Annotated in this window: 111 protein-coding genes and 4 pseudogenes (1 of these 115 running past the window's edge); 55 read left to right on the top strand and 60 right to left on the bottom strand. The window is 66.6% G+C overall.

Annotated features, from left to right (window positions below):
* Positions 1-19: 19 nt before the first annotated feature.
* Positions 20-904, top strand: coding sequence for an oxidoreductase (locus QFZ46_RS10315; protein WP_307361054.1), 885 nt, complete (start codon positions 20-22; stop codon positions 902-904).
* 34 nt (positions 905-938) lie between these two features.
* The gene (locus QFZ46_RS10310) at positions 939-1,610 is read left to right on the top strand and encodes a DNA alkylation repair protein (protein WP_307361052.1); all 672 of its coding nucleotides are present in this window, start codon (positions 939-941) and stop codon (positions 1,608-1,610) included.
* Between the two features lie 6 nt (positions 1,611-1,616).
* On the opposite strand, the gene QFZ46_RS10305 is transcribed toward QFZ46_RS10310, so the two are convergent.
* Complete coding sequence (locus QFZ46_RS10305; protein ID WP_307361050.1) at positions 1,617-3,332, bottom strand: siderophore-interacting protein; 1,716 nt, start codon at positions 3,330-3,332, stop codon at positions 1,617-1,619.
* 1 nt (position 3,333) lies between these two features.
* Complete coding sequence (locus QFZ46_RS10300; protein WP_307361049.1) at positions 3,334-4,329, bottom strand: ABC transporter substrate-binding protein; 996 nt, start codon at positions 4,327-4,329, stop codon at positions 3,334-3,336.
* Positions 4,330-4,429: 100 nt separating this feature from the next.
* Here QFZ46_RS10300 and QFZ46_RS10295 point away from each other — a divergent pair, with 100 nt between their 5' ends.
* The 6 genes from QFZ46_RS10295 (at position 4,430) to QFZ46_RS10270 (ending at position 11,860) form a co-directional block, all read left to right on the top strand.
* Positions 4,430-5,458, top strand: coding sequence for a FecCD family ABC transporter permease (locus tag QFZ46_RS10295; RefSeq protein ID WP_307361047.1), 1,029 nt, complete (start codon positions 4,430-4,432; stop codon positions 5,456-5,458).
* Positions 5,455-6,504: a FecCD family ABC transporter permease gene (locus tag QFZ46_RS10290; protein WP_307361045.1), complete on the top strand. Its 1,050-nt coding sequence runs from the start codon at positions 5,455-5,457 to the stop codon at positions 6,502-6,504. Before QFZ46_RS10295 ends, QFZ46_RS10290 begins: the two co-directional genes overlap by 4 nt.
* Entirely contained in the window at positions 6,501-7,298 is a 798-nt protein-coding gene (locus QFZ46_RS10285; protein ID WP_307361043.1) for an ABC transporter ATP-binding protein, read from the top strand. Before QFZ46_RS10290 ends, QFZ46_RS10285 begins: the two co-directional genes overlap by 4 nt.
* 24 nt (positions 7,299-7,322) lie before the next feature.
* A complete protein-coding gene (gene deoD / locus QFZ46_RS10280; protein ID WP_307361041.1) occupies positions 7,323-8,033 on the top strand; it encodes a purine-nucleoside phosphorylase in 711 nt (236 codons plus the stop codon).
* 64 nt (positions 8,034-8,097) lie between these two features.
* Entirely contained in the window at positions 8,098-9,306 is a 1,209-nt protein-coding gene (locus tag QFZ46_RS10275) for an MFS transporter (protein WP_307361040.1), read from the top strand.
* A gap of 10 nt (positions 9,307-9,316) precedes the next feature.
* Entirely contained in the window at positions 9,317-11,860 is a 2,544-nt protein-coding gene (locus QFZ46_RS10270) for a DEAD/DEAH box helicase (RefSeq protein WP_307361039.1), read from the top strand.
* 14 nt (positions 11,861-11,874) lie between these two features.
* Here the strand turns inward: QFZ46_RS10270 and QFZ46_RS10265 are convergent, their stop codons facing one another.
* The 6 genes from QFZ46_RS10265 to QFZ46_RS10240 all read right to left on the bottom strand — a co-directional run bounded on the left by QFZ46_RS10265 (position 11,875) and on the right by QFZ46_RS10240 (position 15,884).
* Positions 11,875-12,144, bottom strand: coding sequence for an HPr family phosphocarrier protein (locus QFZ46_RS10265; RefSeq protein ID WP_307361037.1), 270 nt, complete (start codon positions 12,142-12,144; stop codon positions 11,875-11,877).
* Between the two features lie 14 nt (positions 12,145-12,158).
* Complete coding sequence (locus tag QFZ46_RS10260; protein ID WP_307361034.1) at positions 12,159-12,833, bottom strand: HAD-IA family hydrolase; 675 nt, start codon at positions 12,831-12,833, stop codon at positions 12,159-12,161.
* Positions 12,834-12,904: 71 nt separating this feature from the next.
* Positions 12,905-14,347 (bottom strand): PTS ascorbate transporter subunit IIC, encoded by a 1,443-nt coding sequence (locus QFZ46_RS10255; protein ID WP_307361033.1) that lies wholly within the window; start codon positions 14,345-14,347, stop codon positions 12,905-12,907.
* A gap of 47 nt (positions 14,348-14,394) precedes the next feature.
* Positions 14,395-14,673 (bottom strand): PTS sugar transporter subunit IIB, encoded by a 279-nt coding sequence (locus QFZ46_RS10250; RefSeq protein WP_307361032.1) that lies wholly within the window; start codon positions 14,671-14,673, stop codon positions 14,395-14,397.
* Positions 14,670-15,122: a PTS sugar transporter subunit IIA gene (locus QFZ46_RS10245; protein ID WP_307361030.1), complete on the bottom strand. Its 453-nt coding sequence runs from the start codon at positions 15,120-15,122 to the stop codon at positions 14,670-14,672. Before QFZ46_RS10245 ends, QFZ46_RS10250 begins: the two co-directional genes overlap by 4 nt.
* A 15-nt stretch (positions 15,123-15,137) precedes the next feature.
* Complete coding sequence (locus tag QFZ46_RS10240) at positions 15,138-15,884, bottom strand: GntR family transcriptional regulator (RefSeq protein WP_307361028.1); 747 nt, start codon at positions 15,882-15,884, stop codon at positions 15,138-15,140.
* Positions 15,885-16,043: 159 nt separating this feature from the next.
* Here QFZ46_RS10240 and tkt point away from each other — a divergent pair, with 159 nt between their 5' ends.
* Positions 16,044-18,095 (top strand): transketolase, encoded by a 2,052-nt coding sequence (gene tkt / locus QFZ46_RS10235; RefSeq protein ID WP_307361027.1) that lies wholly within the window; start codon positions 16,044-16,046, stop codon positions 18,093-18,095.
* 156 nt (positions 18,096-18,251) lie between these two features.
* On the opposite strand, the gene QFZ46_RS10230 is transcribed toward tkt, so the two are convergent.
* Together QFZ46_RS10230 and QFZ46_RS10225 are read right to left on the bottom strand one after the other, a co-directional pair.
* The gene (locus QFZ46_RS10230) at positions 18,252-18,635 is read right to left on the bottom strand and encodes a nuclear transport factor 2 family protein (RefSeq protein ID WP_307361026.1); all 384 of its coding nucleotides are present in this window, start codon (positions 18,633-18,635) and stop codon (positions 18,252-18,254) included.
* 60 nt (positions 18,636-18,695) lie between these two features.
* Positions 18,696-19,367 carry a M15 family metallopeptidase gene (locus QFZ46_RS10225; RefSeq protein ID WP_307361025.1) on the bottom strand — a complete coding sequence of 224 codons (672 nt, stop codon included), beginning with the start codon at positions 19,365-19,367 and terminating at the stop codon, positions 18,696-18,698.
* 117 nt (positions 19,368-19,484) lie between these two features.
* On the opposite strand from QFZ46_RS10225, the gene QFZ46_RS10220 reads away from it, so the two are divergent.
* Both QFZ46_RS10220 and QFZ46_RS10215 read left to right on the top strand, forming a co-directional pair.
* Positions 19,485-20,165 (top strand): response regulator transcription factor, encoded by a 681-nt coding sequence (locus QFZ46_RS10220; protein WP_307361024.1) that lies wholly within the window; start codon positions 19,485-19,487, stop codon positions 20,163-20,165.
* Between the two features lie 10 nt (positions 20,166-20,175).
* Entirely contained in the window at positions 20,176-21,243 is a 1,068-nt protein-coding gene (locus QFZ46_RS10215) for a sensor histidine kinase (protein WP_307361023.1), read from the top strand.
* 152 nt (positions 21,244-21,395) lie between these two features.
* Here QFZ46_RS10215 and QFZ46_RS10210 read toward each other — a convergent pair whose 3' ends face one another.
* Positions 21,396-22,052, bottom strand: a complete 657-nt coding sequence (locus QFZ46_RS10210) for an FMN-dependent NADH-azoreductase (protein ID WP_307361022.1) — start codon at positions 22,050-22,052, stop codon at positions 21,396-21,398.
* Positions 22,053-22,127: 75 nt separating this feature from the next.
* On the opposite strand from QFZ46_RS10210, the gene QFZ46_RS10205 reads away from it, so the two are divergent.
* Positions 22,128-22,466, top strand: a complete 339-nt coding sequence (locus QFZ46_RS10205) for a winged helix-turn-helix transcriptional regulator (protein WP_307361021.1) — start codon at positions 22,128-22,130, stop codon at positions 22,464-22,466.
* A gap of 142 nt (positions 22,467-22,608) precedes the next feature.
* On the opposite strand, the gene QFZ46_RS10200 is transcribed toward QFZ46_RS10205, so the two are convergent.
* On the bottom strand, positions 22,609-24,126 hold the full coding sequence (locus QFZ46_RS10200) for an SDR family NAD(P)-dependent oxidoreductase (protein ID WP_307361019.1): 1,518 nt from the start codon (positions 24,124-24,126) through the stop codon (positions 22,609-22,611).
* Between the two features lie 106 nt (positions 24,127-24,232).
* Here QFZ46_RS10200 and QFZ46_RS10195 point away from each other — a divergent pair, with 106 nt between their 5' ends.
* Both QFZ46_RS10195 and QFZ46_RS10190 read left to right on the top strand, forming a co-directional pair.
* Positions 24,233-25,285 carry a M4 family metallopeptidase gene (locus QFZ46_RS10195; protein ID WP_307361018.1) on the top strand — a complete coding sequence of 351 codons (1,053 nt, stop codon included), beginning with the start codon at positions 24,233-24,235 and terminating at the stop codon, positions 25,283-25,285.
* Entirely contained in the window at positions 25,260-25,583 is a 324-nt protein-coding gene (locus QFZ46_RS10190) for a protealysin inhibitor emfourin (protein ID WP_307361016.1), read from the top strand. The genes QFZ46_RS10195 and QFZ46_RS10190 overlap by 26 nt, the downstream gene beginning before the upstream one ends.
* Before the next feature lie 15 nt (positions 25,584-25,598).
* Here the strand turns inward: QFZ46_RS10190 and QFZ46_RS10185 are convergent, their stop codons facing one another.
* The gene (locus tag QFZ46_RS10185; protein ID WP_307361013.1) at positions 25,599-26,642 is read right to left on the bottom strand and encodes a mechanosensitive ion channel family protein; all 1,044 of its coding nucleotides are present in this window, start codon (positions 26,640-26,642) and stop codon (positions 25,599-25,601) included.
* Between the two features lie 196 nt (positions 26,643-26,838).
* Between QFZ46_RS10185 and QFZ46_RS10180 the strand changes: the two genes are divergently transcribed.
* From QFZ46_RS10180 to QFZ46_RS10170, 3 genes are all read left to right on the top strand, one after another.
* Positions 26,839-27,741: a VOC family protein gene (locus QFZ46_RS10180; RefSeq protein ID WP_307361011.1), complete on the top strand. Its 903-nt coding sequence runs from the start codon at positions 26,839-26,841 to the stop codon at positions 27,739-27,741.
* A gap of 7 nt (positions 27,742-27,748) precedes the next feature.
* A complete protein-coding gene (locus tag QFZ46_RS10175) occupies positions 27,749-27,964 on the top strand; it encodes a hypothetical protein (RefSeq protein ID WP_307361007.1) in 216 nt (71 codons plus the stop codon).
* 207 nt (positions 27,965-28,171) lie between these two features.
* Positions 28,172-28,891, top strand: a complete 720-nt coding sequence (locus tag QFZ46_RS10170; protein WP_307361004.1) for a ribonuclease H family protein — start codon at positions 28,172-28,174, stop codon at positions 28,889-28,891.
* A 25-nt stretch (positions 28,892-28,916) separates the two neighbouring features.
* Here the strand turns inward: QFZ46_RS10170 and QFZ46_RS10165 are convergent, their stop codons facing one another.
* The 6 genes from QFZ46_RS10165 to QFZ46_RS10140 form a co-directional block, all read right to left on the bottom strand.
* Complete coding sequence (locus QFZ46_RS10165) at positions 28,917-29,567, bottom strand: TetR/AcrR family transcriptional regulator (protein ID WP_307361001.1); 651 nt, start codon at positions 29,565-29,567, stop codon at positions 28,917-28,919.
* A 76-nt stretch (positions 29,568-29,643) separates the two neighbouring features.
* Positions 29,644-30,618, bottom strand: coding sequence for a phosphotriesterase family protein (locus QFZ46_RS10160; RefSeq protein ID WP_307360998.1), 975 nt, complete (start codon positions 30,616-30,618; stop codon positions 29,644-29,646).
* A 9-nt stretch (positions 30,619-30,627) separates the two neighbouring features.
* Positions 30,628-31,659 carry a DctP family TRAP transporter solute-binding subunit gene (locus QFZ46_RS10155; RefSeq protein ID WP_307360995.1) on the bottom strand — a complete coding sequence of 344 codons (1,032 nt, stop codon included), beginning with the start codon at positions 31,657-31,659 and terminating at the stop codon, positions 30,628-30,630.
* Positions 31,656-32,618: a shikimate dehydrogenase gene (locus QFZ46_RS10150; RefSeq protein WP_307360992.1), complete on the bottom strand. Its 963-nt coding sequence runs from the start codon at positions 32,616-32,618 to the stop codon at positions 31,656-31,658. Before QFZ46_RS10150 ends, QFZ46_RS10155 begins: the two co-directional genes overlap by 4 nt.
* Positions 32,615-33,889: a TRAP transporter large permease gene (locus QFZ46_RS10145; protein WP_307360989.1), complete on the bottom strand. Its 1,275-nt coding sequence runs from the start codon at positions 33,887-33,889 to the stop codon at positions 32,615-32,617. The genes QFZ46_RS10150 and QFZ46_RS10145 overlap by 4 nt, the downstream gene beginning before the upstream one ends.
* Positions 33,886-34,434 carry a TRAP transporter small permease gene (locus QFZ46_RS10140; protein WP_307360987.1) on the bottom strand — a complete coding sequence of 183 codons (549 nt, stop codon included), beginning with the start codon at positions 34,432-34,434 and terminating at the stop codon, positions 33,886-33,888. Before QFZ46_RS10140 ends, QFZ46_RS10145 begins: the two co-directional genes overlap by 4 nt.
* 111 nt (positions 34,435-34,545) lie before the next feature.
* Here QFZ46_RS10140 and QFZ46_RS10135 point away from each other — a divergent pair, with 111 nt between their 5' ends.
* Positions 34,546-36,327: a bifunctional sugar phosphate isomerase/epimerase/4-hydroxyphenylpyruvate dioxygenase family protein gene (locus tag QFZ46_RS10135; protein ID WP_307360984.1), complete on the top strand. Its 1,782-nt coding sequence runs from the start codon at positions 34,546-34,548 to the stop codon at positions 36,325-36,327.
* 56 nt (positions 36,328-36,383) lie between these two features.
* Positions 36,384-36,773: a DoxX family protein gene (locus tag QFZ46_RS10130; RefSeq protein WP_307360982.1), complete on the top strand. Its 390-nt coding sequence runs from the start codon at positions 36,384-36,386 to the stop codon at positions 36,771-36,773.
* Between the two features lie 70 nt (positions 36,774-36,843).
* On the opposite strand, the gene QFZ46_RS10125 is transcribed toward QFZ46_RS10130, so the two are convergent.
* From QFZ46_RS10125 to QFZ46_RS10110, 4 genes are all read right to left on the bottom strand, one after another.
* On the bottom strand, positions 36,844-37,833 hold the full coding sequence (locus QFZ46_RS10125; RefSeq protein WP_307360978.1) for an SRPBCC family protein: 990 nt from the start codon (positions 37,831-37,833) through the stop codon (positions 36,844-36,846).
* 1 nt (position 37,834) lies between these two features.
* Positions 37,835-38,215, bottom strand: a complete 381-nt coding sequence (locus QFZ46_RS10120) for an ArsR/SmtB family transcription factor (RefSeq protein WP_307360975.1) — start codon at positions 38,213-38,215, stop codon at positions 37,835-37,837.
* A gap of 118 nt (positions 38,216-38,333) precedes the next feature.
* Positions 38,334-38,615 carry a hypothetical protein gene (locus QFZ46_RS10115; RefSeq protein WP_307360972.1) on the bottom strand — a complete coding sequence of 94 codons (282 nt, stop codon included), beginning with the start codon at positions 38,613-38,615 and terminating at the stop codon, positions 38,334-38,336.
* A gap of 415 nt (positions 38,616-39,030) precedes the next feature.
* Positions 39,031-39,687: a TetR family transcriptional regulator gene (locus QFZ46_RS10110; RefSeq protein ID WP_307360971.1), complete on the bottom strand. Its 657-nt coding sequence runs from the start codon at positions 39,685-39,687 to the stop codon at positions 39,031-39,033.
* Between the two features lie 191 nt (positions 39,688-39,878).
* Between QFZ46_RS10110 and QFZ46_RS10105 the strand changes: the two genes are divergently transcribed.
* From QFZ46_RS10105 to QFZ46_RS10085, 5 genes and pseudogenes are all read left to right on the top strand, one after another.
* The gene (locus QFZ46_RS10105) at positions 39,879-41,303 is read left to right on the top strand and encodes an MDR family MFS transporter (protein WP_307360970.1); all 1,425 of its coding nucleotides are present in this window, start codon (positions 39,879-39,881) and stop codon (positions 41,301-41,303) included.
* Positions 41,300-41,860, top strand: a pseudogene (locus tag QFZ46_RS10100) (alpha/beta hydrolase); the annotation flags it as partial. The gene QFZ46_RS10105 and the pseudogene QFZ46_RS10100, both read left to right, overlap by 4 nt.
* Positions 41,861-41,909: 49 nt before the next feature.
* Positions 41,910-42,170: a hypothetical protein gene (locus QFZ46_RS10095; protein WP_307364715.1), complete on the top strand. Its 261-nt coding sequence runs from the start codon at positions 41,910-41,912 to the stop codon at positions 42,168-42,170.
* Positions 42,171-42,428: 258 nt separating this feature from the next.
* Complete coding sequence (locus QFZ46_RS10090) at positions 42,429-42,776, top strand: hypothetical protein (RefSeq protein ID WP_373457673.1); 348 nt, start codon at positions 42,429-42,431, stop codon at positions 42,774-42,776.
* Between the two features lie 121 nt (positions 42,777-42,897).
* Positions 42,898-43,488 carry a dihydrofolate reductase family protein gene (locus tag QFZ46_RS10085; protein ID WP_307360969.1) on the top strand — a complete coding sequence of 197 codons (591 nt, stop codon included), beginning with the start codon at positions 42,898-42,900 and terminating at the stop codon, positions 43,486-43,488.
* 76 nt (positions 43,489-43,564) lie between these two features.
* Here the strand turns inward: QFZ46_RS10085 and QFZ46_RS10080 are convergent, their stop codons facing one another.
* Positions 43,565-44,029: a MarR family winged helix-turn-helix transcriptional regulator gene (locus tag QFZ46_RS10080; protein WP_307360967.1), complete on the bottom strand. Its 465-nt coding sequence runs from the start codon at positions 44,027-44,029 to the stop codon at positions 43,565-43,567.
* 62 nt (positions 44,030-44,091) lie between these two features.
* Here QFZ46_RS10080 and QFZ46_RS10075 point away from each other — a divergent pair, with 62 nt between their 5' ends.
* On the top strand, positions 44,092-44,457 hold the full coding sequence (locus QFZ46_RS10075) for a VOC family protein (RefSeq protein WP_307360965.1): 366 nt from the start codon (positions 44,092-44,094) through the stop codon (positions 44,455-44,457).
* Here the strand turns inward: QFZ46_RS10075 and QFZ46_RS10070 are convergent.
* From QFZ46_RS10070 to QFZ46_RS10050, 5 genes are read right to left on the bottom strand one after another with little or no spacing between them, the layout of a single operon-like run.
* A complete protein-coding gene (locus tag QFZ46_RS10070) occupies positions 44,442-45,377 on the bottom strand; it encodes an ROK family protein (RefSeq protein ID WP_307360962.1) in 936 nt (311 codons plus the stop codon). The genes QFZ46_RS10075 and QFZ46_RS10070 overlap by 16 nt on opposite strands.
* The gene (locus tag QFZ46_RS10065) at positions 45,374-46,078 is read right to left on the bottom strand and encodes an N-acetylmannosamine-6-phosphate 2-epimerase (protein WP_307360961.1); all 705 of its coding nucleotides are present in this window, start codon (positions 46,076-46,078) and stop codon (positions 45,374-45,376) included. The genes QFZ46_RS10070 and QFZ46_RS10065 overlap by 4 nt, the downstream gene beginning before the upstream one ends.
* Entirely contained in the window at positions 46,075-46,935 is an 861-nt protein-coding gene (locus QFZ46_RS10060) for a carbohydrate ABC transporter permease (RefSeq protein ID WP_307360959.1), read from the bottom strand. Before QFZ46_RS10060 ends, QFZ46_RS10065 begins: the two co-directional genes overlap by 4 nt.
* A complete protein-coding gene (locus QFZ46_RS10055) occupies positions 46,922-47,890 on the bottom strand; it encodes a carbohydrate ABC transporter permease (RefSeq protein WP_307360958.1) in 969 nt (322 codons plus the stop codon). Before QFZ46_RS10055 ends, QFZ46_RS10060 begins: the two co-directional genes overlap by 14 nt.
* Positions 47,891-47,900: 10 nt before the next feature.
* Positions 47,901-49,187: an ABC transporter substrate-binding protein gene (locus QFZ46_RS10050; RefSeq protein ID WP_307360956.1), complete on the bottom strand. Its 1,287-nt coding sequence runs from the start codon at positions 49,185-49,187 to the stop codon at positions 47,901-47,903.
* Between the two features lie 124 nt (positions 49,188-49,311).
* Here QFZ46_RS10050 and QFZ46_RS10045 point away from each other — a divergent pair, with 124 nt between their 5' ends.
* Both QFZ46_RS10045 and QFZ46_RS10040 read left to right on the top strand, forming a co-directional pair.
* Complete coding sequence (locus QFZ46_RS10045; protein WP_307360954.1) at positions 49,312-50,028, top strand: GntR family transcriptional regulator; 717 nt, start codon at positions 49,312-49,314, stop codon at positions 50,026-50,028.
* Between the two features lie 45 nt (positions 50,029-50,073).
* Positions 50,074-51,585, top strand: a complete 1,512-nt coding sequence (locus QFZ46_RS10040) for a DUF4127 family protein (RefSeq protein ID WP_307360953.1) — start codon at positions 50,074-50,076, stop codon at positions 51,583-51,585.
* 18 nt (positions 51,586-51,603) lie between these two features.
* Here the strand turns inward: QFZ46_RS10040 and QFZ46_RS10035 are convergent, their stop codons facing one another.
* A complete protein-coding gene (locus tag QFZ46_RS10035) occupies positions 51,604-52,350 on the bottom strand; it encodes an SDR family NAD(P)-dependent oxidoreductase (RefSeq protein WP_307360952.1) in 747 nt (248 codons plus the stop codon).
* 83 nt (positions 52,351-52,433) lie between these two features.
* On the opposite strand from QFZ46_RS10035, the gene QFZ46_RS10030 reads away from it, so the two are divergent.
* Positions 52,434-52,994, top strand: coding sequence for a TetR family transcriptional regulator (locus QFZ46_RS10030; RefSeq protein ID WP_307360951.1), 561 nt, complete (start codon positions 52,434-52,436; stop codon positions 52,992-52,994).
* Positions 52,995-53,018: 24 nt separating this feature from the next.
* Here QFZ46_RS10030 and QFZ46_RS10025 read toward each other — a convergent pair whose 3' ends face one another.
* A complete protein-coding gene (locus tag QFZ46_RS10025) occupies positions 53,019-54,722 on the bottom strand; it encodes an ABC1 kinase family protein (RefSeq protein ID WP_307360949.1) in 1,704 nt (567 codons plus the stop codon).
* Between the two features lie 57 nt (positions 54,723-54,779).
* On the bottom strand, positions 54,780-55,364 hold the full coding sequence (locus tag QFZ46_RS10020; protein WP_307360946.1) for a PadR family transcriptional regulator: 585 nt from the start codon (positions 55,362-55,364) through the stop codon (positions 54,780-54,782).
* A 188-nt stretch (positions 55,365-55,552) separates the two neighbouring features.
* Here QFZ46_RS10020 and QFZ46_RS10015 point away from each other — a divergent pair, with 188 nt between their 5' ends.
* Together QFZ46_RS10015 and QFZ46_RS10010 are read left to right on the top strand one after the other, a co-directional pair.
* Entirely contained in the window at positions 55,553-56,305 is a 753-nt protein-coding gene (locus QFZ46_RS10015; RefSeq protein WP_307360944.1) for an SDR family NAD(P)-dependent oxidoreductase, read from the top strand.
* A gap of 107 nt (positions 56,306-56,412) precedes the next feature.
* Positions 56,413-56,895 (top strand): single-stranded DNA-binding protein, encoded by a 483-nt coding sequence (locus QFZ46_RS10010; protein WP_307360943.1) that lies wholly within the window; start codon positions 56,413-56,415, stop codon positions 56,893-56,895.
* Between the two features lie 39 nt (positions 56,896-56,934).
* Here QFZ46_RS10010 and QFZ46_RS10005 read toward each other — a convergent pair whose 3' ends face one another.
* Positions 56,935-57,948: a LacI family DNA-binding transcriptional regulator gene (locus QFZ46_RS10005; protein WP_307360941.1), complete on the bottom strand. Its 1,014-nt coding sequence runs from the start codon at positions 57,946-57,948 to the stop codon at positions 56,935-56,937.
* A gap of 109 nt (positions 57,949-58,057) precedes the next feature.
* Between QFZ46_RS10005 and QFZ46_RS10000 the strand changes: the two genes are divergently transcribed.
* Genes QFZ46_RS10000 through QFZ46_RS09985 form a run of 4 tightly spaced genes read left to right on the top strand, consistent with a single transcriptional unit; the run spans position 58,058 to position 63,402 of the window.
* A complete protein-coding gene (locus QFZ46_RS10000) occupies positions 58,058-59,425 on the top strand; it encodes an ABC transporter substrate-binding protein (protein ID WP_307360939.1) in 1,368 nt (455 codons plus the stop codon).
* 13 nt (positions 59,426-59,438) lie between these two features.
* Positions 59,439-60,353: a carbohydrate ABC transporter permease gene (locus tag QFZ46_RS09995; RefSeq protein ID WP_307360936.1), complete on the top strand. Its 915-nt coding sequence runs from the start codon at positions 59,439-59,441 to the stop codon at positions 60,351-60,353.
* Positions 60,354-60,355: 2 nt separating this feature from the next.
* The gene (locus QFZ46_RS09990; protein ID WP_307360932.1) at positions 60,356-61,270 is read left to right on the top strand and encodes a carbohydrate ABC transporter permease; all 915 of its coding nucleotides are present in this window, start codon (positions 60,356-60,358) and stop codon (positions 61,268-61,270) included.
* Positions 61,271-61,272: 2 nt separating this feature from the next.
* Entirely contained in the window at positions 61,273-63,402 is a 2,130-nt protein-coding gene (locus QFZ46_RS09985; RefSeq protein WP_307360930.1) for a glycoside hydrolase family 2 protein, read from the top strand.
* A gap of 129 nt (positions 63,403-63,531) precedes the next feature.
* On the opposite strand, the gene QFZ46_RS09980 is transcribed toward QFZ46_RS09985, so the two are convergent.
* The 5 genes from QFZ46_RS09980 to map all read right to left on the bottom strand — a co-directional run bounded on the left by QFZ46_RS09980 (position 63,532) and on the right by map (position 67,337).
* Positions 63,532-64,956, bottom strand: coding sequence for a DHA2 family efflux MFS transporter permease subunit (locus tag QFZ46_RS09980; protein ID WP_307360928.1), 1,425 nt, complete (start codon positions 64,954-64,956; stop codon positions 63,532-63,534).
* Positions 64,957-65,044: 88 nt separating this feature from the next.
* Complete coding sequence (locus QFZ46_RS09975; RefSeq protein ID WP_307360925.1) at positions 65,045-65,611, bottom strand: TetR/AcrR family transcriptional regulator; 567 nt, start codon at positions 65,609-65,611, stop codon at positions 65,045-65,047.
* A 55-nt stretch (positions 65,612-65,666) separates the two neighbouring features.
* The gene (locus QFZ46_RS09970) at positions 65,667-65,984 is read right to left on the bottom strand and encodes an ArsR/SmtB family transcription factor (protein WP_307360924.1); all 318 of its coding nucleotides are present in this window, start codon (positions 65,982-65,984) and stop codon (positions 65,667-65,669) included.
* The gene (locus QFZ46_RS09965) at positions 65,981-66,469 is read right to left on the bottom strand and encodes an SRPBCC domain-containing protein (protein WP_307360923.1); all 489 of its coding nucleotides are present in this window, start codon (positions 66,467-66,469) and stop codon (positions 65,981-65,983) included. The genes QFZ46_RS09970 and QFZ46_RS09965 overlap by 4 nt, the downstream gene beginning before the upstream one ends.
* 79 nt (positions 66,470-66,548) lie before the next feature.
* Positions 66,549-67,337, bottom strand: a complete 789-nt coding sequence (gene map / locus QFZ46_RS09960; protein WP_307360922.1) for a type I methionyl aminopeptidase — start codon at positions 67,335-67,337, stop codon at positions 66,549-66,551.
* A gap of 49 nt (positions 67,338-67,386) precedes the next feature.
* Between map and QFZ46_RS09955 the strand changes: the two genes are divergently transcribed.
* The gene (locus QFZ46_RS09955) at positions 67,387-67,665 is read left to right on the top strand and encodes a helix-turn-helix domain-containing protein (RefSeq protein ID WP_307364563.1); all 279 of its coding nucleotides are present in this window, start codon (positions 67,387-67,389) and stop codon (positions 67,663-67,665) included.
* Positions 67,666-67,694: 29 nt separating this feature from the next.
* Here QFZ46_RS09955 and QFZ46_RS09950 read toward each other — a convergent pair whose 3' ends face one another.
* From QFZ46_RS09950 to QFZ46_RS09920, 7 genes and pseudogenes are all read right to left on the bottom strand, one after another.
* Positions 67,695-68,945, bottom strand: a complete 1,251-nt coding sequence (locus tag QFZ46_RS09950; protein WP_307360921.1) for an HNH endonuclease signature motif containing protein — start codon at positions 68,943-68,945, stop codon at positions 67,695-67,697.
* Between the two features lie 182 nt (positions 68,946-69,127).
* Positions 69,128-69,889, bottom strand: coding sequence for an ABC transporter ATP-binding protein (locus tag QFZ46_RS09945; protein WP_307360920.1), 762 nt, complete (start codon positions 69,887-69,889; stop codon positions 69,128-69,130).
* Between the two features lie 36 nt (positions 69,890-69,925).
* Positions 69,926-71,131 (bottom strand): FecCD family ABC transporter permease, encoded by a 1,206-nt coding sequence (locus QFZ46_RS09940; RefSeq protein WP_307360919.1) that lies wholly within the window; start codon positions 71,129-71,131, stop codon positions 69,926-69,928.
* Positions 71,128-71,913, bottom strand: coding sequence for a class I SAM-dependent methyltransferase (locus QFZ46_RS09935; RefSeq protein ID WP_307360918.1), 786 nt, complete (start codon positions 71,911-71,913; stop codon positions 71,128-71,130). The genes QFZ46_RS09940 and QFZ46_RS09935 overlap by 4 nt, the downstream gene beginning before the upstream one ends.
* Positions 71,913-72,947 carry an ABC transporter substrate-binding protein gene (locus QFZ46_RS09930; RefSeq protein WP_307360917.1) on the bottom strand — a complete coding sequence of 345 codons (1,035 nt, stop codon included), beginning with the start codon at positions 72,945-72,947 and terminating at the stop codon, positions 71,913-71,915. The genes QFZ46_RS09935 and QFZ46_RS09930 overlap by 1 nt, the downstream gene beginning before the upstream one ends.
* Positions 72,948-73,028: 81 nt before the next feature.
* Positions 73,029-73,600, bottom strand: a pseudogene (locus tag QFZ46_RS09925) (DapH/DapD/GlmU-related protein).
* Between the two features lie 85 nt (positions 73,601-73,685).
* Positions 73,686-74,891 (bottom strand): MFS transporter, encoded by a 1,206-nt coding sequence (locus tag QFZ46_RS09920; RefSeq protein ID WP_307360916.1) that lies wholly within the window; start codon positions 74,889-74,891, stop codon positions 73,686-73,688.
* A gap of 37 nt (positions 74,892-74,928) precedes the next feature.
* Between QFZ46_RS09920 and QFZ46_RS09915 the strand changes: the two genes are divergently transcribed.
* Positions 74,929-75,501 (top strand): TetR/AcrR family transcriptional regulator, encoded by a 573-nt coding sequence (locus QFZ46_RS09915; RefSeq protein ID WP_307360915.1) that lies wholly within the window; start codon positions 74,929-74,931, stop codon positions 75,499-75,501.
* An 89-nt stretch (positions 75,502-75,590) separates the two neighbouring features.
* The gene (locus QFZ46_RS09910; protein WP_307360914.1) at positions 75,591-76,280 is read left to right on the top strand and encodes a hypothetical protein; all 690 of its coding nucleotides are present in this window, start codon (positions 75,591-75,593) and stop codon (positions 76,278-76,280) included.
* Here QFZ46_RS09910 and QFZ46_RS09905 read toward each other — a convergent pair.
* Positions 76,264-77,193 carry an NADP-dependent oxidoreductase gene (locus QFZ46_RS09905; RefSeq protein ID WP_307360912.1) on the bottom strand — a complete coding sequence of 310 codons (930 nt, stop codon included), beginning with the start codon at positions 77,191-77,193 and terminating at the stop codon, positions 76,264-76,266. The genes QFZ46_RS09910 and QFZ46_RS09905 overlap by 17 nt on opposite strands.
* A gap of 101 nt (positions 77,194-77,294) precedes the next feature.
* Here QFZ46_RS09905 and QFZ46_RS09900 point away from each other — a divergent pair, with 101 nt between their 5' ends.
* The gene (locus QFZ46_RS09900) at positions 77,295-77,822 is read left to right on the top strand and encodes a MarR family winged helix-turn-helix transcriptional regulator (RefSeq protein WP_307360911.1); all 528 of its coding nucleotides are present in this window, start codon (positions 77,295-77,297) and stop codon (positions 77,820-77,822) included.
* A 38-nt stretch (positions 77,823-77,860) separates the two neighbouring features.
* On the opposite strand, the gene QFZ46_RS09895 is transcribed toward QFZ46_RS09900, so the two are convergent.
* Positions 77,861-78,859 carry a LacI family DNA-binding transcriptional regulator gene (locus QFZ46_RS09895; protein ID WP_307360909.1) on the bottom strand — a complete coding sequence of 333 codons (999 nt, stop codon included), beginning with the start codon at positions 78,857-78,859 and terminating at the stop codon, positions 77,861-77,863.
* A gap of 31 nt (positions 78,860-78,890) precedes the next feature.
* Here QFZ46_RS09895 and QFZ46_RS09890 point away from each other — a divergent pair, with 31 nt between their 5' ends.
* A complete protein-coding gene (locus tag QFZ46_RS09890) occupies positions 78,891-80,069 on the top strand; it encodes an MFS transporter (protein ID WP_307360907.1) in 1,179 nt (392 codons plus the stop codon).
* A 50-nt stretch (positions 80,070-80,119) separates the two neighbouring features.
* On the opposite strand, the gene QFZ46_RS09885 is transcribed toward QFZ46_RS09890, so the two are convergent.
* Positions 80,120-80,425 carry an ArsR/SmtB family transcription factor gene (locus QFZ46_RS09885; RefSeq protein ID WP_307360904.1) on the bottom strand — a complete coding sequence of 102 codons (306 nt, stop codon included), beginning with the start codon at positions 80,423-80,425 and terminating at the stop codon, positions 80,120-80,122.
* Positions 80,426-80,506: 81 nt separating this feature from the next.
* Here QFZ46_RS09885 and QFZ46_RS09880 point away from each other — a divergent pair, with 81 nt between their 5' ends.
* Positions 80,507-81,739, top strand: coding sequence for an MFS transporter (locus QFZ46_RS09880; protein ID WP_307360902.1), 1,233 nt, complete (start codon positions 80,507-80,509; stop codon positions 81,737-81,739).
* A 30-nt stretch (positions 81,740-81,769) separates the two neighbouring features.
* Here QFZ46_RS09880 and QFZ46_RS09875 read toward each other — a convergent pair whose 3' ends face one another.
* The 4 genes and pseudogenes from QFZ46_RS09875 to QFZ46_RS09860 all read right to left on the bottom strand — a co-directional run.
* Positions 81,770-82,324 carry a hypothetical protein gene (locus tag QFZ46_RS09875; protein ID WP_307360899.1) on the bottom strand — a complete coding sequence of 185 codons (555 nt, stop codon included), beginning with the start codon at positions 82,322-82,324 and terminating at the stop codon, positions 81,770-81,772.
* Positions 82,325-82,431: 107 nt separating this feature from the next.
* Positions 82,432-83,439, bottom strand: a complete 1,008-nt coding sequence (locus QFZ46_RS09870) for a PfkB family carbohydrate kinase (protein ID WP_307360896.1) — start codon at positions 83,437-83,439, stop codon at positions 82,432-82,434.
* A 219-nt stretch (positions 83,440-83,658) separates the two neighbouring features.
* Positions 83,659-83,940 carry a substrate-binding domain-containing protein gene (locus QFZ46_RS09865; protein ID WP_307364562.1) on the bottom strand — a complete coding sequence of 94 codons (282 nt, stop codon included), beginning with the start codon at positions 83,938-83,940 and terminating at the stop codon, positions 83,659-83,661.
* A pseudogene (locus QFZ46_RS09860) lies at positions 83,939-84,655 on the bottom strand (LacI family DNA-binding transcriptional regulator); the annotation flags it as partial. The gene QFZ46_RS09865 and the pseudogene QFZ46_RS09860, both read right to left, overlap by 2 nt.
* Positions 84,656-84,903: 248 nt before the next feature.
* Here QFZ46_RS09860 and QFZ46_RS09855 point away from each other — a divergent pair.
* From QFZ46_RS09855 to QFZ46_RS09820, 8 genes are read left to right on the top strand one after another with little or no spacing between them, the layout of a single operon-like run.
* Entirely contained in the window at positions 84,904-85,974 is a 1,071-nt protein-coding gene (locus QFZ46_RS09855; protein WP_307360895.1) for a glycoside hydrolase family 38 N-terminal domain-containing protein, read from the top strand.
* On the top strand, positions 85,905-87,956 hold the full coding sequence (locus QFZ46_RS09850) for an alpha-mannosidase (protein WP_307360892.1): 2,052 nt from the start codon (positions 85,905-85,907) through the stop codon (positions 87,954-87,956). Before QFZ46_RS09855 ends, QFZ46_RS09850 begins: the two co-directional genes overlap by 70 nt.
* 29 nt (positions 87,957-87,985) lie before the next feature.
* Positions 87,986-89,278 (top strand): ABC transporter substrate-binding protein, encoded by a 1,293-nt coding sequence (locus QFZ46_RS09845; RefSeq protein ID WP_307360891.1) that lies wholly within the window; start codon positions 87,986-87,988, stop codon positions 89,276-89,278.
* Positions 89,275-90,249: a carbohydrate ABC transporter permease gene (locus QFZ46_RS09840; protein WP_307360889.1), complete on the top strand. Its 975-nt coding sequence runs from the start codon at positions 89,275-89,277 to the stop codon at positions 90,247-90,249. The genes QFZ46_RS09845 and QFZ46_RS09840 overlap by 4 nt, the downstream gene beginning before the upstream one ends.
* Complete coding sequence (locus QFZ46_RS09835) at positions 90,246-91,133, top strand: carbohydrate ABC transporter permease (RefSeq protein WP_307360888.1); 888 nt, start codon at positions 90,246-90,248, stop codon at positions 91,131-91,133. The genes QFZ46_RS09840 and QFZ46_RS09835 overlap by 4 nt, the downstream gene beginning before the upstream one ends.
* The gene (locus QFZ46_RS09830) at positions 91,130-92,440 is read left to right on the top strand and encodes a glycoside hydrolase 5 family protein (RefSeq protein ID WP_307360885.1); all 1,311 of its coding nucleotides are present in this window, start codon (positions 91,130-91,132) and stop codon (positions 92,438-92,440) included. Before QFZ46_RS09835 ends, QFZ46_RS09830 begins: the two co-directional genes overlap by 4 nt.
* On the top strand, positions 92,440-94,641 hold the full coding sequence (locus QFZ46_RS09825) for a glycoside hydrolase family 3 protein (protein WP_307360882.1): 2,202 nt from the start codon (positions 92,440-92,442) through the stop codon (positions 94,639-94,641). The genes QFZ46_RS09830 and QFZ46_RS09825 overlap by 1 nt, the downstream gene beginning before the upstream one ends.
* Positions 94,642-94,696: 55 nt before the next feature.
* The gene (locus QFZ46_RS09820; RefSeq protein ID WP_307360880.1) at positions 94,697-97,387 is read left to right on the top strand and encodes an endo-beta-N-acetylglucosaminidase; all 2,691 of its coding nucleotides are present in this window, start codon (positions 94,697-94,699) and stop codon (positions 97,385-97,387) included.
* Between the two features lie 125 nt (positions 97,388-97,512).
* Here the strand turns inward: QFZ46_RS09820 and panB are convergent, their stop codons facing one another.
* The 7 genes and pseudogenes from panB to QFZ46_RS09785 all read right to left on the bottom strand — a co-directional run bounded on the left by panB (position 97,513) and on the right by QFZ46_RS09785 (position 103,383).
* Positions 97,513-98,382 carry a 3-methyl-2-oxobutanoate hydroxymethyltransferase gene (panB, locus tag QFZ46_RS09815; protein WP_307360877.1) on the bottom strand — a complete coding sequence of 290 codons (870 nt, stop codon included), beginning with the start codon at positions 98,380-98,382 and terminating at the stop codon, positions 97,513-97,515.
* Positions 98,379-98,771, bottom strand: coding sequence for an aspartate 1-decarboxylase (panD, locus tag QFZ46_RS09810; RefSeq protein ID WP_307360874.1), 393 nt, complete (start codon positions 98,769-98,771; stop codon positions 98,379-98,381). Before panD ends, panB begins: the two co-directional genes overlap by 4 nt.
* Complete coding sequence (gene panC, locus QFZ46_RS09805) at positions 98,771-99,403, bottom strand: pantoate--beta-alanine ligase (RefSeq protein WP_307360871.1); 633 nt, start codon at positions 99,401-99,403, stop codon at positions 98,771-98,773. Before panC ends, panD begins: the two co-directional genes overlap by 1 nt.
* A 37-nt stretch (positions 99,404-99,440) precedes the next feature.
* Positions 99,441-99,623: pseudogene (locus QFZ46_RS09800) on the bottom strand (pantoate--beta-alanine ligase); the annotation flags it as partial.
* Complete coding sequence (locus QFZ46_RS09795; RefSeq protein WP_307360869.1) at positions 99,620-100,387, bottom strand: DUF2520 domain-containing protein; 768 nt, start codon at positions 100,385-100,387, stop codon at positions 99,620-99,622. The pseudogene QFZ46_RS09800 and the gene QFZ46_RS09795, both read right to left, overlap by 4 nt.
* Before the next feature lie 227 nt (positions 100,388-100,614).
* A complete protein-coding gene (locus QFZ46_RS09790) occupies positions 100,615-101,946 on the bottom strand; it encodes an SLC13 family permease (protein WP_307360866.1) in 1,332 nt (443 codons plus the stop codon).
* Positions 101,947-102,021: 75 nt separating this feature from the next.
* The gene (locus tag QFZ46_RS09785; protein WP_307360863.1) at positions 102,022-103,383 is read right to left on the bottom strand and encodes a homoserine dehydrogenase; all 1,362 of its coding nucleotides are present in this window, start codon (positions 103,381-103,383) and stop codon (positions 102,022-102,024) included.
* 172 nt (positions 103,384-103,555) lie between these two features.
* On the opposite strand from QFZ46_RS09785, the gene otnK reads away from it, so the two are divergent.
* The 5 genes from otnK (at position 103,556) to QFZ46_RS09760 (ending at position 108,298) form a co-directional block, all read left to right on the top strand.
* Positions 103,556-104,779 carry a 3-oxo-tetronate kinase gene (gene otnK / locus QFZ46_RS09780; RefSeq protein WP_307360861.1) on the top strand — a complete coding sequence of 408 codons (1,224 nt, stop codon included), beginning with the start codon at positions 103,556-103,558 and terminating at the stop codon, positions 104,777-104,779.
* Entirely contained in the window at positions 104,776-105,444 is a 669-nt protein-coding gene (locus tag QFZ46_RS09775) for a class II aldolase/adducin family protein (RefSeq protein ID WP_307360857.1), read from the top strand. Before otnK ends, QFZ46_RS09775 begins: the two co-directional genes overlap by 4 nt.
* A gap of 22 nt (positions 105,445-105,466) precedes the next feature.
* Positions 105,467-106,267 (top strand): DeoR/GlpR family DNA-binding transcription regulator, encoded by an 801-nt coding sequence (locus QFZ46_RS09770; RefSeq protein WP_307360855.1) that lies wholly within the window; start codon positions 105,467-105,469, stop codon positions 106,265-106,267.
* Between the two features lie 45 nt (positions 106,268-106,312).
* On the top strand, positions 106,313-106,987 hold the full coding sequence (locus tag QFZ46_RS09765) for a hypothetical protein (RefSeq protein ID WP_307360853.1): 675 nt from the start codon (positions 106,313-106,315) through the stop codon (positions 106,985-106,987).
* Positions 106,988-107,074: 87 nt separating this feature from the next.
* Positions 107,075-108,298 carry a Fic family protein gene (locus QFZ46_RS09760; protein ID WP_307360851.1) on the top strand — a complete coding sequence of 408 codons (1,224 nt, stop codon included), beginning with the start codon at positions 107,075-107,077 and terminating at the stop codon, positions 108,296-108,298.
* Positions 108,299-108,307: 9 nt separating this feature from the next.
* Here the strand turns inward: QFZ46_RS09760 and QFZ46_RS09755 are convergent, their stop codons facing one another.
* A complete protein-coding gene (locus QFZ46_RS09755; RefSeq protein ID WP_307360848.1) occupies positions 108,308-109,207 on the bottom strand; it encodes a LysR family transcriptional regulator in 900 nt (299 codons plus the stop codon).
* Between the two features lie 113 nt (positions 109,208-109,320).
* Here QFZ46_RS09755 and QFZ46_RS09750 point away from each other — a divergent pair, with 113 nt between their 5' ends.
* Together QFZ46_RS09750 and QFZ46_RS09745 are read left to right on the top strand one after the other, a co-directional pair.
* A complete protein-coding gene (locus QFZ46_RS09750) occupies positions 109,321-110,628 on the top strand; it encodes an MFS transporter (RefSeq protein ID WP_307360845.1) in 1,308 nt (435 codons plus the stop codon).
* Position 110,629: 1 nt separating this feature from the next.
* On the top strand, positions 110,630-111,540 hold the 5' portion of the coding sequence (locus QFZ46_RS09745) for an amidohydrolase (protein WP_307360844.1). It continues 727 nt past the right edge of the window; 911 of the gene's 1,638 nt are visible here — the first part of the coding sequence; its start codon is at positions 110,630-110,632; the stop codon falls past the right edge of the window.

The raw sequence follows: 111,540 nt of genomic DNA, 5'->3' as shown, positions 1-111,540 counted from the left end.
CGGGGGCGAGGATAAGGTCATGTCGATGTCACCCTCCGTCGCCGTTGTGGGCCCCGGGGCGATCGGCACGACCGTCGCTGCAGCCCTGCACGAGGTCGGCCGCACACCGCGGATCTACGGCCGGACACCGCGTGAACAGCTCGAACTGCGTGTGGACGATGACCGCATCCTGGTTCCCGGCCCGGTTCAGACCAGCCCGGCGCAGGTCGACGGAGCAGTCGACCTCGTCTTCCTCGCCGTCAAATCGACTCAGGTCGAGGCAGCGGCGCCGTGGCTGAAGGCACTGTGCGATGCAGACACCGTCATCTGCGTTCTGCAGAACGGCGTCGAACAGCAGAATCTTGTCACGCCGTACTCCCACGGCGCCCGGATCATCCCTTCTGTCGTGTGGTTTCCCGCTCAAGCACAGCCAGACGGTTCGGTGTGGTTGCGGGCCGCGCCACGTCTCACCCTGCCGGACACGCCGGCCGCCCGCGTCGCGCTGACGGCTCTTCGCGGCACCCGTTGCTCGGTCGAACTCTCTACGGACTTCGCATCCGTGGCGTGGCGAAAGCTCCTGCAGAACGCGGTCGCCGGATTGATGGTCCTCACGGGTCGCCGCTCCGGGATGTTCGCCAGGGACGATATCGCCGCGCTCTCCCTGGCCTATCTGCGCGAAGGCCTGGAAGTCGCCCGAGCTGAGGGCGCATCCCTGAGCGACGAGGTACCCCGGGAGATCGTCAGCGCCTTCCAAGCGTTCCCGCCGGATATGGGAACCTCCATACTCGCCGACCGCGAAGCGAACCGGCCGCTCGAATGGAGCATCCGCAACGGCGTCATCCAACGACGCGGGCGTGCACACGGCATCCCGACGCCGATCAGCGATCTGGTGGTGCCCCTGCTGGCAGCCGCCAGCGACGGCTGAGCTCGGACGCGCACGCCGGTCGTAGGCTGGAATCATGGCCGACACGATGACCGTCCCCGATGTTCTCAGAGAGCTCGCCGCACTCGAGGATCCGAAGATGCGGGCAGCGAACGAGAAGCGCGGCGACGACCACGGCATCAACCTGTCGAAGATGCGCGCGCTTTCGAAGCAGATCAAGACGGATCAGGCCCTGGCGAAAGAACTGTGGTCGACAGGCGAGACTGCTCCGCGATTGCTCGCTCTGCTGATCTGCACGCCGCGGGAGTTCACCGCAGACGAACTCGATGCGATGCTGCGGCAGACGCGAGCGCCGAAGGTCAACGACTGGTTCGTGAACTACATCGCCAAGAAGTCGCCGCTCGCCGAGGAGATGCGGGTGCGGTGGTTCGACGATGCCGATCCGACGGTCGCCGCGGCCGCGTGGTCGCTGACCGGCGAGCGCGTGGCGAAGAACCCGGAGGGACTCGACCTCGAGGATCTTCTCGACCGCATCGAACGCGATATGAAGAATGCGCCGAAGCGGCCGCAGTGGGCGATGAACGAGACGCTCGCGCAGATCGGCATCCACCACCCGCACCTGCGCGCACGCGCACTGGAGATCGGTGAGCGGCTGCAGGTGCTGGCCGACTACCCGACTGCACCGGGCTGCACCTCCCCGTTCGCCCCGATCTGGATCAACGAGATCGTCAGGCGGCGCGAGGGCTGAGCACCCTCAGACCCGGCACAGCACCGCGGCTTCGATCCCCCATCCGAGCGCGACCGTGCGCTCGCGCCGCCAGCCGGCGTCACCGGCGAGCGCATCCGCTGCCACCTCATCGCGCAGACCCGCACCGTTGCCGGCGAATGCGAGAACGGATGCCTCGTGCGCGGTCGGGCTCAACGAATCCGCACGCGCTGCGTCGATGACGACCAGCGTGCCCGTGCGTTCCCGCAACTGAACCAGCAGCTGCAGCGCCTCATCATCCGTTCGGTGCCCCAGAGCGAAGGCGGCGATCGCGACGTCAGCAGCGGCCCCGTCATCCTCCCTCAGCCACTCGCTCCGGTTCGCGAGCTCGGATGCGGCGTCGCCTGTCACGGTGAACACGGCTGCGATGCCGGCTTCGGTGGCGAGATCCGCCACCTCCGCAGAGCCGGGTCCGGTGAGCAGTACGCGCGAAGCATCCGCCCAGAGGGAGTCTCGGATCAGCGCGCCGCCCACGAATCGCAGCACTTCCGTGCTGTGGCGAAGCTCTTCGAAGCGCTCGGCATCCGCGGTCGCATCGGCGGCCAGTGTTGCCCCCTGAGCCCTCTCCCACGGGGAGCCGCCGTCTCGCAGCGCTGGGCCGAGCTCTGAGAGCGCCAACAGCATGTCTGCCTCGTGCCCGTCGAACTCTTCCCGCTCATGCTCATCGGCGAGCAGCGCTTCGCCGGCGGAGGCGAGGCGGAAGCGTCCATCCTGCTCAGCGATCAGCCCATGGTGGATCAGCGTCGGGGCGATCGTGTCGAAGGCGCGAGGGGAGAGTCCGAGCCGCGAGGTGATCTCCTCGTCGCTCGCGGCCGAATGATCCGCGATGTCGTCGAGGATCCCGGCGCGCAGCGCGGCACGCACCGCGAACCAGGCGAGCGGCGACGGTACCTCCGGATACTGCGGAGCATCCGCCCCTTGGTCGGCATGCCAGTAGCCGGTCAGATTCATTCGGTTCTTGGCGAGGCCGCGCTCTCTGGAGAGGAATCGTCGAACCGGCAGCAGGGCACGGCTCTCGGCACCCGCCCAGACGAATCCATCGCCTTCGGCCGGCACGGCCGCGCGCACCGCGCTCTCCAGCGCATCGCGATCGGTCGGCGACGCCACCACCCATTCGATCGTGTCGCCTTCGCGAAGTGCGAGTCCCTGCCGAGCGGATGCTGCGCCGATCGTGATCACAGCATGCACTGCGGCATCCGTCGGCCGCTCATCGAGGAAGCGACCGATCGCCGGCAGCGCCGTCTCGTCGCCGACGAGCACGACCCAGTCCATCTCCTCCGGGAGGACGATGGACGACTTGGGTCCGACGATCCAGAGCGGATCGCCCGGCTTCGCCGCCCGCGCCCACTGCACCGCCGGACCTTCACCATGCAGCACGAAGTCGAGATCGAGCTCGCCATCCGCGACACGCCGCGGCGTGTAGTCGCGGGCCTGGCGACCCGGCGCCGAGGTCCATTCGATGCCCTCTCCGAGCTGTAACGGGAGCACCTTCTCCACCTCGCCGTCTTCAGCGAAGATCACCTTGACGTGATCGTCGAAGCCCGGAGCGCGGAAAGGCGCGAGCGCGAGTCCGTCGCGTTCGAACGCTGCCATCTCCGGCCCTCCGAGCGTGACCCGGCGCATGCGCGGCGTGATGTCCCTGGCGCCGATCACCTCGAGGCGACGAAGGACGAGCGGATGGGTGACGAACTCACGCAGTGCCATGTCAGCCGAACAGCTCCTCGATGTGATCGAGCGTGGCCAGCGCCTCGTCGTAGTCTCCGCGCAGCGACCAGTACGGCAGGTCATAGACGCTGTCGTTCTGGAAGGCAGGGAGGGCGGCGTAGACCGGATTCTCGGCGAGGGTCGCGGCATCCATCGTGTCGCCGTTGAAGCCCATCACGAACAGCGTCGGCTGGGTGAGCGTCTGCCCCGCCTGTTCCGTCGACAGCTCGAACATGTCGCCGCCACCGCCGTAGACCTCGAAGTCGCCGTCCGCGAAGACCGGGGCGGGTTCCAGCCCGACCTCGATCAGGTCCTTGGGGAGGCCGACGGCTTCGACGAGCGTGTACGCCGTGCCGTCGCCGGTGAACGCGACATACGCGACGGGCCCCTCAGGCAGCGTGATCGCCTCGCGCACTTCGGCGACGCGCTCGTCATATGCGGCGACCGCCGCGTCGTAGTCGTCGGCCTGGTCGAAGACGTCCTCCGCGAGGAACGAGAACTGCTCCTGCCAGGTGTCCAGCTCCTTGCCGACCAAGACGGTGGGCGCGATGTCGCTGAGCTCGTCATAGACCTGCTCGGCCTGGAACAGCGGGAAGCCGATGCCGCCACCGATGATGAGATCGGGGTCTTCGGCGAGGATCGCCTCGAGGTCGAAGCCGTCGACGCTCCACGGCAGGAACACCGTTCCATCCTCCTCCGGCGCATCGCCCCAGAGCTCGGAGAACTCGCCTTCCGTGGCGTCAGCGCTCTCCGGGATCGTCGCAGTGACGGGCTGATCGAGGTCGTAGAGGTACCCGGCGAGCGCGTAGTTCAGCACGACGATCTTCTTCGGGTCGGTGGGGATCTCGACATCGCCGTAGTCGGTCGTCACGGTCCGCGTCGTCGGCTCGTCGGTGGCCGTTTCGTCGGATTCGGCGGGGGACGCCGCGCATGCGGTGCCGGCGAGGGCGACGGATGCGAGGAGCGCGGAGGCTGCGAGCAAGCGGGAATGGCGCATGGAATGGCTTTCAGATCGGGAGGATGGATGCCGGGCGCCGATGACGACCCGCAGGTAACGATAGCCTTACCTTACCTACGATCTCGAACTGATCCCCTCCATGACTTCAGCCACCAGCACCTGCGCGACTCGCCGCGGCACGACGAGCGCCATCGTGTTCTTCGTCGTCGGCATCATCGTGCTCACGGGCCTGTGCGTCGCCAGTCTGGTGATCGGTTCGGCATCGATTCCGCTCGGCGAGCTCTGGCAGGTGGTGACGGATCCGACGGATCCGATCGCCGAGGCGACTCTGTTGGGATTGCGGGTTCCGCGCACGATTCTCGGGGTGCTCGTCGGTGCGGCCCTCGGCGTCTCCGGGGCGCTGATGCAGGCCCTGACCCGCAACCCTCTGGCCGACCCTGGGATCCTCGGAGTGAACGCCGGCGCAGGGTTCGCCGTCGTGCTCGGGGTCGCGTTCCTCGGCATCACCCGCATCGACCAGTATCTGCCGCTCGCATTCCTCGGCGCCCTGCTCGCGGCCGTACTCGTCTACGTGCTGGCTGCTCTCGGCGAACGGCCGCCGTCGCCACTGCGGATGACGCTGGTCGGCGTCGCGACGAGCGCGGTGCTCATCGGGTTCTCGCAGACACTCGCCCTCATCGACGTCGAGACCTTCGATCGGATGCGGTTCTGGGGTGCCGGCACTCTCGCCGACCGTCCCGGGGGCACGATCGAGACCGTCGCCCCGTGGATCATCGCGGGACTCGCTCTCGCCGTCGTCAGCAGCCGGGCACTCAATGCCGTCGCGCTCGGTGACGATGTCGCCCGATCGTTCGGCGCCCGCGTGGGTGCCGTACGCATCACCGTCGCCTTGTCGATCACCCTGCTCTGCGGCGCGGCAACGGCCGCGGTGGGGCCGATCGGCTTCATCGGGCTGATGGTGCCGCACCTGATCCGCCCGTTCACCGGCCCCGATCAGCGACGGATCATCGCTTTCTCGGCGATCGTCGCACCTGTGCTGCTGCTCGGGTCCGACATCCTCGGCCGTGTCATGGTCGACAGCGAGCTGCAGGTCGGGATCGTGACAGCGCTCGTCGGTGCCCCCATCCTCGCGCTGCTCGCCCGCAACACGAGGGCGGTGAACCTGTGAGCGTCCTCTCCCCGCGCCGCCCCGATGTCGTCGTGCGCGCAGCGGGCACCAGCATCCGCGTCAACCGGCGAGCGATCATGGTGGCCGCGGCGCTGCTGGTCGTGATCACCGCTCTCGCGCTCTGGGCGACGACGCTCGGCTCGTTCCCGATCACGGTGCCAGAGGTCGTGCAGGTGCTCTCCGGGGGAGGCGATGACGCGGCGCGAAAGGTCGTGCTGGAGTGGCGCGGGCCGCGCATCCTCGCCGCGATCGTGTTCGGGTGCCTGCTCGGCATCAGCGGCGCGATCTTCCAGTCACTCACCCGCAACCCGCTGGGCAGTCCCGACATCATCGGTTTCAACGCCGGCTCCTACACCGGCGTCATCGTCATGCTGATGCTCGGGATCAACGGCTACGCCGCCACCGTCACCGCGGCCATGATCGGCGGGCTCGCTGCCGCGGCCGTGGTGTACTTCCTGGCGTTCCGACAGGGAGTCTCAGGCATGCGACTCATCCTGGTCGGCATCGCGATGAGCGCCTTCCTGGGCGGCCTCAATCAGTGGTTCTCCGTGAAGGCCGATGTCGACGAGGCGATGCGCGCGGCCGTCTGGGGTGCCGGCAGCCTGGCGCTCGCGGACGGGACATCAGTGGCGTTCGGTGCGATCGTCCTCGCCCTCGTCATCGTCGCACTTCCCGTGGGACAGCGGCGCATGCGTCGCCTGGAACTCGGAGACGACATGGCCGCCGCACTCGGGGTTCCGGTCGAGCGCAGCAAGGTGATGCTCGTCGTGCTGGGCGTCGTGACGACAGCGGTGGTCACCGCGACGGCAGGACCGATCGCGTTCGTCGCGCTTGCGGCCCCGCAGATCGGGCGGCGGCTGCGCGGACGCGGCACTTCGGTCGACGTCGTGTCGGCGGCCCTCGTGGGCGCCGTCGTCCTGTTGTCGGCCGACATGATCGCGCAGCATGCGATCCCTCAGGTCCTGCTGCCGGTCGGCGCCGTCACCGTCTGCATCGGCGGCCTCTATCTGCTCTGGCTGCTCATCGTCGAAGGGAGACGCAAGTGACTCATACTCTGCCCACCGCGCCGCGACTGAATGGCACGGACCTGCGCATCGGATACGGCGGCGCCGCGATCATCGACGGCATCGACGTCGAGATCCCACCCGGGGAGCTGACCGTGATCATCGGGCCGAACGCGTGCGGCAAGTCGACCCTGCTGCGCTCGCTCGCGCGACTGTTGAAACCCGAGAGTGGCAGCGTGCTCCTCGATGGGACCGACATCCGCTCGGTGCCGACGAAGGAGCTGGCGAGGCGCCTCGGGCTTCTCCCGCAGACGCCGATCGCCCCGGACGGGATCACCGTGCAGGATCTCGTGAGCCGCGGCCGCTACCCGCATCAGACACTGCTGCGCAGCTGGTCGCTCGACGATGAGAACGCCGTCGCCGACGCACTGAGCGCCACCGAGGTCTCCGACCTCGCGGAACGCCGGGTCGACGAGCTCTCCGGCGGGCAGCGTCAGCGGGTATGGATCGCCATGGCGCTGGCGCAGGAGACCGCGGTCCTGCTGCTCGACGAGCCGACCACTTTCCTCGACATCGGCCACCAGAACGACGTGATGGAACTGATCTCGGGGATGCAGGACGGTGAACGCACGATCGTCGCGGTGCTGCACGACATCAATCAGGCCGCGCGGTTCGCCACGAACCTGATCGCGATGAAGGACGGCCGCATCATCGCCGAGGGTGCTCCGGGAGACATCGTGACCGCCGACCTGATCCACGATCTGTTCGGCCTGTCGGCACGCGTGATCATCGACCCCGTGTTCGGGTGCCCTGTGGTGCTGCCGGGGATCGGCTGAGCAGGTTCTGCCTAGGCTGGGCGCATGAGCACGCACATCGCCGCCGAGCCCGGTCAGATCGCCCCCATCGTCCTGTTCCCCGGCGACCCGCTGCGGGCGAAGTGGATCGCGGAGAACTTCCTCGTCGACGCCTCGCTGTATTCCGAGACCCGCGGGATGCTGGGATTCACCGGCACCTGGGAGGGCCACCGCGTCTCGGTGCAGGGGTCGGGCATGGGACAGCCGTCGATGGCGATCTACGCACATGAGCTGTTCAGCGACTACGACGTGCAGAAGATCGTGCGAGTGGGCTCATGCGGCGCGCTCACCGAGCGCCTCGCTGTGCGCGACATCATCATCGCGAACGGTGCGTGCACCGACTCCGGCATCAACCGCGTGCGGTTCAACGGGCTCGACTACGCACCCGTCGCCGACTTCTCGCTGCTGCGGGCAGCTGTCGAGGCGACCGAGTCCATGTCTCTGGAATCAGCCGTGCACGTCGGGCTGCTGTTCTCGAGCGACCAGTTCTACAGCACTCGGCCAGAGCTGACCGAGCCGTTCGTCGCCCATGGCGCACTCGCGGTCGAGATGGAGACCAGTGGCCTCTACACCCTGGCCGCGTTCCACGGTCGTCGCGCACTCAGCATCTGCACCGTCTCCGACCACATCGTCACCGGCGAGCAGACCACGGCGCAGGAGCGCGAGCAGACCTTCGGCGACATGATCGAGATCGCCCTGCGCGCGGCGACGGCCTGACCGAGGTACGGATGCGGCGGCATCCCCAGCCTTCGACCAAGCCGCTCGGTAGGCTGAATCGGATATGACGAGCACGACCGCGACACCTCACAGTGTGATCAGGACTCCTGGGATCATGGCGCTGATGTCGATGTCGGCGCTCTGCTTCGCCGGATTCGGCGCATTGGTGTCGACGGTGCCGCTGTGGGCGGTGCGCGGGGGTGCTGACGAGGTCGGCGGCGGACTCGTGAACGCCGTCATGATGGCCGCCACCGTCGCCGTGCAGACGACAGTTCCTGCGGCATTGCGCAGATTCGGTTGGACGCCGACGTTACTCGCAGGTGTGGTGCTTCTCGGCGCTCCCTCCTTGGTGCTGCTCATGACCGATGCGCTGCCCGCGATCCTCGCCCTTTCCGCCGTGCGCGGCGCCGGCTTCGCGGTGATCACCGTGTGCGGATCGTCGGCGGTGGCGCGATTGGTGGAACCCGCCCGCCGCGGGCGTGCCATCGGTCTCTACGGCCTGTCGATCTCCGCCCCGCAGATCCTGCTCGTGCCGACCTCGGTCTGGATCGCCGACCACGTGGGCTTCTGGGTCGTGTTCGCCGTCGGAGCAGCCCCACTGATCGCCACAGTCCCTGCATTCCTGCTCGCGCGACGCCTCGACCGCATGCCGCCGTCTCCGGCAGCCGATCACCATCCGCACAGGACGAGCGCACGAGTGTGGTTGGCGCTGATCGCGCCGAGCATTGTGCTGCTCACGATCACAGCTCCCGGTGGTGCCCTGCTGACCTTCGTGCCGCAGTTCCCGGAGGTGGGTGGATACGCCGTCGCCGGGTTGTTCGCGCTCACCGCCTGCGCGGCAGCCGCCCGTTGGCTCATCGGTGGATTGGCCGACCGTTTCGGGCACCTGCCGTTCCAGCCGCCGCTGCTTCTGCTCGGTGCGGCGGGACTCGCCCTGTGCGTATGGTCGATGTTCGGCGGAGGCGGGGCAGCACTGATCGGCGGAATGGCCATCACCGGCATCGCCTACGGCAGCCTCCAGAACGTCACACTGATCGAATCGTTCGCCGCGGTGGGCCCGCGCCACCGCGACATCGCCAGCGCGGTGTGGAACATCGGCTTCGACTGCGGCACCGGCATCGGCGCGTTGGTCGTCGGCTTCATCGCGGCCCAGACGAACTTCGGCATCGCGCTGTCGACGACGTCCGCGCTCTGCGTCGTCGTCGCCGTGGTCGTCCTGGTGCGAATCCTGGTCGGCCGCGGGCGCCGGCATCCCGCCGCGGATGAGGGATGATCGAAGGATCATGACTTCCCCCGCACGCCTCGATCCGGCCTCTCTACGCGACGATTCGGGAGCAGTCGATCCGGATGCCGTGTACCTGGCGTTCGTCGAGTGGGCAGAGGCCACCGGCATCCAGCTGTATCCGGCTCAGGACGAGGCGGTCATCGAGATCGTCTCGGGGCAGAACCTGATCCTGTCGACTCCGACCGGTACCGGGAAGTCGCTCGTCGCTGTCGGCGCGCACTTCGCCGCCCTCGTCGAGGGTCGGCGCAGCTACTACACGGCACCGATCAAGGCGCTCGTCAGCGAGAAGTTCTTTGCCCTCGTCGACACCTTCGGACCTGAGAACGTCGGCATGATCACGGGTGATTCGTCGGTCAACGCGGATGCTCCGATCATCTGCTGCACAGCCGAGATCCTCGCCAACCTCGCACTTCGTCAGGGTCCTGACGCCGACGTCGGCCAGGTCGTCATGGACGAGTTCCACTTCTACGCCGACCCTGAGCGAGGGTGGGCGTGGCAGGTGCCGCTGCTGACGCTTCCGCAGACGCAGTTCATCCTGATGTCGGCAACGCTCGGCGACGTGACCGCACTGGCTGACGACCTGACTCGCCGCACCGGCCGCGAGACGGCGACAGTGACCGGCGTCGAACGCCCGGTGCCGCTGCACTTCTACTACGAGCTGACGCCGATCCACGAGACCGTCGAAGACCTGCTGACCACGGGTCAGGCACCGATCTACGTCGTGCACTTCTCGCAGGCCGCCGCCATGGAACGCGCCCAGGCGCTGTCGAGCACGAAGATCGCGACGAGGGAGCAGCGCGATCAGATCGCCGAACTCATCGGCGAATTCCGCTTCACGACGGCGTTCGGCAAGACGCTGTCCAAGTTCCTGCGCGCAGGAATCGGTGTTCATCACGCCGGCATGCTGCCGAAGTACCGACGCCTGGTCGAACAGCTCGCTCAGCGAGGCATGCTGCGGGTGATCTGCGGCACCGACACCCTGGGTGTCGGCATCAACGTTCCCATCCGCACTGTGCTCCTCACCGCGCTGACGAAGTTCGACGGCACGCGCATGCGGCAGTTGAACGCCCGTGAGTTCCACCAGATCGCGGGGCGCGCCGGCCGCGCCGGCTTCGACACCGCCGGCACGGTCGTCGCACAGGCGCCCGAGCATGAGACCGAGAACGCCGCGCTGATCCGCAAGGCGGGAGACGATCCGAAGAAGAAGCGCAAGATCATCCGCAAGAAGGCGCCGGACGGGTTCGTGTCCTGGGGCGAGCCGTCGTTCCGCAAACTCGTCGACGCAGAGCCGGAGACTCTGACCTCGCACATGCAGATCACGAGCGCGATGATGCTCAACGTCATCGGCCGCGGTGGCGACACGTTCGAGAATATGCGCGCACTGGTATACGACAACCATGAGCCACGAGCACGGCAGCGCCTTCTCGCGCTGCGCGCTCTGGGCATCTACCGGACGCTGCGCGAATCAGGCATCGTCGAGCAGGCGGCCGACGGCACGATCAGCCTGACCGTCGACCTGCAGCCGAACTTCGCGCTCAACCAGCCGCTGTCGCCGTTCGCGTTGGCCGCGTTCGAGCTGCTCGATCCGGATGCCGCCACCTTCGCCCTCGACATGATCTCGATCGTGGAGTCGACCCTGGATGACCCGCGGGCGGTCCTGAGCCAGCAGGAGTTCCTCGCCCGAGGCGACGCCGTCGCCGAGATGAAGCGCGAGGGCATCGAGTACGAAGAGCGCATGGAACTGCTCGAGCAGATCACGTATCCGAAGCCGCTGGAAGAGCTGCTGAGCGCGACGTTCGAGACATACAGCGCGGCGCAGCCATGGATCCGCGACTTCGAGCTGCATCCGAAGGCCGTGGTGCGCGACATGTACGAGCGTGCCATGTCGTTCGGGGAATATGTCGCGTACTACAAGATCGCCAGGTCAGAGGGCGTGGTGCTGCGGTACCTCTCCGATGCCTACCGTGCAGCCTCGCAGACGATCCCTGAGGACCTGAAGAACGAGGATCTGCGCGACCTCATCGAGTGGCTCGGAGAACTCGTCCGTCAGGTCGATTCGAGCCTGCTCGACGAGTGGGAGGAACTGCGGGCCGGCACCGACAACGGCATCGTCGATCTCGACGCGCTGAAGGCCGCCGAGCACCTCGAAGAGCCGATCGTGCCGCCGGCGCCGAAGCGTCTCACGAGCAACGTGCGCGCGTTCCGCATCCTGGTGCGCAACGAGTTGTTCCGCCACGTGCAGCTCGCCGCCCGCGAAGACGTCGACGCTCTGGCCGCACTCGATCCGGCATTCGGTGAAGACGGCTGGAACGACGCGCTCGACGCCTACTTCGCCGAGCACGACGAGATCCTCACCGGTTCGGATGCGCGAAGCTCGAAGCTGCTGCTTCTCACCGAGGGCGCTTCGACGTGGACCGTGCGGCAGATCCTCGATGACCCCGCCGGCGACCACGACTGGGGCATCTCCGCGACGATCGATCTCGCCGCATCAGATGAGGCGGGCGAAGCCGTCGTCACCGTGACCGGGGTGGATCGGCTTTAGCCGCTTCAGTACTTTCAAGCCTCGTCGAGGTTGCTGGCCAGCAACGCGGCGAGTTCCTCGAGGACCGCTTCCTCGCCATCGCCCTCCACCGTGACGTCGACCTCATCGCCCATCTTCAGGCCGAGCGTCATGAGCGCTAGCAGGCTTGCACCGTTGGCCTTCTTCCCGCCCGCAGACAGAGACACCGTGTTGCCGGAAGCAGCCGCCGCCTTGGCGAAGAGCGATGCCGGCCGCGAGTGCAGGCCGGACGTGGAGCCGATGACGACGGTGGAGGTGGTTGCCATGAGTAAGGGTTCTTTCAGTGGGAGGTCTGCGCCGAGGCAAGTGCGCCATCGACAGTGAGGACGGTGAGCGCGCCGTTCTGGTACGCCACCGCGCGGAGATCGGACACGTGCGCGTCAACGGGCGTGCCCTCGAGGTGGTCGCCGACCCCGATCACCCAGCGCACGCCTGCGGTGCGCGCTGCGCGGACACCTGCCGGGGCATCCTCCAGCACCGCGCACGCTGCGGGGTCGAGGCCGAGCGCCTCGGCGCCACGGCGGTAGGGTTCCGGGTCGGGTTTGCCGTTCGTCACGTCATCCGCGGTGATCAGGAAGCGCGGTTCGGGGTGATGCGCAGAAGCGAGTCGGCGGCGGGCGAGAGCACGAGTCGCCGATGTGACGACGGCCCACCGATCCGCCGGAAGCGACCGGGTGAGATCGACCGCACCGGGGATCCCGGCGGTCGCGAATGCGCTCGTCACCTCGGCCTGATCGAGTGCGGTGATCGCCTCTGCGAGGATCTCTGGGTCGACGAGTGTCGCGATCACGTCGGCCGCCCGCACCCCGTGTTCCATCTGGGTGCGGAAGTCGTAGCCCGGTGCGTACCGGCTCGACCACGCATCCCACGCGACGGCGGCAGGTTCGAGGGAATCCACCAGTACGCCGTCGCAGTCGAACAGCACCCCGTCCACCGGGAACAGCATCTGTGTCATCGCCTCATCATCCTTCTGGGTAAGGATCCGCTGTTCCGGTCTGCGTACGCAGGACCGGAACAGCGGTCGCCCTATTCGGCCTTGCGGCCGTGCTCGACCGCGAGGTCGGCCTCAGCCTGGTGCTCCTGCGCTTCCGGTGTGGCGTTGCGTGCGGCCAACCGCTTGTCGCGGGCGCGCATGACGAACGTCAGGACGTACAGGACGACGAGCGACAGCAGGAGCGTGACGATGACTGCGATCTGGCCGCCTGCCGAGGACACGCCACCGACGATGAGCCCGAAGACGCCGTAGTCGGAGTCCGAGAACGTCGCGTTGGAGAGCCCGATATCGCCGAGAACGGGTAGCAGGAAGAGCGGGAGGAACGTGATCGCGATGCCGTTCGCGAATGCGCCGAGCACAGCTCCACGACGGCCGCCCACGGCGTTGCCGATCACACCGGATGCGGCACCGGTCATGAAGTGCGCGACGACGCCCGGGATGATGATGGCCGTTCCCATGGCCGCCATTCCCAGCATCCCGACGATGCCGCCGGCGAAGCTGGCGAGGAAGCCGATGAGGACGGCGTTCGGTGCGAAGGGGAAGACGATCGGAACGTCGAGCGCCGGACGCGCGTTCTTGACGAGCTTTTCGGAGATGCCCTTGAACGCCGGCACGATCTCGGCGAGAACGACGCGCACACCCGCGAGGATGATGAAGACGCCTGCGGAGAAGGTCGCGGCCAGCAGCACGAGGAACACGATGAAGTTCTGGCCGTCGGACAGCTCTTCCTCGATGTAGGGGGCGCCGGCGAAGAGACCGACGATGATGTAGATGACGGCCATCGACAGGGCGACGATGACGGTCGTGTCGCGGAGGAATCCGAGACCCTTCGGAAAGTCGATCTCCTCGGTCGACTTCGAGGTTCCCTTACCCCGCGTGACAAGTGCGACGAGTCCGCTCAGAGCGATGCCGAGGCCACCGGTATGGCCGAGGGCGACGTCGTCGGTGCCGGTCACCTTGCGCATGAACGGCTGAACCAGCGCCGGCGAAACCACCATGTAAATGCCCTGTGCGATCGACCCCCAGAGCACCACCGCCCAGGTATCGAAGCCTGCGACTCCGAGGATGACTGCGAACATCGCGGCGATGTAGAAGGCGACATGGCCGGAGAGGTAGATGTACTTGAACCGGGTCGTCGCGGCCAGCACGATGTTCACGAGCATGCCGAAGAAGAAGATCAGCGCGGCGGCCGAACCGTAATCCAGCAGCACCTGTCCGAGGATCGCCTCGTTGTTGGGCACCACACCCTGCACGTTGAACGCATGCTGGAACATGGCGCCGAAGGGGTCGAGCGAGCCCACGATGACTCCAGCACCGGCAGCAAGCACCAGGAATCCGACCAGCGTGCGAACCGTGCCCTTCAGCACGTCGCTGAAGGACTTGCTCTGGACGGCCAGACCGATCAGAGCGATGAGCGCGACGATGACCGCCGGCTGGGTGAAGATGTCCAAGAGAACATCGAGTACGGCATCCATCGGGGATGTGTCCTTTCGTCAGTGAAAGTCGGAAGTATGGGAGTGGGTCAGGCGTGCCGCTTGACGGCTTCGTCGACCTTGGTACGCAGCTCGTTCAGATCGATGATGCTGTCGAGAACGACGACATCGCCGATGCCGGAGGCGGCTTCAGCCAGGTCCGATCCCACGAACACAGCGTCGGCGTCACCGCGGGCGACCGAACCGAGGTCGGTGTGATCGACGGTGATACCGCTGACGCCGAGTTCCTTCAGTACCTTCTCGATGTTCATGTGCACCATGAAGCTGCTGCCGAGGCCCGTGCTGCACACCGCGAGGAATTTGGTCATTTGAGGGCTCCTTTCTGGAGTATTGCCGCCACTTCGGCGGATGTGGTGGCCGCGAGGAAGGAGCTCCGGGCGGTGTCATCGGAGAGAAGCTCAGCGAGCTGCGCCATGGTGGCGAGGTGACTGGAGTCATCGGCCGCCGCGAGACACACGAACAGCGAGATCGGGTGCGCCTCATCATCGTTCAGGAGCACGGCAGGACGCACCCATAGCGCGGAGAGCGCGGTCTTCACCACGCCGCGCTCCGGGCGGGCATGTGCCAGAGCAATGCCATAGCCGAGGTCGATGTAAGTACCTCCGGCGGCGATTGATTCCAGCATGGCGTCGACGTAGTCGCGCGTGATCGATCCGTCGTCCACGAGGGGCGCGCTGACGAGTTCGATCGCGTCCCGCCACCCAGGCAGGTTCTCGGCGAACTGCACTCGTCCTGCAGTGAGGTGTTCGGTGAGCATGTCGTTCTTCTCCTGTCAGTTCGCGGCGCGCGTGGAGCGCAGATTGAGGGTGATCTCGCTGGTGTCAGGCGAGTGCCGCGCGGTGCCGAAAGCGACGGGGACATCGCCTTCGTCGGCCACAGTCGAGTCGATGGTGAGAAGGCGCAGTCCTGGCGCCACTTCGAGGTTGAGTGCGACCTCCGCGCTCGCCTCTTCGACGCGCACGATCAGATCGTTGCGCACCAGGAACACGCCGTAGCGTGCTTCGAGGAAATCGAAGAGGGATGCCTCGGAGAGATCCGCCGTGATCACATCGGGGTATCTCTCGTAGGGCAGGTACGTGACCACGTGCTGGTGCAGTTGACGGTCCACGTAACGCAGGCGAACGAGTTTGATGACGCTGTCACCCACCTCGATGCCGAGCTTCTCCGCGACGAGGGCTTCGGCCGGCACGAGTTCCTGGCGCAGGACGCGAGTCGACACGAGGTGGCCCTCGCTGGTCTGTTGCCGGTGGAGCCCGAGAACTGTGTCAGTGAACCGCTCAGGGTGGCGTTCGCTCGCTGTGGGTTCCGTCACGAAAGTTCCGCGGCCATGCTCACGCGCCAGCCGACCGTCCTGCACGAGACCGTCGACAGCGTGGCGGAGGGTGATGCGACTGACCTCGAACTCGTCGCAGAGCTCAGCTTCGGACGGAATGCGCTCGCCGACGGGGAGCGACGAGATGCGGTCGAGCAGTTTGGCACGCACCGCGCGGTACTTGGTTGTTCCCGCAGTCAGCTCCATGGCAGCCTCCTTGATCACCCTTGAGCGGAAGAGTTGTTATGACGTCATGATGCCACTTTGCTTCGATCTCCGCAAACCTGCCCATAACCTGTTGACGATCGGGGGATTTTCGCCCTGCGACATCATGACGTCATAATGAATATGAAAGCGAGGTAGCTCATGTCAAACGCCACCGCCAACGTCGACGCCGCCCTGATCGACGACGCATTGATCACCACGGCCCGCCTTCTGGCCGCCGATTCCGTCGAACGCGCGAAGTCCGGGCATCCCGGTACCGCGATCGCACTGGCGCCCGCGGCGACGCTGCTGTTCCAGCGACACCTTCGGCACGATCCCGCCGACCCGAGCTGGATCGGTCGTGACCGGTTCATCCTGTCGTGCGGCCACGCGAGCATCCTGCTCTACATCCAGCTCTACCTCTCGGGCTACGACGTCACTCTCGATGACCTGCGCGCGTTCCGCACACTCGACTCGCGCACACCGGGTCACCCCGAGTTCAGGCACACCGCCGGCGTGGAGACCACGACCGGTCCGCTCGGCCAGGGCCTGGCGACGGCCGTGGGCATGGCGATGGGCTTCGTGCACGAACGCGCTCTCCTCGACCCCGACGCGGCCGCCGGCGAATCGGTGTTCAACCGCCGCGTTTTCGTCCTGGCATCCGATGGCGACCTGCAGGAGGGTCTGTCGTATGAGGCGGGCGCGCTGGCTGGACGCCTCGGCTTGGACAACCTCACCGTGATCTATGACGACAACGACATCCAGATCGAGGGCGGCACAGCGTTGACGTCGTCGGAGGATGCAGCGGCGCGCTTCCGCGCCCAGGGCTGGGATGTGCATCGAGTGGAGCTCGCAGGCGACGGTGACGTCGACATCGCCGGACTCGACGCGGCATTGAGCGCCACGACGGTGGCCGGAAAGCCACGCCTGATCCTGCTGAAGTCGCAGATCGCCTATCCCTCCCCTGGCGCGGTCAACACCGCGGCATCCCACGGCGCCCCGCTCGGCGCGACGGAGGTGGCGGCACTCCGTGACGCCCTCGGTGTCGACGACGCGCCTTTCACTGTTTCCGATGAGGTGCTCGCGACCGCACGGGAGGTGACCGCGCGGGGCGCGCTCGTTCGAGGAGCCTGGCAGGAGCGCTTCGACGCGTGGGCTCACGCTCATCCCGACCGCGCCGCAACGTTCGCCGCGCTGTCGGCCCGGAGCATGCCCTCAGATCTGTTCTCGTCGCTCCCGCAGTTCGAGCCCGGCTCCTCGGTCTCCACGCGCGACGCCTCCGGCAAGACCATTCAGGCACTCGCCGACGTGATGCCGGGGCTGTGGGGCGGCTCGGCCGACCTCGCGGAACCGAACCGCACCGAGATCAAGGGCGGCGGGTCGTTCCTTCCCACCTCGACCGGTCTCGGCGACTACTCCGGTCGCAACATCCACTGGGGCGTGCGGGAGCACGCGATGGCCGCCGCGATGAACGGCATCGCGCTCTCGGGCGGCTGGCGTGTCTTCGGCGGCACCTTCCTGGTGTTCAGCGACTATCAGCGCCCGTCGATTCGTCTTGCCGCGCTCATGAACCTGCCTGTGACCTACATCTGGTCGCACGACTCGGTGGCGCTCGGTCAGGACGGACCCACGCACCAGCCGATCGAGCACCTCGCGAGCCTGCGCGCGATCCCGAACTTCACCGTCGTACGACCGGCCGATGCGAACGAGACCGTCGCCGCCTGGGCGGCCGTGCTCGAGAACTCGGGCCCTGCGGGTCTCGTGCTGGGTCGCCAGGGTGTTCCCGTGCTCGACCTTCCCTTGGATGACGTCCACGCAGGAGTTCGTCGCGGCGGGTATGTGGTGGCTGACACCGCCGACGCTCGGGCGATCATCATCGCCACCGGCAGCGAGGTCGCCCTCGCTCTCGAGGCGTCGCGTATCGCGGGCGACGAGGGGATCGCCGTCCGCGTGGTGTCGATGCCGAGCCGTGAATGGTTCGCCGCACAGGACCCGCAGTACCGTGAGCAGATTCTGCCCGCGGCCATCACCGCCCGGGTGGCGGTCGAGGCGGCCGCCTCATTCGGCTGGCACGAACTGGTCGGTCCTGCTGGAGCGATTGTCGGGATCGATGAGTTCGGACTCTCCGCACCAGCGGATGAGGCGCTCGCCGCGCGCGGCATGACGGTGGCTCGCGTGCTCGACGCGATCCGCACGGTCATCGCTACCGACTGACGCGTGCCAGGAAGCCGGGTCGATCTGTCCGCGAAATCACGTGGAGCGGCAGATCGACCGGGTTCTCCGGTTCCATATCGCTCTCGCCCACGCGCCGGAAGCCCGCGTCGGCGACCGGATGCCATGCGATCGATTCCAGTGTCCGCACCGGGACGCTCATGACGACGACTGGCCGGCGTCGACCGGCGTCTGCTGGTAGAGCGCGAGCCGCCATGCACCCGCGCGACGTACATACGTGCTCGCCATGAGGGCGACGAACGGCTCCGCCCCTGCGCGGAACGCCCGCCCGGTGTAGAGCAGTGTCGACGCGCCATCCGCCAAAGCAAGCAATCGCGGCTCGTCGACCTCGTATCTCTCCCACGGCGGAGCTCCGGCCAGCGACGCGATCACCTCCGAACGATCCATCGACAGCCCGGATGCCAGCAGCATCGCACCGTCCTCGGTCATGAGTGCTCCGTAGAAATCGCTCCCCGTCCCGTCGCAGAGCGAACGCCACCCGTGATTCTCGAGCTCCAGCAGCTCCTCGATCTGCTCAGTCATCCCGCTATGCTCGTCCGCCGCGCCGGAATGGGCAACCCCGTTGCGCCGCCCGATCAGCTGTCACCCCTGCATCCGCGGGTCTTCCGTCGGGTCGGCGTAGGCAGGCGGACACACCCCGCCGACAGCATCCGGTCGCAATTCGTAGTGCCAGGATTCGTTGCCATAGATCTGGCACAGTCCGTACTGTGCGCCATGCTGCGCGAGCCAGTCGGTCGCCGTGAGGGGACCGATGTCGACGGCGTCACCCGACACGTGCGCTGAGGTGTGGGCCGTCGCCACCCAGCGCGCTGCTTCCTCCTCCGAGCCGTAGTCGTCGACCGCCGCACGCAGCAGCGATGACTGGTATTCCGGGGACCGCCAGCCGCTGTTGACTTCGAATTCGACACCGCTCACCGCCGCATCCGTTGCCGCCCTGCGCAGCGCATCGAGCAGCGCGGGGTTCAGCCGGGTGACGGCCGGGGCCTGGTCATCGAACACGGACAGCCCTTCGCCCTGTCCGATGTAGCCGTGCTCGGGAGTCAGAACAGAGCCGTCATCCGCAGAAGTTCCGAGCCCCACCGATTGCCCGGTGCCGCCCGCGATATCCGCGAGCGACTTCGATCCGTTCGCCACCACGAGCACGAGGGCGATCACCAACGCGATGAGGGCGACGATGAGGGCAACGACGGCCCGTCGCTGCTGAGAGCGGGTCGGTAAGGGTGACGGAGCAGTTGCTACATGGGTGGTTCTCATGTCTCCAGAGAACCCGGCGGGCAGTTGCGAGGCCGTATGCGATTCTTCATACGCTCGCGATATGCCCGGGTGCGTAGGATCTCTGCATATGAACACCCCGCACACGAGAGCCGAGCCATGCGTGTGCTGATCGTCGAGGACGAGCCCTACCTCGCCGAGGCCGTCCGCGACGGGCTGAGGCTCGAGGCGATCGCCGCCGACATCGCGGGCGATGGCGACACGGCTCTGGAGCTGCTGTCAGTGAACAGCTACGACATCGCCGTGCTCGATCGCGACATCCCTGGCCCTTCAGGCGACGACGTCGCCCGCTGGATCGTGGCGTCCGGTGCAGGCATCCCGATCATCATGCTCACGGCAGCCGACCGTCTGGACGACAAGGAAACCGGTTTCGAATCGGGTGCCGACGACTACCTCACCAAGCCGTTCGAACTGCGCGAACTGGTGTTGCGCCTGCGGGCATTGGATCGCCGGCGCGCCCACGCCCGCCCGCCCGTGCAGGAGCTCGCGGGTCTTCGGCTCGACGCGTTCCGTCGTGAGGTATACCGCGACGACCGCTATGTCGCACTGACGAGGAAGCAGTTCGCGGTGCTGGAAGTGCTCATCAGCGCCGCCGGCGGAGTCGTCAGCGCCGAGGAGCTGCTCGAGCGTGCGTGGGATGAGAACGCGGATCCGTTCACGAACGCGGTGCGCATCACGGTGTCATCCCTGCGCAAGCGGTTGGGCGAGCCCTGGCTGATCCTCACTGTTCCAGGTGTGGGATATCGGATCGGCACCGAGGCGGATGCGGTCGATGGATAGGCGGCGTGGGATGAGTGCGCGGCTCAAGCTCACGCTGAGCTACGCCGGATTCCTGATGATCGCGGGCGTGCTGCTGCTCGCTGTCGTCGTCGTGTTCCTGTTGCGCTATGTGCCCGATGGGCAGATCAGGAGCATGGGACCGTTCGTACCGAACCGCTCCGACCTGGTGCGCGCATTCGTCCCGCCGACGATCGCTGCGCTCGTCTTCCTTCTCGCCCTCGGGCTCGTGGGCGGGTGGTTCCTGGCCGGGCGGATGCTGGCGCCGCTGTCCCGCCTCAATGCTGCTGCTCACCTGGCCGCAGAAGGATCGCTCTCGCATCGCGTCGACATGCCGGGGCCGAAAGACGAGTTCCGTGACCTCGCGGATGTGTTCGACACGATGCTGGCGCGGCTCGAAGCGCACGTGGAGGAGCAACGGCGGTTCGCCGCGAACGCCTCCCACGAGCTGCGCACGCCGCTGGCGATCTCGCAGACGATGCTCGAGGTGGCGCGCGATGACCCCGACCGCGACGTCGACGTCCTCATCGATCGACTGCAGAATGTCAACGCACGGGCGATCGCCCTGACCGAGGCGCTTCTCGTGCTGGCCCGCGCCGACCGCGGCACCTTCGAACGCGACCGTGTGGAGTTGTCGCTTCTGGCGGAAGAGGCCGTGGAAAGCCTGCATCCGCTGGCCGATCGACGCGGCGCGACGCTCGACATCCGAGGCACGACGGCCTTCGTCAACGGATCTCCAGCGCTGCTGCAGCAGCTCATCGTGAACCTGGTCCACAACGCGATCGTGCACAATCTCGCGGAGGGCGGGCTCGTCGAGGTGCACACCGAAGCAGGCCGGGATGGCGCATTGGTGGTCATCGAGAACACCGGCGAGGTGGTTCCTTCCCACCTGCTCGCCACTCTGCGGGAGCCGTTCCAACGCGGCGCCGGTCGCTTCCGGGGCAAGGATGCGGCTCATGCGGGGGCTGGACTCGGACTCGCGATCGCCGAAGGGATCACGCGCGCCCACGGCGGAACGCTGGAGTTGGAGCCGCGCAGCGGCGGCGGACTCATCGTGACGGTGCGGTTGCCCGTCGAGTGAGGCCGGTCGGATGCCGCGGCCTCTCCCGTGGAGAGGCCGTGCTCGTCGACAGTTTGGGGGCCCATCACACGGATGTCGGACGGATCAGCCAAGATCGTCCGACATCCGTGTTCTCGACCCCCAGAGTGTCGGGGGGTGCGGAAGCGCCCCGGTCAGGCGACCTTGGTGCCGCGTGTCGCAGCGAGCTCCTGGCCGTAGACCCGTGCCGACTTCTCGGCCTCGTCCTTGAGCTCGCTCGCGACATCCTTGAACGCATCCATCGCCGGGTTGACTCCGACGAGCGTGAACGGACGCTGCACGACGCGCAGGTCGAGGCCCCAGACGTCCTCGAGCACGCGACGCAGCCAGCCGGTGGAGTGATCCCAGCCCTCCTTGGGCGTTCCCGGGGCGTAGTTGCCGCCGAGCACGGTGACGAGCGTCGCCGGCTTGCCGTTCAGCGCGGTGCCCTCCGGGTCGATGCGGGGGTCGGTGTACGCCAGGTCGAACCACGTCTTGAAGTGCTGCGAGACGCCGTAGTTGTACAGCGGCACCGCGAACAGCAGTGCGTCGGCACTGATCAGCTCGTCGGCGAACGCGGCGGCGAGAGCTCGTGCGGAGTTCTGCTGCTCGCTGCGCTGGTCCTCTGCGACGAACTTCGACGTGACGGCATCCGCCCAGACCGTCGCGGGAACCGGGTCGGCCGCGAGGTCGCGTCGGGTCACGATCGAGTCGGGATGGGATGCCGTCCACTCGGCCTCCACGAGATCGGCGAGCGAGCGGCTGGCGGATGTGGCAGGCAGGATGCTGGCATCCAGGCGGAACAGGGACATAGTGACCTTTCGTTTTCGGAGTCGCTCTGTTTTTATTAGCGACTCGCGTTAACGTAGCACATGTAGGATGGATGCATGGCCGAGGCTGAAACGGCGATCCACGTGTGTGACGCCGCTGTCACACTGGCCTTCAGCGTGCTCGGAAAGCGCTGGAACGGAATGATCGTTTCATCGCTCGGTGGCGGCCCTGCCACTTTCGTCGCACTGCGTCGCGCGGTCGTCGGCATCAGCGACACCGTGCTCTCCGACCGCCTCGCCGAACTCGCTCAGGCGGGGCTCGTCGCCCGCACCGTCGACGCCGGCCCGCCGGTCACGGTCTCATACGCGTTGACCGAGAGCGGCAAGGGGCTGCTGCCGATTCTCAGCCAGCTCGGTCAGTGGGCGTCTGCGAACCTCGAGGTCCCTGCGCACTGAGTTCGCGTCCGCGAACGCGCGGCTGCATGCACAGATGCAGGGCGAATGAACGGATGCAGGGCGACACGCCGCAGCCCGCCCCTGCAGGTGTGCAGCGGCCCTGCAAGTGTGCGCACCGAACCTGGCACGCGCCGCCCAGTGCTCACCAGGGGTTCGGCTTGTAGTCCTTCAGGAACACCCCGTGCACGTTGACGCCGGCCTCGCCCTGCACGATCGGGTCGTACACGCGCGCGGCACCGTCGACGAGGTCGAGCGGAGCGTGGAACCCCTCCTCGGCCAGGCGCACCTTGGTGTGGTGCGGGCGCTCGTCGGTTATCCAGCCGGTGTCGACGGCGGTCATCAGGATGCCGTCGGTCTCGAGCATCTCGCCCGCGCTGGTGCGCGTGAGCATGTTCAGCGCGGCCTTGGCCATGTTGGTGTGCGGGTGCCCCGGCCCCTTGTAGCGGCGCGAGAACTGGCCTTCCATGGCCGAGACGTTCACGACGTACTTGCGGTGCGCGTCTGACGCGGCCATCGACGCCCGCAGTCTGCTGATCAGCAGGAACGGCGCCGTGGTGTTCGCCAGCTGCACCTCGAGCATCTCGAGCGGGTCGACCTGCTCGACCGACTGCACCCAGCTGTTGACGCGGTTGATGTCCGGCACGAGGCCGCCGGCGTCGATCGCGCTGCCGTCGGCGTGCTTCTCCAGCGACGACGACCCAGGCGCCATCGCGAGCCTGGCGAGGTCTTCGGCCGTGAGCGCCTGTCCGCCCTGTTCGGCGACGGTGCCGCCGAGGGCGGCCACGGACAGCAGCGGGTTGGAGTCGACGGATGCCTGCAGCGCCTGCGGATGCGGGTCGACCGTGTGTCCGAACGTCTCCATCTCGGGCAATGGACCGTCCGGCAACGGCTGCATCTCGGCATCCGCCAGCAGAGAATATGCACCCGGCGAGCGCCTGACGGTCTGCGCGGCGTTGTTGATGAGGATGTCGAGCGGGCCCTGGGCCGCGACCGAATCGGCGAGCGCGATCACCTGCGCAGGGTCGCGCAGGTCGATGCCGACGACGCGCAGCCGGTGCAGCCAGTCGGCCGAGTCCGGCAGAGACGAGAATCGACGCACGGCGTCGCGAGGGAAACGCGTCGTGATGGTCGTGTGCGCTCCGTCACGCAGCAGCCGCAGCGCGATGTGCATGCCGATCTTCGCGCGACCGCCGGTGAGCAGTGCGCGCTTGCCGGTCAGGTCGGTGCGGGCGTTGCGCTTGCCATGGCTGAAGCGCGCGCAGTCGGGGCAGAGCTGGTGGTAGAACGCGTCGACCACCGTGTACGGCTGCTTGCAGATGTAGCAGTTGCGCGGCTTGAGCAGCTCGCCCGCGATCGGAGCATCCACCGTCGTCTTCAGGTCGTTGCCGCGCGTCTCGTCGTCGATGCGATCGGGGGCACCGGTCGCCGTGTTCGCGACGACCGCCTTGTCGGCCTCGGCGATGGCGTCGCGGATCTCCTTGCGGCGTACGCGCTTGACCGCCTTGAACATCGCCGCGGTCGCGCGTCGGACGGCGACGTAGTCCGGATGCTCTTCGCTGATCTTGTCCATCGAGGCGAGAACCCGCAGCGTGGTCTCGAGGTCTGCCGGGTCGAGGCCGTCGCCGAAGTCGGAGGTATCAACAGCGGGCGCATCGGTCATTGGGCTGATTTTACGCGAGCGGGCTGGGAGATCCCGCCGCAGACTCAGACGTGAAGTACAGGAGGAGTTCACGACAGTGTCTCCGCCCCGGCGTATCGTCGCCGATATGAACGACAGCGCATACGGCATCATCCCGGCATATCTCCTCGCCCGCCTGGCCGAGTCCGGGCGCTTCCCCCGGGCTGCGGATGCTGCGCGCCAGACCCTGCTCGCCGGTCGTCCGACGTTCCGCACCCGCATCAATCTGTCCATCGACGAGCAGGGCGATCTCGTCGCCGAGCTGTCGGATGCCCCGAACCGCACGATCAGTGATGCGCAGAACACCGAGACGCTGCCGGGTGCCGTGGTACGTGCGGAAGACGATCCGGCTGCGGATGATGTCTCTGTGAATGAGGCGTTCGATGGGCTCGGCGCGACATTCGAGCTGCTGCTGGGTGCGTACGACCGCAATTCCCTCGACGGGGCGGGTGCGGCTCTGGATGCGACGGTGCACTATGGCGTCGACTACGACAACGCCTTCTGGGACGGCGAGCGCATGGTCTTCGGAGACGGCGACGGCGAGGTGTTCCGCGGCTTCACCGGGTCGATCACGGTCATCGGGCACGAGCTCGCGCACGGCGTGATCCAGCACACGGCGAACCTCGAGTACCAAGGCCAGCCCGGCGCGCTGAACGAGTCGATCGCCGATGTGTTCGGCGCTCTCACCGAGCAGTACAGCGAGGGGCAGACCTCCGACCGGGCGAGCTGGCTGATCGGCGCCGGCATCTTCACCGACGAGGTGCAGGGCAGAGCACTGCGGTCGATGCTCGAACCAGGCACGGCCTACGACGACGATGAGCTCGGTAAAGACCCGCAGCCGGCGCACATGCGCGACTTCGTGCAGACGACAGAAGACAACGGCGGCGTGCACATCAACTCCGGCATCCCGAACCGTGCGTTCGCCCTCACTGCGACCACGCTCGGCGGCAATGCCTGGGAACGCGCCGGCCTCACCTGGTACCGCGCCCTGACCGGCGGGCTGGCGAGCACGGCCAATTTCCGTGAATTCGCGGATGCCACGATCGCCGCAGCCGTCGACGACGAAGTCGCCACAGCCACTCGCGCCGCGTGGACCACCGTGGGAGTCTATGAGGATGCGCGACGTAGCCCCACCGAGTGATCCGGACGAGGAGCCCGGCTTCGTCATCGCCGTGATCCGAACAGGTGGTCTTGCCGGCATCCGTCGACGCTGGCATGTCGTGCCGCAGCACGACGATGAGCCGCGCTGGATCGAGCTGATCGACAGCTGCCCCTGGGACGATCCGGCGGGCACCCCAGAGCGAGAGGCGGATCGCTATATCTGGCGCATCCAGGCCCGCACTCCAGCGGCGCGGCTCGAGCGAGAGCTGCCGGAGTCGGCGCTCGATGGCCCGTGGCGACAACTCGTCGACGCGGTGCGTGCGTCCTCGACTTCTTGAGCCCCGGCACAGTCGTCAGCGGTCGGGGCGTTCCTCCAGCGTCACCCGGGTGACCGGCAGCGCCTCCGGATGCTCCTGCTGAAGCCAGGTCATGATCTTCTCGCGCACCAGACAGCGCAGCTCCCACTGATCGTCCGAGTTCGCTGCGGAGATCTTGAATCGCAGCGTGACGTGACCACCCTCTGAACCGGTCACCAGCACGTTCGCGGAGCGTCTGTCCCATGCATCCGACGCCTCGATGATCTCCATGAACTTCTCGCGCACAGCATCCACCGGCACTCGCCAATCGAGATCCATGAACACTGTGCCGAGGATCTTGTCCGACCGCCGCGTCCAGCTCTCGACGGGCTTCGACGTGAAGTACGTGCACGGCAGGATCAGTCGGCGTTCGTCCCAGATGTAGACGACCACATACGACAGGTTGATCTCGCCGACATGCCCCCACTCCCCCTCGATGACAACGACGTCGCCGACGCGGATCGCATCGGTGAAGGCGATCTGCACGCCGGCGATGAGGTTGCCGAGCGTCGACTGCGCGGCGAGACCGGCGATGATGCTGACGACCCCCGCGGAGGCAAGGATGCTGGTGCCCACTGCCCTGACCTCGGGGAACGAGAACAGCACCGCTCCGATCGCGATGATCGAGATCAGGACGACGACAAGACGGTTCAGAATGGTGAGCTGCGTCTGACGTCGTCGCGCCTCAGGGCTGGTGGAGTCTCGTCGGCTGTCGTACTGCATGAGCCGCTCCATGCCGAAGGTGACGGCCGTCGACAGCAGCCATGCGCCCACGAGTACCACGGCGATCAGCAGAACCCGCTGCAGCACCGGCCACCACGACAGGGTCGCCGGAGCGGTGACCGCGCACGTGATCCACACCGCTATCAGGAATGCCAGAATCATCCCCGGCACTCGGATGCGGCGCTCAAGGTCCCCGATCCACGCGGAGCGCCCCCGGGCGCGACCTGCCACGAACCTCACGCCGATGACGATCGCCGCCACGATCGCGATCGCGATGAGCAGGGCCACGATCGTCTCCACCCACAGGGCCCAGTCCATGGTCACACCGACGGGAGCATTCTGGCCGACTCGAGAGTCTGGCCGAAGAGATCAGGCATCATTACACCCTAGACAAGTGCGCCTGCCCACGAGAAGCCCCTTGTTTCGAGGGCATCGGCGGCGCACTCTGTAATCGATGAGGCGGATCACGCATGCCGAATCAGATCAGCGAACCGTCCGCAGCAAAGGAGCTGTCATGTCGCAGAAGATCATCCCCAACATCTGGTTCGATCGGAACGCCGATGAGGCCGGCGCGTTCTACACCGATGCCTTCCCCGGAGCCACGGCGACCGTCGGCGCACGGTATCCCGACGAGGTGCCGGACTGGCAGTCCGACTTCGCGGGCACACCGCTCACCGTCGACCTCGTCATCGACGGCTATGAGCTCACGCTCATCAACGCCGGCGATGAGTTCCGCCCGAATGCGTCCGTGTCGTTCATGCTGAACTTCGATCCGCTGCGGTTCGACGGCGATCGTGATGCCGCGCGTGCCCGGCTCGACGAGACCTGGGCGAAGCTCGCCGACGGGGGCATCGTGCGGATGGAGCTCGGCGAGTATCCGTTCAGCCCCTGCTACGGCTGGGTGCAGGATCGTTACGGCGTCAACTGGCAGCTGCTGCTCGCTAACCCCGAAGGAGATCCGCGGCCGTTCCTGATCCCGCAGCTGATGTTCTGCGGCCCGGTGCAGAACCAGGCACGCGAAGCCGCGACGTTCTATTCGTCGCTGTTCCCGGCGTCCGAGGTCGGATTCATCGCGGAGTATCCCGAGAAGACAGGACCCGCAGACGCCGGCAGCGTGATGTTCGGCGAGTTCCGCCTTGCCGGACAATGGTTCTCGATGATGGATTCCGCCGTCGAACAGGACGTGACCTTCACCTGCGGGGTCTCGCTCGAGGTGCGCGTCGCCGATCAGGAAGAGCTCGACCGGTACTGGAACGCACTGACGGCTTCGCCAGAGGCCGAGGTCTGCGGCTGGCTCGCCGACCGGTACGGGCTGAGCTGGCAGATCGTTCCGGAGAACATGGGCGAACTCATGGAACGTCCGGGTGCATACGAGAAGATGATGGGGATGAAGAAGCTCATCATCGCCGACTTCTGAGGATCACATGGGACTTTTCACGCAGAAACCCGACGACCCGGGCCCCTGGGCCTCGCTGCCGGGTGAGCCGCTGGATCAGGATGCCGTCGACAGGCTCGAGGGCGCAGCGACCGTCGATCCGCTCGAGGTCGGGATGGGTGCGCAGACCACCTCGATCGTGTTGCCCGTCGCACCCGTTCTGGAGGAGCCCGCCGAGCAGACCGACGGCGAGCCCGAGTCGTGATGGTCACTCGATCGACTCCGGCCGTGCCCCCAACCCGACGAACCTCCCCATAGCGCCGGCAACGCTGGGGCACGCGAACCGACGAGCGCTTCGCTCGCAGAAGTGCACTTCGCTCGCAGGAATTCGCGGTATTGCTGCGACGTTCGTGCACATCTGCGAGGTTGTGCTCGGGCGTGAGGCCCGTTCGTCCCCCGTTACGCTCGAAGGATGACGATCATCGCCGCCGCAGACGGCTCCGCCCTGGGCAACCCCGGCCCGAACGGCTGGGCCTGGTACATCGACGACGCCAACTGGGCTGCGGGCGGATCGCCGCACGGCACCAACAATCAGGGTGAGCTGCAGGCTGTGCTCGAGTTGCTGCGCGCGACCGCCGGTACCGGCGAACCACTGCTGATCATGTGCGACAGCAAGTACGTCATCGATTCGATCACCAAATGGATGCCGGGATGGAAGCGTCGGGGATGGCGCAAGGCCGACGGCGCTCCTGTGCTCAACCGCGAGCTGATGGAGTCGTTGGACGAGGCCATGCGCGGCCGCGATGTGACGTTCGAGTGGGTCAAGGGTCATGCCGGTCACGGCCTCAACGAGGCTGCTGACGAACGTGCGAACGGTGCGGCGAAGGCTTATCAGGCGAAGCAGGAGCCGCGCCGCGGCCCGGGGTTCACGAGAGGGGCGGATGCCGTGGATGCCGCACTCCTCACCGCCACTGCCGTCGCGGCATCCGCTCCGTCGCCTGCCGCGGCGGTGACGGCAGCGGCGCCGCTGTGGGCTGAGGCATCCGATCTGCTGGACGGACTAGACGATGAGGCGGATGTGGCGCCGGTCGAGCTGCACATCGCCCTGTCACCTGCCGAGCTGTCCCGCCTTCGCACTCGCGCCCAGTCACAGGGCGTCTCGCTGGAAGAGGCGCTGCGCCGCCTGATCTGATCCTTCGACAGGCTCAGGGAGCGGATCAGACCTCGGCGGTCAGCCACGCCACCACGACGTCGCCGATCATCGAACGCAGGTGCTCGCGACGCTCCTCGGCGAGCAGGTCGCGGTCGAAGAGGTACCCGAAGGTGTGCTGGTTGGCGACCTGGAAGAAGCAGTACGAGCTGATCAGCAGGTGCACGTCCAACGCGTCGACGTCGCTCCGCACGCTCCCCTCGGCGCGCCCGCGCGCGAGCACCGTCTCGAGCACCGCGACCGCCGGCTGGTTCACGGTGCGCAAGCCGTCGAGGCGCTTGATGAACTCGCCGTGGTGGATGTTCTCGATCGAGACCAGGCGGATGAAGTCTGAGTGGTTTCGATGGTGGTCGTACGTGAGCTCGGCGATCTGCCGCAACGCCTCCACCGGTGCCAGATCGCCCGCGTGGATCGACTGCTCCTTCTCGCGGATGCCGCGGTAGGCGTTCTCGAGCACGGCGAGGTAGAGCTGCTCCTTGCCACCGAAGTAGTAGTAGATCATCCGCTTCGTCGTCTTCGTGCGTTCGGCGATCTCGTCGACGCGTGTGCCGGCGTAGCCGGACTCGGCGAAGGCCTCGGTGGCGACTTCGAGCAGTTCGGCGCGAGTCCGCTCGGCGTCGCGCTTTCGCACGACCGGTTCGGTCACGCTGTTCGTCATCGTCTCTCGTTCCCCTCGCCGGCTCGTGGTCGAGCCGGGCACTGCTCGACACCGCGAGCGTTTGGCTGTGCACACATCATGCCCCACCTGTCAGCAGTCGCCGCGGATTCACCACCATCAGCTGGTGCAGAGTCACGTCGTCGACGCCGGCGTCGCGCAGCTGTGGCAGCACCGTCTCGAACAGATGCGCCATGTGCCAATTCGGCGCGTGCGCGGCGCGCCACGACGGCGGCGTCACACGGCTGAACACTGCGGCGTCATGCGAGAGCACGATCCGGTCGGCATAACCGGCATCGAGCAGAGCGAGCAGCATCCGAATGCGATCCGCATCGCGCCCGACATGCTCCATACCGAACCGGTCGAAGCCCAGGAACGAACCACGATCGGCGAGCGATCGGAGGTATGAGAGGTCGAGCGAATCGCCGCTGTGCCCGATCACCACGCGGTCGAGCGGCACACCCAGGTGCGCGAGCGCATCCTGCTGCGCGATGCCGCCGCGCGCTGCCGCATCGGAGTGGGTCGTGATCGGCACTCCGGTGCGCAGGTGCGCCGAAGCCGCCGCCGCGAAGACGCGCGACACGTCAGGGGTGAGGCCGTCGCCATCCGAGGCGATCTTGATCATCCCGGCGCGCACCCTCGTGCCCGCGATCCCGGCCTCGATGTCGCCGGCGAAGAGGTCGACGAGCGGATCAGGGCCGTCGACGACGAGCCCTGGTCCGTTCAGCCGGAAGAACGGCGGCAGCACGGATGCCGCGTAGCATCCGGTCGCCGCCACGATCCGCACCGGCACACGGGAGGCCACCTCGGCGGCCCGGCGAACGTCACGTCCGAGTCCGATGACCGTGAGATCGACGACAGTCCGCACGCCCCGCGCGTACAGGTCGGTGAGTGAGGCCACGGCGCGTTCGATCGCCACCTGCTCATCCCATTCCGGATGAGGCATGTTGACGTCGAGTTCGGGGTCGGTGACGAAGATGTGCTCGTGGACGAGAGTGACCCCGAGCTCATCTCCATCAACCGGACCCGTGAAGGTCGGGACCGAACGCGCCATGCCGTCAGCTCACTCCGAGGTCGAGCGGATGGCCTCGTACACGGCGAGCGAGTCGCCGGTGAGGGTGCTGGAGAGGTACTCCTCCGCCTTTTCGCTGAACGCGTCGCGATCGACGTCTTCGATGACCTCCCATTCGCCGCCGGTGCGCCACTCCTCGAGGACCGTCTCCTCGTCTTCGGCGACGCAGCTGGTGACCTCGGCGACCGCCTTCTCCGTCGCGGCGGTCAGGGCGTCCTGCTGCTCATCGCTGAGCTCACCCCAGATCGGCCCCATGATGACGAGGTTGGTGTTCAGCTGGTGCGAGCTCAGGCTGACGTAGTCCTGCACCTCTTTGAGGTTCGTGGCCACGATGTTCGTGATCGGGTTCTCCTGGCCGTCGACCGTGCCCTGCTGCAGGGCGAGGTAGAGCTCCTCGTACGCGACCTCGGTCGCCTCCGCCCCGAGCGCCTTGGCGTTCATGAGGAACTGCGGCGATCCGGGGAATCGCATGCGCAGACCCTCGAGATCCTCCGGGCTCCGGATCGCGGCGTTCGCGGTGAACTGGCGGGCACCGGCCGACCATGCGCCGAGCGTGTGCACGCCTGCTTCCTCTTCGAAGGCCTCGGTGACGGTGTCTGAGGCGTCGCTCGCCATGAACGCGGCGAGGTGGTCGGCGTCATCGAACGCGTAGGCGGCGTCGAGCACGCTGATCGGCTCGTAGACCGCTCCGAGCGCCGATGCGCCCTGGATGTCGATGTCGATGTCGCCGGATGCGACGGAGGCGATGCGGTCGGCGTCGCCACCGAGCTGGCTGGAGGGGAAGATCTCGATCTCCAGGCCCACATCCGCAGCATTCACCTCATCCGCGATGACCTGGGCACCGCAGCGGTGCTGCGGCTGGTCCTCGTTGTAACTGTGGGCGAGCGTGAGCTTCTGAGTGGAGCCGGCGTCCCCGCCGTCGGACGGCGCGTCCGTTCCTCCGCTCGAGCAGGCGACCAGCATCATTGCCGGTGCCGCAGCCAAGGCGAGCCACATCGTTCGCCGAGTGCGTCGTGCATTCATGAGTGTTCTCCTCTTTCTGGTGCTTCTCTTACTGGTGCCGGGGTGGCAGGGGTCGTGCGTGCGGCCTTGGCCGCTTCGGCGGCGACCAGGTCGTCGAGGTCGGCGAGCATGGCCTGGCGGTCGGCGCTCTCTCCGGTGAAGATCTCGAAGGCGTCGGCGGCCTGGTGCATGGCCATGCCGAGCCCCGACATGGTGCGGATGCCGCGGGCGCGAGCCGCCTGCAGCAATGCTGTGTCCGCCGGGCGGTACACGATGTCTGCGACGCGGATGCCGCCGGGCAGCAGCGTCACGTCGAACGGCGTGCCGGGGTGGGCGGCCATGCCGACCGGCGTCGCGTTGACGATCAGGTCGGCGCCGGGGATGAGTGCGGGCAGATCGTCGATGCCGGCCGCGCTGGCCGCTGCTCCGCCGAGCCCCACGATCTGTTCCGCGAGCGCCTCCGCCCGTTCTCGCACCTGATCGATGAGGATGAGTTCGCCGATCGGATACTGCGCCAACGCCGTCGCGACGGCCGAGCCGGCCCCGCCGGTGCCGAACAGTACGACGCGACGCAGCGGCGCGTCGCCGAAGGCGTCTTCCAGAGCGGCCGCGAAGCCTGTCACGTCTGTGTTGTGACCGATGGTTCCGGCATCCGTGAACACGACTGTGTTCACCGCACCGACCGCGCGCGCACTGTCGCTCAGGTCGTCGAGCAACGGGATGATCGCCTGCTTGACAGGGTGCGTGATGTTCATGCCGTTGAATCCGAGGCGACGCGCGGAGGCGAGCAGTGCGCGCAACGACTCGGTCGTGCCCTCATCCGCAGCGAGATCGATCGTGCGATACACGTAGTGCATCCCGTGCCTTGCACCCTCGAACTCGTGCATCGGCGGCGTCAGCGACGGCGTGACGCCCTCGCCGATCAGGCCGATCAGCACGGCCGGACGGCGCGAGACGAGCGCAGCATCGGAGACGGTCACAGGCCCAGCACCCCCGGCAGCCACATCACGGCACTCGGGAACGCGATGATGAGCACGCAGATCACGAGCAACGGGATGATGAACGGCAACGAGCCGCGGAACACTTCACCGATGCGCGTCTTCGACACCGCAGCTGTCACGAACAGCACCGTGCCGACCGGCGGGGTGAGCAGGCCGATCATGAGCGAGAGGATCATGAGCACGCCGAGCACGATCGGATCGACTCCGATCTGGTTGCCGATCGGCAGGATGATCGGCACGGTCAGCACGAGGATCGCGGTCGCGTCGATCACGGTGCCGAGAATGAGCATGAGCACGGCTACGAGGATGAGGAAGACGGTCGGGCTGTCGCTGATCGCGAACACCAGCTCGGTGAGCATCTGCGGCAGGCGCTCCTTGGCGAGGATGTACCCGAGCAGCGACGCCGAGGCGACGATGATCATGATCGAGGCGGTCGTCGTCACGGTCTCGGTGAGTGCCTTGATGAAGCTCTTGATGCTGAGCGAGCGTTGGAGCAGACCCACGATGATGATGTAGACGACGCCGACCGCTGCAGCCTCGGTGGGGGTGAAGAGTCCGCCGAGGATGCCGCCGAGGATGATGATCGGCGCGACGAGCGGCAGGATGACACCCTTCGTCGAGTCGACGAACTCGGCGCGGTCGAACTTGCCCTTCTTGACGTTCGGCATTCGCTTCACGAGCACCCAGACCACGATGCAGAGACCGATGGCCATGAGCAGGGCGGGGATGACGGATGCTGCGAACAGCGCGCCGGTGGAGACGGCGGCTAGTCCGGCGTAGATCACCGCGGGAATGCTCGGCGGCATGACCGGGGCGATGAGAGCGGAGGTCGCGGAGATTCCGGTGGCGAACCGGCGGCCGTAGCCGGCGCGGATCATGGCAGGGATCTGCACCTTGCCGAGGGCCGCGGCATCCGCGACGGCGGATCCGCTCATCCAGGCGAAGCCGACGCTGGTGCCGACCGTCACGTATCCGAGGTTGCCGCGGATGTTGGCGAGCCCGGCCTGCGCGAAACGGAAGAGGCGATCGGCGATGCCGGCGTGGTTGGCGAGTGCACCGAGGAAGATGAACAGCGGCACGGCGAGCAGCGGGAAGCTGCTGGCCGCGTTGGTGACGGTGCGCAGCGCCATGCCGAGCGACTGCCCCTCGACGGCCATGTAGACCAGCGACGGACCGAGGAAGGCGAAGGGCACAGGCACGCGCAGTGCCAGCAGGAGGGCGATCGCGAGGGCGAGGAGAAGAAGAGTCACAGTCCTGCCACCTCGACCTGGTCGTCTTCGATATCAGCGGCTTTCGGCCCGTGAAGGGCGACGTCGCCGGCAGAGATGAGCGCGCGCACTGTCGTGCTGATCGTGCCGATGAACACCGGGACGTAGACCCACGACATCGGGATGCGCAGCACCGGGGACTTCACGATGCCCTGAGTCGAGATGAGCGCCCATGCTTCGAGCGACAGACCGATTGCAGCTGCCGCCACGACCAGCAGCGCGAACACCTGAATGAAGCTCACGGTCATCGGGTTGCGGATCGAGTCGACGAGCTCCAGCGCGATGTGGCCACGGCTCGTGACCAGCAGGCCCATGGCCGCGAAGGTCGCCCACAGCAGCGCGAAGCGGGCGAGTTCGCCGGTCCACGCCAGGCTTTCGAACGGCAGGTAGCGCTGCAGCGCCTGGTAGAAGACCAGGACGAGGATCATCAGCACGGCGACCGCGCCGATGGTGAGCTCGATCACGGTGATGATGCGGGCCACTCGACGCAGGATGCCGGTGGTGGGAGGTTGCTCTAGTGGGGTCACGAGACGCCTTTGTGCTCGGTGGTTCGGGGACTGGAGTTGAATGTACCGGTTAGTACATTGATTGGGCAACACCTCTGGGAAATTAATGTACAAACTGGTACGTTCACTGCCATGCACACCTCAATCGCTTCCGTCTGCCTGTCCGGAGGACTGGTCGACAAACTCCACGCCTGCGCTGAAGCAGGCTTCGACGGTGTCGAGATCATGGATGCCGACCTCATCGCCGCACCCGAGTCTCCCGAGGAGATTCGGGCGCTGTGCGAGCGGCTCGGACTGCGGATCGAGATGTTCCAGCCGTTCCGCGATGCCGAGGGCGTCTCCGACGAGGTGTTCGCGGACACGCTGCGGCGCGCCGAGGCGAAGTTCGAGGTCATGAACCGCCTTGGCACCGACCTGATGCTGGTGTGCAGCAATGTCGGAACAGCCACGATCGACGACGACGACGTGGCCGCGTGTCAGCTGGGCGAGCTTGCGGACAGGGCAGCGGTGCACGGCATCCGCCTGGCATACGAAGCGCTCGCGTGGGGACGCTTCGTGGATGACTATCGGCGCACGTGGTCGATCGTGCAGCGTGCGGATCGGCCGAACCTTGGGATCTGCCTCGACAGCTTCCACATCCTCTCGCGCGGACACGACCCGGCCGGCATCGAGGAGATCCCCGCCGAGAAGATCTTCTTCCTGCAGCTGGCCGACGCTCCCGCGCTCGATATGGATGTGCTGTCGTGGAGCCGCCATCACCGACTGTTCCCCGGCGAGGGGTCGTTCGATCTGGTGGACTTCATGACTCATGTGGTGCGAGCCGGGTACACCGGGCCGTGGTCGCTGGAGGTGTTCAACGACACGTTCCGTCAGACCGATACAGTGCGGACGGCCGCACATGCCCAGCGTTCGCTGGTGTGGCTGGCTGATCGTACGGCGGCCGCGAACGGATGGGATGACGGACGCCTCGGTGCCGCTCAGCCGGTCTCGGCACTCGATTTCGTGGAGGTCGCCGGCGCTGATCTCGCCGAGGTCGACGAACTGCTCGCGCAGTTGGGGTTCGCGTTCGAGGGAAGGCACCGCAGCAAGCCGGTACGCCTGTGGAGTGCGGGTTCCGCACGCGTGATCCTCAACGAGCAGGTGCGCCACGACGAGCCACGCCTGTCGGGAATCGGCCTGCAGGTTCCCGATGCTGAGGCCGCAGTCGATCGCGCGATCGCGCTGGGCTCGCAGAACATATTCCGCAGAACGTATGAAGGCGAGCAGGATCTCCGCGGCGTCGCGGCGCCGGACGGGACGCAGGTGTTCTGGAGCTCTCTGCCGGCCGAGGAGTCATGGCTGCAGGAGTTCGACGGGGGCACCGTTGCCACGGACGGCCTGGTAGGCGAGGTCGATCACATCAACCTCGCGTACGCATGGCAGGACTTCGACGAGGCTGTGCTGTTCATGTCGAGCGCGCTGTCGCTGCGTGCGGAGGCCCCGTCGGACGTGCCCGGTCCTCGTGGCCTGATCCGCAGTCAGGTCATGCGCACTCCGGACGGCATCGTTCGCGTGCCGATCAATCTCGCCCCTCCCACAGCGCAGCCGCCGGCCCGGCACATCGCGGTGCGCACGGATGACGTGTTCGCGGCCGCGCGTCGGGCGAAGGAGCGCGGTATCGATCACCTGCGGATCCCCGTGAACTACTACGACGACCTGTCGGCGCGGTTCGGCCTCTCGGAAGAGCTGCTCTCGTCGCTGCGCGAACTCGATCTGCTGTACGACCGTGATGCAGAGGGCGAGTTCATCCACTTCTACACGCGGACGATCGGCGACGTCTTCTTCGAGGTCGTCGAGCGGCGCGGCGAGTACGACGGATACGGCGGCGCGAACGCGCCGATCCGACTGGCGGCGCAGCGGGCGATGGGGCACTGATCCGAGTCGTTGTCGCCCCCCTCGCCTGCGCTTCCGCACGCGCGTAGTGTCTTGGCATGGCTTCCCCCGCACGCACCACCGCTCGCATCCTGCTCGGCTCGTTCCTCGTGTTCGCCGGCGTCTCGCATCTGACTTTCGGCCGTCGCGAGTTCCAGGCACAGGTTCCGGAGTTCGTGCCACTCGATCCTGACACCACGGTCGTGGCATCCGGCGCGGTCGAGATCGGGCTGGGAACGGCGCTCCTGTTCGCGCGGCGTCGACGCGGTCTGGTCGGAGTCATCACGGCGCTGTTCTTCATCGCTGTGTTTCCCGGCAACGTGTCGCAGTGGACGCATCACCGCGACGGATTCGGGCTCGATACCGAGATCAAACGCTTCGTGCGGCTGTTCTTCCAGCCGGTCCTCGTCTGGCTGGCGTGGTGGTCGACTCGCCGTTCGCGGTCGTGAATCCTCAAGCCTGACGCCGTTCGGCCCCGAATCAAGTGGATCCGGGGCCGAACGGGTGACTGTTGAGGAGTTATGAACGCGTCGGGCTGAGCACCTCGCGCTCGAGGCGTGCGTACGACTCCTCCATGCCTTCGGCCATGCCGGTGGCGAGGATCATGTCGCGCGTCTCCTTGTCGGGGTACTCGATGAGCAGTGTGACGAGGGTGACTCCGTCTTCCTCGTAGAGGTTGAGGTCGTTGAGCGTTTCGGGACCCTCTGTGCCCTGCATCCGCTCGGTCGACACGGCCCGACGTGGAGCGTCGACCAGCACGACCTCGCCCTCGAAGCCGAATGCCTCGCCCTCGGTGTCGCCGACGGGCGCCCACGAGGTGCGGTGCTTCTCACCGGGAGCCGTGGCGACGACGCATTCGGTCATCTCCCACCCGTCGGGGCCGAGCATCCACTGCCGCATGAGTTCTTCCTCGTTATAGGCGCGCCAGACGAGCTCACGAGGACCGTCCACCAGGCGGGTGATCCGCACATGGGTGTCGTCGAGCAGCTCGACGCGGGTGCCCTTGCCCTGCGCGTAGTCGCGCAGGTCTTGCAGCACGGCATCCAACTGGTTCATCGCCATGCGCGAGCCCTCGGCCGCACCCATCGCCACGACCTGCTCGAGCGCCTCGGGCGAATCGAAGTGGCTGGTGTTGACCATTCGACTGCCATCACTCGTCGACTCGAAGGAGAACGTCATCCGCATCGAGGGAAAGCCGTCGAGCGGGTTGTCCTCGGCGTCGACGAAGGCGTCGATGACCTCGAAGCCGCGAGGTTCATCGATCTTCAGGAACTCCCAGGAGCCGCCCGACCGCTCGCCCTGCGGGCTGGTCATGTAGTAAAGCGCCTTGCCGCCGACCGTGAAATCGAACTCGCTGAAGGTGGACGGCCATCCGGGAGGACCCCAGAAGCGCTCGAGCTGGGTGGGGTCGGTGAACGCGTGCCAGAGCCGCTCGATCGGAGCAGCGAAGTCGGCGGCGACGGTCATCGTGCGGTCTTCAGCATTGGTGCTGATGTCGGTGACAGGCATTTCAATTCCCTCTCTTCGGTGAATTCGTCGGTGAATCTTGATGTGGGGCTTCGGATGACAGGAGGTCGTCGAGGCGGGAGATGCGCGCCCGCCACAGCTCTTCGTAACGGGCGAGCAGCGCCCGAGCGCGCGCGATCATCTCAGGATTCGCGCGGACGAGCCGCTCGCGTCCCTCGGCGCGTTTGATGATGAGGCCCGCGGCCTCAAGGACGGCGACGTGCTTCTGCACCGCGGCGAACGACATGTCGTAGTCGCCCGCGAGGGCCGACACGGACTGCTCTTCGTTGATCGTGCGGCGCAGGATATCGCGTCGGGTCGCCGTCGCCAGTGCGTGGAACACACGGTCGGTCTCCGTTTCGCTGAGTTCTCTTTGTGCAACCATTTGGTTGTACGTTACGACGAAGCGGATGCCGTGTCAAGAGGATTCTTGTCGGGAACGCGTTGAGGTGACACAAACCCGCTTTAGGTGACACAAGCCCTCGTTGCGGTGACACCGTGTGTCACGAAACGCCGATAGCCTCCCGCCGGAGCGACCAAGCGGTCAGATCATCAGTGTGGATGCAGGAGCGATCGGTTCCACGGGTCCACCTGGCGTCTGACGTGTAGATCGCGTTCGAGAGGTGGACACGGTGCGGCCGGTAGAAATCGCCAAGCAGATCACGCAGCGTCGCTTTTCCGCGCACACCGAGTTGCACTGGATCCCACGCGTCAGCGAGCACACCACGCGCGCGCGATCGCTCCGGCAGGAGCACGAGGTCGTCCGATCCGATCTCGGCGACCACGATTGGACGGTGCTCGACCCGATGATGGTCCGTTCATCGAAGGGTGTACGACATCGGTCCACGCCGGCGATGTACTACTGGCAGCACACTCGTTCCCATATTTGGTGCGAGTCTCAAAGCGAACGCTGGGAAGTGCTGTGGCTGGATTACGGCGGTCAAGTTGAGCGACTATGGGCGCAGCCCTTGGCTGTGGCATTCGGACATGGCTCGCGATTGTTCGGGCATTGGCATGTCCCCGACTTCCTCGCCCAGTTCGCCGACGGCACTTATGGCCCGTTCGACGTTCGACCCGCCGAGCGCATCGACGATGACACCCGCGTGCAGTCCGACGAAACCGCTGCGGTGTCTGCACCAGGCTCGGTAGCGCTATCGAGGACTCCCCGGCCACGGTGGCGTCGGGATGACCCATCCACGCTTACTGAGCTTCCGGCTGCCTCGCGGTGACGCTGCGGATGGCGTCCTGACTCTCGCGGAAGTGCTCCACCAGTCGCGCTGATCCGGTCTCGGCGGCTCGCACCCACTGGTCGGTGGCGAGCCGCATGGTCGCCGAGAGCACCATGACGGCTGCGGACGCGTGTAGAGGATCTGTTGCGCCAGATTGTGAGAGAGCTGCCACCAGGCGTCCGTTTCGTGAGGATTCCTCGCGAAGACTGGCGGCAACAAGGGCCGGCTCGCCGTCGACGACGCGGCGCATGCGCACTGTGCGCGCGCGGTGCAGCGGCACTTCTTCGATGCGCGCCATGATCACTTCAACGCTCCGCTCGAGGGCAGCGAGCACGTCTTCGCCGGGTTGCAGCCGCGCGATCGCTTGGAGGATATCCTCCTCGGCACGTTCTTCGTCGAGGAGGAGAGCATCCTCCTTGCTTGCGCAGTACCGGAAGAAGGTTCGCGGCGACACTCCAGCTTCTCGGGCGATCTGATCCACGGTGGTCCCTGCGAACCCTTGGCTCTCGAACAACTGCAGCGCCGCGTCACGGATATCGCGCGCAGTGCGCCGGTGGCGACGCTCTCGAAGCCCTGCACCCCGCGCTGGTTCCGCGAGCGTTTCCGCGGGAAGGTCCACATCTGCCATGAAGCCACCATCTCACAATCGACCTAAAGTGGCATCATCAGACAAACTGGCATACAGTGCCATTACGGCAGGTTATGCCGACATGAGGCGGGAGCGTAATGGTGATGACGACGGTGGGCGCAGACAGCGTGGCCGAACAAGGGGCCACTCCGGGCGCCAGTCGGGGAACAGGGTCGATCATCGTTCTCTTGATGTGTGCCTCGTTCGTGGTGGTGTTGAACGAGACCATCATGGGTGTGGCGCTGCCTACGCTGATGAAAGAGTTGGATATCGCTGCCAGCGCCGCCCAGTGGCTCACGACGGCATTCCTGCTCACGAGCGCCGTTGTGGTGCCCACCACTGGGTTCCTGCTCCGCAGGTACACCCTGCGTGCACTTTTCATTACTGCGATGTCGCTCTTCACTGTCGGCACCGCGATCGCGGCTGTCTCTCCGGAACTTGGCGCCCTCGTGTCGCCGAGTGGCGGATCGCACGTGTTCACGGTGCTCCTCGTAGCGCGGGTGATTCAGGCCTCTGGCTCCGCGATCCTGTTGCCGCTGCTGATGACGACGGTGCTCGCCGCGGTTCCCGCGGAGCGACGTGGAAGCCTCATGGGGCTCGTGTCGATCGTCATGTCCGTGGCTCCGGCAATCGGCCCGACCCTTTCTGGACTCATCCTCGCGACGTTCGACTGGCGATTCCTGTTCGTCTTCGTCCTGCCGGTCTCGATCGGCGCGCTCGTTCTCGGGGCGGTGCGTGTGCGAAACCTCACACCCACGGAACCCGCGCGGCTCGACGTACTCTCTGTCGTGTTGTCCGCGTTGGCTTTCGGTGGTCTCATCTACGGCTTGTCCAGCCTGGGTCAGGTGGCGGAAGGCACTGAGGTCATACCGGTCTGGATCCCGCTCGCCGGTGGCGTCCTCGCCCTGGGAAGTTTTGTGTGGCGCCAGATCGCTCTACGCAACACCGAGCGAGTCCTGCTCGATCTGCGCGTCTTCTGCCTGCCCTCATTCACCGTCTCGATCGTGCTGATCGTGGCCGTCATGACCGCGCTCTTCGGCGCTCTGATCATCCTCCCGCTGTACCTCCAACAGGTGCTCGAGATGGACACCTTCACGACTGGACTCGTGATGTTGCCCGGCGGCATTCTGATGGGGGCGCTCGCGCCCATCGTCGGCCGACTGTACGACCGGTTCGGGCAGCAACCGCTGGTCCTGCCCGGCGTCATTACACTCAGCGGCGCGCTGTGGTGGATGACGACGCTCGATGCGTCCGCATCCATTCCTCTCGTCGTCGCAATGCACTGTGTCCTCGGTATCGGATTTGCTTTCGCGTTCACACCATTGGTGACGGCGGGACTCGGCGATCTGCCTGTCCATCTCTACAGTCATGGCACAGCCCTCCTCTCCACCCTGCAGAAGGTCGCTGGCGCCACGGGCACCGCACTATTCATCGCCGTCATGACCATGGGATCGAGCGCCGCTACCCCCGGCGCCAATGCGGGGGCGATCGTCGAGGCCGGCACTCACGCAGCCTTCACCGCCGGAGCGCTGCTGTCCCTGGCCAGCGTCGCCATCGCAAGCCTCGCGACACTCACACATTGGCGCCGCCAATCCAAAGAAAGGAAGATCGCATGAGCGAGATACTGCACGGCTGCTTGCCGGACACGGAGTACTTCGAGATCACCGCACAGTCAGGACACCGCTACGGTGTCTGGGTCACCACACCCCCCGGCTACGCAGACTCCACAGAACCCCTGCCGCTGATCTACGTGGTGGACGGCAACTGGGCGGTGGGCCTCACCGCGCCCCTCATCGTCACCCAGGCAGACCCCTTCCTGACGATCGCCCCCTACATCCAAGTCACCATCGGATACACCGGCGAAGAGGCCGCAGGCTGGGCGCAGCTTCGCAACCGCGACCTGGTCCCTCCGGGAGAGCCCGTCAGCGACGAGCTGGTGGACACGCTGAGAGCGGCCCGCGAGACGGGGGCGATGACACAGGAGGAAGCGGACGCTTACCTCGCGAACTTGGCTGACACTCGCGCGGATGCCTTCCTCGACTTCTTGACCGCCGAACTCCACCCTCACCTCCAAGCACAGTTCCGTGTCAGCGAGTCCGGGCACGGCCTCTTCGGATACTCCTATGGAGGGCTTTTCGCGCTGTACGCATGGCTACGAAACGCGGCTCCGTTCTCCACCTTCGGCGCCGGCACCCCCCGGCATCGAGAGCGCGGACAGCCAGATGTTCACGCTCGCCGAAAACCTCCCCGCCCCCAGCACCGACTCGGCAGGCCCGCGGTTGCACGTCACATTGAACGAGCTCGAACTTCTCGGGGAGATGCCGGTCTATCGACGAATCGCGCGCAACGTGCTCTCGCTCGTGGAAGACCTCCACAGCAAGGGACGCTCGCAGGACGTGTCGAGCGCGCTACTGCACGAAACACACGTCACCGGGCTGCAAGCCTCATTCCTGAGCTACTTGAAGACCTGCCATACGCGCTAGGCGCACCTGAGCAGCGTCGGAGGTATCGGTCCGTGGTCGTTGGCGACGCTAGGCAGGCAAGGGAGTGCAGGCCACGGTCACCTGCACTCCCTTCCGCTTTCGCCGAGATACCCGCCACGCGGCCCATAGCTGATCGTCCGATGACGGCGAAAACCCGACTCGAGCGGCACGCCCCACGTAGCGTCCGCGCCCCCAGCGGCCAGCCTCCCCTGAACCGTCGCCGCGGCACTGATCGAGCATCCGAGCGTCGACGTGTTCATGCTCGGCGGTCGCCTCTTCAAGCACTCCGCCGTGGCGAGCGGCGCTGCTGCAGTCGAGGCCGCGGAGCGCATCTCCGCCGACGTCTTCTTTCTCGGGGTTACCGGAATCCATCCCGAGAGCGGGCTGACCACCGGCGACCCGGACGAGGCGGCCATGAAGCGCGTCTTGGCCTCGCGCGCCGCCGAGACGTACGTCCTGGGATCGTCCGAGAAGATCGGGGCGGCCTCACCTTACGGCGTGATCGGATTCGAGGACGCTGCCGGGGTCATCACCGACGCCGACCCGCAGACTGATGTCATGCGCCGCTTGGGTGCCCACCTGCGCATCATCGATGCGCGTGGATGACGCGGACCGTCCTGCTGCAACTCCGGGGTTGCGTTATAACTGATGCAACCTTAGGGTTGCACCTGTGCGGTCATGAACCATCGGCCGCCGCGACACCGACACCACCTTCCGGAGGTCTGACATGGGGCGAATAGTCGTCGTGAACTTCAGCAGCATCGACGGCGTCATCCAGTCGCCGCTGTCATCCGACGAGGACAGGGATGGCGGCTTTGATCACGGCGGCTGGGTGCCGCCCCTCAGCGACGACGTGGTCGACGACTTCATGCAAGACGCGACGGTTCGCGCGGCCGGGATGCTGCTGGGGCGCCGCTCTTACGAGACCCTTCGCGCCGCGTGGGCCGGGGCCGATGAATCCGTTCCGGCCATCGCCGCCATGAATCGGATGCCCAAGTACGTCGTGACTTCCTCGCCCCTCGAATCTCCGTGGCAGAACTCCCACATCGTCGACGGAGGTCTTCCCGGTGGCGTCGGCGAGCTCATGGCGCGCAACGACGGCGATCTCGTCGTCTTCGGCAGCGGAACTCTGGTCCGGTCTCTTGCGGCACATGACCTCGTCGACGAATATCGCATCCTGATCTTCCCCCTCGTCATCGGAGCGGGGAAACGGATGTTCGATCACGAAAGCCGGACGACTCAGTTTCGTCTCAGCGACAGCATCATCTCCCCGAGTGGCGTCGTCATCCTCACCTACGCCCGCGCTCGAGCACTCTGACGCCGCTGGTCACCAGAGTGAGGCGTGGCCCAGCGTGACGTCTATAGGCAGCCGCCAGCATCCAGAAAGATCGAGATCAAACCCTCGGGGACGATGAAGGCCTGCCGCCCTCCAGCGCATCGACGCAGCTCTTCAGGTGCGTACGGAGCTGGTCCTGCGCATCCTTCGCGAGCCCGCTCAACATCGCATCCTCCACCCGCTTGACCGCAGCACTCGCGCCGGCGAGCTGCTCTCGGCCACGGTCTGTGAGCTCCGTCGGAAGCGTGCGCCCCGTTGCCGCACTCGCCGGCCGAGAGACGACACCCTCCTTCTCGAGCCGCTGAAGCAGCACGTTCATCGACTGGCGCGTCACGAAGGTTCCGCGGGCGAGCTCGGAGTTCGACAAGCCGGGGCGCTGCGCGAGCAGCTCGAGGCACGAATAGTGAGTGATCGTCATGCCGAGCGGTCGCAACGCGTCCTCCATGGCGAGGCGAAGGGCACTGGATGCTTCTTTGAGGAGGTAGCCCAGCGAGCTGTCCAGCTGGATGACGGATTGACCCATGTCAGTAGTCTGACATACGGTGATCGATGTCAGAAAACTGACATAGATCGATAGGAGACATCATGCCCATCACCGGCCCCGACTTCATCTCACTTCAGGTCAGCGACCTCGAACGCTCCGCCGCGTTCTACGAGCAGCACCTCGGACTGTCGAGGCAGCCCGGGCCACCGCACGCCGTGGTGTTCAACACCCAGCCGGTCGCCTTCGCGGTGCGTGAGGCGACCCCCGACGTCGACCTCTCGTTGCTCGCGCAGCCCGGCGCCGGAATCGCACTCTGGATGCACGCGACCGACGCGCAGCAGTTGCACGATGCGCTCGTGGCCGCCGACGTGACCATCACCGCGGCGCCCATCGACGGGCCGTTCGGCCGGACGTTCACGTTCGCGGATCCCGACGGGTACCGTGTGACGGTTCACGACAAGGTGTGAGCCAGGATCGCTGCGCCTGTGAGCGTGGCGTTCACCGCGAGCCCGGCCGGCACGATGCGGGCACGCGCAGGTCCTGGCATCGCCGCCGCGCGGTAACTCGACTCGACGGCGGCCAGGTACCGCTCACCGATCTCGGCGACGCCCCCACCGATCACGATCGTGTCGACGTCCAGCAGTGCATTGGCCGAGGCGAGTGCTCGGCCGAGGAATCGCGCACCCTCCGCGATCACCTCGATCGCGACCGGGTCGCCCCCAGTCGCGAGGCGAGCGATCTCGCGAAGACCAGCACGCGTTCCGACCCGTTCCAGGTACGTCTGCTCCATCGCCGGCCCCGACGCGACGGCTTCGACGTGCGCATGTCCACCGCACGGACATCGCCGCGCCGCCGACGACTCCGGCATCGCGACCTCCATGTGCCCCAACGATCCGGCGGTGCCCGTCGCCCCACGGTGCAGCCCGTCGGCGAATATCGCGGCCCCGCCGATCCCCGTTCCGACGGCGACCATCAGGATGCTGTCGCTCCCCGCGCCTGCACCGATCCGCGCCTCCGCGACTGCGGCGGCATGCACGTCATTCACGACCGCGACCCGCACATCCGCACCACGACCGGAGCTCGCAGCATCCGCCAGCGCCGCGCGCAGCGGGAAGCCGACCCATCCGGCGATGGCATCCGTCGCCGAGGAGATGCTGCCATCGCTGCCGACCACGCCCGCCGTTCCGATACCCATCGCGGTGATCTGCGACGCATCCGACAGGCTGGCGATGAGCTCGGACACTGCCCGCACGACCGCCACGCCGCCGGCAGCGGAGGGCGTGGCCGCAGTGCGCACGTCGGTCGACATCTTCAGGCCGGCGGAATCATCGGCCACGAACCCTGCGGCGGCGATCTTCGTACCCCCGATGTCGACGCCGATGATCATGCGCGCGCGCCGGATGCGAGGTCGACGAAACGCCTCGTGATCGCGATGGGGTCGGTGATCGCGCCGCCGACGACGACGGCGAGCACGCCGGCATCGAACGCAGCGGCGACCTGGGACGGCGTCCGATAGCGGCCCTCCGCCATAGTGGGAATGCCGGCTGCGACGAGTTCAGCGACCAGCCGCAGATCCGGATCATCGATCGAACCCGCCCCCACCGCTCGCCTCGACTCCGGGGTGTATCCCGAGAGTGTCGTGCCGACGACCGAAGCGCCGTTCTCCCACGCCAGAACCCCCTCTTCGAAGGTCGAGACGTCAGCCATCACCGGCCGCCGCGTCGCATCCGCGATCTCACGCAGCATGTCGAACCGCGCACCGAGCTGCTCGACCGTCGCATCAACGGCGATGATGTCGGCCCCGGCTTCGGCCAGACCGACCGCGAGGCCGATCTCAGGCGTGATGACGTTGCGGATCCCGTTATGCACCTTGTGCAGGCCGATGATCGGCAGCTCAGTGACCGGCCGGAGACGCCGAACGTCGTCCGGGCCATTCAGTCGCAGCCCGTGCGCACCACCGAGCAGCGCCGACTCGGCGAGCGCGGCGATGACCTCCACATTGCGCACGGGTGTTCCGTCATCCGCCTGCACGGAGACGACGAGGCCGCCGGTGAGCGCCTCCAGGGCGGCGGGAAGGTGATGCGTCATTTCAATGCTCCTGCGGTCGCGCCGCCGATGAAGAACTTCTGCCCGATGAGGAAGATGACGACCGCAGGGAGGGTGAACAGCACGCACGCCGCCATCAGCGGTCCCCACGCGACGTCATTCTCACCGAAGAAGGCGTACAGCCCCAGCGACAGCGTATAAGTGGACTCGTCGTTCAGATAGATGAGGGGGTTGAGGAAGTCGGTCCACGCCCAGACGAACTGGAAGATCGCTGCCGTGATGATCGCCGGGCGGGCCAGCGGCAGCACGATGGTCGCGTAGGTGCGGAACTCGGATGCGCCATCCAACCGCGCAGCCTCGATCAACTCGTCCGGCACCGCGAGAAGGAACTGCCGGATCATGAAGATGAAGAACGGTGTGCCGAGGAACGCGGGAACGATCAGTGGCAGGTACGAGTTCGTCGCTCCGAGTCCGTTCCAGACGAGGAACAGCGGAATCAGCGTCACCTGCGGCGGCAGCATCATCGTCGCCAGGACGAGGATGAGCAGTGGCCGTGACCCGCGCCAGCGCACCTTCGCCAGTGCGTACGCGACCAGCGGGCACGAGATGACCGTGCCCAGGATGCACATCCCCGAGACGAACAGGGTGTTGCCGAGGTATCGCCAGATCGGGATCTGGTCGAAGGCCTTCGCGAAGTTGTCGAGCGTCCATTCGGCCGGAAGCAGGGTCGGCGGCGAGGAGAAGATGTCGGTCGGGGTCTTGAACGCCGTGGACAGCATCACCAGCAGCGGGAACAGGAACACCAGCGCGAGCAGCGCGACCGAGATCTGCTGCCTGACCCGCCGAGTGAGATGCCGACGCCGGCGAGGCGTGCGTGAGGTCGTCTCAATCACTGCCATCGTGCACCCACTTCTTCGAGGTCGCGAGCACGATGAGGCTCACGGCCAACGTCACGAGGAACAGGGTCCAGGCCATCGCCGAGGCGTATCCCATCTTCAGGAAGACGAACGCGTTCTGGTACAGGTACATCGCATACGAGAGCATCGACTGACCTGGACCGGAGCTGGCCTGGTTGAGCCGCTCCTGCGCCATGATGTACGGCTGAGCGAAGATCTGCAGGAAACCAATGATGCTCACGATGACCTGGAACAGGGTGACGGGAGAGACTGTCGGCCAGGTGACGTTCGTGAATCGACGCCAGATCCCGGCGCCGTCGAGTTCGGCCGCCTCGTACAGCTCCTTCGGCACCTCCTGCAGGGCAGCGAGGTAGATGATCATCGTTCCGCCCACAGTCCACAGCGACAGGAAGATGATCGACGGCTTGGTGAAGTCGGGGTTCTGCAGCCATGCCGGTCCTTCGATCCCGAACCACGACAGGAAGAAGTTGACGAACCCGTACTCCGCGTTCAGCATCCAGCGCCACAGATAGCCACCGACCACGACCGGCACGATCGACGGCAGATAGACGAGCGCACGGTACAGCGGCTGCCCGCGAACCGGAGTGTTGAGCAGGTGCGCGCCCGCCAGAGCGATCCCGATCGACAGCGGCACGCCGAAGACCGTCAAGACAGCGGTGTTCGCGAGGGACTTCCAGAAGACGCCGTCGTTGAACATCTGCACGTAGTTGTCGAGACCGACCCACTCCGGGGACTGGAACAGGTTGAAGTCGGTGAAGCTGTAATACGCGGATGCTGCGATCGGATAGGCGAACAGGAACAGGAATCCGACGATGAACGGCGCCGCGAATGCGAGACCGATGAGGGTCGACCGCCGCCGACGGGGCCGGCGACCGCCGCCGGATCCGGCAGGACGCGCGCCCTGCCGGATCCGGCTCGAAGCTGTGGTGACGGTCATGGTGCGAACGTCACTTCTGCGAGTAGTTCGCCATGCGCGATTCGACCGTGGCGATGGCATCCTCCGGCGTCGAAGTCAGCCTGACGACCTCGTCGAACGCCGTCTTCAGGTCAGCCGCGTACTCGGCGCTGTACGGCGCGCTCGCGAGCGACTGCGCGTTGGGAGAGGTGGCCGCCTCCGCCCAGACTCCGAAGTTCTCCAGGTCGGCATACGCGTCGCTGCCTGTGAGCGACACACGAGCGGGCAGGTTGCCGAGCGCGAGGCTGAACTTCTCCATCGGCTCCTCGCTGACGAGGTAGGCCAGGAATTCCGCGGCCTCATCCTTGTGCTTCGAGTTCGCCGGGATGAACAGCGTGCTGGCGGTCACCTGAGTGCTGTTCTCCAGATCGGGAGATGCAGCAGGAATCGCGGTGACACCCCAGTCGAGCTCAGGTGCGACCTTGCCTGCGCTCGCCGCACGCCATTCGCCGTCGATGATCATCGCGACCTTGCCGCTGAAGAACGGATCCTGGGCCGAGAGATACTCGCCCTGACCCGAGACGAAGGTCGAGAGGGCATCCGCACCGACGGGCTCGACGATGTTCTCCTGGTACCAATCCAGCGCCTCGAGGTTGCCGGCATCCGCGGGAGTCGGGCCGTCTTCGCCGTCCCATGCGCCGCCGAATGCGAAGCCCAGCGTGGTGAGCGTTGTGCTGTCATTGGCGGAACCGAGTCCGAGCTGCGTGATCTTGCCCGAGTCGACGACAGTGAGCTTCTGCGCCGCTGCGGCGAGCTCGTCCATCGTGGTGGGCGGCGTGATGCCCGCCTCGTCGAGGAGAGTCTTGTTGTAGAGCAGTTGGAAGCTGTGGATGGCGATGGGAAGCGCATACGTCGTGCCGTCGTAGCTCATCTGGTCCATCGCGCTGGGAATGAAGTCGTCGACGTCGATGCCCTCTGCCGCGATCGCCCCGTCCAGGGGAGCGAGAACGCCCTTCGACGCCCACGCACCGACGTTGTTGCCGAAGTTGTCCGAGATGTCGAACGAACCGCTCGATGACGACATCGAGGTGAGCTGCTTCTGCTGATCCGGGCTGGAGACGCCCTTCACGACGATCTCGTCCTGGCTCTCATTGAAGTCGGCGATGATCTGCTCCAGCGCCTCCGCTTCGGCTCCGCCCCACAGGTACGAGAACGTGATCTCGGTCTTGCCATCGGCGCCTGTTCCACCTCCCGCGCATCCGGCGAGCCCGGCGACGGTCGCCGCCGTCAGGGCTCCTGCAATGAGAACCCGCCGTGTCTTGTGCTGCTGCAACTGCATCGAAGAACTCCGCTCATCTATGAGATCCCGCGATTGGTGTAGTCCAATTACAGGTGTTGATCACAGAGATTGACACACAACCCTGCTTGTCGTCAAGATTGGGTTAGTCCAAAGGGAGGGCGCAATGACTTCAGCCGAAGCTGCCTCGAAGCACGAGCGCGTGCGGATGCACGTCGAGCAGATGATCACTCAGGGACTTTCACCCCACGAGAAGCTGCCGACCGAGCGTGACCTCGCCGAGACGCTGGAGGTGAATCGCCAGACCGTGCGACGCGCGCTCGACGACCTCGAACGCGAGGGCGCCGTGTACCGGATGCAGGGCGCGGGCACCTTCGTCAGCGCGGCGCGGATCAGCAAGAGTTTCGAGCTGACGTCGTTCTCCGAAGACATGCGCGCGCGCAACATGCGCCCCGGCTCGAAATCGGTCGAGGTGGGCGTCGAGGCTGCGGGTCAGACAACGGGTTATGCACTCAATCTCAGCCCTCGAGATGACGTGGTGCGCGTACGCCGTGTGCGCACGGGCGATGACATCCCGATCTGCCTGGAGGCGTCCTCGTTCGCGGCAGGCTCGGTCCCCGGGCTGGAGGACGGGATCATCGGAGACTCGCTCTACGACGATCTGCGCAGCCGATTCGGACTCGTCGCCGTGCGCGCCGACCAGGAGATCCACGCGATCGTCCTCGACGAAGCGCAGGCTGCCGCACTGGACACACCGCCGTTCTCGCCCGCGTTCCTGGTGAAGCGCACGACCTACGACGCCCGCAGCCGACCGATCGAGTATGCCGAGTCCGTCTACCGCGGCGACCGCTACTCGTACCAGCTCTCGATCTCCCGCCCTTGACATCCATCCCCCTGACTTCCATCCCCTGTGAAAGGCCTCCCGAACGTGTCAGAGCAGACTTCCCCCGCACGCCAGCGCATCGCGCTGCTCCCCCTGGACGACCGGCCGGTGAACGTACTCCTTCCCGGTGACGTCGCCAGGATCGCCGGCATGACGCTCGATGTGCCGCCGGCAGAGATCCTTCCGTCGTACCGCACGGCCGGCGACGCGGATGCGCTCGGAGCCTGGTTGCTGGAGCGGGCGGCGGACCCCGCGACCGTCCACATCCTGGTGTCGGTCGACATGCTGCTTTACGGCGGCCTGATCGCGAGCAGGACCAACGCCGATACGACCCGCACAGTGCTGGCACGTCTCGACACCCTCCGCGAGGTGCATCGCCTGCGACCCGAACTGCCGATCTCCGCGGTTTCGCTCGTGACCCGCGCGAGCAACTCGAACTCGGCCACAGAAGAACCGCTGTACTGGAACGACTACGGCATGCAGTTGCACGCGCTCGGCGGCGACGCGCACCGGCTGCTCGGCGAGGTGGAGGTGCTGCCGTTGGACGAGTTGACGCCGGTGCCGGCCGATGTCGTCTCGGACTACTCCACGCGTCGCCTGCGCAATCACATCGCGAATCTCGAAACGCTCGATCTGGTCGAGGACGGCACACTCGACTTCCTCGCGATCACGGCGGATGACACCGCGCCGTTCGCTGCCGGCAGCGCCGAGCAAGTGTGGCTGCGCCATTGGATGCGGATGCTGCCCACCGGCCGGGAGGTGCTGATGTACCCCGGCGCAGACGAGGTCGGCGCCATCCTGGTCGCGCGGGCGTTGGCGACGAACGCCCGCGTCACGGCATCCTTCGCCGTGGCGTGTGCGGACCCGGAAGGCCTCACGCGCATCCCGCCTTACGAGAACATGCCGCTCTCCGCATCGGCGAGCCGTCAGATCCGCGCCGCCGGCGCGGTCGAGGTGACCGAGGGCGCCGACGTGACACTGGTGCTGCATGCGCCGGATCCCGATCGCCACGACATGTTCCGCGGGCGTCCGGATGCCGTCGACGAGGATGCCGTGCGCGCCACCGTCGAACTCGTGCGTGCGCGCGTGGACGCCGGAGAGCGGGTGGCGCTCGCAGATGTGCGTTACCCGAACGGTTCGGATGAGGCGCTGGGACGTGCACTCGCCGACGCGGACTTGTTGGAGAAGCTGGACGCCTACGGCGGTTGGAACACCGCGGGCAACACTCTGGGCAGCGTCGTGGCGCTTGCGGTGGCCGGCGTCGTCGGGCGGGCGAGCGGGACCTACGACGAGGAAGCAGCACGGATCGCGCTGCTCACCCGTCTACTGGACGACTTCGCATACCAGGCCGTGGTGCGCGTCGATACCGGCCCGTCGGTGTTCCCCGATCGGTTCCCGATGTCGGATGCAACGCTCGTGGCAGAGGCCGAACGGGTGATCCGTGCCGAGCTCACGACGTTCCTCGAATCCATGCTCCCCGCTGATGGTGCGCGCATCACGGAGCTGACGCTGCCCTGGCGACGCTCTTTCGAGATCGGGATCACGCTGGAGCGGTGACTCGCCGCCAGGCTCCGGTCACAGCAGTACACCACCGGATACCTCGATGCGCTCACCCGTTGCCCAGCGGAACTCGCGGGACACCAGAGCAGAGATCGCATCCGCGATCTCGTCCGGGTCGCCCACTCGCCCGAGTGCGGTTTGCCCCGACAGCGCCGAGCGCATGGCTTCGCTATCGCGCATGGCTCCGCCGTTGAAGTCGGTAGCGGTCGGCCCGGGGGCGATCGAGTTGACCCGGATTCCCCGCGGGCCCAGTTCAAGGGCGAGGCTCCGGGTAAGTGCTTCAAGCGCCTTCTTCGATGCCGCATAGACGGAGGTCGCCGGGCTGACGTGTCGACTGAGCGAACTCGACACGTTCACGATGCTTGCGCCGTCCGACAGGTGGGGTAGGAAGGCCTGCGTGACGAAAAGCGGACCCCGGACGTTGACAGCGAAGGTGGCATCGAAATCTTCTGCCGTGATGGCGCCGAGCGGCGCGAACAGCCCCACCCCGGCGTTGTTGACCAGCACGTCGATGGCGCTGGCGTTCCACTCCTGCTCGATGCCGGCCAGCACCGCGATGCGAGCTGCGTCGATGGACGGAAGGTCTGCGACATCCAGCGGGACCGCTATGGCTTCGCCGCCCGATCCGACGATCTCGTCCACGACCTCGCTCGCACCACTCCGTGAGGCGGCGACGACTTTGATCATGTTCCGAGCCAAAGCGAGCGCGGTGGCTCGTCCGAGTCCGCGGTTGGCCCCGGTCACGAGAGCAATGCGTGTCATGTCGCCTCCAGTAAGTAAATGAGTACTTACTTGTAAGCTAGCGTTGGAGAACAGGCTCGTCAATACCGAACCGAGGGAGACTCATGGCACGTGACGCTGAAGCCACGAGGGAGCGAATACTCGCCGCGGCGACCGTGGAGTTCGCGGCCCATGGTTTCGCCGGTGGGCGCGTGGAGCGGATCGCCTCCCAGGCGCAGAGCAACGTTCGGATGATCTACGCGTACTACGGCGGCAAGAGCGGCCTGTTCGATGCCACCCTTGCGGAGGCGCTGCGTCGCATGGCCGAGAACGTCCCCCCGCGTCCCGAGGATCTCGCAGGCTGGGCCGGGGACGTGTTCGACCATCATCAGCGCTTCCCTGAAGTCCTCCGCCTGAGCATGTGGGCTCAGCTCGAGCGACCGGAGGCCACCGCTGAGCCGCGCGACATCTATCGGAACAAGACGCTTGCCGTCGCCACGGCTGCCGCGCACCCGCTGTCGGCCGTAGATGTTCTGGTCTTCATCTACGCCATCGCGCAAGCCTGGCAGCTCTCACCGGAGGGGCTCACCGGCCTCAAGGACGATCCAGTCGGAGGTGGTGAAGTCGCCGCTCGCCGACAATCGGTCGTCACCGCCGTCGAGCGAATGCTGCAAGCCCGAACCTGAACCGCGTGAGCCTCCTGCGGCTCGCTACCGCCGCCCGCCCCCGCCGAGCAGCGCGTACAGCAGCGGAATCGCCGATGACGCCATCAGCACGACCCCGAGCGGCAGAGCGGGCATCAGCAGCACCGCTCCCCCGATGAGCAGCCCGCCGAACAGCAGCGCGGCGACAGCGCGGCGACCGATGCGCATCAGCGAGTCGAGGCGGCGCTCGAGCCGTGAGGTGTCGAAAGTGACGGTGCCATCGTCGATCCGCGTGATCACGTCGTCGATGCGTGCGGGAAGACGCCAGGTGGTGGCCGCGGTCGACACCGCCTGCTTCGCGAATGCCTGGATGACGTTGCCGCTTTCGTCGCGGATCAGGCGCGCGGCATACGGCTCAGCGGCATCCCACACGTTGAAGGCGGGATCGAGCCCGCTGCACATGCCAGAGGTCAGCGAGACCGCGCGGATGAGGAGCAGCATGTTCTCGGGCAACTGCAGCGGCAGTGAACGAACGGTGTCTCCGAACTCGTTCGCGAACCCGCGGAACTCACTCGGGTCGACCTTGCTGAGCTCGACGAAGCCCATCCCTCCGAATCGGTCGAACAGCGCGGCGAGCGCCCGCTCGAGTTCGAGGGTGTCGGCCGACGGCAGCAGCACGCCGATCTCCTGCGCGGCCTTCACCAGGCCCTTGCTGTCGCGCCCCGCGACGGCGACGAGCAGCGTGCGCAGTCCGTCGCGGAGGCCGTCCGGCACTTCGGCCATCATCCCGAAGTCGATGAAGGTCAGGCGCCAGGGCCTGGTGCCGGCATCCGCATCGCCCGTCGCCGACGCGGGCAGCGGCGTCACGAAGATGTTGCCCGGATGGGGGTCGGCGTGCACGAAGCTGTGCGTGAACACCTGGTCGAACATCACCTCTGCGAACACATCAGCGACCTTCGATGGATCGATTCCCGCCCTTCGAAGCGCGGCAGTGTCGTTGATCTTGATCGCTGTGACGTCGGACAGCGTCAGCACCCGGCGGGTGACGCGCTCCCAGACGATCTCCGGCGTGCTGACCCTCGGATCGGCGGCGTAGTTCTCGGCGAAGCGCTCCGCGTTCGCGGCCTCGTGCAGGTAGTCGATCTCCTCGAGGCTGGTCTGTGCGAACTCCTCGACGAGCGCAGGCGCATCCACGCGATCCGAGACGATGCGGATCCGCCGCAACCAGCCCGCCACACGCCGAAGGGCAGTGAGATCGGTCGCGACGATCTCGTCGATACCGGGGCGCTGCACCTTCACGACGACATCGCGGAGTCCGGTGTCGGCCGCGTCGAGATCCGAGAGTCGCGCGCGATGCACCTGGCCGAGGGATGCCGCGGCGAGAGGCCGTTCGTCGAACCACGCGAAGGCGCGCTCGAGCGACACCCCGAGTTCGGCCTCGGCGAGCGTCTTGATGTCAGGGAACGGGACGGCGGGCACTTCGTCCTGCAACCCGGCGAGTTCCTCGGTGATCTCAGGCGGCAGCACGTCGAGGCGCGACGACATGAACTGGCCGACCTTGATCATGAGTCCACCGAGATCGACCGCGAGCACGTGGAAGCGACGCGCGAAATTCTGCATCCGCGGTGCGCGGGTGCGCTCGGAGATGCTCGAGAACCCGAATCTGGGCAGGACGAGTTCGAACCACCAGATCTTGATGAACTCGCGCGCTGCGAACGAGACGATGCGGCGGTAGCGGGCGCGGTGGGTCGTTCGCGCAGCGTCCGTCATCGCGTCATCCTCTCGCCCGGTTCGGCAGGATGCCCGACCGGGCGGTGCGGGGGCGAGTCAGTCCTGCGCAAGGATCGCGTACAGCCTACGACGCGCCTCGTCGAGCACCGTCACGGCCTCCTGCACCTGCTCGGGCGAACCGGTGCGGGCGACCTGTGCGGCAGCGCCGGCGAGATCCATCCCCGCCTTGGGCAGAGCAGTGAGATGGCTGTGCTCGCGGGACGAGAACGCCTCCCACGGCGCCGGCTTGTCCGCGGCGATCTCGGCCTCTTCGCGACCTGCCCCGGTGAGCGAATAGGTCTTTCGCCCGTTCTGCTCCTCGGCGGTGATGAGGCCTTCATCGGCGAGCAGCTGCAGGGTCGGGTAGACCGATCCGGCGCTCGGCTTCCACGAGCCGCCGGAGCGCTCGGCGATCTCGTTGATGATCTGGTAGCCGTGCATCGGCTCCTCGGCGAGAAGAGCGATGACCGCCGAGCGAACGTCACCGCGGGCCATGCGGGACGGGCCGCTGGTTCGCTGCTCGAACGACTTTCGAAGCTGGTCCATCGCATCGAAGATCGCGGATGCCGGGCCTCCTGGTCCGCCGAACGGCGAGCCGGACCCGCCTCCGCCGAAGGGGCCGGTGGGGAATGAGCTGTTCATGTTGTCCTCCTCGATCGAACGGACGATGATGCTTAACGATATATCGTTCGGTGTCGTTCGGGAAGAGGGCCGGCGTTGCATCTTGTTGTCAAGGCCGCCCCGACGAACCCGCCGCCGACGTAGGGTCGAAGAGGGCGGACCGACCGAGAAGCTCTCCCGGCGCAGCGCTCGCCCGGGAGGGAGCCATCATGGCTCAGTACGACGTTTCGGACCGCTCGGCCATCGTCACCGGGGCGGGCAGTGGAATCGGCAAGTCCACCGCGATACTGCTGGCGCAGAACGGTGCATCGGTAGTCGTGAACGACCTGAATGCTGACGCGGCCCAGTCGGTCGTCGATGAGATCCGCGCTGCAGGAGGCGTTGCAGAGGCATCTGCCGGTGACGCGACGGACTCGTCGTGGATCGCGTCATCCATCGAACTGGCCAACACCCTCGCCCCCTTGCGTATCGGAGTGAACAATGCCGGGATCGGCGGGGCAGCCGCGCCGACCGCCGAGTACGGTGACGACGACTGGGACAAAGTCATCGCGATCAACCTCAACGCGGTCTTCCGCAACATGAAGGCCCAGATCCCGTCGATCCTCAGCAACGGCGGCGGCTCGGTGGTGAACATCGCCTCGATCCTCGGCAGCGTCGGCTTCGCCACGTCTCCCGCATACGTCGCCGCGAAGCACGGCGTCGTGGGCATGACCAAGACGGCTGCGCTGGAGTATTCCGCGCAGGGCGTGCGCGTGAACTCGGTCGGGCCCGGTTTCATCGACACTCCTCTGCTGGCGCAGATGGATGCCGACGCGAAGGAGTTCCTCGTGTCGAAGCATCCGATCGGCCGACTCGGGCAAGCGGATGAGGTCGCCAGCCTCATCGTCTTCCTCGCGAGCGACGCCGCCAGCTTCATCACCGGCAGCTATCACCTGGTGGATGGTGGATACACGGCGCCCTGACGCGGCGATCCCCTCCAATGTCGGTCACGGGGCATACTCTGATCCCGTCTCACAATGAGGCAGTCTCGACACTGAGATGAACAACATACGGAACCGGAGTGAACGACATGAACGAGACCACCCTCACCATCGTGGGAAACCTGACCGCCGAGCCCGAGCTGCGCCAGACGAGTTCTGGCGTCGCTGTGGCGAGCTTCACGGTCGCCAGCACGCCGCGCAACTTCGATCGGCAGGCGAACGAATGGAAAGACGGCGACGCGCTGTTCATGCGCTGCTCGGCCTGGCGCGACCTCGCGACGAACATCACGGCGTCCCTGACGAAGGGCAGCCGCGTGATCGTCACCGGCCGCCTGCAGCAGCGCAGTTACCAGGACCGCGAGGGCAACAACCGCGTGAGCCTCGAGCTGCAGGTCGATGAGGTCGGGCCTTCGCTGAAGTACGCCACGGCCCAGGTCGTTCGGGGTGACCGGTCGGGCAGTGGCGGCAGCGCGCCGGTCACGGCAACCGGGGGTGCAGCGGCACCCGCGACGGCCGACTCGTGGTCCACACCGAACGCGGAATGGTCGACGGCAGACGAGACACCGTTCTGAGCTGAAGAGCGTCGACGCACAGGCGCGACGCGGGAGGCCTCACTCCACGGCGGTGCTCTCGCGGACAACGAGTTTGTGAGGCGCGACGATCTCGGTCGCCGGCAGCGCGGGGTCTTCGATCCGGTCGATGATCCGGCGCACCGACTCGCGTGCGATGAACTGCGTGTCGAGCGAGATCGTGCTGAGCGATGGGCGTGAATAGCGCCCCTCGTCGACGTCATCGATCCCGATCACCGCGACGTCCTCAGGAACCCGGAGACCCGCATCGAAGACAGCACGCATCGCACCGAAGGCGAGCAGATCTGAGAAGCAGAAGATGGCGTCGGGGCGTGGATCGAGCGCGAGCAGCGCCCGACCCGCTGAGTACCCGTCAGCGCGGCTGTAGTGCGCGGCCGTGACCACGTACTCCGGGCGAAGATCCACGCCGGCATCTGCCAGCGCGGCCTCATATCCAGCCGAGCGCTGCAGGGGCGTCGAGTACTCTTCGAGCGGCTGCGAGCCGATCGAAGCGATCCGCGTTCGGCCGGTCTCGATCAGATGGCCGACCGCGTCCCGCGCCGCCGCCACGTTGTCGATGGCCACGTGATCGTAGCGCCCGTCGAAATCGTGCTCGCCCAGCAGGATCAACGGCATCCGCGTCGCACCGTGCATGTCGAGGAGCTCGGACTTCGTGACCAACGGACTGAACAGCAGGCCGTCGAACAGCATCGTGCGATCTTCGCCGGTCAGCAGCTGCCGCTCCCGCTCATGATCGTGGCCGGTCTGGTCGATCATCACGCGATAGCCGACCTCGGCCGCAGCATCGATGACGTCACGCGCGAGTTCGCTGAAGTACGGCACATCGATCTCGGGCACGACCAGCGCCAGCATCCCCGTGCGCCCGGTGCGCAGTGTTCGCGCCACCGGGTTGGGCCGATAGTCGAGTTCGTCGATGGCGGCAAGCACCTTCGTCCGCATTCGCTCACTCACGTGCGTGTAACCGCTCACCACGTTCGAGACGGTGCGCATCGACACCTGTGCACGCTCTGCGACGTCGCGAAGTGTTGCCGGCATGTCAGCATCCTACCGTTTGCAACGTGTGCAAAGTTGCGTTACAGTTTGCATACGTTGGCAAAAGACGTCCACCGCACCCGACCCTGCACCTCGACACAAAGGAGTGTTCATGAACAGCAACCCGAAACAGCGGGCCCTCCGCCTGGCCGCGCTCGGCACCATCGCCGTCACGGCGCTGGCGCTGACGGCCTGCGGACCAGACATCACGGCGGGAACCGGCGACGACGCAGCATCCGATCGCCTGCAGGCGCCCGGCGCAGAACAGCCCGAAGGTGAGATCACGATCTGGGACCGCTCCGGCGATCTCTTCGAGGTCTTCGACGACGTGATCGACGACTTCAACGAGAAGTACCCCGGCATCAAGGTGAACCACGAGGCCGTCGACATCAACGCGAAGCTGCAGAACACGCTCATCACGGGCACCGACGTCCCGGACGGCGTATTCCTCGACGACGCCATGATCGGCGGCTTCGCGGATCACCTCTGGGACCTCACTGACGTGCTCGACCCGTACGTCGGCGACATCGCTCCGCAGAAGATCGACGCGACGTCGGTGGGCGGTGGCATCTACGGCGTTCCATACGACCTCAACCCCGGACTGCTCTATTACAACGCCACCGCGCTCGAGGCGGCTGGAGTTGATGCCACGGCGATCGAGACCTACGACGACCTGCTCGATGCGGCCCGCGCATACCAGGAGAAGAAGCCGGAGGCGCACCCGATCCACCTCGAGCAGAGCGCGTTCCTCGGTCAGCTCCAGCTCGAGATGTACGCGAGCCAACTCGGGACGTCGATCGCTGACGCCGAAGGTGAACTCCGCCTCGACAGCCCCGAGTACGAGCAGATCCTGACGTTCCTCGACACCGTCCGGTCGGAGGGCCTCGGAACTCGGGCGGAGTACCTCACTCCGACTGACATCGCCGAGCTCGAGAACGGCAACCAGGTCTTCTACCCTTGGGCGATCTGGTTCGACTTCGCACCGCAGCAGCTGCTCCCCGAGACCAGTGGCGACTGGCGCGCCATGGAGCTGCCCGCCTGGGAAGAAGGCGGAGCCCGCAGCGGCGCGATGGGAGGCTCATCGTTCGTCCTGCCCAAGGACGGTGAGAACTCCGAGCTCGCATGGCTCTTCTACGAGTTCCTCATGTACGACGAGGCCGGCTTCAGCGCAGTGTGGGGCGTGAACGACATCTACCCGACCGGGCTGAACACGTCGATCCCCGCCTACCTGCCGGCCGCGGATCCCACCAAGCCCCTCTTCGACCCGATCGAAGCGCTCGGAGGACAGGACCTCTGGGAGGTCGCGACCACCGCCGGCGCGCAGATCCCCAGCGGCACGTCGATTCCCTCGTGGTGGAGCAGCGCCGTCGACTATCTCGGCAACGACATCCAGAAGATGCTCGACGGCGATCTGACCCCCGCTGAGGTCATCAGCGACTCGACGGACAGCATCCAGACGAATCTCATCGACAGGCAGTGACGGACACTTCACGATGACGATCACAGCCCTCCCCTCCGCGGCGTCCCAGCGCGCCCGAAATCGAACGGCACGACTGAGGCGACGCTCCGCGCCGTACCTCTTCGTCCTCCCGTTCATCGCGATCTTCTTCGCGTTCAGCGTCTACCCGCTGATCTTCACGGCGCGATTGAGCTTCACGAACTGGCGCGGCTCGGGTGCCGCGGAGTGGGTGGGCTGGGGCAATTACACATACCTGCTCACGAGCGAGGCCTTCTGGAGCTCGCTCGGCAACTCCGGCATTCTCTGGCTGCTGATCGTCCCGATCCAGATCGTGCTCGGCGTGATCGTCGCCGTACTGCTGAACTCGGCCAAACTCAGGATGCGCGGGCTCTACCGCGTCGCCTTCATCGTCCCCTTCGTGACGCCGCTCGTCGCCGTCGCCCAGATCTGGGTCGTGCTGTTCGATCAGCAGTACGGCGCCATCAACGCGATGCTCGGCGTCTTCGGCATCCCGGATATCGGATGGCTGACGACGAGCGAATGGGCGAAGCCGACGCTCGCCCTTCTGTTCCTCTGGAAGACGACAGGCTTCATCGTGATCATCCTGCTCTCTGGGCTGCAGTCCATCGACAACTCCATGTACGAGGCCGCAGAGCTCGACGGGGCATCCAAGTTGCGGCAGCTGTGGAGCATCACCGTGCCGCTGCTGCGCCGCACCATCATGTTCGCCGTCGTGCTGCAGACGCTCGCCGTGTTCCAGATGTTCGCCGAGCCGTTCGTCGTCACGCAGGGCGGTCCGTACAACTCCACGACGACGGCCGGCTACTACCTCTACAACCACATCACCCGCGGAGACCTCGGCACCGGGGCGGCGAACTCCTTCCTGCTCGTCATCCTCGTGATGGTGCTCTCACTCTTCTTCGTACGGATGCTGCGAGCGAAGGACTGATCATGACCGACACCCTCTCTCCTGCAGTGCCGGACGTCACGGCATCCGCCCCCGCACCGCAACCCACCCGGCGCCGACCGAGCCTGCGCCTCGGCACCCACCTGTTCCTGCTGATCCTTCTCGTCGCTTTCCTCGCTCCGGTGGCATGGGCGATCGTGTCGTCGTTCAAGCAGCCGAACGACATCATCCGTGACCCGCTCGGGTTCGATGTGTCGACGTTCACGCTCGACAACTTCACCGCCATGTTCCAAGACGTGCCGATCGCGCACGGATTCCTCAACACCGCGATCGTGCTGGTGATCAAGGGCGGCATCACGCTGTTCTTCGCGCCACTCGCCGCGTTCGCGTTCGCGAAGTACGAATTCATCGGTAAGAACCTCATCTTCGGTGCGGTTCTCATCACCCTGATGCTGCCGACCATCGTTCTGATCATCCCGCTGCTGCTCGAGATGAAGACCCTCGGCTGGGTCAACACGTATCAGGCGCTGATCCTGCCGGGCGCGGTGGACGCGTTCGCCATCTTCTGGATGCGTCAGGTCATCAGCGCGGTGCCGGATGAGCTGCTGGATGCTGCGCGCGTCGACGGATGCAGCGAATTCGGCATCTTCTGGCGCGTCGTCGTCCCCGTCATCCGCCCGGGACTGGCAGGCCTTGCCGTGCTGACGATCATGAACATCTACAACGACTTCGTCTGGCCGGTGATCGTCGCGAGTTCGGAGCGGATGGCGACTCTGCAGGTCGTGCTCTCGACGCTCGCGCAGAACATCACCGGCAACCGGATCGGGGCCGACTACGCGACGGTCACCGGCGAGCTCCTCGCGGCGAGTTCCATCGCCCTCATTCCCCTGCTGGTGCTCTTCATCGTGCTCCAGCGTCACTTCATCAACGGCATCCTCGCCGGCAGCGTGAAAGGCTGAACATGTCTCTTTCCACTACCGAATCCCCCCTCGCAGCAGCAGATTCCGACGCCACGCCTCGCCGCGACTACCCACGGCCCGATCGCGACCGATCGGAACGCTGGCTGACCCTCAACGGAGAGTGGGACTTCGAGGCCGACGGCATCCGATCAGCCATCACGGTGCCGTTCGCGTGGGAAAGCGAAGCATCCGGCATCCGGCGCACCTGGTTGGAGCGCGGGACCTATCGCCGACGCATCGTCGCACCCGTCGAATGGGCCGATCGTCGCGTCGTGCTGAGCTTCGGTGCAGTGCACCACCGCGCCGTCGTGCGCATCGACGGCAGCCTCGTCGGGGAACACGTCGGCGGCTACGAGTCGTTCGAGTTCGACATCACCGACTTCGTCGTGCCCGGTGTGACCTCCGAACTGACGGTAGAGGTCGACGCGCCGGCAGACAAGCGGGACATCGCGCACGGCAAGCAGCGCTCGATTCCGCGCGACGACTACGACGGGGTCTCATTCACGCCGACCTCCGGCATCTGGCAGTCGGTCTGGCTTGAGGCCCGCGGGCGCACCTACGCACGCGTCGTTTCACTGCGCGGCGACAGCCTGACGGGGATCGATGTCGCGGTGTCGCTGGAGGGCGATGCCGTCGGCGGTGCGGTCGTGCGTGCCCGGGTGTCCGGCGCAGAGGTCGAGATGACGACGGATGCTGCCGGTCAGGCGTCCGCTCGCATCGAGATTGAGGAACCGCAGCTGTGGTCACCGGCTGATCCACATCTGTATCGCGTCGAGATCGTCGTCGGCGAAGGTCACGCGGCCGATCAGGTCACTGCCACCACCGGGCTGCGCCATATCGAGACGCGCGGCGAGGAGCTCTGGCTCAACGGCTCCAGGTTGTATGTGCGCGGCGTCCTCGATCAGGGGTATTGGCCCGACACCGGTCTCACGGCCCCCGACTCTGACGCGCTGGTCCGCGACATCGCGCTGGCGCGTGAGCTCGGCTACAACCTGGTGCGCAAGCATCTCAAGTTCGAGGACCCGATCTGGCTGCACGAGGCGGACCGCACAGGGATGCTGGTCTGGGCGGAGCCCGCCTGCCCGAGTCGCTTCTCAGACGCTGCGGCGGTGGCGTTCGAAGCTCAGCTTCCGGCCATGGTGGAGCGCGACGGCAACCACCCGAGCATCGTCATCTGGGGTCTCTACAACGAGGAGTGGGGCCTGGACTGGGACATTCCCGGCAGTGCGGCACGCACCGAAGCGGCCGAGCGCGCCTATGACCTGCTGCGCACCCTCGATGACACTCGACCGATCGTCGAGAATTCCGGTTGGGCGCACGTGCGCAGCGACCTCGTCGACTGGCACTACTACGAGCCCGACATCGCGACCTGGAAGCAGGTCGTTGCGGATCTCGCCGAAGGCACGCGCGAGGAGTTCCCCGTGCGGCTCGGACCTGACTTCATCGTCGACAAATCGCTCTACGGGTCATCGTCTTTCCCGCGGTCCGGCGTGCCGATCCTGAACAGCGAATACGGCGAAGGTTTCACGAGTCTCGAGCGCGCGTGGCACCTGCGGTGGGAGACGCAGGAACTGCGTCGGCACGACCGTTTCTCCGGTTACGTCTACACGGAGTTCTCCGACGTCGAGCACGAGTGCGCGGGGCTGCTGACCGAGGACCGCCGCACCAAGGACTGGGGCGGCTGCATCCCCGCCGACGTGAACGCGGACACGGTGCTCGTACTGGACCTCGTGCCCGAACGGGCCGGCGCAGACCTCGCGCTTCCGGTGACTGCGTTCGGCATCGACGTGCATGTCTCGCATCATGGAGATTCGGCGCTTTCCCTTTTGGTCCACGGCGCGTGGGTCCCGGCCGGCTCACCGATGGAGCGCATCCCCTCGGCCAGTAGCGCTCCGTCGACTGACGTCGTGTCGACCTCACGTGTCGACGTCGCGCCCTTCGTGCTCTCAGATGCTGTGCATCTCGCCGTGCCCGCACGCGACGGAGCCGGTCGATTCCTGATCTGGGCGACGGATGCCGATGAGAATGTCGTCGCGCGCGCCTACCTGGATGCGGCGGAGGTCGAGGCGCCGAATCGCCGCGGTGCGCGGGCCGGCGAGTTCGTGGGCGTGGAGCAGCCGGGGCACGCCTAGCGATCGTGGATGCCGCATATCACTGCGCACCGGGCCGTGGCAGAAGAGGCCTGCATTCCAGCAAGGACTGATGCCCGCGCGCCTGCCTGATCCAGACAGCGCGCGCGGGCCCAGTTGCGGCGACCGGACTCAGCGGCGCCGCCAGACCGCCACGGTTCCCGCCCCGAGGATCGCGAGCGCGGCCGCCCCTAGGAAGAGCCACGCGAACCCGCCGGTGAGTGCATCGGCCGGCGATGCACCGCTCGCCTCCAGTGCCGCAGTCCGCAGGCCCGCGATCGTGCCAAGCACGGCGAGACCGACGGCGCCGCCGATCTGCTGACTGGTGTTGATAAGACCGCCGGCGAGACCGGCCTCACCGCCTTCGACTCCTTCGACTGCGAGCTGCGTCGTTGCGACGAACGCACCGCCGAGTCCGACGCCGATGAGCAGCGACGGCCCCAGCAGCTGAGTCAGGAAGACGGCATCCGATGGTGCGAACGCGAGCCACACCAGCCCGCCGGCCAAGACAAGCAGCGACGTGGCGAGGATTGGCCTCGTGCCCAGACGGCCGATCAGCGCGGGAACGACGCCTGCGACGAGCACGAGCGCGCCGGCGAGCGGCAGCTGAGACAGGCCTGCCGTGAGCGCGTCGTAGCCGAGCACGGCCTGCATGTACACCGAGAGGGCGAAGAAGAGGGCGACCATGGCGGCGGCGCCGAGCAGCATGACGACATTGCCGAGCGCGATGTCGCGGTTGCGGAACACAGCCAGCGGCACGAGCGGTTCGGCGCTGCGTCGCTCGCGCCCCACGAACAGGGCGCCGAGCACGACGGCGACCGCGAAGAGCACGAGCGGCAGTGGGTGCAGGAAACCCAGCTGCTCCACGGCGCTGAACGCCCCGACGAGAGCGACGAGCGCCGCGGTCACCGTGACCGCACCGGCCGCATCCAGGCGTCCGCCCGCTCGCTCGCCGTCACGAGTGACGAGAAGCGGAATCGCGACCAGCACGATCGCACCGATCGGCACGTTGACGAAGAACACCGCCTGCCAGCCGAGCGTCGCGGTGAGGATGCCGCCGAGCAGCACGCCGGCCGCGGATCCGATCCCTGCGACTGCGCCCCAGACGCCGAGTGCTTTGGTGCGCTCCTTCGCGTCGGGGAAGAGGTGCGTGAGCAAGGCGAGGGCGGCCGGGGCGAGGAGCGCGGCGGACGCGCCTTGCAGGGCTCGTGCCACGAGCAGCATCTCGCTCGAGAACGAGAGGCCGGCGAGCGCGGATGCTACGACGAAACCAGCGGTGCCGATCAGGAAGATGCGGCGGTGACCGTATCGGTCGGCAAGACGTCCGCCGAGAAGGAGCAGCCCGCCGAAGGCGAGCACGTATGCGGTGATCACCCAGGTGAGGGCGACCGTGTCCATGCCGAGCTGCCGCCCGAGCACGGGGAGAGCGATGTTGACGATGGAGGCGTCCAGCACGACGAGGAACTGCGCGAGAGCGAGGAAGCTGAGGGCGACCCAGCGGCGGGAGCTGCGTGGTGCGGCGATCGTCGGGCGGACGACGGTCGAGAGCGTGTTCATGATGTCATTCCTTTCGGTTGGATACTGACTGAGTGATTCATCACTCACTCTTTTGAGCAAAGAAGAATCTGGGCAGCACAGAATGCGATCACGCCGGGTGGCTCATTCCCTTGGCGAGAAGCCTGGCCCACTCTTCGGGGCGGCCGTCGAGCTGGGTCGTCACGATGAGATGGCACAGCTGGCCATAGGCGATGAAGCGCTGCACATCGTCATCCGCCCCGGCGGAGCGGTTCTTCGCGAACATCGTGACGCGCGCAAGTCCGGCACGAAGAGCTTCCCCCACGACCGGGATCTCGGCGACCGATTGCGCGTGCACCTGCAGCATCAGCAGAGTTCGGTCGCTGATCAACTGCGCGTACGCATCGCCCATCGCGTCGAGGATGTTCTCAGGCGTCTGGTCGACTGCAGCATCCGCCCCCTCTTCGAGGGCCGCGATGATCGCATCGAAGCACGCTTCGAGGGCTGCGACGAAGAGCGCTTCCTTGCCGGAGTAGAGCTTGAAGACGTACGCGGGGGAGATCTTCGCCTCCCGGGCGACATCGGCGACGGTCGTGGCGTAGTAGCCGCCGCGCGCGAACTCCGCCAGCGCCGCTGCTGCGACGATGGGCCGCCGCGCGTCGGCCGTGGAGAGGATTGAGCTGCGAGCCGTGACCATATGAGTGACTGTACACTCACTGATCCTTGGATTACAAGCAAGAGCCGATCCCCGATCACAGCTCTTCGGCGATCTCCTTGATCGATGCAAGACGGCGGTCCCAGCCGCGCCCGATCACGTCGAGACGCTCAGCGATGACACTGAGCTCGGCACCGATCACGCGGAATCGCAGTTCGCGGCCGGCGCGTATCGGCTCGACGAGGCCGACCTCCTGCAGCACCGCGAGGTGCTTCGCGATCGCCTGGCGACTGACGGGGAGACGCCCGGCGAGGGCGGATGCCGAAGCATCCCCCTCTCCGAGCGCCTGCAGGATGCTCCACCGCGTCTCATCCGCGAGTGCCGCGAACATGGGAGCCAGGGTGTCTGCGCTCACTCGTCGGCCTCGACTGCGTCTTTCTCGACCAGGGCGACCATCTTGTCGAGCTCCTCATCCCAACCCGTGCGGTGGCTCTCGAGGTTCACGCGCGGATCGGACGTGTTCTCGAATCCGGCTTCGACGACAGTGAGCTGCGTACCGCCATCGATCTCATCGAGCGTGAACGTGAAGACGGTCGAGCCCTTCTCCTGAACGCGGTCCGGAAGCTTCCCGAGCGCGTCGTCGTTGTTCCAGCGGTACGCGACCACGCGCGGCTCATCCCACTCCTCGACCCGCAGCGGGATGGAGCCGTAGTCCGGGAAGGTCATCGTTCCGGCGGCTCCGACGCCGACACCGTCGAGCACGGTGCGGCCGAACCAGCGGGAGATGTACTCGGGCTGCGTGATCGCGCGCCACACCTTCTCGACGGGTGCGTTGATGCGGATGCTGCGCCGCACCGTGAATGCGTCTTCGTCGACGATGGATGCCGGGTTTTCGGTCATGCTCACCATGATGGTTCCTTTCGAGATTCTTCGCTGGCCGATCGACCAACTGCAATCTCATGGTTGCACCTAATTCCGATTAATGCAACCCTCCAGTTGCACTAGGTAGGGTGAGAATCTCCGCACCGTCCGCAGTGATCGCGATCGTGTGCTCAGTGTGAGCGGTGCGGCATCCGGTGGCACTCCGAAGCGTCCACCCGTCGGCATCCGTGACGAGCTCATCGGTGTCGGCCATGACCCACGGTTCTAGCGCGAGCAGCAGCCCCGGTCGCAATACGTATCCGCGACCGGGCCGTCCGGCGTTCGCAACATGCGGATCCTGATGCATTGTCGACCCGATGCCATGGCCACCGAACTCCATGTTGATCGGGTACCCCGCCGCCTTGAGGACAGTCCCGATGGCGCGGGAGATGTCACCGACCCGGGCACCAGGCCTGGCCGCCGCGATCCCCGCCGCCAGAGCCTGCTCGGTCGCGGCGATCATCGCCAGGCTCTCCGCAGGTTGCGCTTCTCCGACGACGAAGCTGATGGCAGCGTCCGCGGCGATTCCTCGGAGCGAGACGGCGAGGTCGAGCGTCAGCAGATCGCCGTCGGCGAGCGCGTAGTCGTGCGGCATTCCGTGGAGCACGGCATCGTTGACAGCCGTGCAGATGTAGTGGCCGAAGGGACCGTTCCCGAATGAGGGCGCGTAGTCGACGTAGCAGGACTGCGCGCCGGCTTCGGTGATCATCTCCCTGGTCCATCGGTCGATGTCCAGCAGGTTCACGCCGACCGCGCTGCGGCGCTTCATCTCCTGCAGGATGTCGGCGACCAGCGCACCGGTGCTCTTCGCTCGGGCGAGTTCGTCGGTGTTCAGAATCTCGATCATCCAATAACTATACCGGTGTTGTTATACCGGTATTAGAATCGGAATCATGATGGTCAGGATGCCGCTCTCTGCCGCAGAGATCGAACGAGGAGAACGCCTCGGCACCATGCTGCGCCAGGCACGGGGTGCACGCACGATGCTCGACGTCGCACTCGATGCAGGAGTGTCGCCCGAGACGCTGCGCAAGATCGAGTCCGGCCGCGTCGCGACACCCGCCTTCCCGACCATCGCTGCGATCGCCCATGCGCTCGGGCTCTCGCTCGATACGGTCTGGCGCGAGATCAGCCTGCCCGAGCCGACGCGTGTTCCCGCGCCGTTGAATACCTAGATCGGGTCTACCCGCGAGGGAGCAGATGTTCACGCGGCGATATCGAAGCGTGCGCGTCCGCCGAGTCTGGGAGTGCGTGCAGGGTCGACGTGAGCGGGAGGGATGAACCAGACCCGCGCGTTCACACCTGTGCCGTCGATATGGATGTCCCATCCGTTGTCGTGGATGCGATGGTGACAGCTCTCACACAGGAGGATTCCGTTGGAGAGGTCAGTTCGTCCGTGATGGCGTTCCCACCATCGCATGTGGTGGGCCTTGACCATTTCGGGCGGGAGGTTGCACATGGCGCATCCGCCATCGCGTTCGACGAGGGCGAGGCGTTGCGCCTTGGTGAAGAAGCGCTTCTTCCGACCCCAGTCGAGGATCTCGCTGTCTCCACCGAGGACGCAGGGGATCACCCCGCCGTCGGCGGCCATCCGTCGGGCAGCGGCTGCACTTATCGGCTGGTCGATGCCGTCGATCGTCGCGGCGCCAGTGGCGGATTCCAGGTCGTCGACGTGCAGCATCGGCACCGTGCGACGATCGGCATCGGGCGCGTCCGGATCGGGGGCGTCCTGGCGAGCAGCGAATGCCGCGCTCACGTATCCGCGAAGCGCGGCGACGATCGGCGCACCGGTCTCGACATCGAAGTTCCCGTTGAGATGCAACCGCCCGCCGCGCTCGAAGAACGTGAGCGACCGCTTGCCCCGCTGCTCGTCTTCTCGCGGTTCGACACCATCAGGGTCGAGCCATGCCTCGACCCGCACCACGAGCCGGCGGATCTCATCGAGCGCGAGTCCGGGCGCAGCATCGACAAGCAGCCTCTCCCCTTCCGCCGTCTGTTGCGGCCCGGCAGCGATACGACACCGCTCCAGCACCCCGATGATCAACGCGGCCGCCTGCGCACTCAGAGTTCCTGCCGCCATCGCCTCGCTCACCAGTGGGTACTTCGCCGGCAACCGGGCACCCAGAAGATCCGTGCGCACCGCCGTCGCCTCGCCCACCTTGATGAGACGGATGGCATCACCTGTCGACATGCCCGTGGCTGCGGCGATCAACTTCGCCGGAGTGCGGAAACCCTGCTGCTTCGCCAAAGAATCTGCACCGAGCTCCGTACGCGATTCGCTGGCGACACCCGCCGCCACGCCCACGTGCACCGCATCCAGTCGACGCTGCAACAAGCCGATCGCGTTCGTGACCGCGATCAGCTGATCCCTCGAAAGGTCGTTCGAGTCGCCAGCATCCGCCCACGCCACGTCGAGGCGGGAGATCGCCTCGTGCAGACCGGTCAACTTCGACATGCCTTAAGACTACCGCAGAGTGGTCCATTTGTCGAACAAAAGTTCGATTAATAGTGACGCAAACCTGACTCTGGTTGAAGAACGCGCGGCCGCCCTGACGACATTTCTTCGTATATATTTACTATTACAACCGCGGTCCCCAGCGGCGAACCGGGCCATGATCGGGGCCGCAGGGCGCAGACTCAAACCCCCGAACGCCGCGAGGCGCGATCTTCCGAACCGCCGAGATAGGTTGCCACGAGCGATCCCGTGTGGGGTGAGGTCTCGACCACGGCGTCGACCTCGTACACCTCGCGGAGCAGTCCGACCGTGAGGACATCTGCGGGCAGCCCCGACGCGCGGACTCGACCGGCGTGGAGGACCGCGACCCGATCACAGAAGCGCGCCGCGAGATTGAGATCGTGCAGCGCCGTGACAACCGTCATCTCGAGCGAGGAGAGGAGGCCGAGCACGTCCAGCTGGTAGCGGATGTCGAGGTGGTTCGTGGGCTCGTCAAGCACGATCACGTCCGGCTCCTGCGCGAGCGCACGAGCAAGCTGCGCCCGTTGCTGCTCACCCCCGGAGAGACTGCGCCAGGTCCGCGAGCGATAAGACCCCATTCCGGTCAGCAGGAGCGCGCGCTCGATCGCCGAGTGATCGTCACGGTCGAGCGCGGCGAATGTGCCGCGATGAGGAGTGCGCCCGAGGGCTGCGGTCTCGTGCACGGTGATGTCATCGTGCACTTCCGGCGACTGCTCGACGATCGCGAGGCGGCGCGCGACTGCGCGGCGCCTCATCGCCCGCAGATCCGAGCCGTCGAGCGTGATCGTCCCGCCATCCGGCCGACGTAAACCGGCGAGAATGCGCAGCAGAGAGGTCTTGCCGGCGCCGTTCGGCCCCAGGATGCCGAGTACTTCTCCCGCGCGCGCCTCGAGCGAGACTCCATCGAGGATGCCCTTTGCCATCGACCGACCAGACGATCTCGTGAGCCGTCAACGTCGTCATCGCCGTGCCGCCTTGCGCAGGACGATAGCGAAGACCGGTGCGCCGAGCAGCGCGGTGATGACGCCGACGGGGACCTCGTGCGGGGCGAACGCCGAGCGTGCGAAGGCGTCGACCCAGATGAGGAAGATCGCTCCACCTAATGCCGACAGAGGCAACAGCATCCGGTGCGTATGACCGGCGAGCAACCGGACGACGTGCGGGACGAGGAGCCCGATGAACCCGATCGCTCCGGATGCTGCGACAGCTGCGGCCGTCATGAGCGCAGTGAGGATCATCAAGGTCACCCGCGTCTGCGTGACGCTGATGCCGAGGGAGGCCGCCGTGTCCCAGCCGAAAGTGAAGGCGTCGAGTGCCGGGGCGAACAACAGGCAGGCGACGGCGCAGATCACGATGACCGCGGATGCCACGATGAGCGGCTCCCACCGTGCGCCGCCGAGCGAGCCGAGCAGCCAGTACGTGAAGCCCCTGGTGGAGTCGGCGTCGCCGTTGAGCATGAGCACGAGCGAGGTGACGGCTGAGAAGAACTGCGACACGAGCACCCCGGTGAGGACCACTCGAGCGGGGTTCGAGACGCGGCCGCCGCCGATCAGCACCAGCACGATCGTGAAGGCGACGAGCGCGCCGCCGAACGCTCCCATCGAGAGGCTCACGGCACCGGAACCCAACCCGAGGATCATCACCGCGACCGCTCCGGTGGACGCGCCGGATGAGACTCCCAGCAGGTACGGCTCAGCGAGCGGGTTGCGGGTGATCGACTGCAGAACGGCACCAGAGACGGCCAGCCCGAGGCCGACTGTCGCCGCGAGCAGCACTCGGGGAAGTCGAGATTCCCAGATCAGCGCGTCGATGAGCGGCGAGACGGGAGGCACTGGCGCGAGAGCGTCGAGTCCGATGTGCCTCAGGACGATCGCGACGACGTCGAGTGGTCCGATGCTCGCGGTGCCGACGAAGGTCGCCGCGATGATCGAGGCGCCGAGCGCCGCGGCGAAGAGGATGAGCACCACGGACGAGCGCAGACGCCGACGCACGCGGTCGCCCGCACCACGATCGGCTCTCCGCCGGGTTGACTCATCGACGGGCGAATCGACGTCGGGCGAATCGACGTCGGGCGAATCGACGTCGGGCGCTTCGAGTCGAACCGCCGAAGACGGATGCGCGTGCGCGTCAGCGCCATCGGCATCCGTCTCTGCGAGCTTCGTCATCGGCGTCCCAGGACGACGACATCGTCGTAGTGGCGCCAGATGACACCGCTCTCGGCGAAGCCGGCGGCGCGCAGCGCGCTGAGGTGCAGCTCGAGCGGCGCATGCGGTGTCGGCGGTCGAGCGGCGAAGCGGCGAGCACGCTCGCCGGCGTGCTGTGCGAGTTCCGGGAGCGCGACAGCATCCGTCCACCATTCGTCCCAAGTCCGCACGCCCCGTGAATGCGCCTCGTGCTGAGTGCGCTCGTCGTCTGCGGCGGCGACACGGCTGAGGAGAGGCTGCGAGGCGGGGTCGTAGCGCAGGTGATCCGCGTCCATGAAGACGCCGTCCGGTGGCAGCACCGTGCCGAGCGTGTCGTAGAGCGCGACCAGCTGCGCCGGCCGCAGCCAGTGCAGCGCCGTGGAGGAGACGGCGACGTGCACTGCACCTTCCGGCAGCTGCGTCTCCCAGCCGGGCGCCGCGAGGTCTGCGTCGAGAGCGCTGAAGCGCTCACCGTACCTCGAGCCGAGCCACGCGCCGGCAAGGGCGAGCAGAACGGGGTCGTAGTCGATGCCGATCACACGGGCGCCGGGGAACCGCTCGAGAATCCGCTGCGACAGACTCCCCGGGCCGCAGGCGAGGTCGACTGCGATGAGTCCGGTGCCGTCGGATGCCACATCGGCGGTTGTCGCGCATACATGAGCCACGACGTCGAGCATGATCTCGAAGCGCTGCTCGCGGTGCGTGATGTACGCCGCTTGTTGATCGTCCCAGCGGCGGATCAGGTCTTCGATCGCGTGCGTCATCACTTCACCGCCAGGTCGACGAGGCCCTGCGCCACGGTCGGGAGCGCCTGGACGCTGTGGATCGACGGGTCCATGTACTGGCCGGGGACGATGATGAAGCGGTCATTGATGACGGCATCCATCGTGGAGGTCAGCGGATCGCTCTTGAGGAACTCGATCTTCTCCTCGGCGGTATCTCCTGGGTAGCCGCGCGTGAGGTCGCCGAGAATGATCACGTCCGGGTCGCGCAGTGCGATCTCATCCCAGCTGACCTCCGGCCATTTCGTGGCCGCATCGCTGAAGAGGTTCTCTGCGCCGAGCATCTCGGTGACGGTCTGCGGCAGTCCGCCGGGTCCGGCGACCGAAGGTGTGGATGCTGATGCCGCGGTCGAGTAGAACCACACCAGTTTCGGCGTGCCTTCGACCTGCTTCGCGATCTCGAGCCCCTCGTCGACGACGGCCTGCTGGGCGGCGACGACTTCTTCGCCGCCATCCGGCACGTCGAAGATCTGCGCGATCGTCTCGATCTCGTCGAAGAGCATCTCGAACGTCGCTCCGCCCGCGACCGCCACGTGATAGGTGCAGTCGAACTCGCTGAGGTAGGTCGGGACGCCGAGGTCGTGGAGCTCGGTGCGTTCTCCTGCGTTCTCCGCGGTGAGGAACGATGCGAAGGAGGAGTAGACGAAGTCCGGTTCGGCCTCGAGCAGCGTCTCGTGCTTGAGGAGGCCGTCGGTCAGCAGTGGGATCTCGGCATAGGCATCGACGATGTCCTCTCCGATGGGGTCGGTCTCGTACGACGTGCCTGCGATGCGATCTTCGAGTCCCAGCGCGATCATGATCTCGGTGGCGGATTGGTTGAGTGACACGGCCCGCTGCGGCGTGTGCTCGATCGTGACGTCGGCGTCGCAGTTCTCGACGGTGAGGGGGAAGCCGTCACTTCCCCCGGCGGCGGCGGAAGCCGCGTCGTTCGAGGCGGGCCCGGATGCCGCGCCGCAACCGGCGAGGCCCAGCGTCGCCGCGGCGATCACGCTAATGATAATGATTCTCAGTCGCATGAACCGAGCGTATAGCTCTGGCTAGGCTCCTGGGAAATCGGCCCGCCTTTCTGCGTACCGTCGGCTGCCGTGGCCACGAGCTCAGTCGGGAACGGAGCGCACCACGCGTGCGGGAGACCCTACGACTACGGTTCGCGCCGGCACGTCTTTGGTGACGACGGATGCTGCGGCGACGACGGCGTCATCGCCGATCGTGACTCCCGCCAGGATGGTGGCGTTGGCACCGATCCAGACATTGCGGCCGATCGAGACCGGGGCGGGGTGCATGTCTGCGCGACGACTCGGAGCGAGATCGTGGTTGAGGGTCGCGATCACGACGTTGTGGCCGATGAGGCAGTCGTCGCCGATGGAGATGCCACCCTGGTCTTGGAACTTGCATCCGGCGTTGATGAAGATCCGCTTGCCGAGAGTGACGTTGCGCCCGAAGTCGGAGGAGAGAAGGGCGGGAACACGGTCACCGTCTCGTCGACGGGCTTTCCGATCAGGCGCGCCAGCAGCGCACGCACCTCGGCCGGCTCGTGGTACCCGCCGTTGAGTTCACCTGTGATGCGCATCGCGTCCTGACTCGTTCGATGCATGATCTCGTGCAGTGGTGAGTCTCCCGTGATGGTGCGTCCGGAATTCAGTTCGTTCAGAAGATCTTCCAGATCCATGTCTTGCCTCCTGCGTTGCGCTCTGGTGATCAGTCTGGATCGCGCGGTGCCGGATTGCGAGCGCAACCCGCGCATCACGAACCGGTCACGCGGTGCGCCGCCGCTCCAGCACCCCCGCGCACACGATCGCCACTGCACCGGCGATCGGCACGACGAGCAACCCTGCCCGCAACCCGGCGTTGTCGGCGATGAACCCCACGAATGGCGGCGAGAGCAGGAACCCGAGTCGCAGCAACCACGACACGATCGTGAGGCCCGCGCCGTGCCGCAGACCGGGCAGGGCATCAGCAGCCTGAAGGGCAGCGGGGATGAGGGTCGCGCTGCCGAATCCGGCCACCGCGAAGCCGAGAATCGTGCCCGGAACCGTCGGGAACGCCAAAGCCGTCCCCATGCCGACCGCGATGAGGAGTCCGCCGGCACGGGCGACTGCACGCTGCCCGAATCGGTCGACCATGCGGTCACCGATCATCCGCCCGATGAACTGCGCGCCGACGAGAGCGATGTATCCGGTGGTGGCGATCGCCGCCGGTGCGGCGAGATCCGCGCCGAGGTAGAGGGTCGCCCATGACATCCCGGCATCCTCCACGACCGCGCCGGCGATAGCGAGCAGCACGAGCGCGACGATCACGAACACGGTCTTCCCCGAGATTCCGCGTCGCAGCGCTCCCCCGATCTCCGAGCCGCCGGCGATCGCCTCCTCCTCGGTGACGTCATCGCGGCCGCGCAGGCACATCCGCAGAGCGACGAGCGACACGACGCCGAACACGATCGCCGAGATGCCCAGATGGATGCCGAGGGGCAGAGCCATTGCGATCGCCGCAGCAGACATCGATCCGCCGAGCACCGCACCGATCGACCAGATCGCGTGGAAGGAGTTGATGATCGAGCGTCCGTATCCGCGCTGCACTCGAAGACTGTGCGCGTTCTGGCCGACATCGGTGATGGCATCCGCCGCACCGCCGAGGAAGAGACCGAGCGCGAAGAAGAAGGCCGACGGTGCGAGGCCGGCGGCGAGGATTCCGAGGCTCGTGAGGATGGTGCCGACCACCGCCACCTTCGCCGAGCCGAAGCGGCGGATGAGCACGGCGGCTCCGAGCCCTGCGACCATCGCGCCGGCCGGGAACGCGGCGATGGCGAGCCCGTAGGTGGCCGCATCGAGCCCCAGTTGAGCCTTGATCTCGGGGTAGCGCGGCAGGATGTTCGCGAACAGTGCCCCGTTCGTGAGGAACAACAGCGCGACGCCGACGCGTGCACGACGCACGGCCGGGTCGACGGTGGTCGAAGAAGACATATGGACGAGCGTACACGTCACGCGTACACTCGTACACATGATGACGGATGCCGACGCCAAGGCGCCGCGGACCAACCCACGCTACGACCCTGATCGGCGCGAGCGGATCATCACCAGCTGCCTCGACGTCATCGCCGAGCACGGCGTCGCGGGCACATCGCACCGCCGCGTGGCGGCCACTGCCGGGGTTCCCCTCGGTTCGATGACCTACCACTTCGCCGGCATGAACGAGTTGCTGCGCGAAGCGTTCGGTCGCTTCAGCCGCGAGATCGCGGAACAGTTCGAACGCCGGCTGTCTGCGGCGGCGACCACGGAGGAGGCGCGCGAAGCCGTGGTGCTGTTGATCACCGAAGACGTCTTCGGCACCGAGCGCGACCTCGTGCTCACCCACGAGCTCTACACGCTCGCCGCGCGCGAGGCGCCCTATCGCGAGCTCACCAGCGCGTGGATGGCGCGCAGCCGCGCAGCATTGGAGAGGCACTTCGACCCAGTCACGGCACGGATGCTGGACGCGATGATCGAGGGGCTGACGATTCATCGCGCGCTCGACGTGGTGCCTCACGATCGAGACGTCGCGCGAACCGCGGTGGAGCGGATCGTCGGGCGCTGAGCGTCTCCGTTCACCCTCAAGTGCCACGAGCGCCGGCGTTCCGTCAAGGGTCGCACCCCATGGTCGAGGCACTCGTACGGTGAGATGATATGGACAGCTTCATATTCCTCGGTTTCGCCGTCGCCTACCTCGCGCTGCTCACCTGGGGCATCTCGTCGGTAGCGCGGAGGCGCCGAGCAGTCGTCTCCGATCTCTCGTTACTCGTCGTGCTCGGCCTGGTCTACGACAACACCGTCATCGGGCTCGGCGCGATGATCGGCGAAGGAGCCGCGCTCGAAGGGCTGAACTCGGCGCGGTACTGGATGCACGCTTTCCTGACGCCGCTGCTCGTTCTTGTCGCCTGGCACGTGCTGTTCCGCACCGGTGCGCGTTGGGCCCGCAACGTCTGGGCCGCGGTGGTGGCCCTCGGGGTGACCGCGGCACTCATTGCCTACGAGATCGTCGTGGGCGCATTGCCGGTGCAGCTAGCGGCCGACTGGGAGTACGGGGCGCTCAGTTACGGCAATGAGAACGCGCCGAGTGGACCACCGATCATGGTTCTCGTCGTCGCAGCCGCTCTGCTGGCAGCCGGCATCGTCGTGTGGGTGCGCGAACGCTGGGCGTGGCTGACCATGGTGACAGTGCTCATGGTGGCCGGCAGTGCCATCACGCTGCCGGTACCCAGTGCTGCGGTCGTCAACGCCTTCGAGCTGATCCTGCTCGTCGGCGTCGTCGCGACGGTCGCGCACCAGGACCGCAACGCGGCTCGTCACGCGGACGAGATCAGGGAACCACGATGACCTTGCCCGCGATCCGGCCTTCCGCGGCCTCCGCGTGCAGTGCCGGCAGCTCGATGAGCGGGATGCGGCGGGTTACCTCCAAGTGGAGATCGCCGCTGTCGACGAGTGACACCAGCTCGGCGAGCCGTTCGATGTCGCTGCGGACGAAGACGACGGCAGAGCGCACGTTCCGCTCGACGTCGTCGGGCGCCGGCATCCAGGCCGTGGTGCTCACCACGACCCCACCATCGCGAACGAGGCGCACCAGGGAGGTGAACTCGGCCGGCTCGATGGGGGCCAGGTTGAGCAGGATGTCGACCGGCTCGGAGACCGCGTCGAGCACGGCGATCTCCGTGTGGTCGATGATCTCGTCCGCGCCGGCAGCTCGCACGGCATCGATGCTCCGCGGGCTCGCGGTCGCGATCACGCGCGCACCGGCCCGCTTCGCCAGAGAGATGGCGTACTTCCCCACGACTCCACCGGCTCCGACGATGAGCAACCGCTGACCGGCCTCAAGCCGCCCGTCGTCGAACAGCGCCTGCCACGCGGTCAGCGCAACAGAGGGCAGTGCCGCAGCATCCGCAAGCGCAACGCTGGTCGGTGCCGCGACGAGCACGTCCGCCGGGGCGACGACGTACTCCGCGGCTCCTCCGTCCTCGCCCATCGGCAGGAAGCCGATCATCGCGTCGCCGACAGCGAACCCGTCGACTCCATCACCGATCGCATCGACAGTGCCGGAAACGTCATATCCCGGCACGTGCGGGAGGGTCAGCGGAATCGGCAGGAATCCTGCGCGCATGCCGTTGTCCGCGGCGCTGAACGCGGATGCTGCGACGCGCAGCCGCACCTGACCCGCGGCCGGATCGGGCCGCTCGATCTCGCCGTACTGGAGCACCTCTGGTCCGCCCACTTCGTGGAACCGTACTGCCTTCATGATCTGATCCTCTTCTCGAGCTTCGAGTGATGCTTCGAATTCGAAGCAATATGGAAACAGTAACACTACTTCGAATTCGAAGCAACAGTTATACTTGGTGGATGAGCACACGCCCTCCCCAGCTCTCACCGACCGAGCTTGCGGCCTACTTCGCCTTCACCGAGGTGAGCAGCCTTCTGCGGCACGCGGTGGAGAAGCAGTTGCGTGAGGCCGGGAAGCTCAGCTACGTGCAGTTCCAATTGCTCGCCCGACTGAGAGACGCACCTGGCGGCAGCCAGCGCATGACGGACCTCGCGGACGACCTCGTATACAGCCGCAGCGGGCTGACGTATCAGGCGCAGTTGCTCGAGCAGCGCAGACTCCTCACGCGCGCGCCCTCACCCGAAGACGAGCGGAGCACGATCGCCGCGATCACAGACGAAGGTCGCGAGGTGCTCGCGAAGGTGTTCCCCGGACACATCGAAGTCGTCAGCAGCCTGCTGTTCGAGTCTCTCGCCGAGCAGGATGTCGAAGTGCTCGCCCGGGTCATGACACAGGTCAGCGGTCACCTGCGCGCGAATCCGCCGCGGTCTGCGACGCGGAAGCGATCCAGCGATTCCGCACGACGCGTCAGCACGCGCGAACCCTAGGCTCGCGCGCCGTCGAGCGTTCGGGGGCGGACCTGCAGCTAGCGCCGCACAAGCGACCACGACGGCCGCTGATCCGACGACCCGAGTCCGGCGGCAATCTTCGCGCACTCCACACCCTGGTCGTAGAGCGACTGCCGGATGCCGGAGAAGCCGAGTAGCTCCGCGATCTCACTGTCATCCCAGCCGCTGACGCGCGCCGAGCCGCCCAGCACATCCAACGCCCCCGCTGCGAGCTGGTCGCTCATCGCGATGACCACATCCGGACGAAACTGCGCGAGCGCGGACCTCATCATGAGGCGTCCTTCTTCACGTGTGTTGCGGGCGGCGACCGCGACCGGCGTCGTCTCCCACATGCGTCCGGCCTGTTCTACGGCATCGCGGAATCCCGCCAGGCGAGCACTGGTGACCGGGAAGCGCACGTCCGACTGCTGCCCCCGCACGATGCCGCTCCACCGTTCGCGGTCGAGCGGATGCGAAAGGATCAGCGGCGACTCGGCATCCCGCAGCATGTGGAGCGCGATCGTCCGGGCGGCCTCGCGATCATCTGCGGCGACCGCGTGAATTCCGGCGACCGCCGCCGGGCCTCCCTGGATGGCTGCCGGTCGACCAGTCGCGGCGACCGCATCGAGCACGGGGTCTCCGACCTCCGTCGTCCAGAGCACGAAGCCGTCGACGGCGGCCTCTCGTATCCTGTCGACGTCGCCAGCGTCGCCCGCGCTCGGGATGAGAACGAGCCCGAGGTGATTATCAACGCAGACCTGGGACACGCCGGCCAGGAAGCGAGCGGCCTGCGGATCTTCGAATGCGTAGCTGAGGTGCTCGCCGAGGACCACCCCGAGATTCCGCGTGGATCCGCTGCGCAGCGAACGCGCCACCGGATCCGGTCCCGCGTAGCCGAGGCGGGCGGCCGCGGCGAGAACGCGATCGCGAGTGCCGGAAGCAACCCGACCGGGGCGGGTGTAGGTGTAGCTGACAGTCATGGGCGCGACGCCCGCCGCCGCCGCGACGTCACGCATCGTCACCCGCTTGGTGTTCACAACCACAGTCTATCTGTGTATCGTTACACAGATGCGCTTCCATCTAGGTCCTTATCTCGCGTTCGCCGCGTTCGGTGTCTTCTGGGGCACGTGGGGTGCAGCACTTCCCGCACTCCGCGACGAGGCCCAGCTGACCGAGGGCCAGCTGGGCGCTGCGCTCCTCTGCGTTGGCGCGGGCGCGCTTCCCGCCATGCTTTTTACCGGGAGAGCCGTCGACCGTTTCGGGGTGCGTATCACCGGCCTTCTTCTTCTCGCACTCGCCGGCTCCGGCATCCTGCTCGCCTGGCAGGCGACGGATCCCCTTTCGATCACGATCGCGATGCTGCTGATCGGAGCGACCTCCGGGGCATCGGATGTCGCCGCGAATGCCCTTGCCGCGCTCGGCGAGGCGAGGTCGCATCGGCGCGTCATCACGCTCAGTCACGCCGTCTTCTCGTCATTCGTCGTCGCCGCGAGCCTCGGAGCAGGAGCGCTTCGCGCCGCCGGCCACGACGTCACCTTCGTCTTCAGCGTCGCGGGGCTGCTGATGGCGGCAGCGGGAGCAATCGTGTTCATCCGTGGCGACGGGCGACCACTCTCAGAGTCCCCGGTCGCTGCGACCTCAGGAGGCGGCACCGCACGCATCTGGCCCTTCATTGCCATCGGATCAGTCGGAGCGCTCGGATTCGCCGCCGAGAACGCTCACCAGAGCTGGAGTGCGATCTTCCTCGAAGACGAGCTGCACGTCGGACTCGGGTTCGCCGCGCTGGCGCCCGCTACTTTCGCCGCGGCCGCGGCCATTACGCGCTTCACGGTCGGATCATCGGCTCGCATCCCCGATCGAGTGCTACTCATCGGCGGCGCCACCGTGGCCTCGATCGGGTCAGTCGTCGTCGCATTCGCAACCAGCATCCCCGTCGCGCTAATGGGCCTCGCGTTCGCGGCGATCGGGATGTCGGTACTGTTCCCCACACTTCTCAGCAGCTCGCTCCGCGGCGTCCCGGACGAGCGTCGCGGCCGTGCGACGTCCGCGATCGGGGCCACGGCGTATCTGGGCTTCGTGTTCGGTCCGGTGTACGTGGGCATGCTCGCGGGTCTGATCGGCCTTCGCGGAGCCATGATCGGCGTCGCGGCACTCACTGCCGTGTTCGCGCTGGCAGCGCCGATGGCTCGTCGACTGGTCACGGGGAGCAACCAGGGGCACGGGCTCCGAAGGGTTGGCGCGTCCTGACCGTCGATCCCGGTGGGGACCCGATAGCAGGCTCCCGCCCATAATCGCGCTTAGTTCTGAAGCACCGAATCCAACAGCCCAGGGAACAGCGCATCGAGATCGTCGCGCCGTAGCGTCAGCATCCGTCGACGCCCATTGGGCTCGTTGCGGATGACGCCGGCTTCGCGCAGCACCTTCATGAAGTGCGACTTGGTCGACTTCGGCAGGTTCGGGTCGGTGGCATGGCAGGCCGCCATGTCGAGCGGGCCGTCGGCGAGCTGACGCGCGATCGCGAGGCGCTCGGGGTCGCTGAGCGCGAAGAGCACGTCCGTCAGGTGGATGTCGGAGCGCTCCGGATGCGGCAGATCACCGGGCATGGTTCGAGAATAGTTGAACAATCACAGAAACGCGAGTACGCTCCGATAGTTCGATGATTCTCGAACCGATGAGGAGCGCGCATGACCACGACCCAACCGATCGCCGTTCGACAGGCCGGCCCCGCGGTCGCGCCCCACACCCGCACCTCGCGTGCACGGTTCGGATTCGCCCTCGCGGTAGTGGCGCAGATCCTGATGATGGCCGGCGCGAGCGCCCCGTCGCCGTTCTACCCGGTTCTCGCCGAGCAGATCGGCTTCGCCGCGATCGTGATCACCGCCGTGTTCGCGGTCTACGCGATCGCGCTGCTGCTCACGCTGCTCACGGCCGGATCGCTGTCGGACCACGTCGGCCGCCGCCCGGTCGTGATCGTCGGGTTCGTGCTTCTGGCCGGCAGCATGCTGCTCTTCTCGCACGCGGACTCGGTGGCGCTGCTCGTCATGGCACGGATCATCCAGGGCATCGCGAGCGGACTGCTGCTCTCGGCGCTCTCGGCAGCCGTGCTCGACCTCGCACCTCCTGCTCGCCCAGCCACAGCGGCGCTGTGGAACGCGCTGTCCCCCGGCATCGGCCTCGCGACCGGCGCGCTCCTGTCGGGGGTCGCACTCGACATCATGGGCGAACCACTGCTCGATGTGTTCGGACCGCTCACCGCGGTGTACGGCATCCTCGCGGTGCTCTTCTTCTTCGCACCTGAGACGGCGCCGAAGAAGCCGGGCGTGTGGGCGTCGCTGCAGTTCCGCCTGTCGATTCCACAGGGCATCCGCGCGGACTTCTGGCGCGCAGCCCCCGCCGTCGTCGCGGGTTGGGCCACCGGTGGCCTGTTCCTCTCCCTCGGGGCGAACATCGTGCACAACCAACTCGGCGGAATCGCTCACATCTGGCAGGGGCTGGGAGTCGTGCTTCTCGCTGGAGTCGGAGCGATCACCGCGTTCGTCCTCCGGCGACGCTCGCCGCGGACGATCACGATCTTCGGCACCGCGGCCCTCGCCGCAGGCACGGCCCTGTCACTCGGGGCGCTCGCGCTAGGCTCTCTCGCGGCCTATCTCATCGCGGCCGCGGTGACGGGAATGGGCTTCGGCACCGCGTTCTCCGGTGTGATCGCTTCGCTCGCGCCACGCATCCCCGCCACGGAGCGCGCCGACACGTTCGCCGTGATCTACGTGCTCGCGTATCTCGCGTTCGGCGTGCCCGCCGTCATCGCCGGGATGCTGGTGGGCGTCGTCGGCCTCGGCGCTGTGTGCGTCGGCTACGGCGTGATCGTCATCTCGCTGTCGGTGCTGGCGCTGGTGTTCCGGGTGCGACGGGCGGCGTGAGGATGCCGGCATGCGGATGCGGTGACTTCCTCAGCCGACCCGCGCTCTGACCTCCCGCACGCGGCGATAGCTGGGGAGGAAGGCGAACAGCGCGGCCAGCAGTGTGCCCACCGTGAGGATCGGGAGAGCGATCTCCAGCTCCCACGGCGAATCCGAACTGAGCCCGATGCTCATGACCATCCACGCGCCGAGGGTTCCGGCGATGAGCAACACGATGAAGACGACCACCACGCGCTCTGCCACCGTCGAGAGCTCGATGCGCGCCAGCCAGGAGACGACGATCATCGACCCGATGATGACGACGACAAGCACGACGAACGCCGTGCCGAACAGCGCCGATGCGGAATCGACCTCGCCTTCGCTGTCCGGGCCGAGCAATCCGCCGACAAGCCCGAAGAGGTTCACCGTCTGGTCTTCCCCGTCGATGCTGTCGGTGACGAACGGCAGGAACAGCCCGAGAGCGAGGAGGATCTCGATCAGGATGACGGGAAGCGTGAGCACCGCGGCTCGCAAGTTTCGCACCTGCTGCGCGAGAAGCCGCTGCGCGTTCTCCGTCGTGAGGTTTCCTTCTGCATCCTGAGTCATGATCTCCCCCTCATCGGCGGTGCGTTCGGTCGCGTGACCTCACATGCCAGACGAGTGTAGCCGTCGGCTCTTCTCGCCGATGGGCTGCGTGAGTACGCCGCTGGGGTTCACCTCCCGCGGAGGAACTCCTCAACCTCGACTGCAGTAGGAGCCGTCGTAGGTCCACGTCGTGTGACTTTGATCGCGGCCGCGGCGTTGGCACGCCGGCAGGCATCCACCCACGTCGAACCGTCGGCGATGCCTGCGAGCAGCGCGCCGGTGTGGGTGTCGCCCGCGCCGTTGGTGTCGACGGGAGTCTGCGGAAAGCCCGGCACGTAGGTGCTCTCGCCGTGCGCATGCACGGCACACCCCTCAGCGCCGTCGCGGACGATGATGACCGCCCCGGCGCGCATCAGCGGAGCAAGCTCCCGGGCGTGAGCCACGATCTCACGTTCGGATGCTTCTATCGGCGCCTCGACCCGAACAGACAGCGCGGCCAGCAGATCGGTCGCCTCCTCTGCATTGCCGGTCCACACGTCGGTGCGGGCCAGCATCGTGTCGCGCACGTCTGCCGGCAGCGCGGCGAAGGCCGCTCCGGGGTCGAGGACGACGACCGCGTACTCGGGAAGGGCCTTCAACCAGGCCAGCAGAGGATCACGGGTCTGCGCGACGGCGAGCGAGTATCCGGTGACGCAGACGAGGTCACCGGGCTGCACGTCGGCGCTCGAGAGCGAGTCGACGGTGATCTCACGCTCGGCGCCCAGCGTCGTGACGAATGTGCGCTCCGCGGAGGGTTCGATCAGCACGACGCATACGCCGGTGTCGTGCGTGGTCACTGGCGGGGCGGATGCTGCGATGCCATCAGCATCCAGCGCTTCACGGATCAGGTCACCGTACGGGCCGGTCCCGATCGATCCGGCATGCAGGCACTGCGCACCCAGGCGAGCTGCCGCGAGCAGCACGGTCACAGAGCCGCCGGCGTACTCGGCGACGGAGTCGGCCATCAGGTTCTGCCCGCGCACGGGAAGGTCTGCCACTTCGATGACCAGGTCGACCAGAGCCTGTCCGGTGTGGATCACTCGAGGCTTGTGCGCATCCTGCGCGACTCGGTCATCGGCCTCGGCACGGGTGAGCATGCGGACAGCCTATCGAGCAGGCTTCATTCACAGCCTTCGATGGCCGGCTGATCGGATTCCCGAGAACGAGCGGCAGTTCATGACCGAATTCCGCTGGCGGCATCCGGTCCATAGGATGCCGCGTCGCGGCAGGCGATGCGGGTCCGGTCCGGCTGACGAAGGCGGATGGGCAGAACTGATCGATTGCCGCCACTCCGACCCGCCCTGCGACACGCGGTCTCAGCGCTCGGTGCTGCGGGGAGGTGCCGTGCTGCCGCGCACGACCAGCTGCGGCGTTGGCGCCTGAACGGATTCCGGAGTCGCCCGCTCGGCCGTGATCGCGGCGAGCAGCCGTTCGGCCGCGAGCGATCCGAGCGCGAAGGTGTCTCGGGTGAGACTCGTGATCGCCGGATGCGTCAAGCGCGTCAGGACCGAGTCGTCGAATGAGGCGATCGAGAGCTGCGAGGGGCACTTCAACGCCCATCTCGTTGGCGACGCCGAGACCCGCGACTGCCATGACATCGCTGTCGTACACCAGAGCGGTCGGGCGGTCGAAGCGCGACAGCAACGAGCGGGTCGCCTCTCCGCCTTGCTCATCGGAGAAATCGGTGCTGATGGTCGTGACGCGCAGCCCCTGTGTCTTGGACAGCTCGGCCACGGCCGCCGCTCGTCGGCGGGTGTGCTCATACGTGGCAGTGCCGCCGACATAGCCGAGGTTGCGGTGTCCGAGTGCGCTGAGATAGCTGAGCAACGTCGTCATCGCCGCATAGTCGTCGGCCCACACGCTGGTCACCGGCCACGCTTCTCCCGCGCCCCCGATCGCGACCGCAGGGATGCCGAGATCGGCCAGCACCGCCGGGCGCGGGTCGTCCACGGCCAGGTCGAGCAGGACTGTTCCGGCGACGCGGTTCTCCGCGGCCCACTGCCGATACGTGGCGATCTCGGAAGCAGTGTCCTCAACGATCAGCAACTGCAGCGCAAAGGAGCTCTGCGAAAGCGTCGACTGCAGTCCCGACATGAGGTGCGCGAAGAACGGTTCGATGCCCAGCGTGCGCGCGGGGCGCGCAACCACCAGGCCGGCGACGTCGTTCGTCGCGCCCTTGAGCGCTCGGGCGGCTCTGTGGGGCCGCCAGTTCATCTCGTCGGCGATCGCGACGATCCGTTGGCGCGTCGTCTCGCTCACTCCTGGGCGGCCGTTCAGCGCCAGCGAGACGGCGGATACCGAAACGCCGGCCATCCTGGCGATGTCGAAGCTCGTCAAACGCGCCTCTACGTCCGGGGCGTTGTTGTCCGCGATGTCGACTCGGGACGCGTGTTCAGTCATGTAGCTCCTTGAGCACGGTCTTTGTACTCAATCGCAACAGTAGTACGGGCGCCGATAATCTGGCCAGACTCGGATGCTGCAACTCAATTGAGTAACTCTATTGCTCTAATCTACTCAAACGTATTAGTCTGCGAAATGCCCCTCGACGACGAAAGGTCGGCATGCACGATCACCTCCGCGACACGCTCGAACGCCTCACTCGTGTTCGGCGCGATCGCATCGATCCTCAGATCCATCACCGCATCGGTGACGTGCGTGTGAGTTCATGGCTCGTCGCCGACGACGGTGAACCAGTCGCGGCGGCGCATGCCATCGGCATCCGTCACGACGACGGACGGAGTCCGGCCGAGTACACACCGTTCGAGGTGGGAAGCCCTTGGGGCGAGGCATGGGCGACTCGTTGGTTCCGCATCGAGGGCCAGGTCCCAGCAGACGCGCAGGGCGATGTCGAGCTGTTGTTCGACCTCGGATGGTTCGACCACTCGGTCGGCGGCCACGCTGAAGCTCTGGTCTTCACCGCCGACGGCGTTCCGGTCAAGGGCCTGCACCCGAAGCAGCGCTGGGTGCGCCTGCGCGGCCGCGGCGCCCGCCCCGGCGTGTGCGACAGCGATGGCTCGGTGAACCTCTTCGTCGAAGCCGCTGCGAACCCGCTGCTTCTCGGTCTTCCGCCCTTCGTCACGACCGAGCACGGCGAGAAGGGTGCCGAGGGCTTCGAACAGTTCGTCCTGCGCAGCGCCGAGATCGCACTGTTCCGACGCGAGGTCTACGAGTTCGCCCTCGATCTCGATGTGTGCGGCGAACTCGTTCGCACTCTCGCCGCGGACTCGCCGCGCTACTGGCGGCTTCTTCGCGGCATCGAAGAGGCACTCGATGTCTACGACGAACGCGACCCGATCGCATCCGCCGAACACGCACGTGCTGTACTGGCTCCGTTGCTCGCCATGCCGGCCAACGCCAGTGCGATGACCGTGACCGCCGTGGGCCACGCCCACATGGACTCCGCATGGCTGTGGCCTCTGCGCGAAACCGTTCGAAAGCTCGGTCGCACTGTGTCGAACGCCCTCGCCCTGCTCGACAGCGACGAGAGCCTCATCTATACGATGACCTCGGCACAGCACTTCGTCTGGCTCGAGACGCACTACCCCCCGATCTGTTCGAGCGCGTGGCCGCCTACGTCGCGGAGGGGCGGTTCATTCCCGTCGGCGGCATGTGGGTCGAGGTCGACGGCGTGATACCGACAGGTGAGTCCTTCGTGCGGCAGATCATGCTCGGCAAGGCCTACTTCGCAGAACGCTTCGGGCTGGACAGCCGGGAGGTCTGGCTGCCGGACTCGTTCGGTTACAGCGGAGCGCTCCCACAGCTCGCTCGACGCTCCGGCTCCGACGTCTTCCTCACGCAGAAGATCTCGTGGAACGACACCACCGTCTTCCCTCATCATTCGTTCTGGTGGGAGGGCATCGACGGAACCCGCGTCTTCACGCACTTCCCGCCCGCCGACACCTACGCGGCATCCGTCACCGGACAAGAACTCGCCCACACCGTCTCGAACTTCAAGGACAAGGCGATCGCCTCCCACGCACTGCTCGCGTACGGCTACGGAGACGGCGGCGGCGGCCCCACGCGCGAGATGGCGTCGCGACTGCATCGGTTCAACGACCTGGAGGGCGCACCGCGGGTCGAGTCGCGTTCACCGCAGGACTTCTTCCACGACGCCGAGCGCGAGTTGCGCGAACTGCCCTCGACGTCAGCAGTCAGCCCTGTCTGGCATGGCGAACTGTATCTCGAGCTGCACCGCGGTTCGCTGACATCCCAGCAGGCGATGAAGCGCGGCAACCGCCGCAGCGAATCGCTGCTGCGTGAGGTCGAGCACGCGTGGTCCGCTGCATCCAGACTCGCCGGCGCCGCCTATCCGAGTGAGGAGCTTACGGAGATCTGGCACGGCGTGCTGCTGCACCAGTTCCACGACATCCTGCCCGGCACCTCGATCGCCTGGGTGCACCGTGAGGCGCGCGACTTCTACGCCGACGTCGAGCAGCGCCTGGAACGTCTCCTCGCGGCCGCGGCCGCAGAGCTTCGGAATGCCGGCCTGATCGCGACCCCCGACGCATCGTCCGCGGCTGCCACCGCCATCGCACGCGACGGCGACATTATCGTGCTCGACAACGGAACGCTGCGGGCGGAGTTCGATGCCACCGGGCACGTGACCTCGCTGCGAGCCCCGGACGGCACCGAGTACGTCACCCCCCGCGCAAGCCTGGGCGAGTTCATCCTGTTCCGCGACGAACCGGTGCGATGGGACGCCTGGGATCTCGACAGGCACGTCCTGCGCCACCCGCGGCCGGTGCAGGACCTCACCGAACTCGAAGTGGTCACGGAAGGCGATGACGCCGGCGTTCGCGTCGTGCGCACCTTCGGAGACTCCCGAATCACAGCGACCACCTGGCTCCGAGCCGGCGCCCGTCAGCTCGAGACGGACGCCGAGATCGACTGGCGCGAGAGGGAACAGCTGCTGAAGGTCTCGATGCCTCTCGCCCTGCGCGCCCGGATCGCCAGCTTCGAGACGCAGTACGGCAACACCGAACGGCCATTGCACGCCAATACAGCTGCGGATGAGGCCATGTTCGAAGCCGCCATGCAGCGATACGTCCACGTCGCGGAAGCAGATCGCGGAGCCGCGGTCATCGCCTCCACCATCGCCGGAGCAGATGCGCGCATCGACGAAACCGGGACCGGTACCAGCATCCGCCTCTCCCTGCTGCGCGGCGCCCGCTTCCCTGATCCGGATGCCGATCTGGGAGTGCACCGGTTCTCGTGGGCTGTGCTGCCGCAGGCGTCCATCCCCGACGCGCTCGAGGCGGCTCGTGCGTTCGCGTTGCCGCAGAGTCTCGAGCCGGGACTGCCTGCGCTCGCCGACCTGGTGCCGTTGTCGGGTCACGCTGTCATCGACTGGGTCAAGCTGGCCGAGGACGGCTCCGGAGACGTGATCGTGCGCCTGTATGAGACGCAGGGAGCCCGAGCCACTGCACGGCTGACCACGCACCCTGGACTGCATCACGACACCGTCACCGAGACCGACCTGCTCGAGCGTCCGGCGCCCGAAGACGGCCCGCGCCGTGCTCTCCGCTCAGCAGGCGACGTTCCCGTCGCCGACGGCGCGATGGTCGACCTCGCTCCCTACCAGATCTGCACTCTCCGTCTCACTCCCGCGCGCTGACAGCGCGGGCCACTCGAAAGGAACCTTCAATGACGATGAGAAAACCTGTCGCCTTCACCGCCGCACTGGCGGCCGGAACGCTGCTGCTCGCCGGGTGCGCCGAAGGAGGCAACGCCCCCGCTGACAGCGCCGACGGTGAACTGTCTGGCGAGATCACCTTCCAGACCTGGAACCTCAAGAACGAGAAGTTCACCCCCTACTTCGAGGACCTGATCGACGCGTTCGAATCAGACAACCCCGGCACGACGATCGAATGGGTCGACGCTCCGCCGGAGGGGTATCAGGACAAGCTGTCTGCTGACGCGGCCGCAGGGAACCTTCCCGACGTCGTGGATATGGGGCCGGAGGCCGCCTACACCCTGGCGCAGGCCGGCATCCTCGAAGACATCGCCGAAAGCGACCCCGAGGCCGAGGACCTCTACCTCGACAAGGCGTGGGAGGCGATGACCTTCGCCGGACTCGGCGGCGGCACCTATGGCTACCCGTGGTACCTGAACACCGGACCGTCGTTCTTCAACACCGCGCTGTTCGAGGAATGCGGGCTCGACCCGGCCGATCTGCCCACCGATTACGATGCCCTCTTCACTCAGGCCGAGACGCTCACGGCATCCTGCCCGGACGACGCGATGATCGCGCGCATGCCGGCGATCGAGAACTTCGGCGAGTACGGCGTCGAGCTCATGAACGAGGACGGCACCGAGTTCACGTACAACAGTGAGAAGGGCGTGGAGTTCGTCCAGCGCTTCGTCGACCTGTACGCGGATGCCGGCCTGACCGAGGAATCGCTCAACAACCTCCAGACCGCCGAGGTCGACGACTTCAAGGCCGGCCGCCTGGCGTACCTGCCCGGTAGCTCCTACACCTACAACGACCTCAAGGACACCGCTCCCGCGGTGTTCGAGTCGCTCGGCATCGGGCCGCGGATCAACGACTCGAGCCCGAACATGTACATCGAGTCTCTCGTCGTGAACGCCGGCAGCGAGAACGTCGAACTGGCGCGTGAATTCGCGAAATACGTCACCAACTCGGAGAACCAGCTGGCCTTCGCCGAGGCGGCGTCGGTGTTCCCCTCTTCAGAGGGCTCGCTCGACGACCCGTTCTACACCGAGGATGACGGCGACGGGGCGACGGCTGTGCGCCTCGCCGCTGCCGAGCAGGTGCGCGAGGCCGTCGTCTGGTGGCCGGCAGCGTTCTCGGGCGGTCCGGATGCTGCGACGCTGCGCGAAGAGATCGCTCTCGCCGTCCTGGGTCAGAAGAGCGCGCAGGAAGCGCTCGACGCATCGGTGAAGTACTCGAACGAACGGCTGGCCGCGACGCGATGACATCGCCCACCACCGAAACGCTCGTGCGGCGGGAGGCCGGATCCTCCCGCCGCACGGCACGGCGTGACGCCACCGCGCGGGGTCGGGCGCTGGCCACTCACCGATGGTTCGCCACCCCGTGGCTGTTTCTCGCGCCCGCTCTCGTCGTCATCGTCTGCTTCATCGTCGGCCCTTTCATCTCGACGATTCAGCTCGCCTTCACAGACTCGCTGCTGCTGCGGCCCGGCGACTTCATCGGCTTCGCGAACTTCGAGCGACTCTTCGCCGACCCGCGCTTCGGCACGGCGCTGCTGAATTCGACGCTCTACATGATCGTGGTCGTCCCGTTCATGGTCTTCCTGCCCCTCGTGCTCGCGACCCTCGTCGCCGGTGCCGGTCGCTTCCTGGGGTTCTTCCGCACCGCGGCATATCTTCCGGTGATCATGTCGCCCGTGATCGTCGGACTCATCTGGACCAACCTGCTGGACCGGCGGGGGCTCATCAACGAGCTCTTCGCCTCGCTGTCGCTCATCACCGGCCCGATCCCCTTCCTCACGGACCGCTGGCTGCTCATCTTTTCCGCGATGTTCGTGACCATCTGGATGGGCATGGGCTATTACATGGTCATCTACCTGGCCGCTCTGGCGAACATCGATCAGTCGCTCTACGACGCTGCCGCAATGGACGGCGCCGGTCGCATACGCACGTTCTTCAGCGTCACGGTTCCCGGCGTGCGCAACACGATGGGCCTGATCGGCATCCTCTCCTCAGTCGCCGCCTTCCGTGTCTTCGGTGAGGTGTACGTCCTCACCGGCGGCACCGGAGGCGTCGGCGGATCGGCACTCACCATGACCATGCTCATTCAACGTGAAGGAACCGGGCTGCAGGCGCAGACCGGGTACGCCTCGGCCATCAGCCTCGTGATGTTCGTCGTCCTGGGCGTCCTGCTGGTGCTCCAGCTCGTCACGCAGCAGAAGCAGGCGCAGAAATGACCGCGCTGCAGGACCACGCCGCTCCGACGAGCAACGCGAAGAAGTCACGCCGCCCGCGTCGCGGGCCCGTACCGGCGACGATCGCTCGGTATGTCGCACTGACGCTCATGGTCGTCGTGCTCGCAGGGCCCCTGGTCTGGCAGCTCTCCCTGTCTTTCAAGGGAGAGTCCGACGATCTCTACGCCCGCCCGCCACAGCTTCTGCCGTCCGACCCGACGCTGCAGAACTACAGCGACGTGCTGGATCGCGTCCCGGTGCTGCAGTACGTGCTGAACTCCGCCATCGTCGCACTCATGGCCATCGTCGGAAACGTCGTCGGCGCCACACTCGCCGGATACGCACTCGCCCGGCTTCGCTTCCGTGGGCGCAGGATCGCCCTCGGCGTCATCGTGGCGGCATTGCTCATCCCCGTCGAGACCGTGCTGATCTCGCAGTTCCTCGTCGTACGCGGGCTCGGTCTGACGAACACGCTGCTAGGCGTCGTGCTGCCGACTGTCATCGCGGCATTGAACGTGCTGCTCATGCGCAACGCCTTCGCGAGCCTGCCCGACGAGCTCGACCAGGCCGCGCTCGTGGACGGAGCCAACGCATGGCAGCGGTTCTTCCACATCGCCGTCCCTCAGGTGAAGGGCGTGATCACCGTGGTCGCGATCTTCGCCTTCGTCGGATCGTGGAACGACTTCCTCTGGCCGCTCATCGTGCTCTCGGACGAGACCAACTTCACCCTCACTGTCGGGTTGAATCGCTTGCGCGGCACGTTCACCGACGACCCGCAGCTCATCGCTGCGGGAACCATCATCGCCCTCATCCCGATCGTCGTCTTCTTCGCAGCTCTGCAGCGGTTCTTCTTCAAGGGGCTCGAGTCGGGCGGATTGAAAGGATGACCGTGCTCAGATTCGGCGCCAACCACACCCCGTCCGGGGATTGGTTCTACGACTGGATGCGGCCGGATGTCGACCGGCGACGCCGGGATTTCGAAGCCCTTGCGAACATCGGTCTCGACCACGTGCGCATCCTGCCCCTGTGGCCTGTGCTGCAGCCGAACCGTACTCTCATTCGTAGCCAGGCTGTCGAGGATGTGCGGATCGCAGTCGAGAACGCAGCGGAGTTCGGTCTCGACGCTGCGGTCGACGTGCTGCAGGGACACTTGTCGAGCTTTGACTTCGTACCGTCATGGTTGACCTCCTGGCATGCCGGCAACATGTTCACCGATCCGGATGCCGTGCAGGCGCAGATGCAGCTCGTCGACGCACTCGACGGGGCGCTGCGGGAGCTTCCGAACTTCCTCGGTCTCACGATCGGCAACGAGGTCAACCAGTTCCTGGCGACGTCGCATCCGTCGCCGATGCCGGCGACCCCCGATGACGTGACGGCCTGGCTCGCGGCCATGCATGGGCCTGGCCCGTCGGACCCAGGCCAGTTCCGCCTCAACGCCGAATACGACGCGGTCTGGTACGACGACACGCACGCCTTTCTCCCTGCCCACACCGCACGGTTCGGCGACATGAGCGTGATCCACTCCTGGGTCTTCAACGGAACCGCCCAGGGCTACGGCGCGATGTCGCACCAAGGGCTCCACCACGCCGAGTACCTCATCGAGCTCGCCGCAGCCTTCGCGGTCGATGCGAACAGGCCGGTGTGGTTGCAGGAGGTCGGAGCGCCGATGAACCACATCGATGCCACGGAGGCTCCCGACTTCCTCGAAGGCACGGTGCGGGCAGCGGTCGACTCCGACAGTCTGTGGGGTGTGACGTGGTGGTGTTCGCACGACATCTCACGCCGGCTCGGCGATTTCCCCGAGCTCGAGTACAGCCTCGGTCTCCTCGACCCGGAAGGCGGCGTGAAGCCGATCGGGCAGCGCTTCGGTGAGCTGGCCGCCGAGCTGCGCGAGCGGAAGACCGCGCCGACATCTCGCTCGGCGGCCGTCGTCGTGCCCGTCGATCATGACGACAGGCCGCTTGCTCGGCGCGAGCTCTCCCCCGGCGGCGGTGTGTTCGAGACCTGGATGCGGCTTTCGGCGGACGGCCTGCGGCCTGCGCTCGTCACGTCGACCGACGCCGCACGGCCCGCCAGGCTAGCCGCCCGCGGAATCGAACGCATCGTGAATGCGCCCGAGACCGGCCGTAGCTTCTACAGCGCGGTCAGTGACACCGACATGTTCCCGCCGGCCGCCACGGACGGTGCGCTCTGATGCCGGAGCAGCCCGATGTCGACGCACGCGTCGAACGCGCGCTTGACCGCCTCGACTTCACGCAGCGCGTGGGTCAGCTCAATCAGCGCCTGCTGGGATGGCGCGCCGTCGAACGTTGGAAGGACGGCTTCCGTCTGAGCGACGAAGGTCGGCGCGAGGTCGACCGATGGGGTGGTCTCGGGGCCCTGTACGGTCTCTTCCGCGCCGACGCCTGGTCTGGCCGGACGTGGCAGAACGGAATTCGTCCGGAAGAGCGTGCCGAGGTCGCCGCACTCGTTCAGGACGAGGTGCGCCGGGCGAGCGGGATCGGCGTGCTCCTCAGCGAAGAGGCACCGCACGGGCACCAGGCGCTCGGCGGATCGATCATGCCGGTGCCGCTCGCCGCAGCCGCGAGCTTCGACCGCGATCTCGTTCGGGAATCCTCCGCGGCGGTGGCCGCGCAGCTCAGAGCCAGTGGCGTGCACCTCGCCCTTGTGTCGACGCTCGATCTGCTGCGCGACCCACGCTGGGGACGCAGCGAGGAGTGCTTCGGTGAGGATCCGTACCTCGCATCCGTCATGACGCGGGCGGTCGTCGAGGGCATGCAGGGCACCGATCGGGCAGAGGTCGGTCGAACCGGCGTCGCCGTCGTGCTCAAGCACCTCGCGGCCCAGGGCGAGGCCATGGGCGGCCGGAACGGGCAGTCGTCGCTTATCGGCGAGCGCGACCTCGCAGAACTGCATCTGCCGATGGTCGAAGCGGGCGTGCGTGCCGGTGCGCTGGGCTTCATGGCGGCCTACAACGACATCGACGGCGTGCCGTGCTGCGCCAACCGCGACCTGCTGCACGATCTGCTGCGCTCCCGCTGGGGGTTCGACGGCATCGTGATGGCCGACGGCCTCGCCGTCGACCGGCTCGAGGCACTCACCGGCAGCATCCGCGAATCGGGACGCCTCGCACTGCTGTCGGGAGTCGATCTGTCGCTGTGGGACGAGGGCTTCGCCACGCTCGACCAGCTGAGCGATGACCCAGTTGTGCGCGCCGCGGTCGATGTCGCGTGCCGACGCGTCCTCACCCTCAAAGCCCGATTCGGGCTTCTGAGCGAAGAGGAGGAGCCTGAACCGGTCGTGGATCTGCGCGAGAGCATCACCCTCGGCGACGACCTCTCCCAGCGCGTGGCCGCTGCCTCCCTGGTACTGCTCGAGCGCGGCTCGCTGCCGTGGACCGGCGATGCGCTGCGGAACATCGTCGTGGCGGGCCCGTACGCCGATGATCACACCGCGTTGCTGGGCGACTACGTCGCGCCCCTGGAAGTACCAGCGCCCGGGATCGCCTCCGCTCTGCAGCGCGCGCTCCCTGACGCGAGTGTGCGAGTGGCCGTCGATGCCGACGCGGCCATCGACTTGGCCGACGGCGCCGACGCTCTGGTCCTCGTGCTCGGCGGGACCAGCCACCGTGCCTACGGCGACGACTTCGCCGCGAACGGAGCACTCCAGTCCGTCGCCGCCGCGACGAGCGGGGAGGGCGTCGATCTCTCTGATCTCGATCTTCCCCCCGCGCAGAGAGCACTCATCCGGCGCGTCTCAGAATCGGTGACCGTGCCGGTCGCCGCCGTCGTCGTCTCCGGTCGACCGCACGTGCTGACTCCCCTGGTGGATGCCGGAATGGCGATCGTCTGGGCTGGATTCCCCGGTCCGCATGGCGGTGCCGCCGTCGCCGACGTGCTCCTCGGGAAAAGCTCGCCCACCGGACGGCTGCCCTTCACGGCCCCGCGCTCGAGCGGTGTCGTTCCGTTGCATCACAACGACCGTCACGATGCTGCCTCGGTCTACCGCGATCAAATGGAGCCGGTGCTGTTCCCGTTCGGTTCCGGTCGAGGCTTCCTCGATCCGGACGTGAACTCTTTGACCGTGACGCCGGAAGACGAGGGCGTGCGGGTGACCGTGGATGTGCATAGTCCGCACGATTCGGCCACCACTGCCGTGCATCCGGTCTTCATCCGGCGTTGGGGCGGGACCGTGCTGCCGCGTCGGCAGGAACTGGTCGGCGTGCTGCGCGCCGTACTCGCACCCGGCGAGCACCTCGCCCTCGATCTGACTCTCCCCGCGGACGCCGTGCGTGCCGTGGACGCGAAACGCCCTTGGCTGCGCGTCATTGTCGCCGCTCACGAAGCGGACCTGCGCCTTCCCCTTCTTGAGGAGGTCGAAACCAGCACCAGCTGAAGAATCCGTACTCGCAGAAGAGAACAGCTCGACACCTCGAAGAGGAGATTTCGTCTTGACCGCCAACACTCCCCCGAACAGGGCCCGCCGCATCCGGCGCGGGGCCCTCGCCGTCACTGCCGCATCCGTCACCCTCACGCTCGTCGCCACTGGCGCGCAGGCCGCCGACACCCTGCCATGGGAAGGCGACAGCGCGATCGGCGAGAACCAGCCGTATCAGCACGGGTACACCGCGACCGATGTACTCGATTGGAGCCCTGCGACCGACCAGCACGCTTCGATGCTGCGAGCGCATGTTCCGCTGCAGGAGCGCAACGCTCCCAACGCGACGACCCAGCGCAACCCCGAGCTGCCTGCAGAGACCCAGATGCTCACCCTCGCTGGCGACTACGGCAACGCGTTCTTCGAGAGCCACCAGGGCACCAACGAGTTCAGCCAATACCTCTTCAACTACTGGCAGTACACGGACGTCTACGCACCCTGGCACGGCATGGCGTCTGCAGGCGTTCCGCCAGAGCTCTACGATCCCTCCCTCGAGTGGACGCAGCGCTGGTTCGAATTCGGGATGCTGAACCTGCCCAACCCGGCGTACACCAATGCGGCCCACGCCAACGGGGCCCTCTCGATCGCCTGCATCTTCTTCTCGGCGAACGACCGCGGCGACCAGAACTACCGCGAGCTGCTCGTGCGCGACGAGGACGGCGGCTTCCCCGTCGCCGACAAACTCGTCGAGATGGCGAAGTACTTCGGCTACGACGGGTACTTCATCAACCAGGAGGAGATCGCCGGTGTCGCAGCGGTTGACGTGCCGGTCTACAAGGAGTTCCTGCAGGTGCTGCGCGACGGCGGCATGTACGTGCAGTGGTACGACTCGACCGACGACCCCACTGGCGACCTGAACTACCAGAACGAGTTCAACGAGGTGAACAGCCCGTGGGTGCTCGACCCCGAGAAGGGGCGAGTCACCGACTCGATGTTCTTGAACTACTGGTGGAACGCCGACATGCTCAGCGACTCGCGCGACCACGCCCTGTCTCTCGGGCTCGACCCGTACGAAGCGGTCTACGCCGGAGTAGAGGCCGGCGGTGACCAGTTCGAGCAGGAGTACGACCTCGACCAGATCCTCGACGAGAACGGTGATCCGAAGACCTCGATCGCGACGCTCGGCGCCGACTTCGTCTCGTCGGACTACGCGAACAAGACCGACGACGCGATGCAGTGGGAGGTGTTCGATCGCGAGCGCCGCTGGTGGACCGGATCATCCAGTGGTTCCACCGAGCCGGAAGAAGGCTGGGACGGCATCTCGAAGTACATCGCCGAGCGCTCTGTGGTCGACGGCAGCACGTTCTCGACCGACTTCAACACCGGCCATGGCCTGGCGAACTGGACCGAAGGTCAGCTCACGAGCGAAGCAGAGTGGGGCGACATCAATCGGCAGGACGTGCCGCCGACCTGGCAGTGGTGGGTCGAGTCCGAAAGTGCGACGCCGCTCACCGCGGACTTCGACTACGGCCCGGAGTACGTCGCAGCCGAGCGCTTCGCGTATGAGCCGGTCGGCGGGTACACCGGTGGCAGCTCGCTCGTGCTGAGTGGGGCGCTCGACGCCGAAGCCACCGTGCGTCTGTTCCAGACCGACCTCGACGTGACGGATGACTCGAACGTCGAACTGACCTTCACGAAGCCGCGCACCGATGATTCGGAGCTGCGCGTTTCCGCGATCTTCGCATCCGCGCCGGACGAGGTGGTCCAGCTTCCCGTGAGCAACAGCGGAGACGCGACGGAAGGCTGGCGCACCGAGCAGGTCAGCCTCGGCGATCACGCCGGCGACCGCATCATCACGCTCGGTCTTTCGGTGGCTGCGGGTGCCGAGCCGATCACCGACTACCAGGTGAACGTCGGCGCGCTGCGAGTGCTCGACGGCGAGAAGCGGGCGACGGCCGAGCCCACCGGGCTCACACTGGACGAGTACCTGCCGAGTTCTTCTGAAGCCTTCGTCTCGTGGGATCTCGCCCCATACGACGAGGTGCGTCGCTACGAGCTGTTCCTCGACGACCAGTTCCTCGTCGGCGGGTACGACGAGACGATGTATGTGAAGAACATGCCGGCGAACAGCGGCACGCTGCGGCTGGTGGCGATCGCGCCGGACGGCACTCGGAGCGAAGCAGCCACGGCTCGCTTCGATCCGGACCATGCGGTGACCGGCGTGACGGCGACGCAGGCGGGCGACCAGCTCGATGTGTCGTGGACGGCTGCTGACAAGGGCCGCAGCGCTGCGACAGTGACGGTGCTTTCGCCGGAGGGTGATGAACTGGCATCCGCCGACGTGAAGAAGAAGGACTCGACGGTGTCGTTCCCTGGGCTGCCCCAGGACGGATCGGAGTACCGGATCAAGGTCGAGACGAAGGGCAATAACGTCGCCGCCACGTTGCGCGGAAACTTCGCCGACACGCAGATCGAACCGTATCCGGCAGACGCGGTGCGATTCGAGGGTGATCAGATGTTCATCACTCGCCCGACGCAGTCGGACTGGCATACGCTCACCATCCTCGAAGACGGTGTGCCGGTGCAGTTCGACACGACGTACAGTCAGGGGCCGCGCCCGTACATCATTCGAGGGCGGACGACGCTCGTGGCTATGAGCCCGGTGCTCGCGTCCGACTCGAGCCGCGTGACCGCGGTGCTCGAGGACTATGCGGGTAACACCGTCGAGACGGTGCTGCGCGAAGGGGGCGCTCCGACAGAGTGATCCTGGCGGCCGTGAACGGCTGCCACAAATGGTGGGAGAGGGGCCGGGGAGACCCGCTCCTCTCCCACCATTTCTGTCTGCGCACGGGCGTCTTCGGATGCCATCGGGGAGAGACCGTCGGCACGTCACCGCCCGACGAGCATCCCCCGCAACTCCGCCGCCTCATCCGCCGGCATCGAGTATGAATGCTCCGGCGCCGGATACGCCCCCGACCGCACCTCGTCCGCGTACGCCGCGACCCCGGCGACGGCATCCGTCCGCAGATCGGCGTAGCGCTTCACGAACTTCGCGGCACTGCCGTCGTAGAGTCCGAGCAGGTCGTGGAAGACGAGCACCTGGCCGTCGGCATCCGCCCCCGCGCCGATCCCGATCACGGGGATGTCGAGCAGCGGCACGAGCGCCTGCGTCACCTCCGAGGGCACGGCTTCGATGACGAGCAGTGAGCATCCGGCATCCTGCAGGGCGAGCGCGTCATCGATCACCGCACGCGCGGCGTCGGCGGTGCGACCCTGCGCGCGGTACCCGCCGAGGGCGGTGGCGGTCTGCGGGGTGAGACCGACGTGGCCGACGACCGGGATGCCCGCGGCGACGAGAGCACGCGCACGGTCGACCGAGGTGCCGCCGCGCTCGATCTTCACGAGGTCGCAGCCGGCCTCTTTGATGAAGCGCTGCGCCGTGGCGATCGCGAGCGCATCGGATGCCTCGTACGATCCGAACGGCAGATCCCCGACGAGCAGCGGCGCAGCCAGCCCTCGCCGAACGGCCTTGGTGAGCATGAGCATCTCGTCGACGGTGACGGGCACGGTGCTGTCGTAGCCGAGCACCGTCATCGCGCCCGAGTCGCCGACGAGCACGATGTCGACGCCGGCGGCCTCGACGATCTGCGCACCGGGGTGGTCGTAGGCGGTGACCATGACGATCGGCTCACCGGCATCCTTCATCTCGACAAGTCTCGCCAAGGTGACCCGCTTGCGCGTCGTCGCGTGCACGCTCATGCGTTGGCCTCCGTCAGCAGACGATCCACGACGTCGTCGACCTGGATGATCGCGTTCGCGCGATCGACGTGCACGACCACGGGCTCGTACGTCTCGAGGTCTTCGCGCGAGTAGTCGGCGTAGGAGATGACGATGATGGTGTCCCCGGAGTGCACGAGGCGCGCGGCGGCGCCGTTGACCTGGATGACTCCTGAACCGCGCTCTCCCGCGATCGTGTAAGTCTCGAAGCGTGCCCCGTTGTCGACATCGACCACGTGCACCTGCTCGTGCGCGAGGATGTCGGCGGCCTCGAGCAGGTCGGGGTCGATGGTGATCGAGCCGACGTAGTTGAGGTCGCTGCCGGTGATGGTGGCGCGGTGGATCTTCGACTTCAGCATGGTGCGGCGCATCAGGCTCTCCGTTTCAGGACGTGGTTGTCGATCAGTCGAGCAGCTGCCACTCGGGCGGCGACGGCGAGGAGGGCATCGTCTTCGACGGTCGTGACGGTGCGCAACGTGAGAGCGTCGCGCAGCTCGAGGTACTCCGGGGTGATGCCGGCCGCGTCGAGTACGTCGCGCGCCGCCGAAAGGATGCTGTCGCCGTCGCGCTCGCCCGAATCATGCAGCGCGGCCGCTGCGTCGAGCGCACGATTGAGCGCGGTCGCCTGCGTGCGAGCCGCGGGGTCGAGGTAGACGTTGCGCGAGCTCATGGCGAGTCCATCGGCTTCGCGCACGATCGGGCACGCTTCGATGCGCACGTCGAGGTCGAGGTCGCGCACGAGGCGACGAACGACGGCGATCTGCTGCGCATCCTTCTGTCCGAAGTACGCGACGTCAGGCCGGACGATGCCGAACAGCTTGGCGACGACCGTGGCGACGCCGTCGAAGTGGTGCGGGCCGCGGCTCGCGCCGTCGAGCATCTCGGTGACGCCCGAGACGTGGATGCTGGTGGCGAAGCCGTCGGGATAGATCTCGGCGGCATCGGGGGCGAAGAGGATGTCTGCCCCCTCCCGCTCTGCGCGCGCGGGCGTCGGCATGCTCATTGCGGGGGTAGCTGCTGAGGTCTTCGTTCGCGCCGAACTGGGTCGGGTTGACGAACAGCGAGACGACGACGAGGTCGTTCTGGCGGCGCGCGGCGTGCATCAGTGAGACGTGGCCGTCGTGGAAGGCGCCCATGGTGGGGACGAGCCCTACTTTGCGACCCGCGCGCCTGGCGTTCTCGACGACAGCACGCACTTCGGGAATCGTGCGGAGGATTCTCATACCGCTGCCTTCTGGCCGGCGACGGCACGGGTGGCGGTCGCGAGTGCGTCGAACAGACTCGTCAGCGCGGGGTCGGCTTCATCGACGGCCGCGCGCTGACGAGCGATCGTGACCTCGTCGCCGCGGGCGATCGGGCCGGTGAGAGATGCTGTCGCGCCCATGCTCTGCCAATTGTCGACCGTGCGGCGGATGAGGGGAGCGAGGAGGTCGCGCGCCTCATCGTCCGGGATGCCGGCGGATGCTGCGAGCTGCTCGGCCGCGTCGAGCACGGTGAGCACGAAGTTCGAGGCGAAGGATGCGGCCGCGTGGTAACCGGCACGGTGGGCGGCGTCGATCTCGAAGGGTCGGGCGCCGAGGGCGCGGGCGAGTTGTTCTGCCAGGTATGTGTCGGCCGGCGTGCGGCCTGCGACTGCGGCGCCGATGCCGAGAAAGATGTCTGGCGACTCGGAGCCGGTGAAGGTCTGCAGCGGGTGGATGCTGAAGTCGACGTCGTCGAGCGGTGTGGCACCGGAGACGTGGCCGACGTATCGCACGCGGTCACGGACCGCGGCGGATGCATCCGCGATTGCGGAATCGGGCACGCAGAGCAGCGCGACCTCCACCATCGGAATCGTCTCGCCTCGCCCAAATGGCCCGTGCACCGTGAGCCCGGCCTGTCGAAGCGCGGCAGCGAGCACGCCGCCGACGCGACCGGCGCCGATGATGGCGACGCTCGTGGCTGCGGGAAGACCGCTTGACGGAAGGCTGCGTGAGGGAGAGTTCATGTCGTTACCGGGGAGGATGGGAGCCCGGGTGTGCCACGAGTATTACGCCGCGCGCGGGCACGAACCAAATCTGACGAGGAAGTGCCCAGTACACGAGATAAATCACTTGGCATTTTGTAACTAGATGAACGCTGCTGCTTGACGATCAGCATTTCAACGCAGAAACGGCAAGGCGGGGACGAGATGTTCGTCCCCGCCTCGCCGATCAGGTCAGGCAGCCCAGCTGGTCAGAGCCAGAGGAACGGCACGACCATGGTCGCCAGCGTGACCACCGGACCGATGATGACCATCGCAAGACCCCAGATGGTGAGATTTCGATAGACCCGCGGACGGTCCTCTTCCACGGTGGAGGCCACGATCGTGGCTCCGGTGGTGCCGAACGGCGCACAGTCGACGAGCGAGGCCGAGATCGCGAGCGCGTAGATGAAGCCCGTCATCTCCAACCCGCCACCCACGACCAGCAGGGGCACGGCGAGCGGGATGAGCGCGCCGATGATGCCGATCGTGGACGCGAACGCCGAGACCAGTGCCGCCACCACACAGATGACGAACGCCGCGAGCAACGGGCTGCTGACAGAACGTGCCATCTCGCCGAGCTGGTCGATCGCACCGAGCCTGGTGAGAACCCCGACGTAGGTGATGATGCCACCGAGAAGCAGGATCGTGCCCCAGTCGACACGAGCGATGGCCTTGCGACCGATCTTCGGGTCGATCAGCGCGATCACCACGGCGATCGTCAGAGCGACCACGCCGAGGTTGATGTCGACGCCCAGCTGGGTCAAGGCGAAGAAGCCTCCGATGAGGACGAAGATCGAGACGATCACGACGACCTGCAGCGCTGTCAGCTTCTGAGTCGCGACCGGGGCTGCCGTCTTCGTCGCGGAGAGGACGCCGCCGGCCGTGCGGTTTCCGAGGGAGGCTCCGCCTGTCGGAGCATCCTTACCCTCGCCACGGGAGCGGGCGATGAGCTCACGTCCGCCGAAGAGGAAGAACGCGACCAGTACGACGAGCGCGTTGATGCCGATGGAGAGCGCGAACATCAGTCCGGCGTTGTACGTCAGGTTCGCCTGCGAGGCGACGGTCTGCACGGTGATGCCGACGATGCTCGTCGGAGCGAGTGCGCCACCGACGATTGCCGAGCTCATGGCGATGCCCATCATCGTCGAGTTGATGCGGTGGCTGTGCGCGAGGCTCATTGCGATCGGCACGACGGCGAAGGCGGCGTGCGAGGTTCCGAGGCATGCGACGGCGCTCGCGATGGCCCACAGGCCCCACGGCAGCAGCGCCACCCGGTCACCGATGAGCACCAGGGAACGATCCACGAGCCAGTCGATGGTTCCGGTCTCGCGAGCGATGCCGAACAGGTAGGTGATGCCGAGCAGGATCACGAGTGCATCGACAGGGAATCCGCCGAGCACATCGTCGAGGCTCTCCCCGACGATCCCGATGCCGACGACGAACGCGGCGACGAGCGCGAGAGCGCCCATGTGCACGTTGCGCAGCGCCGATACGGTGAAGACGAGCGCGAGTCCGATCAGCGCGATGATCTCAGCGGTCATGCCCTCGCCTCGGTTCGGGTCAATGCGGCGCCTGCCGCGTGGGTGGTGGTGGTCATCGTCATCGACTCACTCCGATCAGTTCGTGGCGAAGCGGGCGATGCCCGCGTTGTGAAGCGCGAGAGCCCCGGCGTCGATGCCTTCGACATCGCCGAACCGGATGAGCTCGCCGCGAGCGATGGTGCGCGTGGCATGTGCTCCATCGAGCAGGTAATAGGCACTGACCGTGTCATCCGCATCGATCATCACGGGCGCGACGCCCGCGATCTCGTGATGGTGTCCGGCGACGGCGAATGATGTGCCGGCGGGGATGTCCTCCGTCGCGCGCGCGGCGAGAAGCAGGGACGGACGAGGCGAAAGCGCCGCTGCGCCGTCCATGACGGCGTGAACGGTGAGTGGAGTCTCCACACCCATGTAGTGGTACGGCCAGTAGATGCACGCGTACCGGCCGTCCCGGCTGATGACGTGCCCCTTGCCGCGCAGCAGTTCCCATGTCTCGCGGTCGCCCGTGCGGACGATCGCGAACACGCCGCCGGCAAAGCTCGCCTCACCGGGCAGGCGAAGTGCGGAGAAGACGTCGACGATACCGTCGCGCTGGCGGATGCCGCCTTCCTCGCGCGAAGCGTAGATATCCGCGAGTTCGTCGATACGTGCGACCGGGTAGTGCATCGCCTCCACATCAGCGACGGAGCCGATGCGCGAGGCGACCACCGTCATCTCGCAGGAGTCAGCGGCAGCAGCGCGCTTCAGCCCTCGAACGGCCTCGGCGCGAGCGGTGAGCGTGGCCACGGTGTCGTCACCGATCTCGAGGAGACCGGAAAGCTCCGGCGCATCGACGCTCTCACCTGCCTGCGTCGCGCGACCTGTGGCGGGGTCGAAGACGATGTCGTACTCGCCTGACTTGCCGACGGCGACGATGTCGAGGCCGACTGCGCTGACCCAGTCGAGCAGGCGGAGCAGATCGGCCGGCTGGTCGCCGTCGCCCGGGAGGTATCCGAGTCCGTGGTCCGCGGCGAGGGCCGCGAGCTCCACACCTGCCACGGTGTCCACTTCCTTGCTCACCATCACGACGTGCGTACCGTTGGCGAGTGCATCTGCGGCGTAGCGGCTGCCGGCGCCGACCCGGCCGCATGCCTCCACGAGAACATCGATGCTCTGCCAATCGATCGCGTCGCCGGACCCGATGATCGCGGTCTTGCCCTCGGCGACGGCACGCGAGACCTGGTCGGTATCAGCGCATTCGCTGATCTGCGCGGCGGGGATGCCGAGCGAGAGAACCATCTCGCGCACACCGGCGATGTCAGGATCGATCAGGACTGCGGGAAGCAGTTCCGGCGTGAGCGCGAGCTGCGCGAGGAAGGTGCGTCCGTATCCGCCCTTCGCCCCGGTGAGGGCGACGCGGACGGCAGCTCGACTGCGGTGGGGGTGCGGGAGGATCACCGTTGTTCCGATTCTTCATGCGGCCGCGCGGCTTTCGAGCGGCTGTGGGCAACTGTGCCACAGTTTCCATAATCATCCAACTTCATACCAAATATTCACATACGATGGTTGTCGGATGAGTTGCATCCGGTCCATAGGACACCACGCAGACACACGAGGCAGGGGCGAGAAAGTGCTTGGAGCCATCGCAGACGACTTCACCGGCGCCACCGATCTGGCCACGATGCTGCGTCGGTCAGGCCACAGCGTCGCCGTCGTGATCGAAGACGGCGACACCACCGGACTCGGCGATGTCGACGCCGTGGTCATCGCGCTGAAGACACGCACGGCACGCCCTGACGCCGCCGTCGCGTCATCGCTCGCCGCCCTGCGCGCGCTGCGCGGACTCGGCGCGACACGCTTCTATGTGAAGTACTGCTCGACTTTCGATTCGACCGACGAGGGCAATATCGGTCCGATCCTGGATGCCGTCACCGAGGAGCTCGGCGCCGCGCGGTGCGTTGTCGTGCCCGCCCTGCCGGCGAACGGACGGACCGTCTACCTGGGCCATCTGTTCGTCGGATCCGATCTCCTTGAGCACTCCTCGATGCGCCAGCATCCGCTCACCCCGATGACCCGCTCTCGGGTTGCGGACATCCTGCGGCCCCAGACGGATGAGGCCGTCGACGAGGTCTTCCACGCTGTCGTCAGGCAGGGCGCGGATGCGATTCGCCGGGCACTGGACGCGAGCAGCTGCCGTTACACCGTGATCGATGCGATCGACGAAGACGACCTCGCGGTGATCGCCGCGGCGACCACCGATGATGTCGTGGTTTCCGGCGGCTCTGGCCTCGCGCTCGGACTGCACGGTCCCGGTCGCCGAAGCGACGTCTGGTCACCGCCGCAGCCGGGTCGGGGCGTCGTGCTCTGCGGGAGCGTGTCACGGGCCACGCTCGCGCAACTCGATGTGGCGGCGCAGTCGCAGCCGGTGCGGCAGATCGACCTCGAGCAGGCGCTCGCCGATCCGGACCGGGCGATCACAGAGCTTGCCGACTGGGTGCTCACCCAGGATGCCGGAGCGCACCCGGTCGTGTGCGCAGCACGGAACCGGTCGGATGTGCGATCCGAACAGGGCGGCATCGACGTGGCGCCGGTCGTCGAACGCGTCTTGGCGGGTGTCGCGCGGAAGCTGGTCGCCGATGGCAGGGTCACGGCGATGATCGTGGCAGGCGGCGAGACCAGCGGCGCCGTGGTGCGCGAGCTCGATGTGCAGTCCTTGCGCATCGGGCCGGAGCTGGCGCCTGGTGTGTGCTGGTCGACGGCGGATGCCGGTGGCCGAAGGATCGCGCTCGCATTGAAGAGCGGCAACTTCGGCGACGAGGATCTGTTCGTCGCCGCATGGAAGGAACTCGCATGAACCGGAGCGCACTCGATGGCCTCGCTGCCGCGGGCCGCCGCCTGATCGAGGCCGGGCTGAGCCCTGGATCCAGCGGCAATATGAGCGTGCGCGATGCCGACAGCATCCTCATCACGGGAACGGGTGTGGAGCTCGGGCGGATCGATGAGCGCTCCTTGGCCCGGTTGACGATGGACGGCACGCACGTGGGCGGCGCGAAGGCATCGAAGGAGGCGCCGCTGCACGTCGGCTTCTACCGTCGGGATGCCGGATTCGGCGCTGTGATCCACGTGCATTCTCCACACGCGGTGGCCCTGTCATGTATGACGCCGTGGGCGGATCACAATGCTGTTGCGCCGCTCACCCCGTACTTCGTGATGCGCGTCGGCCAGACGCCGTTGCTTCCGTACCGACACCCTGGAGACGCCACCCTCGGCGTCGACGTGTACGAGGCGCCATGGCCGATGCGCGCAGCGTTGCTCGCGAACCACGGTGCTGTCGTGGCCGGAAGCGACATCGATGACGCCGTGGATCGGGCGATCGAGCTCGAGGAGGCCTGTCGCATCGTGCTTCTGACAGATCCCTTGCAGCGCGTCGAACTCACCGCAGGACAGATCGAGGAGCTCGCGCAGCGATGGGGCAGTCCGTGGACGCCGTCTGCTCGCGCCGCGCCCCAGCGACTCTAGACTGAGGGCCGGAGGAACACGGATGACCGGTACGACATCACTGATCCCTGAGCAGAGGCGGCAACGCATTCTGCGACTCCTCCGCAAGGAGCAGGTGCTCAGTTACCGGCAGATCACCGAGCACCTCGGCGTGAGTCAGATGACGGCACGACGCGACGTTTCAGCCCTCGCAGAGCAAGGACGGCTGCTCGCGACGCAGGGTGGCGCCGCCGCGATCACGAAGATGGTCTCCGAGCCTCGCCGTGCGGACAAAGCCGCTGTGAACCGGCTGCAGAAGTCGGCGATCGCCGAACTCGCGGCGTCGTTCGTGACCGATGCCATGACCATCTACCTCGATGCGGGGACCACCGTGCAGGCGATGCGTCCGCACCTCGAATCCCGCAGGGATCTGACCATCGTGTCGAACGATCTCGGCACGATCCAGGCGTTCCTCGATCACCCCAGCGCCGAACTCATCTGCGTCGGCGGACGCGTCGACCGCGACAACGAATCCATGGTCGGACGGCTGGCCGCGCTCACTCTTGCTGAGCTCTCTCTCGATCTCGCGATTCTGTCGACCAGCTCGTGGGATGCCCACCACGGCGCCACCACCCCGATGGACGCGAAGGTCGAAGCGAAGCGGGCCGCGCACGCGTCGGCGACATCCAGCATCCTGCTCGCCGACAGCGCCAAATTCGGCACTTACGCAAAATATCGCGTCCTCGGCCTCGACGATTTCGTGGCCGTGATCACCGATGACGGGCTCAGCGACACAGATTCCGCAGAGCTGGGCAGCATCGACGGCGCTAATGTGCAGATCGCCGTGGTCGACGCGATGTCGTGAGGAGCGCGCTGGCCGAGTCTGCCGCAGTTGTCGCAGACTGGACGCATGAACGACATCCTCGATCTGCTCCCGCCGGAGGCCACGCATCGCGATGCCGAGCGCGTGTTCACCGAGGCCGGCTGGACACCGTGCGGCGCCGGAGACTGGGCGATCGCGCTGCGCTCTCCCGATCGAACTCCCGACCGAACGATGGCGGTGCGGATCAGCCCCTTCGACCCGACCGGCCCGTACACCGCGGAGCTCTATCGCGAGGCCGCGCACACGCGGCAGGTGCCGCAGCTCTTCGTCCATCGACGCCTCGTCGGCGGCGGAGACCTGCAGGTGATGGAATGGCTCGAGGCCGTAGCTGAGCAGGAGGCCATCGAATTCCACCGGGCGATCGAGAATCGCGAGGAGTCCGTCGCCGAGCTGGTCGACATCATCCGCGGCATCCACGCGCGTGCACTGCAGGAGCTGCCATGGTGCGGCCCGCTCGACCAGAATCCGTCGAACGTGATGCGCGGATCCGACGGCCGGCTCGTGGCGTGCGACCTCTTCTACGCCGACGGGCCTGCTCTGTATTCGGCAGCCGGCGCGCAGCCCGAGGTGGTCGCGGAGCGGATTCCCGAGAGTGAGCGACGATTCATGACCGAGATCCCGCTGGCCGCATCCGGACCGTGGGATGCTGCGGAGCGGGAGGCGATGCGAGTCGGGCTGGCAGAGGTGGATGCGAGAAGATAGCTCGCCGACTTCGATAACCCTTACCTCCGGACGCCAAACTCGTGTTTATTCAAGCTAAAGCTTGGTAAGAAGTGCAATACTCGGGTTATGAGCAACACTGAGCGCAGCTCACCGTCGCACTTCTTGTGGCCGGTCCCAGCCATCGAGACGCTGCCATGGCGCCAGCAGGTCCGGGGCGGCACCCGAGCCGATCGCACACTGTCATCTGTCGATGCGACGATCCCCGCGATGATCTCGTCGCTCGACTACATTCCACCGATGATGACGATCGTCACATCTGAGGAGGCACTTCTCGCAGTCGCGCAGGCCGATACGGACGCCGAAGGGCATTCGGCAGCGCTGAGTCGCTTCATGATCCGGACGGAATCGGTGGCGTCGTCGAAGATCGAGCGAGTGTCCGCAAGCGCTGTCGACTACGCGAAGGCGCTGGCGGGCAACCGCTCGAACTCCTCCGCGACGAGCATGGTGGCCGCGAGTACTGCGCTGCACGGTCTCGTGACCGCAACGGCCGAACGTGGAAAGTTCGTCCTTGAAGATCTGCTTGTCGCCCACCGCGCGCTGATGCAAGACGATCCTCACGAAGCCGCTTACGCCGGTCGCATGAGGGATATGCAGAACTGGATCGGCGGCAGCGACCATTCGCCACGCGATGCGCTTTATGTTCCTCCCTCCCCTGAGCGAGTGCACACGTTGATGGACGATCTCATCGACTACCTCAATCGCGACGACATACCTGTGATGGTGCAGGCCGCGATCGCGCACGCCCAGTTCGAGTCCATCCACGCGTTCACTGATGGCAACGGTCGTATCGGTCGCGCGCTCGTGTCTGCCGTTCTTCGACGACGTGGCGTGACCCGGAACGCCGTCGTCCCGCTCGCGAGCGGCCTGTTGGCCATGCGCGAGGACTACTTCGCCGCTCTCGGCGAATATCGGCAGGGACACCCGGCACCGCTGATCGAGTTGTTCGCACGCTCGGCGCGCGCAGCGGCAGTCTGTTCTCGGGAGTCAATAGCGCGCATCAAAGCGCTGCCTGATGAATGGAATTCAGAACTCCGCCCGCGAGCCGGTTCTGCGGTCGCAGCGCTCATCCCCGCCTTCTACGACCACCCGGTGATGGCCGCCGACGAGATCGAGCAGCGTTCAGGATCTTCAGAACAGCAGACGTATCGGGCCATAGACAGACTGAGCGAGGCAGGTTTCATCCAGGAGATCACCGGTCGCAAGCGCAACCGGGTGTGGGTCGCCTCCGAGTTGCTCGCCGAACTCGACGACCTCGACCGGCGCATCCAGGCTCAGATGAGGCGTGACTGACACACGCGCTCAGGCGTACGCCGGATACGTCCCCTCGGGATACAGATCCGGGACATGCGTTGCGACGAACTCGGTGAGCTGCTTCACCACGCGCCGGATGTCATCGCCGGCATAGTGCGTGCGCTCCCAACTCGCATACAGTGCACAGCGCATCGCCTGGCCGCGATGGTGCAGCGGCCGCGAGACCAGCCCGAACCGGGGCGGCTCGACGACGACGCACGGCCCGTGTCCTGCGGCGGATCGCGCCTGGATGATCGGCGCATCCGCCCCGAGACTCGCCATCTCCAGCGACCAGCCCTCGCCTTCTGCGACCTGCTGGATCTGCGCCCACGCGGCCGACCCGCGTCCCGACGTGAGAAAAGGACCTGCGAGCAGGTCGCTCAGCTCGATCTGGTCGCCATCGGCGAGCGGGTGAGAGGCCGGCAGCTGGCAGAGCAACGGAAGCGTCATCACCCGAGTGCCGCGCAGCCTCGAGGCCGGCGGACTGGTCGTCACCGCGAGGTCGGCGCCGGTGCGCAGCCGGTCGTATGTCTCGGCGGGCGTGGCGATCATCACGTCGGAGATCGGGCCACCGCCGGCGATGAAGGGCGCGAGGACGAGCACGCTGGTCATCTCGGGCGCGGCGGCGACGAACGACCGCTGTTCCTGCACAATGCCGTCCATCACGTCCCGTGCGCGACGGCTGCGGCGGACGAGGTCGCGGGCCATCGGTTCGAGGCGCTCGCCGGCGTAGGTGGTCACCATTCCGTTCGGCATCCGGCGGAACAGTGCGGCACCCACCTGCCGCTCGAGCGAAGCGATCTGCCGTGACACCGTCGGCTGCGTGCGGATGAGTCGTTCGGCCGCCAGGCTCACCGATCCGCGGTCGATGACCGCGACGAACGCTTCCAGCTCTCGCTCTCCGTACATGCACAAAGCGTATATCGATACCCGGTTTTCTCATTGGACGAGCATGGATGCGTGCCGTCAAGATGGCCTGTACCCGATCCCCGAAAGCTCTTCCCCGATAGAGAGGGCCAACTATGGCCGCTTCGCACACTGAGATCTCCCCTTCCCGCCAGCGACGATCGATGGTGGGTGCCTTCGTCGGCACCGCGATCGAGTGGTACGACTTCTACATCTTCGGCACGGCGGCCGCGCTCGTGTTCGGACGTGTCTTCTACCCGGACGTCGCCCCCGGCGCGGCGCTGCTGGCGTCGTTCGCGACCTTCTGGGTCGGCTTCCTCATGCGTCCCGTCGGAGGCCTCGTCTTCGGGCACTTCGGCGACAAGCTCGGGCGCAAGAACGTGCTCGTCATCACGTTGATCATGATGGGCGCCGCGACGACCCTGATCGGACTGCTGCCGACGTTCGCGCAGATCGGGATGCTGGCGCCGATCCTGCTCGTCGTGCTCCGTGGCCTGCAGGGCTTCGCGGTCGGGGGCGAGTGGGGCGGGGCCGTACTCCTGTCCACCGAGAACGCCCGGCCGGAGAAGAAGGGCCTCGCCGGTGCGTGGGTGCAGCAGGGGTCGCCGGCCGGATCCATCCTCGCCACGCTGATGTTCCTCCTCGTGGGGCTGCTGCCCGATGAGCAGTTCATCTCATGGGGCTGGCGCATCCCGTTCCTGCTCTCCGCGATCCTCGTGGTCGTCGGTCTCGTCATCCGCCTGAAGGTGGAGGAGTCGCCCGACTTCGTCGCGGCGAAGCAGAAGCAGGAGGTCGTGAGCGCGCCGGTGCTCGTCGCTCTGCGCACCGCTCCGATCTTCATCGGGCTCGGCGTCCTGGCATCCGTCATGGGCATCTCGAACGCCTACTTCTCGAACACGTTCCTGCTGTCGTGGACGACCGGATCGCTGGGCCTCGACCGCCAGCTGATGCTCAACATCCTGCTGGGCATGGCTGTGCTGCAGTTCATCTGGCAGCCGATCGCCGCGAAGATCGCCGAGCGTTTCGGCATCGCCAGGGTCATGCTCACCGGGCTGGTGTTCAGCGTGCTGCTGACCGTGCCGTACTTCCTGGCCATCCAGGCGGCGTCTCCGCTGTGGATCACCGTCACGCTCTATGCGACGATCCTCGGCAGCACGGCCTACTACGCGCTGCTGGCTACCTTCCTCGCATCCGCGTTCCCCGCCCGCATCCGGTACTCGGGCGTCTCGCTCGCCTACCAGCTGTGCGCCACGGTGTTCGGCGGTTCGACGCCGCTGGTCGCGCAGTGGATTCTGAATTCCAGCGGCGGCAGCGTCTGGGCGGTCGCGGTGTTCTATGCCGCGATGATCCTCGTCACCATCGCCGGCGTCTGGGGTCTGCAGCGGCAGATCGTGCGGCAGGTGGAGCGGGAGACAGCGGCCTGACATGCATATCGACGCGATCTTCACCAATGCCCGCATCCGCACCCTCGACCCGAAGCGGCCGTTCGCGCACAGCATCGGCACGCTGGGCGGCCGCATCGTCGGCTTCGATGACGACCTGCACGGCCTCGATGCCGACCGCATCGTCGACCTCGACGGGCAGCCGGTGCTGCCCGGATTCCACGACGCGCATCATCACCTCTCACTGACCGGGTTCCGGCTCGCGTCGCTCAACCTGCGTCCAGGCGTGGTGAACTCGCTGGCTGAGCTGTACGACGCGGTGCGCGAGTATGCGGACGGTCTCGCACCGGATGCGTGGGTGCGGGGGGCCGGGTACGACCAGAACTTCCTCGAGGATCATCCGACGGCGGAAGCGCTGGATCGGGCTGCGGGTGGCCGGCCGGTCATCCTCGAGCACGTCTCCGGGCACATGCTCGTGGCCAACACGCGTGCGTTCGAGCTCGCCGGTTACCCGCGCAGGGAGGGGTATCCCGACATCGCCGGTGGCAGCATCCCGCGCGATGCCGATGGACGGCCGAAGGGTCTGCTGCAGGAGTCGGCGATGGGTCCGATCAATGAACTGGTGCGTCCCGTCGAGCTGGATGAGGTGCAGCGCAATCTCGCCCTCGCGAGCGATCAGGCCCTCAGCTACGGACTCACTTCGGTCACCGAGCCCGGGATCGGCGAGATCCGGGTGGTCGGCAACAGCCCGCTCGATTACCACGCGTATCAGACGGCGGTCGAGCGGCGGATGCTGCGGGTGCGGACGACCCTCATGCCGTACATCACCGTGCTGCATCCGTTCGAGGACCTGCCCGATAAGGACGTGCTGGGGCTGGACCTCGGCATCCGCACCGGGCTCGGTGACGACATGCTGCGGGTGGGGCCGGTGAAGATCGTCGCGGATGGTTCGTT

The sequence above is a fragment of the Microbacterium murale genome (assembly GCF_030815955.1).
Lineage (GTDB): Bacteria > Actinomycetota > Actinomycetes > Actinomycetales > Microbacteriaceae > Microbacterium > Microbacterium murale_A.
Note: the sequence above shows the minus strand (reverse complement) of the source record. Positions and strands in the feature narration are given on the sequence as shown.

Coding starts and splice junctions, on each gene's coding strand:
- QFZ46_RS10315 (WP_307361054.1), top strand. CDS start 20: ATGTCGATGTCACCCTCCGTCGCCGTTGTGGGCCCCGGGGCGATCGGC.
- QFZ46_RS10310 (WP_307361052.1), top strand. CDS start 939: ATGGCCGACACGATGACCGTCCCCGATGTTCTCAGAGAGCTCGCCGCA.
- QFZ46_RS10305 (WP_307361050.1), bottom strand. CDS start 3,332: ATGGCACTGCGTGAGTTCGTCACCCATCCGCTCGTCCTTCGTCGCCTC.
- QFZ46_RS10300 (WP_307361049.1), bottom strand. CDS start 4,329: ATGCGCCATTCCCGCTTGCTCGCAGCCTCCGCGCTCCTCGCATCCGTC.
- QFZ46_RS10295 (WP_307361047.1), top strand. CDS start 4,430: ATGACTTCAGCCACCAGCACCTGCGCGACTCGCCGCGGCACGACGAGC.
- deoD (WP_307361041.1), top strand. CDS start 7,323: ATGAGCACGCACATCGCCGCCGAGCCCGGTCAGATCGCCCCCATCGTC.
- QFZ46_RS10275 (WP_307361040.1), top strand. CDS start 8,098: ATGACGAGCACGACCGCGACACCTCACAGTGTGATCAGGACTCCTGGG.
- QFZ46_RS10270 (WP_307361039.1), top strand. CDS start 9,317: ATGACTTCCCCCGCACGCCTCGATCCGGCCTCTCTACGCGACGATTCG.
- QFZ46_RS10265 (WP_307361037.1), bottom strand. CDS start 12,144: ATGGCAACCACCTCCACCGTCGTCATCGGCTCCACGTCCGGCCTGCAC.
- QFZ46_RS10260 (WP_307361034.1), bottom strand. CDS start 12,833: ATGACACAGATGCTGTTCCCGGTGGACGGGGTGCTGTTCGACTGCGAC.
- QFZ46_RS10255 (WP_307361033.1), bottom strand. CDS start 14,347: ATGGATGCCGTACTCGATGTTCTCTTGGACATCTTCACCCAGCCGGCG.
- QFZ46_RS10250 (WP_307361032.1), bottom strand. CDS start 14,673: ATGACCAAATTCCTCGCGGTGTGCAGCACGGGCCTCGGCAGCAGCTTC.
- QFZ46_RS10245 (WP_307361030.1), bottom strand. CDS start 15,122: ATGCTCACCGAACACCTCACTGCAGGACGAGTGCAGTTCGCCGAGAAC.
- QFZ46_RS10240 (WP_307361028.1), bottom strand. CDS start 15,884: ATGGAGCTGACTGCGGGAACAACCAAGTACCGCGCGGTGCGTGCCAAA.
- tkt (WP_307361027.1), top strand. CDS start 16,044: ATGTCAAACGCCACCGCCAACGTCGACGCCGCCCTGATCGACGACGCA.
- QFZ46_RS10230 (WP_307361026.1), bottom strand. CDS start 18,635: ATGACTGAGCAGATCGAGGAGCTGCTGGAGCTCGAGAATCACGGGTGG.
- QFZ46_RS10225 (WP_307361025.1), bottom strand. CDS start 19,367: ATGAGAACCACCCATGTAGCAACTGCTCCGTCACCCTTACCGACCCGC.
- QFZ46_RS10220 (WP_307361024.1), top strand. CDS start 19,485: ATGCGTGTGCTGATCGTCGAGGACGAGCCCTACCTCGCCGAGGCCGTC.
- QFZ46_RS10215 (WP_307361023.1), top strand. CDS start 20,176: ATGAGTGCGCGGCTCAAGCTCACGCTGAGCTACGCCGGATTCCTGATG.
- QFZ46_RS10210 (WP_307361022.1), bottom strand. CDS start 22,052: ATGTCCCTGTTCCGCCTGGATGCCAGCATCCTGCCTGCCACATCCGCC.
- QFZ46_RS10205 (WP_307361021.1), top strand. CDS start 22,128: ATGGCCGAGGCTGAAACGGCGATCCACGTGTGTGACGCCGCTGTCACA.
- QFZ46_RS10200 (WP_307361019.1), bottom strand. CDS start 24,126: ATGACCGATGCGCCCGCTGTTGATACCTCCGACTTCGGCGACGGCCTC.
- QFZ46_RS10195 (WP_307361018.1), top strand. CDS start 24,233: ATGAACGACAGCGCATACGGCATCATCCCGGCATATCTCCTCGCCCGC.
- QFZ46_RS10190 (WP_307361016.1), top strand. CDS start 25,260: ATGCGCGACGTAGCCCCACCGAGTGATCCGGACGAGGAGCCCGGCTTC.
- QFZ46_RS10185 (WP_307361013.1), bottom strand. CDS start 26,642: ATGGACTGGGCCCTGTGGGTGGAGACGATCGTGGCCCTGCTCATCGCG.
- QFZ46_RS10180 (WP_307361011.1), top strand. CDS start 26,839: ATGTCGCAGAAGATCATCCCCAACATCTGGTTCGATCGGAACGCCGAT.
- QFZ46_RS10175 (WP_307361007.1), top strand. CDS start 27,749: ATGGGACTTTTCACGCAGAAACCCGACGACCCGGGCCCCTGGGCCTCG.
- QFZ46_RS10170 (WP_307361004.1), top strand. CDS start 28,172: ATGACGATCATCGCCGCCGCAGACGGCTCCGCCCTGGGCAACCCCGGC.
- QFZ46_RS10165 (WP_307361001.1), bottom strand. CDS start 29,567: ATGACGAACAGCGTGACCGAACCGGTCGTGCGAAAGCGCGACGCCGAG.
- QFZ46_RS10160 (WP_307360998.1), bottom strand. CDS start 30,618: ATGGCGCGTTCGGTCCCGACCTTCACGGGTCCGGTTGATGGAGATGAG.
- QFZ46_RS10155 (WP_307360995.1), bottom strand. CDS start 31,659: ATGAATGCACGACGCACTCGGCGAACGATGTGGCTCGCCTTGGCTGCG.
- QFZ46_RS10135 (WP_307360984.1), top strand. CDS start 34,546: ATGCACACCTCAATCGCTTCCGTCTGCCTGTCCGGAGGACTGGTCGAC.
- QFZ46_RS10130 (WP_307360982.1), top strand. CDS start 36,384: ATGGCTTCCCCCGCACGCACCACCGCTCGCATCCTGCTCGGCTCGTTC.
- QFZ46_RS10125 (WP_307360978.1), bottom strand. CDS start 37,833: ATGCCTGTCACCGACATCAGCACCAATGCTGAAGACCGCACGATGACC.
- QFZ46_RS10120 (WP_307360975.1), bottom strand. CDS start 38,215: ATGGTTGCACAAAGAGAACTCAGCGAAACGGAGACCGACCGTGTGTTC.
- QFZ46_RS10110 (WP_307360971.1), bottom strand. CDS start 39,687: ATGGCAGATGTGGACCTTCCCGCGGAAACGCTCGCGGAACCAGCGCGG.
- QFZ46_RS10105 (WP_307360970.1), top strand. CDS start 39,879: ATGTGTGCCTCGTTCGTGGTGGTGTTGAACGAGACCATCATGGGTGTG.
- QFZ46_RS10095 (WP_307364715.1), top strand. CDS start 41,910: ATGTTCACGCTCGCCGAAAACCTCCCCGCCCCCAGCACCGACTCGGCA.
- QFZ46_RS10090 (WP_373457673.1), top strand. CDS start 42,429: ATGCTCGGCGGTCGCCTCTTCAAGCACTCCGCCGTGGCGAGCGGCGCT.
- QFZ46_RS10085 (WP_307360969.1), top strand. CDS start 42,898: ATGGGGCGAATAGTCGTCGTGAACTTCAGCAGCATCGACGGCGTCATC.
- QFZ46_RS10080 (WP_307360967.1), bottom strand. CDS start 44,029: ATGGGTCAATCCGTCATCCAGCTGGACAGCTCGCTGGGCTACCTCCTC.
- QFZ46_RS10075 (WP_307360965.1), top strand. CDS start 44,092: ATGCCCATCACCGGCCCCGACTTCATCTCACTTCAGGTCAGCGACCTC.
- QFZ46_RS10070 (WP_307360962.1), bottom strand. CDS start 45,377: ATGATCATCGGCGTCGACATCGGGGGTACGAAGATCGCCGCCGCAGGG.
- QFZ46_RS10065 (WP_307360961.1), bottom strand. CDS start 46,078: ATGACGCATCACCTTCCCGCCGCCCTGGAGGCGCTCACCGGCGGCCTC.
- QFZ46_RS10060 (WP_307360959.1), bottom strand. CDS start 46,935: ATGGCAGTGATTGAGACGACCTCACGCACGCCTCGCCGGCGTCGGCAT.
- QFZ46_RS10055 (WP_307360958.1), bottom strand. CDS start 47,890: ATGACCGTCACCACAGCTTCGAGCCGGATCCGGCAGGGCGCGCGTCCT.
- QFZ46_RS10050 (WP_307360956.1), bottom strand. CDS start 49,187: ATGCAGTTGCAGCAGCACAAGACACGGCGGGTTCTCATTGCAGGAGCC.
- QFZ46_RS10045 (WP_307360954.1), top strand. CDS start 49,312: ATGACTTCAGCCGAAGCTGCCTCGAAGCACGAGCGCGTGCGGATGCAC.
- QFZ46_RS10035 (WP_307360952.1), bottom strand. CDS start 52,350: ATGACACGCATTGCTCTCGTGACCGGGGCCAACCGCGGACTCGGACGA.
- QFZ46_RS10030 (WP_307360951.1), top strand. CDS start 52,434: ATGGCACGTGACGCTGAAGCCACGAGGGAGCGAATACTCGCCGCGGCG.
- QFZ46_RS10025 (WP_307360949.1), bottom strand. CDS start 54,722: ATGACGGACGCTGCGCGAACGACCCACCGCGCCCGCTACCGCCGCATC.
- QFZ46_RS10020 (WP_307360946.1), bottom strand. CDS start 55,364: ATGAACAGCTCATTCCCCACCGGCCCCTTCGGCGGAGGCGGGTCCGGC.
- QFZ46_RS10015 (WP_307360944.1), top strand. CDS start 55,553: ATGGCTCAGTACGACGTTTCGGACCGCTCGGCCATCGTCACCGGGGCG.
- QFZ46_RS10010 (WP_307360943.1), top strand. CDS start 56,413: ATGAACGAGACCACCCTCACCATCGTGGGAAACCTGACCGCCGAGCCC.
- QFZ46_RS10005 (WP_307360941.1), bottom strand. CDS start 57,948: ATGCCGGCAACACTTCGCGACGTCGCAGAGCGTGCACAGGTGTCGATG.
- QFZ46_RS10000 (WP_307360939.1), top strand. CDS start 58,058: ATGAACAGCAACCCGAAACAGCGGGCCCTCCGCCTGGCCGCGCTCGGC.
- QFZ46_RS09995 (WP_307360936.1), top strand. CDS start 59,439: ATGACGATCACAGCCCTCCCCTCCGCGGCGTCCCAGCGCGCCCGAAAT.
- QFZ46_RS09990 (WP_307360932.1), top strand. CDS start 60,356: ATGACCGACACCCTCTCTCCTGCAGTGCCGGACGTCACGGCATCCGCC.
- QFZ46_RS09985 (WP_307360930.1), top strand. CDS start 61,273: ATGTCTCTTTCCACTACCGAATCCCCCCTCGCAGCAGCAGATTCCGAC.
- QFZ46_RS09980 (WP_307360928.1), bottom strand. CDS start 64,956: ATGAACACGCTCTCGACCGTCGTCCGCCCGACGATCGCCGCACCACGC.
- QFZ46_RS09975 (WP_307360925.1), bottom strand. CDS start 65,611: ATGGTCACGGCTCGCAGCTCAATCCTCTCCACGGCCGACGCGCGGCGG.
- QFZ46_RS09965 (WP_307360923.1), bottom strand. CDS start 66,469: ATGACCGAAAACCCGGCATCCATCGTCGACGAAGACGCATTCACGGTG.
- map (WP_307360922.1), bottom strand. CDS start 67,337: ATGATCGAGATTCTGAACACCGACGAACTCGCCCGAGCGAAGAGCACC.
- QFZ46_RS09955 (WP_307364563.1), top strand. CDS start 67,387: ATGGTCAGGATGCCGCTCTCTGCCGCAGAGATCGAACGAGGAGAACGC.
- QFZ46_RS09950 (WP_307360921.1), bottom strand. CDS start 68,945: ATGTCGAAGTTGACCGGTCTGCACGAGGCGATCTCCCGCCTCGACGTG.
- QFZ46_RS09945 (WP_307360920.1), bottom strand. CDS start 69,889: ATGGCAAAGGGCATCCTCGATGGAGTCTCGCTCGAGGCGCGCGCGGGA.
- QFZ46_RS09940 (WP_307360919.1), bottom strand. CDS start 71,131: ATGACGAAGCTCGCAGAGACGGATGCCGATGGCGCTGACGCGCACGCG.
- QFZ46_RS09935 (WP_307360918.1), bottom strand. CDS start 71,913: ATGACGCACGCGATCGAAGACCTGATCCGCCGCTGGGACGATCAACAA.
- QFZ46_RS09930 (WP_307360917.1), bottom strand. CDS start 72,947: ATGCGACTGAGAATCATTATCATTAGCGTGATCGCCGCGGCGACGCTG.
- QFZ46_RS09920 (WP_307360916.1), bottom strand. CDS start 74,891: ATGTCTTCTTCGACCACCGTCGACCCGGCCGTGCGTCGTGCACGCGTC.
- QFZ46_RS09915 (WP_307360915.1), top strand. CDS start 74,929: ATGATGACGGATGCCGACGCCAAGGCGCCGCGGACCAACCCACGCTAC.
- QFZ46_RS09910 (WP_307360914.1), top strand. CDS start 75,591: ATGGACAGCTTCATATTCCTCGGTTTCGCCGTCGCCTACCTCGCGCTG.
- QFZ46_RS09905 (WP_307360912.1), bottom strand. CDS start 77,193: ATGAAGGCAGTACGGTTCCACGAAGTGGGCGGACCAGAGGTGCTCCAG.
- QFZ46_RS09900 (WP_307360911.1), top strand. CDS start 77,295: ATGAGCACACGCCCTCCCCAGCTCTCACCGACCGAGCTTGCGGCCTAC.
- QFZ46_RS09890 (WP_307360907.1), top strand. CDS start 78,891: ATGCGCTTCCATCTAGGTCCTTATCTCGCGTTCGCCGCGTTCGGTGTC.
- QFZ46_RS09885 (WP_307360904.1), bottom strand. CDS start 80,425: ATGCCCGGTGATCTGCCGCATCCGGAGCGCTCCGACATCCACCTGACG.
- QFZ46_RS09880 (WP_307360902.1), top strand. CDS start 80,507: ATGACCACGACCCAACCGATCGCCGTTCGACAGGCCGGCCCCGCGGTC.
- QFZ46_RS09875 (WP_307360899.1), bottom strand. CDS start 82,324: ATGACTCAGGATGCAGAAGGAAACCTCACGACGGAGAACGCGCAGCGG.
- QFZ46_RS09870 (WP_307360896.1), bottom strand. CDS start 83,439: ATGCTCACCCGTGCCGAGGCCGATGACCGAGTCGCGCAGGATGCGCAC.
- QFZ46_RS09865 (WP_307364562.1), bottom strand. CDS start 83,940: ATGTCATGGCAGTCGCGGGTCTCGGCGTCGCCAACGAGATGGGCGTTG.
- QFZ46_RS09855 (WP_307360895.1), top strand. CDS start 84,904: ATGCACGATCACCTCCGCGACACGCTCGAACGCCTCACTCGTGTTCGG.
- QFZ46_RS09845 (WP_307360891.1), top strand. CDS start 87,986: ATGACGATGAGAAAACCTGTCGCCTTCACCGCCGCACTGGCGGCCGGA.
- QFZ46_RS09840 (WP_307360889.1), top strand. CDS start 89,275: ATGACATCGCCCACCACCGAAACGCTCGTGCGGCGGGAGGCCGGATCC.
- QFZ46_RS09835 (WP_307360888.1), top strand. CDS start 90,246: ATGACCGCGCTGCAGGACCACGCCGCTCCGACGAGCAACGCGAAGAAG.
- QFZ46_RS09830 (WP_307360885.1), top strand. CDS start 91,130: ATGACCGTGCTCAGATTCGGCGCCAACCACACCCCGTCCGGGGATTGG.
- QFZ46_RS09825 (WP_307360882.1), top strand. CDS start 92,440: ATGCCGGAGCAGCCCGATGTCGACGCACGCGTCGAACGCGCGCTTGAC.
- panB (WP_307360877.1), bottom strand. CDS start 98,382: ATGAGCGTGCACGCGACGACGCGCAAGCGGGTCACCTTGGCGAGACTT.
- panD (WP_307360874.1), bottom strand. CDS start 98,771: ATGCGCCGCACCATGCTGAAGTCGAAGATCCACCGCGCCACCATCACC.
- panC (WP_307360871.1), bottom strand. CDS start 99,403: ATGAGCATGCCGACGCCCGCGCGCGCAGAGCGGGAGGGGGCAGACATC.
- QFZ46_RS09795 (WP_307360869.1), bottom strand. CDS start 100,387: ATGAACTCTCCCTCACGCAGCCTTCCGTCAAGCGGTCTTCCCGCAGCC.
- QFZ46_RS09790 (WP_307360866.1), bottom strand. CDS start 101,946: ATGACCGCTGAGATCATCGCGCTGATCGGACTCGCGCTCGTCTTCACC.
- QFZ46_RS09775 (WP_307360857.1), top strand. CDS start 104,776: ATGAACCGGAGCGCACTCGATGGCCTCGCTGCCGCGGGCCGCCGCCTG.
- QFZ46_RS09770 (WP_307360855.1), top strand. CDS start 105,467: ATGACCGGTACGACATCACTGATCCCTGAGCAGAGGCGGCAACGCATT.
- QFZ46_RS09765 (WP_307360853.1), top strand. CDS start 106,313: ATGAACGACATCCTCGATCTGCTCCCGCCGGAGGCCACGCATCGCGAT.
- QFZ46_RS09760 (WP_307360851.1), top strand. CDS start 107,075: ATGAGCAACACTGAGCGCAGCTCACCGTCGCACTTCTTGTGGCCGGTC.
- QFZ46_RS09755 (WP_307360848.1), bottom strand. CDS start 109,207: ATGTACGGAGAGCGAGAGCTGGAAGCGTTCGTCGCGGTCATCGACCGC.
- QFZ46_RS09750 (WP_307360845.1), top strand. CDS start 109,321: ATGGCCGCTTCGCACACTGAGATCTCCCCTTCCCGCCAGCGACGATCG.